General features: G+C 63.1%; 100 protein-coding genes (1 of these 100 cut by a window edge). 50 read left to right on the top strand and 50 right to left on the bottom strand.

From position 1 onward, the window contains the following. Positions 1-116: 116 nt before the first annotated feature. Complete coding sequence (locus tag AC1DX4_RS03420; protein ID WP_477218959.1) at positions 117-311, bottom strand: DNA-binding protein; 195 nt, start codon at positions 309-311, stop codon at positions 117-119. Between the two features lie 5 nt (positions 312-316). Here AC1DX4_RS03420 and AC1DX4_RS03415 point away from each other — a divergent pair, with 5 nt between their 5' ends. Beyond that, positions 317-1,183, top strand: a complete 867-nt coding sequence (locus AC1DX4_RS03415) for a DUF3800 domain-containing protein (protein WP_477218958.1) — start codon at positions 317-319, stop codon at positions 1,181-1,183. A 279-nt stretch (positions 1,184-1,462) separates the two neighbouring features. On the opposite strand, the gene AC1DX4_RS03410 is transcribed toward AC1DX4_RS03415, so the two are convergent. The 4 genes from AC1DX4_RS03410 to AC1DX4_RS03395 form a co-directional block, all read right to left on the bottom strand. After that, entirely contained in the window at positions 1,463-2,410 is a 948-nt protein-coding gene (locus AC1DX4_RS03410) for an IS1595 family transposase (protein WP_477218957.1), read from the bottom strand. 456 nt (positions 2,411-2,866) lie between these two features. After that, positions 2,867-3,808, bottom strand: coding sequence for a glutathione synthase (gene gshB, locus AC1DX4_RS03405; protein ID WP_477218956.1), 942 nt, complete (start codon positions 3,806-3,808; stop codon positions 2,867-2,869). Positions 3,809-3,879: 71 nt separating this feature from the next. Continuing rightward, positions 3,880-4,254 (bottom strand): GtrA family protein, encoded by a 375-nt coding sequence (locus tag AC1DX4_RS03400; protein WP_477218955.1) that lies wholly within the window; start codon positions 4,252-4,254, stop codon positions 3,880-3,882. Between the two features lie 4 nt (positions 4,255-4,258). Beyond that, positions 4,259-5,269, bottom strand: coding sequence for a glycosyltransferase (locus AC1DX4_RS03395; protein WP_477218954.1), 1,011 nt, complete (start codon positions 5,267-5,269; stop codon positions 4,259-4,261). Between the two features lie 165 nt (positions 5,270-5,434). Here AC1DX4_RS03395 and AC1DX4_RS03390 point away from each other — a divergent pair, with 165 nt between their 5' ends. From AC1DX4_RS03390 to AC1DX4_RS03355, 8 genes are all read left to right on the top strand, one after another. Continuing rightward, a complete protein-coding gene (locus AC1DX4_RS03390) occupies positions 5,435-7,231 on the top strand; it encodes a GtrA family protein (protein WP_477218953.1) in 1,797 nt (598 codons plus the stop codon). 152 nt (positions 7,232-7,383) lie between these two features. Further along, positions 7,384-8,733 (top strand): putative bifunctional diguanylate cyclase/phosphodiesterase, encoded by a 1,350-nt coding sequence (locus AC1DX4_RS03385; RefSeq protein ID WP_477218952.1) that lies wholly within the window; start codon positions 7,384-7,386, stop codon positions 8,731-8,733. Between the two features lie 164 nt (positions 8,734-8,897). Continuing rightward, a complete protein-coding gene (locus AC1DX4_RS03380) occupies positions 8,898-9,665 on the top strand; it encodes an SDR family NAD(P)-dependent oxidoreductase (RefSeq protein WP_477218951.1) in 768 nt (255 codons plus the stop codon). Next, on the top strand, positions 9,662-10,621 hold the full coding sequence (locus tag AC1DX4_RS03375; protein ID WP_477218950.1) for a 2-dehydro-3-deoxygalactonokinase: 960 nt from the start codon (positions 9,662-9,664) through the stop codon (positions 10,619-10,621). Before AC1DX4_RS03380 ends, AC1DX4_RS03375 begins: the two co-directional genes overlap by 4 nt. After that, on the top strand, positions 10,618-11,256 hold the full coding sequence (locus AC1DX4_RS03370; RefSeq protein ID WP_477218949.1) for a 2-dehydro-3-deoxy-6-phosphogalactonate aldolase: 639 nt from the start codon (positions 10,618-10,620) through the stop codon (positions 11,254-11,256). Before AC1DX4_RS03375 ends, AC1DX4_RS03370 begins: the two co-directional genes overlap by 4 nt. Then, positions 11,256-12,128: an SMP-30/gluconolactonase/LRE family protein gene (locus AC1DX4_RS03365; protein WP_477218948.1), complete on the top strand. Its 873-nt coding sequence runs from the start codon at positions 11,256-11,258 to the stop codon at positions 12,126-12,128. Before AC1DX4_RS03370 ends, AC1DX4_RS03365 begins: the two co-directional genes overlap by 1 nt. A 147-nt stretch (positions 12,129-12,275) precedes the next feature. Next, complete coding sequence (locus AC1DX4_RS03360) at positions 12,276-13,349, top strand: D-alanine--D-alanine ligase family protein (protein WP_477218947.1); 1,074 nt, start codon at positions 12,276-12,278, stop codon at positions 13,347-13,349. Positions 13,350-13,520: 171 nt separating this feature from the next. Next, positions 13,521-14,789, top strand: coding sequence for a low temperature requirement protein A (locus AC1DX4_RS03355; RefSeq protein ID WP_477218946.1), 1,269 nt, complete (start codon positions 13,521-13,523; stop codon positions 14,787-14,789). Positions 14,790-14,813: 24 nt separating this feature from the next. Here AC1DX4_RS03355 and AC1DX4_RS03350 read toward each other — a convergent pair whose 3' ends face one another. From AC1DX4_RS03350 to AC1DX4_RS03335, 4 genes are all read right to left on the bottom strand, one after another. Beyond that, positions 14,814-15,230, bottom strand: a complete 417-nt coding sequence (locus AC1DX4_RS03350; RefSeq protein ID WP_477218945.1) for a GFA family protein — start codon at positions 15,228-15,230, stop codon at positions 14,814-14,816. Between the two features lie 16 nt (positions 15,231-15,246). Beyond that, entirely contained in the window at positions 15,247-15,714 is a 468-nt protein-coding gene (locus tag AC1DX4_RS03345) for an SRPBCC family protein (RefSeq protein WP_027032227.1), read from the bottom strand. Beyond that, the gene (locus AC1DX4_RS03340; RefSeq protein ID WP_027062292.1) at positions 15,711-16,031 is read right to left on the bottom strand and encodes an ArsR/SmtB family transcription factor; all 321 of its coding nucleotides are present in this window, start codon (positions 16,029-16,031) and stop codon (positions 15,711-15,713) included. The genes AC1DX4_RS03345 and AC1DX4_RS03340 overlap by 4 nt, the downstream gene beginning before the upstream one ends. A 102-nt stretch (positions 16,032-16,133) precedes the next feature. Then, positions 16,134-16,670: an autotransporter gene (locus AC1DX4_RS03335; RefSeq protein ID WP_477218944.1), complete on the bottom strand. Its 537-nt coding sequence runs from the start codon at positions 16,668-16,670 to the stop codon at positions 16,134-16,136. A gap of 78 nt (positions 16,671-16,748) precedes the next feature. Between AC1DX4_RS03335 and AC1DX4_RS03330 the strand changes: the two genes are divergently transcribed. After that, positions 16,749-17,495: a GntR family transcriptional regulator gene (locus AC1DX4_RS03330; protein ID WP_477218943.1), complete on the top strand. Its 747-nt coding sequence runs from the start codon at positions 16,749-16,751 to the stop codon at positions 17,493-17,495. Positions 17,496-17,511: 16 nt separating this feature from the next. Here AC1DX4_RS03330 and AC1DX4_RS03325 read toward each other — a convergent pair whose 3' ends face one another. Genes AC1DX4_RS03325 through AC1DX4_RS03310 form a run of 4 tightly spaced genes read right to left on the bottom strand, consistent with a single transcriptional unit; the run spans position 17,512 to position 19,474 of the window. Continuing rightward, on the bottom strand, positions 17,512-17,799 hold the full coding sequence (locus tag AC1DX4_RS03325) for a DUF1330 domain-containing protein (RefSeq protein ID WP_477218942.1): 288 nt from the start codon (positions 17,797-17,799) through the stop codon (positions 17,512-17,514). Between the two features lie 28 nt (positions 17,800-17,827). After that, positions 17,828-18,541 (bottom strand): orotidine-5'-phosphate decarboxylase, encoded by a 714-nt coding sequence (gene pyrF, locus AC1DX4_RS03320; protein ID WP_477219115.1) that lies wholly within the window; start codon positions 18,539-18,541, stop codon positions 17,828-17,830. A gap of 11 nt (positions 18,542-18,552) precedes the next feature. Continuing rightward, positions 18,553-19,149 carry an NADPH-dependent FMN reductase gene (locus tag AC1DX4_RS03315; protein ID WP_477218941.1) on the bottom strand — a complete coding sequence of 199 codons (597 nt, stop codon included), beginning with the start codon at positions 19,147-19,149 and terminating at the stop codon, positions 18,553-18,555. Between the two features lie 40 nt (positions 19,150-19,189). Beyond that, a complete protein-coding gene (locus tag AC1DX4_RS03310) occupies positions 19,190-19,474 on the bottom strand; it encodes a hypothetical protein (RefSeq protein ID WP_477218940.1) in 285 nt (94 codons plus the stop codon). A gap of 80 nt (positions 19,475-19,554) precedes the next feature. Here AC1DX4_RS03310 and AC1DX4_RS03305 point away from each other — a divergent pair, with 80 nt between their 5' ends. Next, entirely contained in the window at positions 19,555-19,869 is a 315-nt protein-coding gene (locus AC1DX4_RS03305) for a hypothetical protein (protein ID WP_477218939.1), read from the top strand. 120 nt (positions 19,870-19,989) lie between these two features. Here the strand turns inward: AC1DX4_RS03305 and AC1DX4_RS03300 are convergent, their stop codons facing one another. The 3 genes from AC1DX4_RS03300 to AC1DX4_RS03290 all read right to left on the bottom strand — a co-directional run bounded on the left by AC1DX4_RS03300 (position 19,990) and on the right by AC1DX4_RS03290 (position 20,853). Beyond that, positions 19,990-20,148, bottom strand: a complete 159-nt coding sequence (locus AC1DX4_RS03300) for a hypothetical protein (protein WP_477218938.1) — start codon at positions 20,146-20,148, stop codon at positions 19,990-19,992. A 5-nt stretch (positions 20,149-20,153) separates the two neighbouring features. Beyond that, positions 20,154-20,426: a terminase large subunit domain-containing protein gene (locus tag AC1DX4_RS03295; protein ID WP_477218937.1), complete on the bottom strand. Its 273-nt coding sequence runs from the start codon at positions 20,424-20,426 to the stop codon at positions 20,154-20,156. Positions 20,427-20,685: 259 nt separating this feature from the next. Continuing rightward, positions 20,686-20,853: a hypothetical protein gene (locus AC1DX4_RS03290; protein ID WP_477218936.1), complete on the bottom strand. Its 168-nt coding sequence runs from the start codon at positions 20,851-20,853 to the stop codon at positions 20,686-20,688. A gap of 157 nt (positions 20,854-21,010) precedes the next feature. On the opposite strand from AC1DX4_RS03290, the gene AC1DX4_RS03285 reads away from it, so the two are divergent. Together AC1DX4_RS03285 and AC1DX4_RS03280 are read left to right on the top strand one after the other, a co-directional pair. Further along, positions 21,011-21,475: a hypothetical protein gene (locus AC1DX4_RS03285; protein ID WP_477218935.1), complete on the top strand. Its 465-nt coding sequence runs from the start codon at positions 21,011-21,013 to the stop codon at positions 21,473-21,475. Between the two features lie 622 nt (positions 21,476-22,097). Continuing rightward, on the top strand, positions 22,098-22,631 hold the full coding sequence (locus tag AC1DX4_RS03280; protein WP_477218934.1) for a hypothetical protein: 534 nt from the start codon (positions 22,098-22,100) through the stop codon (positions 22,629-22,631). A 301-nt stretch (positions 22,632-22,932) separates the two neighbouring features. Here the strand turns inward: AC1DX4_RS03280 and pmtA are convergent, their stop codons facing one another. From pmtA to dnaK, 3 genes are all read right to left on the bottom strand, one after another. Continuing rightward, on the bottom strand, positions 22,933-23,538 hold the full coding sequence (pmtA, locus tag AC1DX4_RS03275) for a phospholipid N-methyltransferase PmtA (protein ID WP_477218933.1): 606 nt from the start codon (positions 23,536-23,538) through the stop codon (positions 22,933-22,935). A gap of 149 nt (positions 23,539-23,687) precedes the next feature. Further along, a complete protein-coding gene (gene dnaJ / locus AC1DX4_RS03270) occupies positions 23,688-24,818 on the bottom strand; it encodes a molecular chaperone DnaJ (protein WP_172221511.1) in 1,131 nt (376 codons plus the stop codon). 223 nt (positions 24,819-25,041) lie between these two features. Further along, complete coding sequence (gene dnaK, locus AC1DX4_RS03265; RefSeq protein ID WP_477218932.1) at positions 25,042-26,958, bottom strand: molecular chaperone DnaK; 1,917 nt, start codon at positions 26,956-26,958, stop codon at positions 25,042-25,044. Between the two features lie 489 nt (positions 26,959-27,447). On the opposite strand from dnaK, the gene AC1DX4_RS03260 reads away from it, so the two are divergent. The 5 genes from AC1DX4_RS03260 (at position 27,448) to AC1DX4_RS03240 (ending at position 37,246) form a co-directional block, all read left to right on the top strand. Beyond that, positions 27,448-29,409 carry an NHL repeat-containing protein gene (locus AC1DX4_RS03260; protein ID WP_477218931.1) on the top strand — a complete coding sequence of 654 codons (1,962 nt, stop codon included), beginning with the start codon at positions 27,448-27,450 and terminating at the stop codon, positions 29,407-29,409. Between the two features lie 10 nt (positions 29,410-29,419). After that, entirely contained in the window at positions 29,420-33,265 is a 3,846-nt protein-coding gene (locus AC1DX4_RS03255; protein ID WP_477218930.1) for a DUF7929 domain-containing protein, read from the top strand. A gap of 209 nt (positions 33,266-33,474) precedes the next feature. Beyond that, complete coding sequence (gene rpe, locus AC1DX4_RS03250) at positions 33,475-34,152, top strand: ribulose-phosphate 3-epimerase (RefSeq protein WP_477218929.1); 678 nt, start codon at positions 33,475-33,477, stop codon at positions 34,150-34,152. Between the two features lie 400 nt (positions 34,153-34,552). After that, positions 34,553-35,296, top strand: a complete 744-nt coding sequence (locus AC1DX4_RS03245) for a GntR family transcriptional regulator (RefSeq protein WP_477219114.1) — start codon at positions 34,553-34,555, stop codon at positions 35,294-35,296. A 435-nt stretch (positions 35,297-35,731) separates the two neighbouring features. Further along, entirely contained in the window at positions 35,732-37,246 is a 1,515-nt protein-coding gene (locus AC1DX4_RS03240; protein WP_477218928.1) for a malonate--CoA ligase, read from the top strand. 121 nt (positions 37,247-37,367) lie between these two features. Here AC1DX4_RS03240 and AC1DX4_RS03235 read toward each other — a convergent pair whose 3' ends face one another. From AC1DX4_RS03235 to AC1DX4_RS03210, 6 genes are all read right to left on the bottom strand, one after another. Then, a complete protein-coding gene (locus AC1DX4_RS03235) occupies positions 37,368-39,434 on the bottom strand; it encodes an ABC transporter ATP-binding protein/permease (protein ID WP_477218927.1) in 2,067 nt (688 codons plus the stop codon). A gap of 72 nt (positions 39,435-39,506) precedes the next feature. Then, a complete protein-coding gene (locus AC1DX4_RS03230) occupies positions 39,507-40,622 on the bottom strand; it encodes an NAD(P)/FAD-dependent oxidoreductase (protein ID WP_477218926.1) in 1,116 nt (371 codons plus the stop codon). A 10-nt stretch (positions 40,623-40,632) separates the two neighbouring features. After that, positions 40,633-41,805 (bottom strand): N-acetylglucosamine-6-phosphate deacetylase, encoded by a 1,173-nt coding sequence (gene nagA, locus AC1DX4_RS03225; protein ID WP_477218925.1) that lies wholly within the window; start codon positions 41,803-41,805, stop codon positions 40,633-40,635. Continuing rightward, entirely contained in the window at positions 41,802-42,836 is a 1,035-nt protein-coding gene (locus tag AC1DX4_RS03220) for an SIS domain-containing protein (RefSeq protein WP_027040956.1), read from the bottom strand. The genes nagA and AC1DX4_RS03220 overlap by 4 nt, the downstream gene beginning before the upstream one ends. Then, positions 42,833-43,615, bottom strand: coding sequence for a GntR family transcriptional regulator (locus tag AC1DX4_RS03215; RefSeq protein WP_095202943.1), 783 nt, complete (start codon positions 43,613-43,615; stop codon positions 42,833-42,835). Before AC1DX4_RS03215 ends, AC1DX4_RS03220 begins: the two co-directional genes overlap by 4 nt. Continuing rightward, on the bottom strand, positions 43,612-44,493 hold the full coding sequence (locus AC1DX4_RS03210) for a glucosamine kinase nucleotide-binding domain-containing protein (protein WP_477218924.1): 882 nt from the start codon (positions 44,491-44,493) through the stop codon (positions 43,612-43,614). The genes AC1DX4_RS03215 and AC1DX4_RS03210 overlap by 4 nt, the downstream gene beginning before the upstream one ends. Before the next feature lie 198 nt (positions 44,494-44,691). Between AC1DX4_RS03210 and AC1DX4_RS03205 the strand changes: the two genes are divergently transcribed. The 7 genes from AC1DX4_RS03205 (at position 44,692) to AC1DX4_RS03175 (ending at position 51,485) form a co-directional block, all read left to right on the top strand. Beyond that, positions 44,692-45,651, top strand: coding sequence for an N-acetylmuramic acid 6-phosphate etherase (locus AC1DX4_RS03205; RefSeq protein ID WP_477218923.1), 960 nt, complete (start codon positions 44,692-44,694; stop codon positions 45,649-45,651). A 2-nt stretch (positions 45,652-45,653) separates the two neighbouring features. Then, complete coding sequence (locus AC1DX4_RS03200) at positions 45,654-46,913, top strand: ABC transporter substrate-binding protein (protein WP_477218922.1); 1,260 nt, start codon at positions 45,654-45,656, stop codon at positions 46,911-46,913. Positions 46,914-47,168: 255 nt separating this feature from the next. Then, entirely contained in the window at positions 47,169-48,098 is a 930-nt protein-coding gene (locus AC1DX4_RS03195; protein ID WP_477218921.1) for a carbohydrate ABC transporter permease, read from the top strand. A 10-nt stretch (positions 48,099-48,108) separates the two neighbouring features. Then, the gene (locus AC1DX4_RS03190) at positions 48,109-48,948 is read left to right on the top strand and encodes a carbohydrate ABC transporter permease (RefSeq protein WP_172221463.1); all 840 of its coding nucleotides are present in this window, start codon (positions 48,109-48,111) and stop codon (positions 48,946-48,948) included. Then, on the top strand, positions 48,945-49,412 hold the full coding sequence (locus AC1DX4_RS03185) for a DUF4304 domain-containing protein (protein WP_477218920.1): 468 nt from the start codon (positions 48,945-48,947) through the stop codon (positions 49,410-49,412). Before AC1DX4_RS03190 ends, AC1DX4_RS03185 begins: the two co-directional genes overlap by 4 nt. Before the next feature lies 1 nt (position 49,413). Next, positions 49,414-50,469, top strand: coding sequence for a Gfo/Idh/MocA family protein (locus tag AC1DX4_RS03180; RefSeq protein ID WP_477218919.1), 1,056 nt, complete (start codon positions 49,414-49,416; stop codon positions 50,467-50,469). 17 nt (positions 50,470-50,486) lie between these two features. After that, positions 50,487-51,485 carry an ABC transporter ATP-binding protein gene (locus tag AC1DX4_RS03175; protein WP_477218918.1) on the top strand — a complete coding sequence of 333 codons (999 nt, stop codon included), beginning with the start codon at positions 50,487-50,489 and terminating at the stop codon, positions 51,483-51,485. A 173-nt stretch (positions 51,486-51,658) separates the two neighbouring features. Here AC1DX4_RS03175 and AC1DX4_RS03170 read toward each other — a convergent pair whose 3' ends face one another. The 7 genes from AC1DX4_RS03170 to AC1DX4_RS03140 form a co-directional block, all read right to left on the bottom strand. Next, entirely contained in the window at positions 51,659-52,504 is an 846-nt protein-coding gene (locus AC1DX4_RS03170) for a fumarylacetoacetate hydrolase family protein (protein WP_477218917.1), read from the bottom strand. A 26-nt stretch (positions 52,505-52,530) separates the two neighbouring features. Then, a complete protein-coding gene (locus AC1DX4_RS03165; protein ID WP_477218916.1) occupies positions 52,531-53,262 on the bottom strand; it encodes an SDR family oxidoreductase in 732 nt (243 codons plus the stop codon). A gap of 299 nt (positions 53,263-53,561) precedes the next feature. Beyond that, positions 53,562-55,934, bottom strand: coding sequence for an aldehyde dehydrogenase family protein (locus AC1DX4_RS03160; protein WP_477218915.1), 2,373 nt, complete (start codon positions 55,932-55,934; stop codon positions 53,562-53,564). 67 nt (positions 55,935-56,001) lie between these two features. Then, positions 56,002-57,057 (bottom strand): deoxyribose-phosphate aldolase, encoded by a 1,056-nt coding sequence (deoC, locus tag AC1DX4_RS03155; protein ID WP_095202953.1) that lies wholly within the window; start codon positions 57,055-57,057, stop codon positions 56,002-56,004. A 201-nt stretch (positions 57,058-57,258) separates the two neighbouring features. Next, on the bottom strand, positions 57,259-60,417 hold the full coding sequence (locus AC1DX4_RS03150; protein WP_477218914.1) for an efflux RND transporter permease subunit: 3,159 nt from the start codon (positions 60,415-60,417) through the stop codon (positions 57,259-57,261). Next, positions 60,417-61,595 carry an efflux RND transporter periplasmic adaptor subunit gene (locus AC1DX4_RS03145; protein ID WP_477218913.1) on the bottom strand — a complete coding sequence of 393 codons (1,179 nt, stop codon included), beginning with the start codon at positions 61,593-61,595 and terminating at the stop codon, positions 60,417-60,419. The genes AC1DX4_RS03150 and AC1DX4_RS03145 overlap by 1 nt, the downstream gene beginning before the upstream one ends. A 469-nt stretch (positions 61,596-62,064) precedes the next feature. After that, on the bottom strand, positions 62,065-62,892 hold the full coding sequence (locus AC1DX4_RS03140) for a ferredoxin--NADP reductase (protein WP_477218912.1): 828 nt from the start codon (positions 62,890-62,892) through the stop codon (positions 62,065-62,067). A 220-nt stretch (positions 62,893-63,112) separates the two neighbouring features. On the opposite strand from AC1DX4_RS03140, the gene AC1DX4_RS03135 reads away from it, so the two are divergent. The 5 genes from AC1DX4_RS03135 (at position 63,113) to AC1DX4_RS03115 (ending at position 69,958) form a co-directional block, all read left to right on the top strand. After that, positions 63,113-65,197, top strand: coding sequence for a hydantoinase/oxoprolinase family protein (locus AC1DX4_RS03135; protein ID WP_477218911.1), 2,085 nt, complete (start codon positions 63,113-63,115; stop codon positions 65,195-65,197). 16 nt (positions 65,198-65,213) lie between these two features. Continuing rightward, positions 65,214-66,956 carry a hydantoinase B/oxoprolinase family protein gene (locus tag AC1DX4_RS03130; RefSeq protein ID WP_477219113.1) on the top strand — a complete coding sequence of 581 codons (1,743 nt, stop codon included), beginning with the start codon at positions 65,214-65,216 and terminating at the stop codon, positions 66,954-66,956. 117 nt (positions 66,957-67,073) lie between these two features. Further along, complete coding sequence (locus AC1DX4_RS03125) at positions 67,074-67,850, top strand: ABC transporter substrate-binding protein (RefSeq protein WP_477218910.1); 777 nt, start codon at positions 67,074-67,076, stop codon at positions 67,848-67,850. Positions 67,851-68,020: 170 nt separating this feature from the next. Next, the gene (locus tag AC1DX4_RS03120) at positions 68,021-69,136 is read left to right on the top strand and encodes an aminomethyl transferase family protein (protein ID WP_477218909.1); all 1,116 of its coding nucleotides are present in this window, start codon (positions 68,021-68,023) and stop codon (positions 69,134-69,136) included. 267 nt (positions 69,137-69,403) lie between these two features. Then, the gene (locus AC1DX4_RS03115; RefSeq protein ID WP_477218908.1) at positions 69,404-69,958 is read left to right on the top strand and encodes a Fic/DOC family protein; all 555 of its coding nucleotides are present in this window, start codon (positions 69,404-69,406) and stop codon (positions 69,956-69,958) included. A 38-nt stretch (positions 69,959-69,996) separates the two neighbouring features. Here the strand turns inward: AC1DX4_RS03115 and AC1DX4_RS03110 are convergent, their stop codons facing one another. The 6 genes from AC1DX4_RS03110 to AC1DX4_RS03085 form a co-directional block, all read right to left on the bottom strand. Continuing rightward, on the bottom strand, positions 69,997-70,653 hold the full coding sequence (locus AC1DX4_RS03110; protein ID WP_477218907.1) for a methionine ABC transporter permease: 657 nt from the start codon (positions 70,651-70,653) through the stop codon (positions 69,997-69,999). After that, positions 70,634-71,731, bottom strand: coding sequence for a methionine ABC transporter ATP-binding protein (locus tag AC1DX4_RS03105; protein ID WP_477218906.1), 1,098 nt, complete (start codon positions 71,729-71,731; stop codon positions 70,634-70,636). Before AC1DX4_RS03105 ends, AC1DX4_RS03110 begins: the two co-directional genes overlap by 20 nt. Positions 71,732-71,821: 90 nt before the next feature. Continuing rightward, positions 71,822-72,676 carry a MetQ/NlpA family lipoprotein gene (locus tag AC1DX4_RS03100; RefSeq protein WP_477218905.1) on the bottom strand — a complete coding sequence of 285 codons (855 nt, stop codon included), beginning with the start codon at positions 72,674-72,676 and terminating at the stop codon, positions 71,822-71,824. A gap of 255 nt (positions 72,677-72,931) precedes the next feature. Beyond that, entirely contained in the window at positions 72,932-74,419 is a 1,488-nt protein-coding gene (locus AC1DX4_RS03095) for an aldehyde dehydrogenase (RefSeq protein WP_477218904.1), read from the bottom strand. Continuing rightward, complete coding sequence (locus AC1DX4_RS03090; protein ID WP_477218903.1) at positions 74,416-75,615, bottom strand: cytochrome P450; 1,200 nt, start codon at positions 75,613-75,615, stop codon at positions 74,416-74,418. The genes AC1DX4_RS03095 and AC1DX4_RS03090 overlap by 4 nt, the downstream gene beginning before the upstream one ends. A 75-nt stretch (positions 75,616-75,690) precedes the next feature. Next, positions 75,691-77,139, bottom strand: a complete 1,449-nt coding sequence (locus tag AC1DX4_RS03085) for an APC family permease (RefSeq protein ID WP_477218902.1) — start codon at positions 77,137-77,139, stop codon at positions 75,691-75,693. Between the two features lie 172 nt (positions 77,140-77,311). On the opposite strand from AC1DX4_RS03085, the gene AC1DX4_RS03080 reads away from it, so the two are divergent. The 6 genes from AC1DX4_RS03080 to AC1DX4_RS03055 are packed head-to-tail and all read left to right on the top strand — an operon-like array spanning position 77,312 to position 83,755. Next, a complete protein-coding gene (locus tag AC1DX4_RS03080) occupies positions 77,312-78,082 on the top strand; it encodes an IclR family transcriptional regulator (protein WP_477218901.1) in 771 nt (256 codons plus the stop codon). Then, entirely contained in the window at positions 78,082-79,362 is a 1,281-nt protein-coding gene (locus tag AC1DX4_RS03075) for a Tm-1-like ATP-binding domain-containing protein (protein WP_477218900.1), read from the top strand. The genes AC1DX4_RS03080 and AC1DX4_RS03075 overlap by 1 nt, the downstream gene beginning before the upstream one ends. A gap of 8 nt (positions 79,363-79,370) precedes the next feature. Continuing rightward, the gene (locus AC1DX4_RS03070; RefSeq protein WP_477219112.1) at positions 79,371-80,021 is read left to right on the top strand and encodes an HAD family hydrolase; all 651 of its coding nucleotides are present in this window, start codon (positions 79,371-79,373) and stop codon (positions 80,019-80,021) included. 20 nt (positions 80,022-80,041) lie between these two features. After that, a complete protein-coding gene (locus AC1DX4_RS03065) occupies positions 80,042-81,391 on the top strand; it encodes an aminotransferase class III-fold pyridoxal phosphate-dependent enzyme (protein ID WP_477218899.1) in 1,350 nt (449 codons plus the stop codon). A 37-nt stretch (positions 81,392-81,428) separates the two neighbouring features. Next, the gene (locus AC1DX4_RS03060; RefSeq protein WP_477218898.1) at positions 81,429-82,736 is read left to right on the top strand and encodes an aminotransferase class III-fold pyridoxal phosphate-dependent enzyme; all 1,308 of its coding nucleotides are present in this window, start codon (positions 81,429-81,431) and stop codon (positions 82,734-82,736) included. Further along, positions 82,733-83,755, top strand: a complete 1,023-nt coding sequence (locus AC1DX4_RS03055; RefSeq protein WP_477218897.1) for a phosphotransferase enzyme family protein — start codon at positions 82,733-82,735, stop codon at positions 83,753-83,755. The genes AC1DX4_RS03060 and AC1DX4_RS03055 overlap by 4 nt, the downstream gene beginning before the upstream one ends. Positions 83,756-83,774: 19 nt before the next feature. On the opposite strand, the gene hpaH is transcribed toward AC1DX4_RS03055, so the two are convergent. From hpaH to AC1DX4_RS03030, 5 genes are read right to left on the bottom strand one after another with little or no spacing between them, the layout of a single operon-like run. Then, complete coding sequence (gene hpaH, locus AC1DX4_RS03050; RefSeq protein WP_477218896.1) at positions 83,775-84,581, bottom strand: 2-oxo-hept-4-ene-1,7-dioate hydratase; 807 nt, start codon at positions 84,579-84,581, stop codon at positions 83,775-83,777. Beyond that, on the bottom strand, positions 84,578-85,444 hold the full coding sequence (locus AC1DX4_RS03045) for a fumarylacetoacetate hydrolase family protein (RefSeq protein ID WP_477218895.1): 867 nt from the start codon (positions 85,442-85,444) through the stop codon (positions 84,578-84,580). The genes hpaH and AC1DX4_RS03045 overlap by 4 nt, the downstream gene beginning before the upstream one ends. 8 nt (positions 85,445-85,452) lie before the next feature. Continuing rightward, positions 85,453-86,433, bottom strand: a complete 981-nt coding sequence (gene hpaD / locus AC1DX4_RS03040; protein WP_477218894.1) for a 3,4-dihydroxyphenylacetate 2,3-dioxygenase — start codon at positions 86,431-86,433, stop codon at positions 85,453-85,455. Positions 86,434-86,447: 14 nt separating this feature from the next. Then, on the bottom strand, positions 86,448-87,965 hold the full coding sequence (gene hpaE, locus AC1DX4_RS03035; protein ID WP_477218893.1) for a 5-carboxymethyl-2-hydroxymuconate semialdehyde dehydrogenase: 1,518 nt from the start codon (positions 87,963-87,965) through the stop codon (positions 86,448-86,450). Positions 87,966-87,977: 12 nt separating this feature from the next. Next, positions 87,978-88,364 (bottom strand): 5-carboxymethyl-2-hydroxymuconate isomerase, encoded by a 387-nt coding sequence (locus AC1DX4_RS03030; protein ID WP_477218892.1) that lies wholly within the window; start codon positions 88,362-88,364, stop codon positions 87,978-87,980. Positions 88,365-88,578: 214 nt separating this feature from the next. On the opposite strand from AC1DX4_RS03030, the gene hpaR reads away from it, so the two are divergent. Then, a complete protein-coding gene (gene hpaR / locus AC1DX4_RS03025; RefSeq protein WP_477218891.1) occupies positions 88,579-88,974 on the top strand; it encodes a homoprotocatechuate degradation operon regulator HpaR in 396 nt (131 codons plus the stop codon). Between the two features lie 3 nt (positions 88,975-88,977). Here hpaR and AC1DX4_RS03020 read toward each other — a convergent pair whose 3' ends face one another. Further along, entirely contained in the window at positions 88,978-89,487 is a 510-nt protein-coding gene (locus AC1DX4_RS03020; RefSeq protein ID WP_027040919.1) for a flavin reductase, read from the bottom strand. Positions 89,488-89,493: 6 nt separating this feature from the next. Then, positions 89,494-91,038 carry a 4-hydroxyphenylacetate 3-hydroxylase N-terminal domain-containing protein gene (locus AC1DX4_RS03015; RefSeq protein ID WP_477218890.1) on the bottom strand — a complete coding sequence of 515 codons (1,545 nt, stop codon included), beginning with the start codon at positions 91,036-91,038 and terminating at the stop codon, positions 89,494-89,496. Positions 91,039-91,131: 93 nt separating this feature from the next. Between AC1DX4_RS03015 and AC1DX4_RS03010 the strand changes: the two genes are divergently transcribed. Next, positions 91,132-92,001, top strand: coding sequence for a helix-turn-helix domain-containing protein (locus tag AC1DX4_RS03010; RefSeq protein ID WP_477218889.1), 870 nt, complete (start codon positions 91,132-91,134; stop codon positions 91,999-92,001). 47 nt (positions 92,002-92,048) lie between these two features. Here the strand turns inward: AC1DX4_RS03010 and AC1DX4_RS03005 are convergent, their stop codons facing one another. Next, complete coding sequence (locus tag AC1DX4_RS03005; protein WP_477218888.1) at positions 92,049-93,452, bottom strand: RtcB family protein; 1,404 nt, start codon at positions 93,450-93,452, stop codon at positions 92,049-92,051. A gap of 1,153 nt (positions 93,453-94,605) precedes the next feature. Continuing rightward, on the bottom strand, positions 94,606-96,165 hold the full coding sequence (locus AC1DX4_RS03000) for a vWA domain-containing protein (protein ID WP_477218887.1): 1,560 nt from the start codon (positions 96,163-96,165) through the stop codon (positions 94,606-94,608). Positions 96,166-96,373: 208 nt separating this feature from the next. Between AC1DX4_RS03000 and rtcR the strand changes: the two genes are divergently transcribed. The 8 genes from rtcR to AC1DX4_RS02960 all read left to right on the top strand — a co-directional run bounded on the left by rtcR (position 96,374) and on the right by AC1DX4_RS02960 (position 106,274). Next, the gene (gene rtcR / locus AC1DX4_RS02995; RefSeq protein WP_477218886.1) at positions 96,374-97,972 is read left to right on the top strand and encodes an RNA repair transcriptional activator RtcR; all 1,599 of its coding nucleotides are present in this window, start codon (positions 96,374-96,376) and stop codon (positions 97,970-97,972) included. Positions 97,973-98,146: 174 nt separating this feature from the next. After that, positions 98,147-99,241 (top strand): transporter substrate-binding protein, encoded by a 1,095-nt coding sequence (locus tag AC1DX4_RS02990; protein WP_477218885.1) that lies wholly within the window; start codon positions 98,147-98,149, stop codon positions 99,239-99,241. Continuing rightward, positions 99,238-99,870, top strand: a complete 633-nt coding sequence (locus tag AC1DX4_RS02985) for an ANTAR domain-containing response regulator (RefSeq protein WP_477218884.1) — start codon at positions 99,238-99,240, stop codon at positions 99,868-99,870. Before AC1DX4_RS02990 ends, AC1DX4_RS02985 begins: the two co-directional genes overlap by 4 nt. Positions 99,871-99,889: 19 nt before the next feature. Then, positions 99,890-100,756, top strand: coding sequence for an ABC transporter permease (locus tag AC1DX4_RS02980; protein ID WP_477219111.1), 867 nt, complete (start codon positions 99,890-99,892; stop codon positions 100,754-100,756). Continuing rightward, positions 100,753-101,673, top strand: coding sequence for an ABC transporter permease (locus AC1DX4_RS02975; protein WP_477218883.1), 921 nt, complete (start codon positions 100,753-100,755; stop codon positions 101,671-101,673). Before AC1DX4_RS02980 ends, AC1DX4_RS02975 begins: the two co-directional genes overlap by 4 nt. 51 nt (positions 101,674-101,724) lie before the next feature. Beyond that, on the top strand, positions 101,725-103,368 hold the full coding sequence (locus AC1DX4_RS02970) for an ABC transporter substrate-binding protein (RefSeq protein WP_477218882.1): 1,644 nt from the start codon (positions 101,725-101,727) through the stop codon (positions 103,366-103,368). Continuing rightward, complete coding sequence (locus AC1DX4_RS02965; protein ID WP_477218881.1) at positions 103,358-104,302, top strand: acetamidase/formamidase family protein; 945 nt, start codon at positions 103,358-103,360, stop codon at positions 104,300-104,302. The genes AC1DX4_RS02970 and AC1DX4_RS02965 overlap by 11 nt, the downstream gene beginning before the upstream one ends. 208 nt (positions 104,303-104,510) lie before the next feature. Continuing rightward, the gene (locus tag AC1DX4_RS02960) at positions 104,511-106,274 is read left to right on the top strand and encodes an ABC transporter ATP-binding protein (RefSeq protein WP_477218880.1); all 1,764 of its coding nucleotides are present in this window, start codon (positions 104,511-104,513) and stop codon (positions 106,272-106,274) included. Between the two features lie 12 nt (positions 106,275-106,286). Here AC1DX4_RS02960 and AC1DX4_RS02955 read toward each other — a convergent pair whose 3' ends face one another. The 3 genes from AC1DX4_RS02955 to AC1DX4_RS02945 form a co-directional block, all read right to left on the bottom strand. Continuing rightward, positions 106,287-109,823 carry a glycoside hydrolase family 99-like domain-containing protein gene (locus AC1DX4_RS02955; RefSeq protein WP_477218879.1) on the bottom strand — a complete coding sequence of 1,179 codons (3,537 nt, stop codon included), beginning with the start codon at positions 109,821-109,823 and terminating at the stop codon, positions 106,287-106,289. Positions 109,824-109,861: 38 nt separating this feature from the next. Next, positions 109,862-110,812, bottom strand: a complete 951-nt coding sequence (locus AC1DX4_RS02950) for a rhamnan synthesis F family protein (protein ID WP_477218878.1) — start codon at positions 110,810-110,812, stop codon at positions 109,862-109,864. A gap of 340 nt (positions 110,813-111,152) precedes the next feature. Next, the gene (locus AC1DX4_RS02945; RefSeq protein WP_477218877.1) at positions 111,153-112,028 is read right to left on the bottom strand and encodes a glycosyltransferase family 2 protein; all 876 of its coding nucleotides are present in this window, start codon (positions 112,026-112,028) and stop codon (positions 111,153-111,155) included. Positions 112,029-112,393: 365 nt separating this feature from the next. Between AC1DX4_RS02945 and AC1DX4_RS02940 the strand changes: the two genes are divergently transcribed. The 4 genes in view from AC1DX4_RS02940 to AC1DX4_RS02925 are tightly spaced (at most 12 nt apart) and all read left to right on the top strand, a layout consistent with a single transcriptional unit that may run on beyond the window. Then, positions 112,394-113,602 carry an ABC transporter substrate-binding protein gene (locus AC1DX4_RS02940; RefSeq protein ID WP_477218876.1) on the top strand — a complete coding sequence of 403 codons (1,209 nt, stop codon included), beginning with the start codon at positions 112,394-112,396 and terminating at the stop codon, positions 113,600-113,602. Between the two features lie 12 nt (positions 113,603-113,614). Continuing rightward, on the top strand, positions 113,615-114,394 hold the full coding sequence (locus tag AC1DX4_RS02935; RefSeq protein ID WP_477218875.1) for an ABC transporter ATP-binding protein: 780 nt from the start codon (positions 113,615-113,617) through the stop codon (positions 114,392-114,394). After that, positions 114,387-115,097: an ABC transporter ATP-binding protein gene (locus tag AC1DX4_RS02930; protein WP_477218874.1), complete on the top strand. Its 711-nt coding sequence runs from the start codon at positions 114,387-114,389 to the stop codon at positions 115,095-115,097. Before AC1DX4_RS02935 ends, AC1DX4_RS02930 begins: the two co-directional genes overlap by 8 nt. Before the next feature lie 7 nt (positions 115,098-115,104). Continuing rightward, positions 115,105-115,343, top strand: partial view of a branched-chain amino acid ABC transporter permease gene (locus tag AC1DX4_RS02925; protein WP_477218873.1) — the 5' end (the start) only. The gene runs 649 nt beyond the window's last position; only the first 239 of its 888 coding nucleotides appear in the window; its start codon is at positions 115,105-115,107; its stop codon lies off the right edge, out of view.

Below are 115,343 nucleotides of genomic sequence, written 5' to 3'. Positions count from 1 at the left end.
GCTTGCCAGACCCTCAGACCCCGCTTCATGCGGGGTCTTTTTTTGACCAGCGAATCTTGGCCGTATTCGGCGGTTTTTGCAATCGTTTCGTCACCGTTTCGGTGCTTATCGGCCAGTTATTTTCCGCTGGCTTTCTTCGCGTCCTTCGGCGGCGGCGCCTTCACCACCTTCTTCAATACACGGTCAAAGTTCTCCTCTGACTCGTCAGTTCCCAACTCGCGGGCCTTCTCTACAAACTTCTGGTATTGCCTGTCCTTCGCCAAAGCGGATTCCTTGTCCACTTGACTCTTTTCTTTGTCGGTCGTTTTCATATCGAATGGCCTCTGAGGGGAGTTTACCGGACCCGTACTTCATTGCTTATTTTGATGAAGCTGGCGACCCTGGTATCAAAACTGTTGCACCGATAGATCCGAATGGCGCGAGTGAGTGGTTCACGGTCGGTTGCGCAGTCGTACGCGCTACCTATGAACCTGAGTTGGTGCCACTCATACAGACAATCAAGAAATCGGTCTTTTCGACACAAAGTCCCGACTTGCATTTTCGCAATCTGGTCGAACACAAAAAGCTACCCGTCTGCCAAGCCCTAGCCGCCGAAAATATGCGGTTCTTCGTGGTTGCCTCAAACAAGAAGAATATGCGGGGTTACCGCAATCCCCAAGCCGAAGCAGTCACTTTCCACATGCATAACTACTTCTACAATTATTGCATCCGCATCCTGCTGGAGCGCGTGAGCCAATGGTGCGCGCGGCGCTCGATCAGTGAGACGGGGAAACCGAAACACGTAAAGCTGGTGTTTTCGAAGCGTGGTGGGCATTCGTACCGACACGTTGAAACGTACATACACCTACTGGCAAAACAATCCGAGAATGGACGAATTTACCAGACAGCCAATGTCCCTGACTTTCGGGTCGTCGACCATCGCTTGATTGAGGTCATTGAGCACAACAAAAACGCGGGTTGCCAGATTGCAGACGTGGTTGCCAGCGCCTTTTATCAAGCGGCAAACGCCGGAACCAAGAAGTGGAATACTGAGTACGCGGAAGCTCTCAAGGATCGCGTGGCATCCCGTGGGGATGGCCTGTATGCGGGATACGGTGTCACGCTGCTGCCGTGGAAGAACTGGACGCTGAAACTCACCGACGCGCAGAAGAAAGTCTTCCGGTTCTACGGCTATGAGATATGAAAGCGGCGGGTCCCGGCCTCGTTGCCATCGGGGGCTTTTAGGCCACCATCCAAAGTGGGCGACCGTCCGTCCGACTGCGGCATCTACGATGCCGCCCGAGGGGGTTCCGGCGTACCCCGCCAACAAAGATACTAATCTGATCGTCGGGAAAAATCAAACCGAATCAAAAGGTTACTGACAATTCGGCGTAACCCATTGATCGCGATTCACTTTTTCCTTCGCTTCTCATATCGCCAAAGCGGTAATTTTAACTGGACTGGCTTGCGGTAGTGATCCTGCTTAGACTTCAATAGGTCTCCGATAGGTCAGACGCTTACCGGCTGCGCCCTTCAAGGCGATGAGCGAACGAACGTTGTCTTCAATGCCCATGGCCGAGCGGTTCGAATAGCGGAAATCAAACTCTGCCAGATAGCGGTGCAGATGGTGTTCGGCGCAATGCTGATACACGCCCTTCATGCCGCGCTTGAAGACGCTGTAAAAGCCTTCCACGGTGTTGGTGTGGACCTTGCCGCGAACGTATTCGCCAGCGCCATGCTCGACCGTGCCATGGGCGGCGAACTCTGCACCGACGCGCTGATACTGGCGGGCTTCGTCCGTCATCAGGATCGTTTCGCGGTCAATGTTCGCGTTCACGATGGGGACGATCTGCGAAACAGATGCAGAGGTGATGTGGAACGAACGGGCGCGGCCACCACGCTCGACAAGCGTCAAGACGGTGTTCTTGTGGGCAGCAGAAGCCTTCTGCTTCGGAACGCCCTTCAAACGGCCAATGTAGGTTTCGTCCACTTCAACGAACTTGCCGGCGCCACCCATGGGAGTGAAGTCATTAGAGCGCATGGCCTCACGAATGCGGTGCGCCAGAAACCAAGCCGCCTTGTAGCCGATTTCCAAGGTGCGGTGCAGCTGGTGAGCGCTGATACCTTTCTTGGACGAACACATGAGGTGGATGGCCTGTAGCCAGATGGTCAGCGGCAAATGGCTTTCTTCCAAGACCGTGCCCATGCGGACGGTGAACTGGCCTTTGCAATCGCGGCACTTGTACAGGCCATGACGCTCGATACCGTTCGGATTTTTCTTCGAAGCCTTAGTACGGACGCCTACCAGCTTGTAAGGCTTTTCCATCGAACCACAGTGATGGCAGACCGGGCCATAAGGCCACAACATACCCTCGACATGCTCGAAAGCAGCGGCTTCGTCGCGGAAGTGAGGGCGGGAAAGGACGGACATGGCGAAAGTTCCTAAGTTGTTGGAATCTTTCTACCTCTCCGGCTTTGGTTTGTCAACGATATAATCGCCCGGTCAAATCAAGAACATTACGGGAACAGGCAATCGCAAGGGTTGCAGCCAGATTGAGCCCGGTTGCAAAAGCGGAACATGGTTAATACGAAATGAAAACGGATAATTTCGCCGTGAGCGGTCTCATTTTGATCCACCCAGGGAGTGGATATGAGCAGCCATAAAAATGACTGCCAGAATAACAAGTATCGAAGCGAGTCCGTATAGGCGTCGGTCTTCATCGTCGAGCGGGCGAAAAAATCTACCTTTCATGCTGCTCAATCCAAAAAAATTGACCAGGGACGCCGCAACTCCAAAACAAATGGAAAGTATTAAAAATAGATTATTATATAGGATGCTTGCCACGTGTCTCCTCCCGGGGATCGTGCATGCGGCAGGTGTCGGAGGCTACTTCCGCTTGCCCTCGACCGCGTCCCAGAACAGGCTGGCAATGTCGGCGCCGCCGAAACGCTGCACCTCGCGCACGCCGGTCGGCGAGGTCACGTTGATCTCGGTCATGTAGTCGCCGATGACGTCGATGCCGACCAGGATGAAGCCGCGTTCTTTCAGCGACGGGCCGATGCGGGCGCAGATCTCGCGCTCGCGTTCGGTCAGTTCGGTTTTCTCGGCGCGGCCGCCGACATGCATATTGGAACGGGAATCGTGCTCGGCCGGCACGCGGTTGATGGCGCCGACCGGCTCGCCGTCGATCAGGATGATGCGCTTGTCGCCCTTGCGCACGTCCTTGAGGTAGCGCTGCACGATATAGGGCTCGCGGGACAGCTGGCCGAACATTTCCAAGAGCGAGGCGAGGTTGCGGTCACCCTCGAGCAGGTGGAAGACGCCGGCGCCGCCATTGCCATAGAGTGGCTTGACGATGATGTCGCCGAACTCCTTGCGGAAGGCGRCGACCTCAAGCGGATCCTTGGTGATCAGCGTGTCCGGCATCAGGTCGGAAAATTCGGTGACGAAAATCTTTTCCGGGCTGTTGCGCACCCAGGCCGGGTCGTTGACGACCAGTGTCTTCGGGTGGATGCGCTCGAGGATGTGCGTGGTGGTGATATAATTCATGTCGAAGGGCGGATCCTGGCGCAGCAGGATGACGTCCATCTCTGACAGGTCGGTGCGCACCTTCTCGCCCAGCGAGTAATGGTTGCCCTTCTCGTCGCGCACCTGCATCTCCTCGATGCGGGCGAACACCTTGCCGTCGCGCAGCGACAGCCGGTCGGGCGTGTAGTGGAACAATTGATGGCCGCGCCGCTGCGCTTCCAGCGACAGCGCGAACGACGTGTCGCCGGCGATCGACACGGTGGAGATATGGTCCATCTGGACGGCGATTTTCAGCTTCATGGCGGGTCCCCAACGCAGTCGACGAGAGCGATATAAGGGTCGCCGCGCCTTCTGCCAATCGGGCCAGAGCTTTAACGGTCGAAGACCAGCCGCGAGTAACCAAGGAAGGACAGTGTCATCGCGACCAGCGAAGCGACGGCAAGGGCCGCCAACGGCGGGGTCGCCGGCACCGCGAACAGCATGGCCGAATAGACGAGATAATTGACGATGCTGGTGGCGATGCCGACGCCGCCATAGCGGGCGCCTTCCTGTGCCATCCCCCTGTTTGACGGCGAGAACGTCAGATGCCGGTTGAGCTGCCAGGTGACGCAAAGCGCGAAGCCGATCGACAGCATGCGGGCGACGAACGGTCCGAGCGGCGTGACGGCGAGCAGCAGCCAGAGTGCCGCCGCGTCAGCGACGAAGCCGATGCCGCCGGCGAAGACAAAGCGGACGAGGCGGCTCACTGCCTCAGGCTGCCCGGGGTGTCTTGCCCGGCGCGGCCTTTGCCGCGGCGGGTGCGATCGCGCTGGCGCGCCGCTCGACCCGACCCGAAGGCATGGACAGGTAGAAAATACGCTTCTGCTCGGCGCGACCGCGTGAGACGGAATCAAGGATCAGTCCGGTCACCGCCGCCAGCATGGACAAGAGCAGAAGGCCGACCGACAGCACCCAGGTCGGCATGCGCGGGACAAGGCCGGTTTCGGCGAACTCGACCAGAACCGGCGCCATCAGGAACAGGCTCGAGGCCAGGAAGAACAGCGAAAAGGCGCCGAAAAAGCGCAGCGGTTGCGTCTCCTTCATCAGCATTGCGAACATCCAGAGGATTTTTGCACCATCGCGGAAGGTCGACAGTTTCGACGACGAGCCCTCCGGCCGGCGGCCATAGTCGAGGGCGATTTCGCTGACCGGAAGTTTGAGCTGCGAGGCATGCACCGACATTTCGGTCTCGATCTCGAAGCCGCCGGAGACGGCCGGAAAGCTCTTGACGAAGCGCCTGGTGAAGACGCGGTAGCCGGAGAAGATGTCGGTGAAATCGTTGCCGAACAGCCATTTGTAGAGGCTGTTGAAGACGCGGTTGCCGAAAGCATGGCCGGCCCTTCCGGCATCGTCGGTGACGCCGCGCCTGATGCCCACCACCATGTCGGAGCGTTCGGTCAAAAGCGTGTTGATCAGCTGCGGCGCGTCCTCGGGCGCATAGGTGCCGTCGCCATCGGCCATCAGATAGATGTCGGCGTCGATGTCGGCGAACATGCGCCGCACCACATTGCCTTTGCCCTGGCGTGGCTCGCGCACCACGATGGCGCCGGCCGCACGGGCACGCAGGGCGGTCAGATCCTTCGAATTGTTGTCGTAGACATAGATGGTGGCAGCCGGCAGCGTCTCGCGGAACCGCCGCACCACCTCGGCGATGGTCAGCTCCTCATTGTAGCAAGGCAGCAGCACGGCGATGACAGGCTCTTGGCGGACGTCTTGCGGCATTTTCGTCTCCGAATGCCTTGTCGACCACACGGCCGCGCGCCGGAAACCGGCCTTCTCAAGGCGGTTTTACTATTTATTGAAGCCGTTAAGGCTAGGTTTAAGGCCGACTTCATGAGTGTCGATTGGCCTGGAAAGGCCCGGCATTCCCGCCAAGGGCGCCCGGGGATGAGCACAGCAAGGGACGGAACTTCCACGGGGAGGTCCGATATCGCGTTCGCGCTGCTTGCCGCCTTGCTGCTGCTGGCCCTCAATGCCCATGCCGGGTTCCCGCAACTGGCCAATCCGGCGGGCGACAATGATAGCCTGCTGCAGCTGGTCGAAGTCCGCGACCTCATGGGCGGCCAGGGCTGGTTCGACCTGCATCAGTACCGGATGGGGCTGGAAGGCGGCTTCGTCATGCACTGGTCGCGGCTGCTCGACGCGCCGCTGGCGCTGAGCATTCTTGCCGTATCCGCCGTGACGGGCAGCACCGCTCTCGCCGAACAGATCGTGCAGATACTCTGGCCCGCCCTGCAATTCTGGCTCGCTGTCTTCTTCATCATCCGTGCCGCGCGCGCTTTCGCCGGCCCGCACGCGGTGCTGCCCGCTGCCGTCGTCGGTGGCGCGGCCCTGTATTACATCGGCATTTTCTCGCCGGGTGCGCTCGATCACCACAATGTCCAGCTGATGCTGACGCTGGCGAGCCTCGCTCTGCTGCTCGAGGCGCCCACGCGCCGGCCGGCCGCCTTTGTCGCCGGCATCTGCGCCACGCTGACCCTGGCCATCGGCATGGAAAGCGCTCCCTATGCCGGAACCCTCGGCGCCGCCGTCGCGCTGCTGTTTCTCGTCAAGGGCGACGGCGAAAGGCTGATCGCCAGAGATTTCGGCCTCGGCGTCGCCGGCGTTTCGGCTGTCGTCTTCGTCACCACAGTCCCGGTGTCATCCTGGGGTCAGGCTCAGTGCGACACATTCTCGGTCGTGCAGTTCGCCGTCACCGGGCTTGCCGGCGTTGGACTGGCTGTCATCGCCTCCTTGAGGGTCGCCAACGCCACGGCTGCCCGGCGCCTGATGGCGCTTGGCTTGCTTGCCGTCGCTCTCGCTCTCGTCGTGGTGCTGCTGTTCCCGCAATGCCTGGCGGCGCCTTACGCTCATCTCGACCCCCGCCTGCAGCAGATGTGGCTCGGCTATATCGAAGAGGCGCAGTCGATCGCCCAGCTCGTCGCCGATGACCCGGCAAGGGCGGTGGCGCGCTTTGCCACGCCGCTGGTGGCGATCGTCCTGATGGCGCTTCGTTTCAGCCGTGGTGGCTGGCGGCGGCAGGACAGCCTGGTCGGCGCATTGCTGGTGGTGGCGGTCCTGGTCAGCGCCTGGGAAGTGCGCGGCTCGACCTTCTCCATCGCCTTTGCGGTGATCCCGCTTTCGGCCTGGATCGCCAAATGGCGGCAGCGGGCCGAGACCAGCCCGTCCAGCGGCTCGGTGCTCCGGATGGCCGCGGCCTGGCTGATCTCGGTGAACTCAATCTGGTCGGGCGCCGCCGAGGCCGCATCGAGCGCTTTCGAGGCCGGCGCACCTGTCCAGGACTCCAGCATCGATGCGCCTTGCAACAGCAAGGCATCGTTCGCCGCACTTGGCGCGATGGCCCCCACCACGGTCCTTGCCATCTCCAATCTCGGCTCGCCGATCCTCGCCTTCACCGGCCATCGCGTCTTCGCCGGGCCCTACCACCGTAACGTCGCCGGCAACCTGCTGGTGTTCGACGCCTTGCTGGGCTCTGCCAGCGACGCCAAAGCCATCGTCGAAAGCCACCATGTCGGCCTTGTCGCACTCTGCCGCGGCAACACGGAAAGCCGGCTGTTCGCGGCCAAGGCGCCGGACGGTTTCCTGGCCGGGCTGATGCGCGGCAGCGTGCCGGACTGGCTGGAGCCGGTGGCGCAGACCCGTGGCGCTCCGCTTGAGCTCTATCGCGTCCGGCCAAACGGCTGAAGATCGGTCTGAAAACAAGGGGTTGACCCCAGTTGCATCGACCTTCCCCAAGGCAATGCATTTTACCCGCGAATAATCGATTTGGGGATACGTTTCCTAAAGGGTTTGCTGACAGTCTGGAAAGAAATCCGACGTCGCAAACAGGGACACCGATGCAAACTTCGTTTGGCACCGGTCAGGCAAACAGGGAAAGCACGGATCTGGCATTCACCGATCCGTTGACCGGGCTTGGCAACCATCGCCGCTTCTTCGACAAGGTCGATCGCCTGATCAGCGATCGTGCCGACGATCCCGCACCCTTCACGGTAGGGATTCTCGACCTCGACGGCTTCAAGCCGATCAACGATCTGTTCGGCCACAAGGCCGGTGACGACATACTGATCCAGGTCGCGATGCGGCTGCGCGCCTCGATGGACGGCCATTCGACGGTCTGCCGCATCGGCGCCGACGAATTCGCCTTCCTCTATCCGCTGGTGTTTTCCGAGGAGGCGGCTGCGGAAAAATCCCGCATGCTGATCGAGATCCTGTCGGCGCCTTACGATGTCGGCGAACGCACCGCCAGGCTCTCGGCCTCGGTCGGCTGCTCGCTGTTTTATTCCGGCGACGAGACCACCGAAATCCTCGTCAACAAGGCCGAGACGGCGCTCTACCACGCCAAGCGTTCCGGCCGTGGCCGCGTCGTCGTCTACACGCGCGAGATGGAAGAAGCTGCCAAGCGCGTCACCCGCATCGAGCAGGCGCTGCGCCGCGCCGTTTCGGCCGGCGAGGTCGAGCCACACTTCCAGCCGATCGTCGACCTCAACACGCGCCGCACCATCGGCTTCGAGACGCTGGCGCGCTGGACCGATCGCGATCTCGGTGCGGTGCCGCCGACGGTCTTCATTCCCATCGCCGAGGAACGCGGCATTATCGGCCCGCTGTCGCAGCTGGTGCTGCGCAAGGCGACCGAGGCGGCCAGGAGCTGGCCGAAGGACTTGTTCCTGTCGTTCAACCTGTCGCCCTCGCAGCTCGTCGACCAGAACACCGGCCTGCACATATTGGCGATCCTCGACCGCACCGGCTTCGATCCGCGCCGGCTGGAGATCGAGATCACCGAGACCGGCCTGATGAACGACCCGGCCTCGGCCGCTCAGATCGTCGACGATCTGCGCCGCGTTGGCATCCGCGTCTCGCTCGACGATTTCGGCACCGGCCAGTCCTCGCTCGGCCGCTTGCGCGAATTCCATTTCGACAAGCTCAAGATCGACCGCGCCTTCGTCTCCTCCATTCTCGATGATCGCCCGTCCGAGCACATCATCCGCGCCATTCTCGCCATGTGCGAGGGGCTCGGCATGGATGTGGTCGCCGAAGGCATCGAAGAGGAAGCGCAGGCCGATCGCCTCGTCCAGTTCGGCTGCGCCGGCGGGCAGGGTTATCTCTTTGGCAAGCCGGTCGATGCCGACGCCACGCTCGGCTATCTCCGCGATTCCTTCCGTGGCGCCTTGCGCGCCAAGGCGATCTGACCGGCGATTTTCGACGTAATCAGCATTCCGCCGATTCCGCCGCGCGCTTCCAGTGCGGCGCATTGTCGTTTTGTCTGACATAAGCCGCAAATCCAGCTTTTCGCCCTTGCCCGCGCGACTTGCGTGGCTAGGATGCGCGCCGGTTAAGCGCGGAGAGAATAGACATGATGCCATCGGCGGATTTTGCCGACCTCAAGGGAGCCTCGGTACTGATCACCGGCGGCGGCTCCGGGATCGGCGCGGCGCTGACCGAGGGTTTTGTCCGCCAGGGCGCCAATGTCGCCTTTATTGACATCGCCGATGGCCCGAGCACGTTGCTTGCCGACCGCATCGAGAGAGACTTCAAGCGGCGGCCGCTCTACCTCAAGACCGACCTGCGCGATATCGATGCTTTGCGCGTCTCGGCGGCCAAAGCGGCAGAAGTGCATGGCGATGTCACCGTGCTGATCAACAATGCCGCCTGGGACGAGCGCCACGCCGTCGAGGACGTGACGGTGGAGTTCTGGGACAACAACCAGGCGATCAACCTGCGGCCACATTTCTTCACCGCGCAGGCGGTGGCGCCGGGCATGAAGCGGGCCGGCGGCGGCTCGATCATCAATTTCACCTCGACATCCTACCTGATCAATCACCCCGACATGCCGGCCTATACCGCCGCCAAGGCGGGCATCCTCGGCTTGACCAAGGGGCTGGCCGGCAAGCTTGGGCCCGACCGCATCCGCGTCAACGCCGTCGCGCCCGGCTGGGTGATCACCGAACGGCAGCAGGAACGTTGGGTGACGGAAGGGGCGCTTGAAGCCCATGTGGCCAAGCAGTGCATCAAGGATGTGATGCGCCCGGACGACATGGTCGGCACGGTACTGTTCCTGGCCTCGGATGCCTCGCGCATGCTGACGGCGCAAATGCTTGTTGTCGACGGAGGCTTCCTGTGAGCCAAGGGTTTGCCAGCAACACTCCGGCGGTAGCGGCACTCGATTGGGGCACGACCCGGCTCCGGGCATGGCTGATCGACGGCAGCGGCAAGGTGATTGCCGAGCGTCGCGGCGATGACGGCCTGATCACCGCGCGTGAAAAAGGATTTTCGAACGTGCTGGAAGGCCATCTGGCCGCCATGGGCGCGCCGGAAACGCTACCCGTCATCATCTGCGGCATGGCTGGCTCCCGCCAGGGCTGGATCGAGGCGCCCTATGTGACCGTGCCTGCGCCGATCGGCGCTATTCTCGGCGGTGCCGCCCGGGTGGCTGATCAGAAACGCGACATCCGCATCGTGCCGGGCCTCGCCCAGCGTCTGGCCGACGCGCCGGATGTCATGCGTGGTGAGGAAACACAGCTTGCCGGTGCTGGTTTGCCGGCAAAGGGGCGGCATCTTGCCTGCATGCCGGGCACGCATTCGAAATGGGTCGTGGTCGAGGACGGCGCGGTGGCCGGCTTCGGCACATGGCCGACCGGCGAACTGTTTTCGGTGCTATCAGCGCATTCGATCCTCAAGCATTCGCTGGGCGAGCATCCGGCTCCGGTGGCCGCGGACAGTCCGTTCTTCCGGCAATGGTGCGAACGGTCGCTTGGCGAGGGCGGCGACGTCACGTCAAAACTGTTTGCCATCCGTGCCGCCGGGCTCCTGCAGGACCTGAAGTCTGAGGATGCGGCGGCCTGCCTGTCCGGGCTTTTGATCGGCGGCGAGATCGCCTCGGCGAAGCGCCGCTATGGCGCCGGCGATGCGCCGGTCGTGCTGATCGCCTCGGGTGCGCTCGCAGTACTCTACCAGGCCGCACTCGACCTTGCGGGGCTTGCCTTCCGCACCGTCGACGCGGATGAAGCGGTGCGCGCGGGCCTTGTCGAGGCCGCGCGCGAGAACGGCATGATCCCCAGAACCGGAGCCTTGGCATGACCGAGACCGCTGCCTTTCCGAAACTCAAGCGCGGGCTGGTCGCCATCCTGCGCGGCCTGAAAGCCACTGAAGCGATTGCCATGGGGCAGGCGCTGTTCGATGCCGGCATCGAGGCGATCGAAGTGCCGCTCAACTCGCCCCAGCCCTTCTCGTCCATCGCCAGGATTGTCCAAGTGCTGCCGAAGTCGGCCCTGGTCGGCGCCGGCACGGTGCTGACGGCAGCCGATGTCGACGGTCTGCACCAGGCCGGCGGGCGGCTCCTGGTCAGCCCCAACATCGATGCCGAGGTGATGGCGCGCGCCATGCATTACGGCATGGTGACCATGCCCGGCGTGTTCACACCGACCGAGGCGTTCCAGGCGATCCGGTTAGGCGCTTCGGCGCTAAAATTCTTCCCGGCGAGCGCGCTGGGTGCATCAGGCATTTCGGCGATCCGGGCGGTGCTGCCGGCGCAGACTTTGGTCGGTGCCGTGGGCGGTGTTTCCGAGAAGGACTTTGCCGGCTACAAGGCGGTCGGGGTCACGGTCTTCGGCCTCGGCTCCAGCCTGTTCAAGCCCGGCATGAGTGTCGATGAGGTGGCCGCGCGGGCGCACGCTGCCGTGGCAGCCTGGGATGCGGTGTTCGGAGACGCATGATGAGCGAGGTTTCGGTTTTTTCCGATCACATCTGCCAACTCGGCGAGGGGCCGAGCTACGATCCCGCCACCGATGCGCTGTTCTGGTTCGACATCGTCAACGGCAAGCTTCTGGAAAAGCCACTCACGGGCGCCCTGAAGATCCATGAGCTTGGCCAGATGGCGAGCGCCATCGCCATCATCGACGACCAGCGCCAGCTGATCGCCACCGAGACCGGGCTTTTTGTTCGCGACGTCGCGACCGGCAAGATGACGCTGCACACGCCGATCGAGGCCGATAATCCGCTCACCCGCTCCAACGATTCGCGTGTCCACCCCTGCGGTGCCTTTTGGGTCGGCACCATGGCCAAGGACGAGAGCAAGGGCGCCGGCTCGATCTACTGGTTTTTCAAGGGCGAGCTGCGCACGCTCTACACCGGTATCACCGTGTCGAACTCGATCTGTTTTTCGCAGGACGGGACGATCGCCTATTACACCGACACCGCGACCGGCCTTTTGATGCGTACCGCCTGCGATCCGGCCACCGGCCTGCCGGTTGGCGAGCCAAAGGTGTTCGTCGACCATCGTTCTTCGAAGGGCTACGTCGACGGCTCCGTCGTCGACCGCGACGGCGTGCTGTGGAATGCCGTCTGGGGCGGCAAGGCGGTGAAGGCCTATTCGCCCGAAGGCAGATTGCTGCGCGAAATTCCCATGCCGGTGACGCAGGCGTCCTGCCCTGCCTTTGTCGGCGCCAAGGCCGATCGGCTGGCGGTGACCTCGGCCTGGAAGGGCAAGGACGAGAAACAGCGTCAGCTCGATCCGCAAGCGGGCATGACCTTCCTTATCGAAATTCCGGTCAATGGCCGGTTCGAACCGCGCGTGCTGATCGCCTAACAGAGATCGCCTGAACAGACTGGGGCGATAGTCGCGGCCCATATCCAGAGCGCTGCTGTCACCCAAGCGTCCGGCTCGGGTCGATTTCGCGAAAGCCGTCTGCTGCGGCCGTGCGATGGTAGGCGATCGCACTGCCGGGAATCGTTCATGTCGAACCACAAGCCAAAGCTGATCCTTGTCTACGAGCCGGAAAAGGCTTGCTTCGACCGCTTGATATCAGACGGCTACGCGCCACAGCGCGCCACCGAAATCTCGTCCTATCTGGCGCAGTCGACGGATATCGCCCTCGAATTCGGTGCCCTTGCCGCCGCCTGCGAGGCGCGCGGTCTCGCCTTTGCGCCGGTGGCGCTCGACGATGCCACCGAGGCGCTCGAGGGTGCGGATGCGCAGAACACGCTGGTCTGGACGCTGTCCGACGGCATCGCCTATTTCCGTGGCGGCGCGGCACCCGCGCTGGCCCGGCTCAACGGATTGAGGACGATCGGCGCCGATGATTCGCTGTTCGCACTCTGCCAGGACAAATTCCGCTCCGGCGCCGTGCTTGGCGCGCTCGGCCTGCCGGTGCCGCAGGCCGGCCTTGCCCGGGATGGCAAATGGCTGGTCGAGCCGCCGGCCTCCGCCGCTGGCTGGTTCGTCAAGCCCAACCGGCTTGGCGCCAAGATCGGCATCTGGCCGGATTCGCGCAGCAGCGACCTCGGCCACGCACTGGAGCTTAGCCGGCGGGTGTTCGCCGCCTATCGCGACGACGTCGTCGTGCAGCCCTATGTCGCCGGCCGCAATGTGCGCGCCAGCTTCCTCGGACTGACGCCGCAAGTTGGTGTCGAAGCGCTCGGCGTCGCCTTTGTCGATTCCGGCGCCGATTTCCAGACCATGGCGGACAGTATGGCGCTCTACGGCGAAACCGGCGAGGCCGCCAAGGCGGCAGGACACTATGTCGAACCGGAGCTCGTCGCGGTTGCCGATGTCCAGCCGATCGCGGACGCCAGGATCAGGGCGATCGCCAGCCAGCTGATCAGCGGGCTCGGCCTGCGCGACGTGTTCTCGGTCGACCTGCGCGTTGAGGCCGATGACACGGTCCACCTGATCGAGTTCGAGGTCTGCCCCGGCCTGCCCTGCTTCGATTTCCGCGCCTATTGCCGGTCACAATGGGACCTGGAGCTTGCCGACGCCATGGCTGAGACCGCCGCCAGTCGGCTTACCGGCCAGCGCCGCAGCGTCTAGGCGCGGCCTATACCGCACCCATTTCACTTGGCAGCTTGCGGTCCTGGTTGCGCGCCTTGACGCTGTCTTTCCTGCCTCTAGTGTCGGCTGACGACCATGGGGCAGTTTCCGGTAAAAGTGTGAAGCCGTTCGGATTGCGTCAGATAAACAGGCTCCAACGAAGACCGCGCGATGAACACCACGCCTGTCGGTTCCGAAACCCTGCACCATCACATCAGGCGCATGGTCGGGCGCGATCCGCATGAGGGGCATCGTGTCGCCACCCCGCTCGAACTTCTGTTCGACCTGACCTTCGTGACGGCATTCAGCTTTGCCTCCTCGCAGCTTGCCCACGCACTGGCCGAAGGCCACACCACGGCCGCCTTGCTCGGCTTCGCTTTCGCCAGCTTCGCCATCTGCTGGGCCTGGATCAATTTCTCCTGGTTCTCCTCGGCCTATGACACGGACGACTGGGTTTTCCGCCTCGTCACCATGGTGCAGATGATCGGCGTGCTGGTGCTGGCGATCGGCCTGCCGCGCATGTTCGCCTCCATCGAGCATGGCGAGCATCTCGACAATTCGGTGATGGTGTTCGGCTATGTGATCATGCGGGTGGCGATGATCTTCCAGTGGCTGCGCGCCGCGAGACAAGACCCCGCCCGGCGCCGCGCCTGCCTGACCTATGCCACGGCCATCGCCATCGCCCAGATCGGCTGGGTGGTGCAGATCGTCGTCGATTTCCCGGTCTCCACCAGCATCATACTGGCCGTCATCCTTGGCCTCATCGAACTGGCGGGGCCAGTGGTTGCCGAACGCAGCGATGGCGGCACGCCCTGGCATGCGCACCACATGGCCGAGCGCTACAGCCTGTTCGCCATCATCGCTTTGGGCGAGGGCGTCGTCGGTACGCTCGCGAGCCTGTCGGCGGTGGTCGAGGAGCAAGGCTGGACCGTGGATGCGGCTCTGGTCTGCATCGCCGGCACCGGGCTCACATTCGGCATGTGGTGGGTCTATTATATCTTGCCATCGGCACCGATATTGCATGCCCACCGCAACCGCGCCTTCGTCTGGGGCTATGGCCAGATGCTGATCGTCGCGGCAATTGTTGCGACCGGCGCCGGCCTGCATGTCGCGGCCTATTTCATCGAGCACAAGGCGCATATCGGCCCGCTTGCGACGCTGCTTGCCACGGCAATTCCCGTCAGTGTCTTCCTGGCGGCGATCTATGCGCTCTACACCTATCTCGTCCGGCGGTTCGACCCGTTCCACATCTGGCTGCTGGTCGCGACCGCGGCGGTCGTGGCGGTTGCCATCCTTGCCGCGTCCGCCGGCGTCGACATGGCGGTTTGCCTCGTCATCCTCATGCTGGCGCCGGCCGTCACCGTCGTCGGCTACGAAGCGCGCGGACACCGGCATCAGACCGAAGCGCTCGCCAGCGACGAGCACTCGGCACGGCATTAGCCAACCGCGGGTTTGCTAGTGAATTTATCCCCGAGGCATTCGCTCGAATGTCTGCAGCGAGGGATCGGTCCTATCCCAGCCATGGCCGCGGATCGTGTAGGTGACCACCCGCGGCTCGAAAACGCTGGGGTCGTCGAGGCTGGTGGCGTGGACCGTTATCAGCTCTGGCATGGCGACGAATGTCAGAAAGACCGGCGTTCCGCATGTCGGGCAGAAGGCGTGGATTTTTTCGTTGCCGCTGTCGCCGGCCACCCGCCAGGTGCTTGCCTCGCCGGTGATTGCCATATCGGCGCGCCGGCCAAAGGTCAGGTAGGATCCGTGGCCGGTGCCGGCGCGCTTCTGGCAATCCAGGCATTGGCAATGGTTCTGGAAGATCGGCTCGCTGCTCGTCTCATAGCGAATGGCTCCACATGCGCAGCCGCCTGTATAGCGTTTGGTCATTGTTGGTCCTCCTGGATCAGGCCGATTTCGGCTTGGCGAAAACGTCGATGCCACTGCCGGTTTCCAGCAGGGATTTCAGGCTGGACAGCACAACCGGCCAGCCCTGGCTGATGCCTTTCGCCATGCCGGAGCCGGCTTCGAGTTCGTCATGGGTGACGGTCAGCCGGACCATGGCGTCGTATTCCTCGATGCCGAAGGTCACCCGGCTGTAGCTTGCAGGATCGGCGGCCTGCGAGGGGCTCGCCCAGGTCATCACGAGACGGGTCGGCGGCGAGACCTCAACGACCTTGCCGACGATCTGGACGGTGCGCTCATCATTGGCGCGGATATGTTCCCACTTCGATCCCGGCTTCCAGTCGGAGACGTTCTCGTGGCCCCAATAGCGCCGTGCGATATCGGGCCTGGTTATGGCCTCGAACACTTTCTCTGGAGTCGAGCGGATGTAGGTCACGTAGACAAAACTGGTCGTCTCTCTGGTGGTCATTGGTCGTCTCCTTCTAGTTCTTGTTTCAGGTCGTGCAGCAGGCTGAGCCGCTGCCGTTCGAATTTTCGCACCCAGCGCTCGTAGACTTCGTGCAGCGGCACCGGGTTGATGAAGTGCAGCTTTTCGCGGCCACGCTTGACCGTGCTCACCAGATTGGCCGCCTCCAGCAGGTCGATGTGCTGGGTGGCGGATTGCCTTGCCATGTCGAGATGTTCGCAAAGCTCGCCAAGCGTCTGCCCGTTCTTCTCGCAGAGAAGGTCGAGCAGCCTTCTGCGTGTCGGGTCGCCCAGCGCTTTGAAAACCTTGTCGGCGTCCATCAGCCTCACTCTGTTGTGAGGTCACAATATGCAGGTAAATACCTGCATGTCAATCACCGATCGTCCAGCCCCGCAAGGGTATTCGGACTCGGATATCGATTGCTAAATGGGCCGCGCGCCAGCCATGTACCGGATGTTGTCGAACGGCTCCGGCCGATTGTCGGCCAGGCTCCACAGTTGGCGATCGGTGCCTGGCAGATCCCCGAGATAGACATGCAGGGCTCCGGAGCGGGCACTGCCGGTATTGGCGACCGAGTGGATGGTGTTGGAAGACATGCGCACCAGCGCCGGCGCCGCAAAATCCTGCCGCTCCGGCTCGTCGACCTGATCGCCGGCCAGCTTGTAGGTGAAATTGGTCTCGCCGCCCCAGTAGATGCCGATCAAGGCGTCCATCCGATGATTGTGCGGCGGATACTGCACCCCGGGCGAAAGTGTGATGTGGTAGATCGTCAGCCCAGGGCTGGCATGCAGCAGCAGCTCGTCCTCATCCTCCTCATGGACAAGTCCGCCGAGCGCATGGAAGCGATTGATGTAGTCGCTCAAGACGGCCTTGACCTCATCGAAGGGATGAGAGCCTGCAGCCGCGTTGACGATATCCTTGATCGCGGGATAGAGAGGGGAGTCGGCGGATAGAGGCATGCCACAGCTCCTTACTGAGATGCTCAGTTAGCATAGCTAAGATGGCCACTGTCAAGGCCGGTGCAAAGCGAGAGAAGCATGACGCCGCCAAAGGCCACGCCATCGAAATCGGCCGCGTCCCCCGGCGGGACCACGGCGCTGTCGTCAGCGGATGTGCTGCGCAGCGAACAGGCCTACGAACAGCTGAAGAGCGATATCGTCGCTTGCGTCCTGTTGCCCGGTGAAGCGTTGACCGAAAAGCAGATCGAGGCGCGCTACGGCATCAAGAAGGCGACGATCCGTTCGGCTCTGGCCCGTCTCATGCAGGAAGGCCTAGTCCGGAGCGAGCCGCGCCGCGGCTATGTCATTACGACGCTGACCTTGCGCGACGTCAACGAGATCTTCGATGTCCGCAGCCTGATCGAGCCGGAAGTGTTCCGGGTTGCCACCACCGATATCACCGAGCGCGGACTGGACGAGATCAGGTTCGTAGCCAGAAAGGTGCTGAAGCCCGAGACGCTGCGCAGTCCGGTTGCCTTCTTCGCCGCCGATCGTGCCTTTCGCCTGGCGATTGTCGAGCTTTCCGGTAATTTGCGGCTGGCACGGCTTCTCAGCCAGATCCTCGACCAGTCGGAACGGGCGCTCCATCTCGGCTTCAAGTCGCGCGATTTCATGCCGCTGATCATCGAGCAGCAGAAGCAATTGCTGCAGGCCTGCGAAAAGAGCGACGTCCCCGGCATCGTCAAACTTGCCCGATCGCAGTGCCTGACGCTGAAGCACCAGCTGATCGGCGCGTTGCTTGGCGGCGCCAAGCTGCGCGACGTCAACCTTCAGGATTTCGTCTGAAGCCGGCCAGTAAGCCTCAGGCGCCTTCGACCAGCACGATCTCACCGTCGGCGACCTTCTGGCGGATGGCGACCGCGCGCTGATACTCCGGCGAGTGGTAGCAGTCATGCGCCGCGGCGAGCGACTCGAATTCGATGATGACGTTGCGCGCACGTCCTGGCCCTTCGGCCTTTTCATGCTCGCCGCCGCGCGCCAGGAACTTCGCGCCGAACCGCTCGAAGACGGGTTTGGCGGCGGCGACATAGTCCTTGTAGCCTTCGGCATCGCGCACATCGACACGAGCGACCCAGTATCCCTTTGGCATTGTTCTTCTCCGAGTTTCTATCTGGGCGTCAGGCCGAGCGCATTTCATCAAGGATGGCTTGCGCAGCCTCGCGTCGATTGGCCGCCGCAACGATCGGGCGGGCGACGACGAGGTGGCTGGCGCCGTTGCGGATCGCTTGCGCCGGCGTCACCACGCGTTTCTGGTCGCCATGGTCGCTGCCTGCCGGCCGGATGCCGGGCGTCACCACCGCCATGTCGGGGCCGACGATGCGGCGCACCGCTTCGGCCTCCGCCGCCGAGCAGACAATGCCGCCCATGCCGGCATGCAGAGCCTGTTCCGAGCGCCTGAGCACGAGCGTGTGCGGGTCATACTCATAGCCGACATCGATCATGTCCTGCTCGTCCATCGAGGTCAGCACGCTGACGGCAAGCAGGCAAAGCTCGCTGCCCCTGGCCGCTTCCACCGCCGCCTTCATCGCCTTCGGATAGGCGTGGATGGTCAGCATGGTCATGCCCATCTTGACGATGTTCTCGACGCCCTTGGCCACCGTGTGGTCGATGTCGAGCAGCTTCATATCGAGGAAGATCTTTGTCCCGCCGCTGGCCAGTTCCCTGGCGAAGTCCAATCCGCCGGCAAAGGCCAGCTGATAGCCGATCTTGTAGAAGGAGACGACGCCGTCGAGTTCGCGCACCGCCTGCTCGGCCTCTTTCACGGTCGGCACGTCGAGGCCGACGATCAGTCTTTCCTTCATGGAGTGGGCCTGCATGGATTGGGTGTGCATGGTTGCGGCGATCACGCCTCGATCCGCGTCGACAGCATGCGCGAGGTTTCGATCAGTGTGCGGCATAGGTGCTCCATCGATTTGTACAGTCTTTCGTCACGAAAATTGCCGCCTTCGTCAAAGGCGTCGCCGCCGTCCGGCACCGAGCATTCCGGCGTCACCACCTCCATCTGGCAGCGCACCAGCACGGCGCGCAGATGGTTGATGCAGCGTATGCCGGCGAAGTGGCCGTTGGAGGACGAGCACAGGCCGGCAACCTTGCCGGCAAGCGGCCTGACCGTCCGGCCGCCATCCCGGCGCACCCGGCTCACCCAGTCGATCGTGTTCTTGAGCAGCGGCGGGATCGAGCCGTTATATTCGGGCGTGGCGATCAGCAGCCCGTCATGGGCGATGATCAGCCGCGCGAGCTTCTGGGCGTTTTCGGGGACACCCTTCTCCTTCTCCAGATCCTCGTCGAGGATCGGCAAGGGATAGTCGGCGAGCGAAATGCGGGTCACCTCGGCGCCTTGCACCGCAAGTTCCTTCTGCGCCACGTCGGCGGTCCTGCCGCTATAGGCGCCGCTGCGCACCGAGCCGGCGAAGACGAGGATTTTCGGGATCACTGCCATTGGCCACCCTTGTTCCCGGACAGGTACAGCCAAGGGGCGCTCAAATCAACGCGCCGCAGCCGAAAAATCGAAAGGCTCTCCAGGCCAGCAGCGAGGCGGTTGGCTGCGCTGTTGATTGTGTTGGCATAGACACGCGAGGCCCGACGCTCCTGCCGCTCTGCCTGGCTGTCACGCCCGGGAACAGACGTGCGGCGACCGCGCCAGACGTCAGGAGCATCAGGGTGCAGAACTCCGCGACCTTTCCCCACACCGTCTCATAGGCCGAGCGTTCGGTCTCCAGATCCGACGGGCGCGAGAGTATGTCGTGCGCGCGGGAATCGGTCATTGAGTGCTCCGCTTCTGTGATGTGACAATACTGGAGTCGTCAAATACTGTTGGCTGTCACCAACCAAGGGGAGGAATAGAATGGTTGATCAAGACGTAAGAGATCAGATGGCTCAAGCTAGGGCAGAGATGCAGGCTGCATCAGCAAAAAGGGCTGCCGACGCCGCCCACGATGCCAAAGTCCTCCAAGATGAAAAGGAACTGCAAGATGAGCATAAAGTTGGCGCCGCGACCGATTTAGAGAAACAGATAGAGGATCAGCTAGGCGCAGATCAGAAGGAGCGTGACGTGCAACGGGCAGCAGACGCCGCCGCCACCAAACAGCAGGCAGACGCCGATGCTGCCGCTGCTAAGGAGCAAGAAAAACAAGATGAAGAAGATTTAGATGACGATTGAGAGTTGCTGCGTACCCTGAGGGAATTTACGGATTCCTCTTCAGTCGGGGCGCCAAGCGCCGCCAGATGGCCCAGGCACGGCCGGCACGACCACGGAATGTCCTCTTCATCGCGCCCATGGTCAGACGCCCAACAGCACGCGTTTCTGGCCGACGATGTCAGTGGGCGCCAGATCGGTCTTCACCGTGCCAGCTGTACCTTGCTGCTGATTGAGCGCAGCACGTGCCGCATCCTCACGCGCCTTGACGTCTTCGTCCTTGATGGTCGGTGTCGGTGGCAACGGCTTCAGCTCAGGCGGTTTCTGAAATAGGCACATGATTCCATGTCTCGATCAGCTGAAGGGTGATCCCATCCGAAGTCGAGAGCATCGAGACGTGGCCAGAAGCGAGGCAGCTTGAAGGGATCACAACCGACATGCTCCTCCGCAATCGGGAAGATGCGGCAAGAGCCCAGTACCGGGATGCCTTTGGCGCGCGCCTCACGCTCATGCTCGGGATAGGCGGCGATGATCTCGGCACGTTGCTCGGGCGTGTAGTGCTCCGCATCGTCGATGGTCATGAAAGTGACGTGCCGGCTCATCTGTTTTTAAACCCGTAACGCTTGCTATCATTTTCCCAGTCTGATTACGTTCCGTGGCTCAAACACGGGGAGGTATGAAGATGTCGACATCTAGTGCGAAGGTTTATGCCCATCGAGTACAAAGCACGAACGACACAAATGAAAAGCTCGATTTGGTCGCCAAAGCAATTTATCAGCTTGCTCAATCGATAGCCGACATCGAACAAAAGGTTCGACAGATCAAATAGACTATTTCAACTCACCCCCTCACCATGCTGTTGACCTGGTTGGATGTGAGGAACATCAGCACCACTTCTGACATGCCGAGCAGCGGCGTGAAGGTGATCATGGTGATGCCGCCGGTTGCATTCGTACGGGTCAGGCCCTCGCTGTAGATATCAGGCGGTGGCTCTTCGTCGAACCACACGCCGTCCAGCGTTGACCCCTGCCATTTCTCACGACCCTTTCATAGGACTTGAAACCGAGGATGGATCGACCGGCCTCCTTTGACGAGCTATTTCAGAAGCCGTCAAATTGGATTAAGCTTTCTGATGCTGTTCAATTAAAAGAGGGGGATTTATCCGATGGCGGCGATTCTAAAATACTTCAGCCCTGAGCAAGTCGAAGCTTTTCTAAAGTTTGGACCCACCGGTTTTGCCGCGCTGATGTTGATCTTGGCGGCAATTGGGATGGTGAGAGAACCATCAAAGATCAAGGCGCTTTTACTGGCCTTCTTCATGGTCGTAGGGGCATTTTGTTTCGTCGTAGCAGTATGGGCTTCGCGGCCACCGGCACCGCCCCCGGGACCGGGACCAGGCATTACAGCAGAACAGGTTGCTACGTTAGAGGGTGTACTTAAAGTAGACGGAACCGCACTTGAAGAAGTGAAACAGGCAAGCGCGTTGGGGCTTGCTGGATGCAGGGGAGGCAGCAGCGGAGTACCGCTTTTCCATGCTAGTGAATTCTCTACTTCTATCGCAGCACTCACTGGAGACCTTTCGCAGATACGCGGTCAGGTTCAACAGGCACTGAACGGACCAAGAACGTAGCGCGCCGACGAAGAGCGCCTAACAGTCTTTTCGATCACGTGGCGCAGGCAGCACGGCACAAGCGTCGCGGTCTGAGAGGGCGCAAGGTCAATGGGGAGTATCGTGAAAGAAGCTACGTCGTTTCTCGCTGATTTGGCGGCCGTCGCGACCGCTGTCGTCGCCATATGGGCTTGGGCCCGATATCTATGGAACACAAAACGAAGGCAGCGGAGACTGGAAGAGTACCTCGAGGGAGAGCAATCCCAAGGAGGAAATCAGGGGATGCGAACTATCCTCCATCTCATGTCCAACTTGGCGATGACAGAGGAGCAAATCTACACAGCTGCGTTTGCCAGCAAGAAAGTGACGGCTGTGCCCCTCCCCGATGGCAGAGGGTTCGCGAAGGATATCCTGTTCTTATACCAAGAGCCCAAGCCAGGCCGGTACTCGCCGAGATAGAAGTTCCACGCCTAATCTCTGTTCATTGCTCGGCTACCGCCAAGAATGATGGTTGCGTGCCGGGTCGACATATGACGTCTCCTTGATCGGGGCTAATTGAGATGCGAGTACGTTCGGCTGAACGTCGAGCAGCGGGGAACTAAAGCGAATGTCGACAAGAATATTCCGCAGGTCGGCGGGGAAGATGATGATTGGCTTTTTGCTTCAGGCGGAACGGCTATATGGGTCGCGGGACGCGAACTGGAGATTGGAGGGCATCCAGGTCCATGATCTCGGTCCGCGTCTCTGGTTTCCTGTTGTTGGGGAAAACAGGATTGAAATCGAGGTCTCACCCTCGGCAACCGATGACCCCGATATTGCGGCGTTTCAGATTGCGCACGAAGTCATCCACCTCCTGGCGCCGATTCAGGCCGAAGTGGGAGCCGAATTTATGCCGGCCTCTGCTTTGGAAGAAGGGTTGGCTGTGCACTTCAGCCTGTGCGCGCCTCGCTACTCTAGCGCGGCTAAAGCTATTCAGCTGGAAACGACTCTGCCGGACACCTATCGCGCAGCTCTCGCTCTCTACAGGTCACTAGAGGGCATTTGCCCTGACGCTGTGCGGCATCTGCGATCCATCCGCCCAAACTTTTTCGATATGGATGAAGTATTTCTCCAAACGGAACTGACCATCCCTGCCAGCTTGGCGAGGGCCCTGGTGCAATCTAACCGAATGCGTTGAGTTCCGCTCAGCAAAAGCGAAAGCCGCCCGCTCAGATCCGAAGCGGCTTTAAAATTGTAGCGGTTGATTCGGCCGCCGACCCAACTCGATGATTCACGGCTACGATGACTCGCGTTATGAGGCGGCACGGCCCAGAACCGATTTGAGGGCAAACGGCTGAAGGGTGTGCCGAGATTCAGGTCAGGTCGAGTCGAAAATGGCTCCCCCGAGTACCGGAGCGGAGCGTACTTTTCGTACGTGAGCACCGGAAGCGCAGGGAGCCGCCATTTGCAGACCGGCCTCACCTGAATATCGGCACACCCTAATGCGCTTCGCGGCGATAGATCCACAGCTGCGTCGGCGGGATGTTGCGGAAGATGAAATCGAAATGCTTGACCGTGTAGTCGCCACGGCCGGCCGGGATCGGCGACAGCGGGCCATAGGTCAGCTGCACGATCGGCCGGCCCGCAGGGATGCGGTCGAGCAGGCTTTCGATGTAGGCAATGCGCTGGGCGACGGGGAAATTGAGCAGCGGCACGCCGGAGACGACGGAATCGAAGATCATCCCGCTTCTCTCGCCAAGCGTGGCGTTGAGGTTGAAGGCATCGCCCTCAATGACGTTGACGCCGGGATAGAGCTGGCGCAAATGGCGCACGAAATCCGTGTTGTATTCGACGGCATAGAGGTTTTCGGGCCGCACACCCTGAGCCAGGATGGCACGCGTGATGACGCCTGTGCCCGGACCGACCTCGAGCACCGGCAGGCCGGACCTGGGATTGACGATCGAGGCCATCTTGCGCGCGGTGATCGAACTGGTCGGAACAATCGAGCCGACCGTCTTCGGCTTGTCGATCCAGCCCTTGAAGAACTTGAGCTCGTCGTCGAACTTTTCGGCAAGCGCCTTCCGCAGTCCGGGACCACGTGTCATGCAAGCTCTCCTCAGCACTCCCCTCAGGTTACTTAACACCTGAGCAGCGCAAGGCAAGGCACGACCCTGCCGATGTCGTGGATAAGATAGATTTGGTCGCGTCCCGGGATGCGGCGCGTTTCATCTGATCACGCGCCATTCCTGCTCTGTCAGCGTTCGCCGAAGGATTCGAAGAAATCCTTCATGCGGGCGAAAAACCCGCTCGATTGGGGCGAATTGTCCTGCGAGGAGAGCTGTTCGAACTCTTCCAGCAATTCGCGCTGGCGCCGGGTAAGGTTCTGCGGCGTCTCGACCGCGGTCTGGATGTAGAGGTCGCCGACATTGGGCTGGCGCAGCACCGGCATGCCCTTGCCCTTGAGGCGGAACTGGCGCCCGTTCTGCGTGCCTTCGGTCACCTTCACCTTGGTCTGCGTGCCGTCCAGCGTCGTCACCTCGAAGGAGCCGCCAAGCGCTGCCGTCGTCATCGAGATCGGCACCTTGCAGTAGAGATCGGCACCATCGCGCTGGAAGAATTCGTGCGGCTTCACCGCCAGGAAAATATAGAGGTCGCCCGAAGGCCCGCCGCGCAGGCCGGCCTCGCCCTCATTGGCAAGGCGGATGCGGGTGCCGTCCTCGATGCCGGCCGGAATGTTGACCGACAGCGAACGCTCTTCGGTGACGCGGCCCTGGCCGGCACATTTCGGGCACGGATCCTTGATCGTCTGGCCGCGGCCCTGGCACTGCGGGCAGGTCCGCTCGATCGAAAAGAAACCCTGCGTGGCGCGCACCTTGCCGTGGCCGTTGCACATCGAGCAGGTCACCGGCTGGGTGCCCGGCTTGGCGCCGCTACCCGAACATTCCGAGCACGAGATCGAAGCCGGGACGCGGATCTGCGCGGTTTTGCCGGCAAAAGCCTCTTCCAGCGAGATTTCCATATTGTAGCGCAGGTCGGCGCCGCGCTCGCGGCCGCCGGAAGAGCGGCGCTGGCGCCCACCCATCATGTCGCCGAAAATATCCTCGAAGATGTCGGCGAAGCCGCCGGCGCCAAAGCCTTGCGCGCCGCCATTCATGCCGCCCTGTTCGAAGGCGGCGTGGCCGAAACGGTCATAGGCCGCGCGCTTCTGCGGATCCTTCAGCGTCTCGTAGGCTTCGTTGATTTCCTTGAACTTGTGCTCGCAGGAATGATCGCCGGGATTGCGGTCGGGATGGAACTGCATGGCGAGCTTGCGGAAAGCGCTCTTGAGCTCCTTCTCGTCGGCGCCCTTCTGCACGCCCAGCGTTTCGTAGAAATCAGCTTTCATTTTTTCCCGCTGTCCGGATGCTCAACGTCTTGATGCATTGTTGCGTCGTTTGCCGGCACGTCGTCTCGATTTAGGATCGGTGCCGCCCGGATGCCAGTGCTGGCGTGCGTCTGTCCGGGTTTTTCTGTCGTTTTTTCAGGAAGGTCCCGCATTTTTTCAGCAAGGGTTGCAAAAAAGCCCGGCTTTATGCCGGGCTTTCCGCTTTATCTTGCCGTCAGGCGGCTCAGGCCGACTTCTTCTTGTCGTCGTCCTCGTCGATTTCCTCGAAATCGGCGTCCACCACGTCGGAGTCCTTGGCGGCGTCCGCCTTGGCGTCGGCTTCCGCCGCTTCCTTCTGCGAGGCCTCGTACATGGCCTGGCCAAGCTTCATCGAAGCTTCGGCAAGCACCTGGCTCTTGGCCTCGATGTCGGCCGCGTCGTCGCCCTCGGCAGCGGTCTTCAGGGCCGCGATCGCATCGGAAATCGCCGTGCGCTCGGCTTCCGAGACCTTGTCGCCATATTCCTTCAGCGACTTCTCGGAAGAATGCACCAGCGCCTCGGCCTGGTTGCGGGCCTCGACCACGGCACGCCGCTTCTTGTCGCTCTCGGCATTGGCTTCGGCGTCCTTGACCATCTTCTCGATGTCGGCGTCCGAAAGGCCGCCCGAGGCCTGGATGCGGATCTGGTGCTCCTTGCCGGTGCCCTTGTCCTTGGCCGAAACGTTGACGATGCCGTTGGCGTCGATGTCGAACGTGACCTCGATCTGCGGCACGCCGCGCGGGGCCGGCGGAATGCCGACCAGGTCGAACTGGCCGAGCGCCTTGTTGTCGGCGGCCATTTCACGCTCGCCCTGGAAGACGCGGATGGTCACGGCCGACTGACTGTCCTCAGCGGTCGAGAACACCTGGCTCTTCTTGGTCGGGATCGTCGTGTTGCGTTCGATCAGGCGGGTGAACACGCCACCCAGCGTCTCGATGCCAAGCGACAGCGGCGTCACGTCGAGCAGCAGCACGTCCTTGACGTCGCCCTGCAGCACGCCCGCCTGGATGGCGGCGCCGAGAGCGACGACCTCATCCGGGTTGACGCCCTTGTGTGGCTCCTTGCCGAAGAACTGCTTCACGATCTCCTGGATCTTGGGCATGCGGGTCATGCCGCCGACCAGGACCACTTCGTCTATCTCGCCGGCCTTCAGGCCGGCATCCTTGAGCGCCGCCTTGCAGGGCTCGATGGTGCGCTGGACGAGGTCGTCGACCAGCTGCTCGAACTTGGCGCGCGTCAGCTTCAGCGTCAGGTGCTTCGGGCCGGTCGCGTCGGCGGTGATGAAGGGCAGGTTGATTTCGGTCTGCGTCGTCGACGACAGCTCGATCTTGGCCTTTTCAGCCGCCTCCTTGAGGCGCTGCAGGGCAAGCTTGTCGTTCTTCAGGTCGATGCCCTGTTCCTTCTTGAACTCGGTCGCCAGATATTCGACCAGGCGCATGTCGAAATCCTCGCCGCCGAGGAAGGTGTCGCCATTGGTCGACTTCACCTCGAACACGCCGTCGCCGATTTCGAGCACCGAAATGTCGAACGTGCCGCCGCCAAGGTCATAGACGGCAATGGTCTTGCCTTCCTTCTTGTCGAGGCCGTAAGCGAGCGCGGCAGCGGTCGGCTCGTTGATGATGCGCAGCACTTCCAGGCCGGCGATCTTGCCGGCATCCTTGGTTGCCTGACGCTGGGCGTCGTTGAAATAGGCCGGAACGGTGATAACCGCCTTCTCGACCTTCTCGCCGAGATAGGCTTCCGCCGTTTCCTTCATCTTCTGCAGGATCATGGCCGAGATCTGGCTGGGCGACTGCTTCTTGCCGCCGGCTTCGACCCAGGCATCGCCATTGTCGCCCTTGACGATCTTGTAGGGGACAAGCTTCTTGTCCTTCTCCGTCACCGGATCGTCATAGCGGCGGCCGATCAGGCGCTTGACCGCGAAGATGGTGTTTTCAGGATTGGTGACCGCCTGGCGCTTGGCCGGCTGGCCGACGAGACGTTCGCCGTCGCCCGAGATGGCGACGATGGAAGGCGTCGTGCGCGCGCCTTCCGCATTCTCGATCACCTTCGGTTCCTTGCCATCCATGATGGCGATGCAGGAGTTTGTGGTGCCGAGATCGATACCGATTACTTTTGCCATTTTTCTAGTCTCTCCGCTAAGCAGGCTTTCAGGACCCGTAAAGGCGTTCCAACGAAAGCCCCTGTTCATAAGAAATCCCGTTCGGCAACTGGTGTTCCGCCGCCGCACGGCTTGGCGCGTATATAAGAACAGGCGGCATCGGGCGCAAGCATTCTGCGCAAGGCTTCCATGAACCTTTCCACCTCCGTGCGCGACTGACGTCCAGGTGCCGCATGGTGCGGCCCGGAAAGGAAGCCCCCCATGACCAGCAACCCAGAGACTCCCAGGTCTCCGGGAACAACAGGAGCTCGGCGCGACCACCGCCTTCGGGACGGGGTCGATGCGCTGGGCTTTCTCTTGATTCCGTTGACCCTGCGGAAGACCAAGCGTATCGTGACTGTGAGGAAAGCAGACAATTCGATCAGGGAAGAACGAGCCGGACCGCCGCGCCCTGCCCTGATTTGCGCGGCAGCCCCGGACGTTTCTCCCCTGGACTACGGGGGTAGTGTCATGTCTCGCATCCGCGGCTCGTTCGCATCGTCTCTCTATGGCTATTTGCGCCGCACCGCTTATGCCGGTGGCGGATTGCTGGCCCTGGCACTTGCCGCCGGCCTTTGGCCTAGCGGCACCGCCCAGGCGCAGGAAACCCAGATCATCTATCCTGGCTCGATGGCGGTCACCGGCTTTCCCGGGACCGTCATTCCCAATCTGGATGAGGGCCTGCCGCCCGGAGTCGACCCGGTCGACGAGACCTTCATCGACACCACGCGCGCCACCTTGCGCGTTTTCGACGTTTCGCATCTCGGCGGCCCGGCCTCGGGCCAGCTCGTCTTCACGCCGCCGCCTTTCGAGGTCACGGCCGGCCAGATCGGCGAAGTGTTCGGCCTCACCTATGATGACGGCGTGCGCGACGGCGTGCCGTCGGGCATTCCCAACCTTTATGCCGCCGCCACCTCGCTGCACGGCATAGAAATCGTCACGCCAGACGCCGACAGTGATGGCAGGCCGGAGCGGCAGCGCCGCGGCACATCAGGCGCCACCTTCATGGAAGGCCAGTTCGGCACCGAAAACGGCGGCGGGCCGGGCACCATCTGGAAGATCGACGGCATCACTGGCCAGGTCGCCAAATTCGCCGACATCGACACCAACAGCGGTCCCGGCATCGGCAATATCACCTTCGATCCCAACCACCGCCAGTTCTTCGCCTCCGACCTCGACACCGGCTTGATTCATCGCATCGACGCCAACGGCGGATTGATCGACACGTTCGATCATGGTGTCGCCGGGCGCCCGGCGCACGGGCTGGCTCCGGTCGCCGACGACGGCGCGGTGATGGACATACAAGGTGCCGCTTTCGACACGGAAGATCCCGAGACCTGGGGCTACACCCAGGACGACCGACGCGTCTGGGCGGTTTCCTATCATGGCGGCCGGCTCTATTATTCGGTCGGCGAAAAGTCTGAGATCTGGTCGGTGGGTATTGCCCGCGACGGCACCTTTGCCGGCGACCCGCGCTGGGAACTGACGGTCAAGGCCGACAAGGATTACGCCGTCACCGACATCGCCTTCGACAACAGCGGCTTCATGTATCTGGCCCAGCGCGGCCCGGTCGAAAACCGCTATGATTACAGCCGCTTCGCCGATTCCGGCAAGGGCGAGGTCATCCGCTATTTCAGAGAAAACCCGGACGATCCGGCAACGGAATCGGTCTGGGTGGAGACGCCGCAGGAATATGCGGTCGGTTTCCCGCAAGGCAACAGGCAGTCGGCCGGCGGTCTCGACCTGCAATATGGCTATGACGCCGACGGCAATCTCGACACTTCGGTCTGTACCCAGACGCTGGTCAACACCGGCGACAAATTGCGCGACAATCCAAAGCTTGCCGAGCAGCTCGCCGCCGGCGGGCCGCTCGCCGTGCATGGCGTGCAGATCACGCCCAAGGACCTGGTCAAGCCGGCCAATTTGCCACCCTTCGGCTCGTGGTTCGTTGATTTCGACGGCTATTTCGAAGATCCGGAAGTGGAAGGCCATGTCGGCGACGTCGCCGTCTGGCATCCCTGCGAGGGTCGTGCCGGTTATTATGAAGAAATCCCGGGCGGCTATCTGCCACCCTTCTATCCGCCGGACTTCCCACCGCCCGGCAATCTGCCTCCCTGTCTCGATGTCGACGACGTCCAGTATTACTGCACGCCTTCGGGCCTCGAGGCTGATCTCTATCTCCATGACCATGCCGGCTTCGGCGGCGATTCGATCAAGGCCCAGTCCAGGACGCCAGGCGTCGGGGTGACCTCACCCATGTCGCATGCGCCGGGCAAGCCGTACACGATCAACATCACCGGCCATTATCCGGGCGACAGAGTGGATGTTGGACTTTGCTTCTACAGGAAGTCCGACAAGGACAAGGGTGGCTACTACCCTTGCTGCAAGATGACCTTGCCGCTCCGCACCCCAGCCGTCAGCTGCGAACGTTGAGGAGGGGAAGATGAAAAATCTCGCACTCTCCCCGCTCGCGGAAAACAACCCAACCGTCATGGAGACGATCATGAAACCCCTGTCATACGCCAGGCGCGGCGCGCGCTGGCTGATGGCGGCCGGTATCGCGGTCGCCATGCTCACCCCTGTGGCAAGCCACGCGGAAGACGCCGTTCCGGTCACCCCGGAACTGAAGCTCGATCTCGACAATTCGCGCGTCGTCAATCCGAGGCCGGACCGGCTCGTGCCTTTCTTCACCAAGAAAGGCACTCAGCGAGGCTGCGACTACGTCGTCTACTCGCTGAGCTTCGGCTTGCGCGGCGATCCGCAAGGCTTTGCCGACCCAAGCCTCGCGGCCAGGCTGAACAAGCTCAAGCTCGACTTCAAGGACCAGCTTCCGCACGGCCTTGAGATCGTCAACGTCAATGTGGCCGGCGACGGCACGGATTCGTCCGGTGGGCCACTGCCGGGCGCTTCGATCAGCACCTCGGCAAATCCCAACGATACGGCCACGGTGTCCGATTTCCGGCTCTCCGCCGCCGATCTCGATGGCGCCGGTGCCGCCAATGAACGCGTCATCACCTTCCAGATCACCGCCAAGATCGACCATGCGGCGTTTCCAGCGCCGACGGTTGTCGACAACCAGGGTGTGATCAAGGCGACGCCGGCCGTCGGCACGGGGGCCATCATCCCGTCGCAGGATCCGAGCAAGCCCGACGACGGCGACTTCAAGACCGGCGTCAAGACCTCGATCAAGATCGACGTCACCAAGTGCAATCCGCCACCGCCACCTCCCGGCAAGGAATGCTTCAAGGTGGAACGCGGCACGGTTGATTGCGTGCCCGGCGGCGGCGCCTTCATCTACCATATGCCGGTTGGCCCGGAGATGGGCGGCAAGTGGGTGCAGGTGTCGACGACGACACCCGGCATCACCATCATCCCCGACACCCAATTGGTGCCTCCGGGCGGCGGTGTGCTCAACTGGAAGATCGTCGGTGCGTCACCCGGCGACGTCATCCACCTCATCGTCACCGGCATCGAGACCTATGCCGGCCCGAAGGAGGGTTGGGGCCTGTGCTGCACGCAGACCATCGACATCGTCATCCCGCGCGACCAGAGATGTCCGCCCAAGGACAAGGAACCGGATCTCAAGGTCGAGAAACGCGCCGATGTCCCACGCTGCACCATGGCCGGCGGCTGCGACTTCACCATCAGGGTCACCAATGTCGGCACCGCGCCCTACAACGGCAAAATCGTGCTCGACGAGGTGACGCTGCCGGCCGGCTCGACGCTGAGTTCAGGGCCCAATCCGCCCTGGGTCTGCGTACCCGGCACCACCCCGATGATTTGCACCTATCCGGCGACCACCCTCAATCCGGGCGCCTTTGTCGACCTCAAGCTCGGCTTCAAGCCGGCCGGCGGCTGGCAAGGCAAGGTGCTGCGCAACTGCGCCACCTACAATTATCCGGCCAGCGGCAAGCCGCTGTTCGGCAGCCAGCAAAACGACAGGGGCTGCGCCTCGATCCCGATCTGCCGCCGTGGCGATCGTGACCGCGACTGCCAGCCGCCTGTCGAGAAGAAGGTTGACCTGATCCTGAAGAAGCGCGCACGCATTCCGGTCTGCACGCCGGACGGCGTCTGCTACTTCGTCATCGACATCATCAACAACGGCACAGCAACCTATAACGGGCCGCTGACGGTGATCGACAACTACCCCGGCGGCGCACCGGCCTCCTCGACCTTCGGCCCAAGCCCGCCCTGGACTTGCGGTCCGAACGGTCCCGGCCAGTTCCGCTGCGACAATGCCGGCATCTCGCTGCCTGCGGGCGCCTCGACGCCGATCTTCGTCAAGGCGGTCATGCCGGCCGGCTACCAGTCAGATGCGGTCGAGAACTGCGCCGCGGTGAAGGCCATTCCCGGTGAGGTCGACCTCACCAACAACAAGGCCTGCGCCAAGGAACGCATCCGTCATCCCAATGGCGGCAAGCCGACCTTGCGCATCACCAAGGTGTGCAACGGCTCGCTGCCCGGTGCCGCGGTCATCTCTTGCCGCATTACCGTCATCAGCCTGGGCACCGCTGCCCCCATCGGTCCGGTGCGGGTCAACGATGCCGCCACGCTGGTATCGGGCGGCGCGCCCGTCCTGATCCAGACCGTCACCCCTGACGGCGCGGAATGGGCATGCGGACCGGTCCCGGCCAATGCGCTGTCGTGCCAGATTCCGGGCGCCGTCATGACACCTGGAACCAGCCGCCACTTCGACGTGACGGTCTCGGCCAATGGCCAGTTCGAAAACTGCGCACGCGGCTCCTATGGGCCGGCGCCCGGCGACGATGTCGTCTATCCGATCGGCCAGGCCTGCGCCAAGGGCGGCGGCTCTTCGACCATCCGTGTCGAGAAGACCGGCGACCGCGAATGCCGGCTCGGCCAGCCCTGCTCGTTCGATATCACCATATCAAATGATGGGACGAGCCCCTTCTCCGGTCCGGTCCGCATCGGTGATGCGATCGGCGTGGAAGGTCTCGGCCGGCTGGACGGTGTTGCGATCACCTCGATCGACCCGCCCTTCGGCTGCTCGCCGGAGCCGACGACACTGCCGGCCTCCTGCATCGCCAACCTGACGCTCGGCGCCGGTGAAAGCCAGTCGCATCACGTCACCGTGGTCATTCCCGACGATGGCCGTCTGGCCAACCTGGAGGGCAACGTCAACGGCCAGAACTGCGTCGGCGTCCTGTCTCCCGACACGCGGGTGCAGGGCGGCGGCGACGTGCTGGGCGGTGACCAGGGCAATGTGCAGGGCGATCGCGGCAAGGCCTATGCGTGCCACCCCTTCATCATCACGCATGAGATGAAGAAGGAGTGCTCGCCGGGCTTCGTCATGAACGATGCCGGCCGCTGCGTCTGCCCGGAAGGCACCACCTTCCGCAACGGCCAGTGCACCGGCGGCGGCACCAACATCCTGCCGACACCACCACCGCCGAAGCGTTGCGTGCTGCTCGAAGGCCAGATCCGCACCGAGGACGGGCGCTGCATCTGCCCGCGCGGCACGGGTTTGGAGAACGGGAAGTGCGTCAGGACCGACAGACCTGAGCAGTGCACCATCCGCGGCCAGATCCATGATGCCGATGGCGATTGTGTCTGCCCGCAAGGGACAGAGGTGCGCAACGGCGCCTGCCGTCCGATCCGGCCGAAGCCTGAGCAGTGCACCATCCGTGGCCAGATCCACGACGCCGATGGCGACTGCGTCTGCCCGCAAGGGACCGAGGTGCGCAACGGCGCCTGCCGACCGATCCGGCCGAAGCCTGACCAGTGCACCATTCGCGGCCAGGTCCACAACTCGGACGGCGATTGTGTCTGTCCGCAAGGGACCGAGGTGCGCAACGGGTCCTGCCGTCCGGTTAGGCCGAAGCCCGACCAGTGCACCATCCGCGGCCAGGTCCACGACGGCGACGGCAATTGCGTCTGCCCGAGGGGTACCGAGGTGCAAGGCAATGCCTGCCGTCGCAAGCAGCCGCAACTGGAGCAGTGCGACATACGCGGCCAGGTCCACAACAAGCGCGGCGAGTGTGTCTGCCCGCGTGGGACCGAGGTGATCGACGGCGCGTGCCGCAAGCCCAGGCAACAGACGGAATGCGCACCGGGCTCGCAGATGGTCAATGGCCAGTGCCAGCCCATCTTCAGGCGGCGCTGCCCGGAAGGCACGATCGGGCGCTATCCCAACTGCCGGCCGATACGCGGGCAGCCGTCCCTGGAGCTGCTTCCGGGCCAACTGCTGCAGCAGGTCCTGCCACGGCGTCAGCCACAGGTTGAACAGCAGCAGGATCCAGCCAGGATCCTGAAGCTCCAGCAGCAATAACGATCTGCTCGACGCCAGACCAGAAACCCGCCGGAGCAATCCGGCGGGTTTTTCTTTCATGCCCCGGGGCAAGTGGGAATTGGCGGCAACGCAGCAACGCCACCCAAGCCTGTGGAGCCATGCCTGCGCCCTCGACAAGTCACCCGCCGCGCATTAGGCAGTCGGTCCAGGGTGAGCGGTATGAAAAGCGCACCCGGAAAGGCCGCGAGATGAGCAAAAAGACCTTGATCGCACCTTCGGTGCTGGCTTCGGACTTTTCGAAGCTCGGCGACGAGGTCGAGGCGGTGGCGGCGGCCGGCGCGGACTGGATCCATCTCGATGTCATGGATGGCCATTTCGTCCCCAACATCACCTTCGGTCCGCCCGTCATCAAGGCGATCCGCAACCGCACCAAGGCTTTCTTCGACTGCCATCTGATGATTGCGCCGGCCGATCCCTATCTCGCCGCCTTCGCCGAGGCCGGCTGTGACGGCATGACGGTGCATGCGGAGGCCGGGCCACATCTCGACCGCTCGCTGCAGACCATCAGGAACCTCGGCAAGAAGGCCGGTGTGTCGCTCAATCCGGCGACGCCGGAAACGATGATCGAATATGTGCTCGACCGGCTCGACCTGATCCTGATCATGACCGTCAACCCGGGTTTCGGCGGCCAGGCTTTCATCCCGGCGATGGTCGACAAGGTGAGACGCGTCAAGGCGCTGATCGGCGACCGGCCGATCCGCATCGAAATCGACGGCGGCGTTTCGCCGGAGACAGCTCCCCTGGTCACATCGGCCGGCGCCGATGTGCTGGTGGCAGGTGCCGCCATCTTCAAGGGCGGCAGCGTCGAAGCCTACCGCTCCAACATCGAGGCGATCAGGACAGCGGCCGACAAGGCCGCCGGCTAAACTCACCGCTATCATCCCGTTTAATCCGACAGGCCGGCCAAGAGCCGTTGTGCGGACGCGGCTCCTTCGGGACCCGCCCTGCCCGAATCAGATTCGCTGAGAAGGCCTGATTCGGGCGAACCATCCGCTGTCTTTGCGCGCGACAGAAAAGATGCTCGCATGGGCACACAAGAAACAGATGATCCTGCGTGCATAAAAAACACGTTAAGTTTCTACTGGTTGTAGAGACGCGCAAATTTCCACGATCAGATGCAGATCGGGGTATATTCCTTTGTCCTTAAGTACAATAGAGCTATCTTGTGCTTGAGCCCCCAGGCGCAAGCACTGTATGGAACATGTACGGAAGGATTCTTTGCGGACTCGAATTGCCCGGAGAAAAATGGGGACAAGGAGTCAACTTTTGACATATGGAGCTGCCAACCTGAACGACGACGGCACAGGATCCAAGAGCACACTTGCCAGTACGGTCTATCACCAATTGCGTGATGATCTTCTCGGCGGCGCTCTTGAAACCGAAAGCAAGCTGCGGGTCGAGTGGGTTGTTTCCAAGTATGGCGCCGGCGCTTCCCCGGTCCGTGAAGCTCTTAACCGTCTTGCCTCCGAAGGACTTCTTGGTCGCCACGACCAGCGTGGCTTTTTCATCATGCCGGTCACTGCGACGGAGCTTGAGGAGCTGACGCGCACCCGCTGCTGGCTCGAGGAGCGGGCGCTTCGCGAATCCATTGCCCATCGCACCGCCGAATGGGAAGAACAGCTGGTGCTGGCGCTGCATCGCCTGGGCCGCGCCTCACGTCTTTCGCCGCAAAATGCCACGTCGCTCGATCCGGATTGGGAGAAATTGCACCGCACCTTCCATCGGGTGCTGATCTCGGCCTGCCGGTCGCACTGGCTGGTGGGTTTCTGCGATCAGCTTTCCGATCACGCCTATCGCTACCGGCAAATGGCCAATGACGGCGAAAGCATCCAGCGCGACGATTTCGCCGAACACCGGCTGATCGCCGAAAGCGCGCTGGACGGCAATGCCGACGGCGCCGTCCAGGCCTTGATCGATCACTACCAGCTGACCGCTGCCATGTGTATGGAGCGCTTCAAGCAAGGCGAAATCGCAAAAGCCGCCGTCGCGGCCGAACGCGCCCGGCGGTAGCGCTCGTTCGGCCGACAGGCCTTCGCGACCCGTCGCGGGCAACCTTTGACGCGACCGGGTGGACCGCCACAAGTGCCCCCATTTTCCAGGCCGGCGCTGCCCCTCACCTGCCTGCCGGCATCCTCTCCCCGTAAACGGGGCGAGGGACGCTGTCCCCGCCGCTTTCGCCAATTGCCAGCGTCCAGAAAGGGCGCCGGCGTTGCTGCCGGCCTCTTTCGCCCCGTTTACGGGGAGAAATGCCCGGCAGGGCAATGAGGGGCGGCGCCAACTTCGGCGATTGGCAGGTTCCGCCACACGTTGGAAAGCGATTGCCTTGTGAACCGCCATCTCCAGTCTTGACGAGATCGCTGAGAAACGCGAACGCTTCGCCGCCAAAACATGCCGCTCAAGGTGCATGCGCAAGGCTTGCCGTTCCGCCACCCCAGGGAAAACTTCATGAGCAATCATCTGTTCGATGCGTTCCGGTCGCGGATGCCGGCGCCCGGGCGTCTGTTGATGGAGGCAGATGATGGGCGCTCGCTCAGCTATGGCGACATGCTGGCGCGGTCGGCACAGCTCGCGCATGCGCTGCTGCAACTGGACGTCGAGCCGGGTGATCGTGTCGCCGTGCAGGTCGAGAAGAGCCCGGAGGCGCTGCTGCTCTACCTCGCCTGTGTGCGTGCAGGAGCCGTCTTCCTGCCGCTCAACACCGCCTACACGCTGACCGAGCTCAGCTATTTCTTCGAGGATGCCGCACCGCGCGTCATCGTCTGCGATCCGGCACGGTCGCCCGACATCGGCCGCATGGTCGAACCGTCAGGTGCCGTCGTGGTCACACTCGATCGCAATGGCCGGGGGTCCCTTACGGACCAGGCCTCGCGACAGGCGTCCGATTTTCACGATGTCGAGCGGGGGGCGGACGATCTCGCGGCGATCCTCTACACGTCGGGAACCACCGGCCGTTCGAAAGGCGCCATGCTCAGCCACGAGAACCTGGCCTCGAACGCGCGGGTGCTGGTCGAGCAATGGCGCTTCACATCGGGCGACGTGCTGATCCACGCGCTGCCGATCTTCCATACGCACGGCCTGTTCGTCGCCACCAATGTCATCCTGATGGCCGGCGCCTCGATGCTGTTCGAACAGAAATTCGATCCGGCTCGCATCATCGCGCTGCTGCCGCGCGCAACCGCGCTGATGGGCGTGCCGACCTTCTATACCAGGCTTTTGCAGCAGGATGGTCTGGATCGTGAGACGGCTAAGAATATCCGCCTGTTCGTGTCCGGCTCGGCGCCGCTGCTGGCCGAGACGCACAAGGCCTGGCGCGAGCGCACCGGCCACGCCATCCTCGAACGCTACGGCATGACCGAGACCAACATGAACACGTCGAACCCCTATGAAGGCGAACGGCGCGCCGGCACGGTCGGATTCCCCTTGCCTGGCGTGTCGCTGCGCATCGCCGATCCCGACAGCGGCAAACCGCCTGCCCAGGGCGAGGTCGGCATGATCGAGGTCAAGGGTCCGAACGTGTTTGGCGGCTACTGGCGCATGCCGGAAAAGACCAAAGCGGAATTTCGCGCCGACGGCTTCTTCATCACTGGCGACCTCGGCATTATCGATGCCGATGGCTATGTGCATATCGTCGGCCGCGGCAAGGACCTGATCATATCAGGCGGCTACAACATCTATCCGAAGGAGCTCGAAAGCGAGATCGACGCGCTCGACGGAGTGAGCGAGAGCGCCGTCATCGGCGTCGCTCATCCCGATTTCGGCGAAGGCGTCACCGCGGTCGTCGTGCGGGCGCCGAGCTCACAAATCACCGGCGCGGAAATTCTCGGCGCCATCGCCGGGCGCGTTGCAAAATACAAGCATCCGAAGCAGGTGATCTTCGTCGACGAATTGCCGCGCAACACGATGGGCAAGGTGCAGAAGAATCTTCTGCGCGATACCTATAAGGATCTCTACGCGTCCTAGAGCAATTCCAGGAAAAGTGTGAGCGGTTTTCCCGGGAAAAGCGCATAGGGCTTTCCCTTAGGAATTGCGTCAAAACAAAGAGTTAGAGCGGTTCGCCGTTTCCATGAAACGGTGAAACTCTCTAGTTCGCCGTCTTGCGCGGCTTTTCAAGCCTCGTACCGGAGCCCCACAGGGCGCGCTGGATCAGGCCGCGTTTGCGATTGCGCGGCACGAGGTCAATATCCCTGACCAGTTTTGCGCCACCCTTGTGCCGTTCGAGCGTGATCTTGCGGGTGTGGAAGGCTTCCAGTTCGGCGCGGTGCGCCACGCTGACGATGGTGACCTCGGGCAGTTCGCGGATCACCGTTTCCATCATCTGGTCCTGGCTTTTTTCGTCCAGCGCCGAGGTCGCCTCATCCAGCACGACGATGTCCGGGCGATGCAGCAAAAGCCGCGCGAAGGCGACCCGCTGCTTTTCGCCGCCCGACAGGGTCTGGTCCCAGGGCGCTTCCTCCTTGATCCGGCCGGCGAGGTGGCCGAGGCCGACCTTGTCGAGAGCCGCCTTGATCTGCTCGAGCTTCCAGTGGTTGGCGGCCGCGGGGTAGGCGACCACCCGGCGCAGCGTGCCGGACGGGATGTAGGGCCGCTGCGGCAGCATGAACAATCGTTTGTCGGGATGGAAATTGACGCTGCCGCTTCCCCATGGCCAAAGGCCCGCGATCGCCCGCACCAGCGTCGACTTGCCCGAGCCGGATTCACCTGAAACCAGCACCCGCTCGCCCGCTTCAACCCCGACTTCCGTTTCCTTGACCACGGACGTGCCGTCGTCGAGCGTCACCGAGAGATTGTCGAGGGAGAGCATCGTATCGCCCTTGGTCTCGCCGTGAAGGATGCGCCCTAGCTCGTTGCTCTGCTCGGCGCGCTCCAGCCCGTCGAGCGACATCATCAGCGAGGCGATACGGCGTGCCGAGGCGTTCCAATCGGCAAGGCGCGGATAATTATCGACCAGCCAGCCGAACGCCCCCTGCACGATGGCGAAGGCGGAGGCGGCCTGCATGACTTGGCCGAGCGACATCGAGCCTTCGAGAAACTTTGGCGCGCACAGCAGCACCGGCACGACAGGCGCGAACAGGCTCGATCCCTGCGACACCACCGCCGTGCGCATATGCTGGCCGGTCAGTTGCGCCCATCGCTTCAGCACGCCGGCAAAGGTCCTGTCGATGCCGCTGCGTTCCTCCTCCTCGCCGCCGAGCAGGGCGATGCTCTCGCCGTTTTCGCGCACGCGCGTCAGCACGTAGCGGAATTCTGCTTCCGTCTGGTTCTTCTCTTCGGACAGCCGCACGAAATCGCGGCCGATAAAGAACATCGAGGTGGAGGTGATCGCGGCATAGATCACCGCTGTGATGACGAGGAAGCCGGGCACGGTGAAGGTCGACCCTCCCAATGTGAAGCTCAAGGCCCCACCGATCGTCCACAGCACCACGATAAAGGTCGAGGCCGAAAGGGTGGCGACAATCACGCCGGCGACGAAGTCGACCGGCGCCTCGGTGGCGACCCGAAGATCTTCCGAGAGGCGCGCCTCGGGGTTCTGGTGGTCGCCCTGCACCAGGTTCAACTGGTAGTAGCGGCCGTTGGTGAGCCAGCGCGCTATCACCGAGGTGGTCAGCCAGGAGCGCCAGCGGCGCTGCATGGTCATGCGCAGATAGACCTGAGCGACGACAAGGCTGATGCTGCCAAGCACGAGCGGCACGAACACCGCGCTCAGGAAATAGACGCTATGGGCGTCGCGCTTCTCGATGGCGTCGAAAATCGAGCGGTTCCAGACATTGATCCCGTACTGGAAGCCGACATTGACGACGATGAGGATCAGCAGCCCGATCGTCAAGGGCCAGCCGAGTCTGTCGCCGTGCCGTCCCCAGTAGCCGCGTCCGCTGATCCAGAACCGCTTCAGCAGGTATTTCTTGCGCGCCTGTTCGGCTTGCTCTGGCGTCAGCTGTGGATCGGGTTCGACGGCCTCCGGCGGCGGTGTCTCGTCGACGATCCCGGGAGCCGCCGCTTCGACGGTCGAGGCTTTCTTGTCGCGTGGCTTCTTTTCGAGCGGAACTTGGTCGCGCGGCCTCTCGTCACGCGGCTTTTGCCGTCGCGGCTTGGGGGCGCTGCGCGGCTTGATTCCATCGGCCGGTGTCGATCTGGGTTTCGCGTCGGACATGCGCTCCGACAACGACCTCGAAATCAAAAGGTTTCATGACGTTCGCCCGAGAGGAGAAATTCCCAGCGGTGCTTATAATTGCGTATGCAGCAGCTCGACGACATGGTCGGCGATCGCCAGGCTTGCCGTCAGGCCGGGGCTCTCGATGCCGAACAGATTGACGATCCGCCTGACGCCATGATCGGCCGGACCCTGGATCATGAAATCGGCCGCAGGCTGGCCGGGACCGGACAGCTTCGGCCTGATGCCGGCATAGGCCGGCTGCAGGACGCCGTCGGCAAGATCGGGCCAATAGCGCCGGATCGCTTCATAGAAGACGGCACTTCGGCCGGGATCGACGGTGTAATCGACATGGTCGACCCATTCGACATCAGGCCCAAAGCGGGCACTGCCGCCGAGGTCAAGCGTCAGATGGACGCCAAGGCCGCCTTCGACCGGAACCGGATAGATCAGCCGCGAAAACGGTGAACGGCCCGGAAGCGCGAAATAGTTCCCGCGCGCCAGCCACTGCCGGGGGATGAGATCCCTTGGGAAACCGTCGATGCGGCCGGCCACCGCCTGCGCATCGAGGCCCGCGGCATTGATGAAGGCGCCGGCCTCCAGGGCGAAGGTCTCGCCATTGGCATCGCGCGTGTCGATCCGGATCCCGTCGGCTTCGATCGTCGCCCCGGCGACCGAGGTGAGGAAAGCGAAAGATGCGCCGGCGGCTTCGGCGTCGCCGCGCAGCGACAGCATCAGTGCATGGCTGTCGACAATCCCGGTCGATGGCGACAGCAACGCGGCGGCACATGTCAGCGCTGGCTCCAGGCTTTCGGCCTCGCCGCGCGCCAAAAGCTGGAGATCGTCGACGCCGCAGCGGCGCGCATTGGCCTCGATCTTCCGCAACCCGTCCGTCTGGCCGGGCTCGCTGGCGACGATCAGCTTGCCGGCGCGCGTATGGGCGACGCCGTGCTCGGCGCAGTAGGCGTAGAGACGCCGCCGCCCTTCGACGCAGAGCCGGGCCTTCAGGCTTCCCGGTGCATAATAGAGCCCGGCATGGATGACTTCGGAATTGCGCGAACTGGTGATGGTGCCGATCGCGTCGGCCTGCTCGACCACCACCACCTCGCGGCCCGACAGGGCAAGCGCCCTGGCGATGGCAAGCCCGACGACGCCTGCTCCGGCGACGACACAATCGATGGTCTGCATGGCCTCGCTTTCAGCGTGAAGCGCCGGCCTCGAACACCTTGTCGCCGCCGATCCAGACGCTTCCTATGCCAAGATCGTCCGACAGCGCAACGATATCCGCCACCGTGCCGTTGGCCAGGCGGCCAAGCCGATGCGACTGGCCGACCGCCTGCGCCGGGTAGAGCGACGCCATGCGCAAGGCCTCGGACAGATCGACACCGACGACATTGTGCATGAAACGCACGGCCGAGATCATGTCGAGGTCGGCGCCCGCCAGTGTCCCGTCGGCAAGCCTGAGGCTGCCATCCCGGCGGTAGATGGTGCGGCCGTTGAGCGTGAACGAGGTCATGTCTGTGCCGATCGTCGCCATCGCGTCGCTGACCAGCACGATCTTGCCTGGCCCCTGCTTGGCATCGAGCGCGATCCTGATGGTGGCGGGATGAACATGGATGCCGTCGGCGATCAGCCCGGCGGACAAGGTGCCGATGTCGATGGCCGTGCCGGCCAGGCCCGGTTCGCGATTGCCGATCTGGCTCATGGCGTTGAACAGATGGGTGACCACGCTGGCACCCGCGTCGGCAAAGGCTTTTGCCGTGGCGTAACCGGTGTCGGAATGCCCGAGGCTGACGACGACGCCGGCCTTGACCAAGGCCGCAACACGCGCCGGTTCGACGGATTCCGGCGCGATCGTGGTGAGCAGCACCGGTAGCTTTTGCCGCGCCGCGATCAGCATTGCCTGGTCGGCATCCGTCATCGGCCGGATCAGCGCCGGATCGTGCGCGCCCTTACGGGCGATCGACAGATGCGGGCCTTCGAGATGCAGGCCGAGGAAACCAGGCACCTTTTGCAGCGCGGCTGCTTCGCCGGCGATGATCGCAGCTGCGGTGATTGCGGGCGTATCGGTGATCAGCGTCGCCAGCAGCGCTGTCGTGCCGAACGGCGCGTGTGCCTTGCAGATGGTTTCGATCGAGGCGACATCGGGGTGGTCGTTGAGCATGACGCCGCCGCCGCCATTGACCTGGATGTCGACGAAACCCGGCGCCAGAATGCCACCGCCGGTCTCGACGACACGGATATCCGATGAGACGGCGCCGGTGGGCAAAATAGCCTCGACGAGACCGTCCCGCACCACAAGGGCGTGGCCCTCGTGCCAGTCATCGCCGTCGAAAATGCGGGCGCCGGTCAGGGCAAAACGATCGCTCATACCGTCTCCGTCACCTTGCGAAGATTGCGCGGCGTGTCCGGATCGAGGCCGCGGTGGCGCGCGAAGGCCTCGACGAAGACGTAGAACGAAACGATCAGCGTCAGCGGATCGGTCAGCGGATGGCCAGTGGCGACATGCGGCAGGCGCGTGGCGCGATTGGCCAGCGCTGAGGTGACGAACACCGGCGCCCCCTTGGCCGCCAGGCCGTCGGCCGCTTCGGCGACGGACGGTTCGGATGCATCGCGCGCGGCCAGCGCCAGCACCGGAAAGTCGGGGCCGATCAGCGCCAGCGGACCGTGCATGACTTCGGCAGCACTATAGGCCTCCGCATGCATGCCGCAGGTCTCCTTGAACTTCAGCGCCGCCTCGTTGGCCATCGCCGCCGACGGGCCGCGGCCAAGGATGAACAGTGACTTCTGCTTCTCGATGGTTTCGGAGAGCACGCTCATCCAGTCGCAGGCGATCGCCTTGCCGAAATGCTCGGGCAAGCGGGCTAGTGCTGCCAGAAGCGCCTCGTCGCCGGTGGAATGCGCCATCAAGGCGAGACCGGCGACGGCGGAATTGACGAAGGTCTTGGTCGCCGCGACGCTGCGCTCGGGCCCGGCCAATATGTCGATAGCATAGTCCGAGGCACGCGCCAGCGGCGAATCGGCGGTGTTGGTGACGGCGATGGTCAGCGCGCCGCCGGCGCGTGCGGTTTCGGCCATGGCGACGATGTCGGGGCTCTTGCCCGACTGCGAGATCGCCAGGCAGGCCGAGCCGCCGAGCCTCAGCTTGCGGCCATAGATCGAAGCGATGGAGGGACCGACCGAAGCGACGGCAAGGCCCGCGGTCAGTTCGACGGCATACTTCATGAAGGTCGCCGCATGGTCGGACGAACCGCGCGCCACGGTGACGACGAACTGCGGGTCGCGTTCCCTGATGCCACGCCCGGCCTCGGCAAGCACGGCGCCGGAGCCGTCGAGCAGGCGGGCGACGGCCTGCGGGATCTCCTCGATCTCGCGCTGCATATGGGTGGTGTTGGGGATCATGGTCGGCCCTCTTCGCTCGGCCCTGTCAGCCGCAGTTCGGCGACGAAATCATAGGCGTCGCCGCGGTAGATGGAACGGGTGAATTCGATCACCTTGCCGCTCGCCAGATAGGAAATGCGTTCGATGTGCAGGCCGGCAATGCCCGGTGGCACTTCCAGCAGGCGCGCATCGCTGTCGCCGAGGTTGGCGGCCGAGATGCGCTGCACGGCCCGCACCGGCCGGTTACCGGTCAATTCGAGTGCCGCATAGAGCGAGGAACCGATGCCCGCCGGGTCGGGCAGCACGCTGGCCGACAGCGAGGCGCGTTCGATCGCCAGCGGCGTGTCGTTGGCGATGCGCAGGCGCGCCACGCGCGCCACCAGTTCGCTCGACGACAGGCCAAGCACCATCATCTCGTCGGGCGAGGGGGCGTAGAGGCCGCGGTCGAGCCAGGCCGAGCGCACCGCCATGCCGCGCCGCGCCATGTCTTCGGTAAACGAGGTCAGCCGCGACAGCGACTGCTCGACGCGCTCCATGCGTGGCGCCACGAACGTGCCGGAGCCGTGGCGCTGGACGAGGATGCCGCCCTTGACCAGGTCCTGTACCGCCTTGCGCACGGTGACGCGTGAAATGTCGGCCTTGGTGGCGATGTCGCGCTCGGAAGGCAGCGCGTCGCCCGGCCCGATCAGGCCGCGGTTGACGGCGTCCTCGATGCTCTTGCGCAATTGCAGATAGAGCGGGGCGCCGCTTTGCGCGGATTGCTTCAGCGTGGCGAAGATCTGGTCGGCGGCGTCGCTCATCGAGCCGCCTCCGCTGGTTTGGCGAACAGACGCGCCGCCATCTGCACGGCGCCGCCCAGCGCGTCGTCGAGCGGCGGCTTCAGCAGTGCCTGGTAGCGTGCCGACAGGCGCGGCGCATAAAGCGGTGCCAGTCCGCCGAGCAGGCAAAGCGGCGCATCATCCGGAAGGCCGAGCGCGCCGAGCGAAGCCTCGACATCGCTGACCGCCTTGTCGACGATCCAGTTGGCGACGGCATCGCCCTTTTCGGCATGCTCGAACACTTTGGGCGCGAAGCCGCCGAAATCGCCGGGCTTGGCATTGGTGGTGAATTCGACCACGTCCTCGGGATTGTTGCGGAAGGTGGCCATCATGGCGTCGGTCAGCGGCGAGCGCGCGCGCACGCCGTCATGGGCAAGCAGCGTCTGTTCCAGGAGATCGCGGCCGATGCGGGCGCCGCTGCCCTGGTCGCCGACCTGAAAACCCCAACCGCCGATGGCGCGCGACGTGCCGTTCCTGCGCGCCATATAGGCAGTGCCGGTGCCGAGGATCGCCATGGCGCCGTCGCCGGAGCCGACCGCGCCTTCGAGTGCGATCTCGGCGTCGGTCTCGACGCGGCTGATGCTGAACGGCAGGATCGCTTCGAGCTGCTGCCGGTAAGTACCGACATTGGCGCCGGCAAGGCCGAGAATGGCTGGTGTCTGCGGGATCAGCTCCGGATCCTGCCCAGCGGCCATGAACGCCTGCCGCGCGGCGTCGACAATGTTTGAGCGCGCCCCGGTGAGGTCGGTGCGGATGTTGGCGGCGCCGCTTTTGGCGCGGCCGATGACAGCGCCGTCCACTGTTGCCAGGGCGGCCCTGCAGCTGGTGCCGCCGCCATCGATACCGAGCACGAATTTCACGCGATTTCTCCTCCGGGCGGATAATACCAATAAAATACCAATAGCCAAGGATTAATTTCCGTTTCAAAAAGATTAAGCCGTATTTTATTGAAAATCCTCAGCATTTCGTCGGCTCAGCGATTTCCTGCCCGCGAATTCGTTAATGCGTGTGGACAAGTGGTATTTTTTTGGTATTGTTCTGGTATTGGAGGAACACGGATGGCTGAAACGCGCACCGAAGCGCTTCACAGGAATGCCGAGGGGCTGGATATCCAGGCTCCGGAAGCCATCCTTGTTTCGCTGGTCGATGCGCAGATCGAGGCCGCCAAGGCCGTCCGCAACGCCATCCCCGCCATCGCCAGAGCAGCTGAAATCATTGCGGACAGGCTGAACCGCGGCGGCAAGCTTGCCTATGCCGCGGCCGGCAGTTCCGGCCTGATGGCACTGGCCGACGCCTTGGAACTGCCCGGCACCTTCGGCATTCAGCGCGACCGCATCGCCATCCTGATTGCCGGGGGCGACGAGGCTTTCCACACGCTGGCTGGCGGGCCGGAGGATGACGCGGAGGAAGCCTCGGCGGCGGTCGCCAATGCCGGCATCGGCGCAGGCGATTGCCTGATCGCCCTTTCCGCCAGCGGCACCACACCCTATGCGGTGCGCGCCATCGAGGAAGCCTCTCGTCGCGGTGCGGCCACCATCGGCATCGCCAACAACCGGGACTCGGCTCTGCTGCGTCAGGCCGATACCTCCATCCTGCTCGAAACGCCGCCGGAAGTGATCGCCGGCTCGACGCGCATGGGCGCCGGCACCGCCCAGAAGATCGCGCTCAACATGCTGTCGACCTTGACCGCCGTCCATCTCGGCCATGTCCATGACGGCTACATGGTCAACCTCATGGCCGACAACATCAAGCTGCGCGACCGCGCCGCGCGCATCGTCGCCGCCATCAGCGGGCGCAGTACGGATGATGCGGCGCGTCTGCTCGAAAAGAGCGGCGGCGCGGTCAAGACCGCCATTCTGCTCGCCGCCGGCGCCGACAGCGCCGATGCGGCGCAGAAGATACTGGAAGAGGCCGGCCAGAAGCTGCGGCCGGCCCTTTCCGCGATGGAGGGGAGCAAGCGGCGCACTGCCTCTGTTCTCATCAAAACCGAACCTGAAAAAGGTCAACAGGGAGACTGAGCATGACAACGAAACTACTGACGGCACTGCTTTTGGGCACCAGCATTCTCGGCTCGGCCGGGATGGCTTCTGCCGCGGACGTAACGCTCAACATCGAAAGCTGGCGCGGTGACGACCTTGCCATCTGGAAGGACAAGCTGATCCCGGCTTTCGAAGCCAAGAACCCCGGCATCAAGGTGGTGTTCGCACCATCGGCGCCGACCGAGTATGACGCCGCACTCGGCGCCAAGCTCGCCGCCGGCTCGGCGGGCGACCTGATCACCTGCCGCCCGTTCGACAAGTCGCTCGAGCTGTTCAAGAAGGGCAACCTTGCCGACCTCTCGGCGCTGCCCGGCATGGAGAACTTCTCGCCGGTGGCCAAGTCCGCCTGGCAGACCGACGACGGCAAGGCGAGCTTCTGCGTGCCGATGGCTTCCGTCATCCACGGCTTCATCTACAACAAGGACGCCTTCGACAAGCTCGGCATCAAGATCCCGACGACCCGCGACGAGTTCTTCGCCGCGCTCGACAAGATCAAGGCCGACGGCACCTACATCCCGATGGCGATGGGCACCAAGGACCTCTGGGAAGCCGCGACCATGGGCTACCAGAACATCGGCCCCAACTACTGGAAGGGCGAAGACGGCCGTGCGGCGCTGATCAAGGGCGACCAGAAGCTGACCGACAAGGACTGGGTCGCTCCCTATGAGGAACTGGCCAAGTGGAAGCCTTATCTGGGTGACGGCTTCGAAGCCCAGACCTATCCGGACAGCCAGAACCTGTTCACGCTCGGCCGCGCCGCCATCTACCCGGCCGGCTCGTGGGAAATCGGCCTGTTCAACACCCAGGCCCAGTTCAAGATGGGCGCCTTCCCGCCCCCGGTCGAGAAGGCCGGCGACACCTGCTACATCTCCGACCATACCGACATCGGTATGGGTCTGAATGCAGCGTCGAAGAACGCCGACGCCGCCAAGACCTTCCTGTCCTGGGTCGCTTCGCCGGATTTCGCCACCATCTACGCCAACGCGCTGCCGGGCTTCTTCAGCCTGAACTCCTCGCCGGTGAAGATGGCAGACCCGCTGGCGCAGGAATTCGTCTCCTGGCGCGGCAAGTGCAAGTCGACGATTCGCTCGACCTACCAGATCCTGTCGCGCGGCACGCCGAACCTCGAAAACGAGACCTGGGTTGAATCGGCCAACGTCATCAACGGCACCGACACCCCGGAAGCCGCGGCCAAGAAGCTGCAGACCGGTCTCGACAGCTGGTACAAGCCGGCGAAGTAAGAGCTCAGGCAACGGAGCCGGCTGGGCGCATGCCTGGCCGGTTCCGAATACCCTGGTTTTTCAGAAGTGCATCCGTTCAGATAGCGATTGTCGGCACCGCCTCGCGGCCTTACCCTTGATCCACTGGGGAAAGGCTAGCTGATCAGTCGCAGGCCTTTGTTCTTGCCGAAACGGGCAAGGATGTCACGGCCGTGCATCGAGGCATCATCTAGCATCGACACCATTTGGAACCGAGAGACGGCGGGGACCGAACTCATGGCCGCAGAAACACGACCGAAGAGACCGACCCGCTGGCACATCGGCGTCTTCCTGGCGCCGGCGCTGCTCGTCTACACGGCGATCATGATCCTGCCGCTGGCCGGCACGCTGCAGCTGTCGCTGTTCCGCAACATTGAGCAGCACCAGATCTTCGTCGGGCTGGCGAACTTCCGCACCTTGTTCGGCGACCCCAACTGGTCGGTCGGGTTCTGGAATGCGCTCAGGAACAACACCTGGTTCTTCATGATCCACATGCTGGTGCAGAACCCGATCGGCGTCATGCTGGCGGCGCTTCTATCCAGCCCAAGGCTGAGATTTGCCGCCTTCTACCGCACGGCGATCTTCGTGCCGACCATCCTGTCCTTCGTCATCGTCGGCTTCGCCTGGAAGCTGATCCTGTCGCCGCTATGGGGCGTGGCGCCGCATCTGATGGACCTGGTCGGCCTGAAAAGCCTGTTCACGCCATGGCTTGGCAAGGAACAATACGCGCTGACCGCGCTCAGCCTGATCTCGGTGTGGCAGTTCGTCGGCATCCCGATGATGCTGATCTACGCCGCCCTGCTGTCGATCCCCGAAGAGGTGATCGAGGCGGCCGAATGCGACGGCATCACCGGCCTGTCGCAGTTCTGGAAGATCAAGCTGCCGCTGATCCTGCCGTCGATCGGCATCATCTCGATCCTCACCTTCGTCGGCAATTTCAACGCCTTCGACCTGATCTACACCGCGCAAGGGGCGCTCGCCGGGCCGAATTATTCGACCGACATTCTCGGCACCTTCCTCTACCGCGCCTTCTTCGGCTTCCAACTGCAGGTCGGCGATCCCAACATGGGTGCGGCGATCGCCACGATGATGTTCCTGATCATCCTCGGCGGCGTCTGCGTCTACCTCTTCCTCGTCCAGACGCGCCTGCGTCGCTACCAGTTCTGAGGGGCAAGAGATGAGCACCGCCACCCGTTCGCTGCCCCGCACCATCGGCGCCCACGCGATCCTGTTGACCTACACGGCGATCGCGCTGTTCCCGGTGATCCTGGTGATCATGAACTCGTTCAAATCCCGCGCCGGCATCTTCGGCGCGCCGCTGACGCCGCCGACACCAAAAACTTTCGACCTGATCGGTTACACCACAGTCATCGGCCAGGGCGACTTCATCCACTATTTCCAGAACAGCCTCGTCGTCACCGTCGCCTCGCTGTTCTTCGTGCTTCTGTTCGGCGCGATGGCTGCCTTCGCGCTGTCGGAATACCGCTTCCGCGGCAATTCGCTGATGGGCCTCTACCTGGCGCTCGGCATCATGATCCCGATCCGGCTCGGCACCGTCGCCATCCTGCAATTGATGGTGGCGAGCGGGCTGGTCAACACGCTGACCTCGCTGATCCTGGTCTACACCGCGCAAGGCCTGCCGCTCGCCGTCTTCATCCTGTCGGAATTCATGAAGCAGGTGTCCGACGATCTGAAGAATGCCGGCCGCATCGACGGCCTGTCCGAATACACCATCTTCTTCCGCCTGGTGCTGCCGCTGGTGCGGCCGTCCATGGCCACCGTCGCCGTCTTCACCATGATCCCGATCTGGAACGATCTGTGGTTCCCGCTGATCCTGGCGCCGTCGGAAGAGACCAAGACGGTGACGCTCGGCGCCCAGCTGTTCCTCGGCCAGTTCGTCACCAACTGGAACGCCATCCTGGCGGCGCTGTCGCTGGCGATCATGCCGGTGCTGATCCTCTACGTCATCTTCTCGCGGCAGCTGATCCGCGGCATTACTTCCGGAGCCGTCAAGTGAGCGAGGGGCAAGAGGCCATCGTGCAGGCTCTCGTTGAGACAGGGAGCCGCTATGGATTCCGGGGCGTTCGCGCCAAAAATTTCTATCGCGAGCGGCCGGAAACAATCTGTGTGCTGAACCTTCAGAAGTCTTCCTGGGGGCCACAGTTCTATCTGAACGCCGCAGTGTGGTTCACGCGACTTGGGCCGGAGCGCCGGCCGAAGGAATACAATTGCCACATCATCTGGCGAGTCGACTCTTTGATGACTAGCGAGCAATCCAAGGCATTTGAAGGGGCGCTCAATCTGGATCATTCGATCCCGAATGACCGGAGATCTTCTCTGATCAAAGAAGGGGTCGATACATACGGCTTTGGCCTTCTGGCCCGTTGCGAGAGCGAAGAGGCTGCCCTGCAGATCGCCGGTGAGAACGGCCCGAATGTGAGAGTAGCTCTCAAAGCCCGCAGGCAAGAAAAGGCAGATTGAAATGGCTCAACCCCTTCGCGTCGTCGTCGCCGGGCTCGGCAATATGGGCCGCAGCCATGCGCTGGCCTACCATACCAATCCGGGCTTCGAGATCGCCGCACTCATCAACCGCTCCGACGTGCCTTTGCCGGAAGGGCTGTCGGGCTATAGCATCAGGCGCTCGTTCGACGACGCACTGCGCGACGAAAACCCCGATGTCGCCTGCATCGCCACCTATTCCGACAGCCATGCCGATTATGCGGTCAGGGCGTTCGAGGCCGGCTGCCACGTCTTTGTCGAAAAGCCGCTCGCAACGACCGTCGCCGACGCAAAACGTGTCGTCGCGGCCGCCAAGGCCAACGGCAAGAAACTGGTGATCGGCTACATCCTGCGCCACCACCCCTCCTGGATCAGGCTGATCGCCGAGGCACGCAAGCTCGGCGGCCCCTACGTGTTCCGCATGAACCTCAACCAGCAATCCTCGGGCCATACCTGGGAGACACACAAGCAATTGATGCAGACGACGTCGCCGATCGTCGACTGCGGCGTGCACTATCTCGACGTCATGCTGCAGATCACCGACGCCAGGCCGGTCGAGGTGCGCGGCATGGGTGTACGGCTGACCGAGGAGGTGGCGCCCTCGATGTACAATTACGGCCACCTGCAGGTGCTGTTCGATGATGGTTCGGTCGGCTGGTACGAGGCCGGCTGGGGCCCGATGATTTCCGAAACCGCCTTCTTTGTGAAGGATGTCATCTCACCCAAGGGCTGCGTGTCGATCGTCATGAAGGAAGGTGTGAAGTCGGATGACATCGACACCCACACCAAGACCTCTACTATCCGCCTGCACAGTGCGGCGACCGGCCCGGACGGCAAATTCGTCAGGCAGGACGAGATGCTGTCGATGGCAGGCGAACCCGGCCACCAGGATCTCTGCGACCTCGAACAGGCCTTTGTGCTGAAGGCGATCCGCGAAGATCTGGATCTCACCAAACACATGGACGACGCGGTGAAATCACTCGCCGTCTGCCTTGCCGCCGACGAGAGCGTGCGCAGCGGCGGTGCCGTCAAACTCTAGAGCTAGGAACAAATATTGTGGGCTCGCTGAAGATCGAGAATGTGAAGAAGGCCTTCGGGCCGGTCGAGGTGCTGAAGGGCATCAACCTCGAAGTGACGGACGGCGAATTCGTCGTCTTCGTTGGCCCTTCGGGCTGCGGCAAGTCGACCTTGCTCAGGGTCATTGCCGGGCTCGAGGATTCGACCTCGGGCCGGGTCGTCATCGACGGTGCCGATGTCTCGGCCACGCCGCCGGCCAAGCGCGGCATCGCCATGGTGTTCCAGACCTATGCGCTCTATCCGCATCTGACGGTGAAGAACAATATGGGCCTCGGCCTCAAGCAGGCCGGCACGCCGGCGGCCGAGATCGAACGCCGCATCGGCATCGCCTCCTCGATGCTGTCGCTGGAGCCTTATCTGGAGCGGCGCCCGGCCGAACTCTCCGGCGGGCAGCGCCAGCGCGTCGCCATCGGCCGCGCCGTGGTGCGCGAGCCAAAACTGTTCCTGTTCGACGAGCCGCTGTCGAACCTTGATGCCGCACTGCGCGTCAACACGCGGCTGGAGATCGCGCAGCTGCACCGGCGGCTGAAGGCAACGATGATCTACGTCACCCACGACCAGGTCGAGGCGATGACGCTGGCCGACAAGATCGTCGTGCTCAACGCCGGTCAAATCGAGCAGATCGGCGGTCCGATGGAACTTTACAATTCGCCGGCAAACGAGTTCGTCGCCGGCTTCATCGGCTCGCCCAAGATGAATTTCATCGATGGCGCCCGGCTTGGCGAGACCGCCAAGACCATCGGCGTGCGGCCGGAACATCTGACCGTCGATCCGAAGTCGGGCGCTTGGAAAGGGACCGTGGTCCATGCAGAGCATCTCGGCGCCGACACCAATCTGTATCTCGACTGCGAGAAGGCCGGGCTGATTACGGTTCGGATTTTCGGGGTGTATGATGCGGAGCCTGGTGCGACGCTCTACGCAACGCCCGATCCGGCGAAGACCTATCGGTTTGGCGCGGATGGGAAGGTGCTGAAGTAGTTCTGGAGCAACTCCCCCTCACCCAGCCTCCGCTTCGCTCGGCTGACCTCTCCCCGAGGGGAGAGGAGATTACGAGCGCTGGCGCCAGCCTCTTCTCCCCTTGGGGAGAAGGTGGCCGCGAAGCGGCCGGATGAGGGGGACTTCGTAGGGCTGCAGCGACGGAATTCCGCAGTTTACACGTCAGCCCTAAACGTCTGCTTCTGCTGGCCGAGTCCCTCGATGCCCAGTTCCACCACATCGCCGGCCTTCAAGAACACCGGCGGCTTCATGCCGAGGCCAACGCCGGGCGGGGTGCCGGTGGAGATGATGTCGCCGGGGTGCAGCGACATGAACTGGCTGAGATAGGAGACCAGGAAGGCGACGCCGTAGACCATGGTCTTGGTCGAGCCGTTCTGCATGGTCTTGCCGTTGACGGTCAGCCACATTTTGAGGTTCTGCGGATCGGCCACTTCGTCCTTGGTCACCAGCCAGGGGCCGGTCGGGCCGAACGTGTCGCAGCTCTTGCCCTTGGTCCACTGGCCCTGGCGCTCGGCCTGGAAGGCGCGCTCGGAGACGTCGTGGGCAACGGCATAGCCGGCGACATAATCGAGCGCGTCGGCCTCGCTGACATACTTTGCCGTCTTGCCGATGACCACGGCGAGCTCGACTTCCCAGTCGGTCTTCTCGGAGCCGCGTGGGATCAGCACGTCATCGTCCGGGCCGACAATGGCCGAGCTTGCCTTCATGAAGATGATCGGCTCCGGCGGCACGGTGGCGCCGGTTTCGGCGGCGTGGTCGGAATAGTTGAGGCCGATACAGATGAACTTGCCGGTGCCGGCGACGCAGGCGCCGAGGCGCGGCTTGCCGGAAACCGCCGGCAGAGATTTCGGATCGAGCTTGCCCAGCATCTCCAGCGAGGCCGGATGAAGCACCGTGCCGGCAATGTCGGCGACATGGGCGGAGAGATCGCGGATCGTTCCATCCGCATCGAGCAGGCCGGGACGTTCGCTCCCGACTTCGCCATAGCGCAGCAGTTTCATAGAATGCTCTCCTCAGTCAGATTGGTTCAGATCGACCAGCCGCCGTCGATATTATAGGCCTGTCCGGACGTATAGGTGGCGCCGGCCAGATAGACGGCGAGATCGGCGATTTCTTCAGGCGTGCCGAGCCTGCCCATCGGCTGGCGGGCGATGAAGGCGGCCCGTGCCGCTTCGTAGTCGCCTTGCGCATGCATGCGGTCCTGCAGCGACGGGCTCTCGACCGTTCCGGGGCAGATGGCGTTGCAGCGGATGCCCTTGCCGACATAGTCGGCGGCAATCGCCTTGGTCAGGCCGATCACCGCGGCCTTGGTGACGCCATAGGCGAAGCGGTTCGGCACGCCTTTGCCGGCGCCGGCGACCGACGACATGTTGATGATCGAGCCGTCACCGCGCTCCAGCATGCCGGGCAGCACCGCACGTACCGTACGGATCATGGCGCGGACATTGAGGTTGAAAGCGAAATCGAGATCGGCGTCCTTCATCTCGAGGATCGAGCCGGAATGAACGAAACCGGCGCAGTTGAACAGCACATCGACGCGGCCAATCTCGGCAAAGGCGGCATTGACCGCCTCGTCGTTCAGCACATCCAGCTTGCGAGTCTTGATCCCGGACGTCTTGGCGAGTTCGGCAAGCAGCGTCTCGTTGATGTCGGTGGCGTAGACGGTGGCTCCAGCCTTGGCGAAGGCCAGCGCGCTCGCCTTGCCGATGCCTTGCGCCGCTGCCGTGATGACAACGACCTTGCCTGCCAGATCCGCCATGTCTTTTCCTCGCCTGCTTGGGTCAACTGCCTTTATCGGTGGCCGGCGAAGGCGTCATGTGCCAGCCAGGCTCGATTGTGCGGCCTGTGTCGCAGCCAGTTCACAGATAAAGATGTTTTTTCTCGTTAAAGAACATGCGTCCGGGCGTCAAGCCCGAACACGATCACCTTCGCGACGTCAGATGTAATGCATATCGCTTGCCCTGTGCAACGACATGTATGACAACCGGACAATGAGTCGCGTCGCCACACGGGTTCATGCGTATTGCAGCAAAATGGGCTCATTGCTGGCAGTATCAATCAATCTCCGTAAGGCACCCAGACGTTCTTGACCTCGACGGCGCGGCGCAGGAAGGCATCGCCAGCCGCTTCGTCGGATGCCCAGTCGAGGCTGCGGCCATTGCCGCTCCAGACGCGCTTGAGGTTGCCGATGGAGTCGGCTTCCGCCTTGGCGCAGGTGTCGGCATCGGCGAATATCCAGAGACCATCGACATCGTCATGCTTGGCCAGCACGCCGGCAAGCTCCGCCGTGTGGCCGGTGACGATGTTGATGGCGCCGGCCGGAACGTCGGAATATTCGATCACCTGGTAGAGATCTGTGGCGAGCAGCGGATAGCGTTCGGATGGCACCGCGACCACGGTGTTGCCCATGGTAAGCGCCGGCGCGATGAGCGAGATCAGGCCAAGCAGCGGCGACGCGTCCGGTGCGACGACGCCTACGACCCCGACCGGCTCATGCAGCGCCAGCGTCACGGCACGGGCCGGTGGCTGGTGCACGCGGCCCTCGAACTTGTCGGCAAGGCCGGCATAGAGGAACAGCCGTTCGATCGATTGGTCAACTTCTTCCCGCGCGGCCTTGGGCGTAGCACCGGTCAGTTCGGTCAGACGGGCGGCAAACTCGTCGGCACGGCCCGAAAGGTTCTCCGCCAGATAATAAAGCACCTGAGAGCGGTTGTAGGCGGTCGCCTCCGGCCAGCCCTTGCAGGCGCGGGCGGCCGCGACAGCGTCACGGATATCCTTGCGGCTGCCGAGCCCGACTTCGCCGGCCAGCTTGCCCTTGGCGGTGGCGACGGCGAGTGAATAATTGCCGTCCGGACGCACCTGCTTGCCGCCGATGAACAGTTTTGCCGTGCGGTCGATGGCCCCGCCATCGGCCTGCTCGACCGGTTGCGCCGAGAGCGTCGCCGGCTTGATGACCGGGCCGAGCGGCAGTTTTGCCGTGAGATATTCGAACATGCCTTCGCGCCCGCCCTCGCGGCCGAACCCGCTTTCGCGATAACCGCCAAAACCGCAGGCGGCGTCGAACATGTTAGTGCCGTTGACCCAGACGACGCCGGCCTTCAGCTGCGGCGCGACATGCAAAGCGAGGTTGATATTCTCGCTCCATACGCTCGCCGCGAGGCCGTAGCGGGTGTTGTTGGCGAGCTCGATCGCTTCCTCGGTGTTGCGGAAGGTCATGGTCGCCAGAACCGGTCCGAAAACTTCTTCTTGGGCCAGTATGTTAGCCGGCGAAACACCAGTGGCGAGCGTCGGCAGATGGTAATAGCCGGTGGACGGCAGCACCGCATCAGGCTGCCAGCAAACGGCGCCCTGCTTGGCGCCTTCGGCAACCAGACCCTTGACGCGGTCGAGCTGGCTGATGTCGACCAGCGGGCCGATATCGGTGTTCTTGTCGAGCGGGCTGCCGACGCGCAATCGGCTCATCCGCGTCTTGACCTTGGCGATCAAGGCTTCGGCGATGCCTTCCTGCACCAGAAGCCGCGAACCGGCGCAGCAGACCTGGCCCTGGTTGAACCAGATGCCGTCGACCAGACCCTCGACGGCGCTGTCGAGATCGGCGTCTTCGAAAACGATGAAGGCCGATTTGCCGCCAAGCTCCAGCGACAGTTTCTTGCCCGACCCGGCGGTTGCCTTGCGGATGATCTTGCCCACCTCGGACGAGCCGGTGAAGGCGATCTTCTGGATGCCGGCATGGTTGACGATGGCGGCACCTGCTTCCGGTCCGCCGTGAACAATGTTGACGACGCCCTTCGGCACGCCGGCGCGTTCGCAGATTTCGGCGAACAGGATGGCGGTCAGCGGCGTGAATTCGGCTGGCTTCAGCACCACGGTGCAGCCGGCGGCAAGCGCCGGCGCGATCTTCCAGGCCAGCATCAGCAGCGGGAAATTCCACGGAATGATCTGACCGACGACGCCAACGCCCTTGTGGCCGGGGAAATCCTTGTCCAGAGCCTGCGCCCAGCCGGCGTGATGGATGAAATGGCGGATCGCCAAGGGCACGTCGATGTCGCGGCTTTCGCGGATCGGTTTGCCGTTGTCGATCGATTCCAGCACCGCGAACAGGCGCTGGTGCCGCTGCATGGCACGGCCGATCGCATAGAGCACTTTGGCGCGCTGATAGCCCGAGGACGCCGCCCATTTAGGCAGCGCCTTGGCGGCGGCCGCAACCGCCGCGTCGATATCAGCCGCACTGGCGTCGGACACCTTGGCCAGCAACTTGCCGGAAGACGGCTCGCTGGTGTCGAAAGTCTTGCCGCCGGTGGCGGCTTTCCAGCCGCCGTCGATGAACAGCGCCTTGCCGAAATCGCGCGCGGCAAGCCACGCATCGGCCTCGTTGCGGGCTTCCGGCGCCGGGCCGTATTCCATGGCGTGATAGCGGTCGAGAATGTTCATGGGGTGCCTCCTTCACCCTTCCCCTTCGCGGGAAGGGTCGATCGGCCTAGCCGATCGGGGTGGGTGCTCAAGCCATTGCGTGGCGGTGATTGGCCGAATAGTGCCCGGTCAAATGGTGCTCGAGCTGGCGCTCGATGTCGGTCAACAGGCTGGACGCGCCGAAGCGGAACAGCTCGGGCTCCAACCAGGGACGGCCGAGCTCCTCCTTCATCAGCACCAGCCAGTCGAGCGAGGCTTTTGCGGTGGAGATGCCGCCGGCCGGCTTGAAGCCGATGAGATAGCCGGTTTCCTCGAAATAAGCCCTGATGGCGCGCACCATGGCCAGGCCAACGGGCAGCGTGGCGTTGACGCTTTCCTTGCCGGTCGAGGTCTTGATGAAGTCGGCGCCGGCCATCATCGCCACCATCGAGGCCAGCATGACATTGCGCAAAGTGGCGAGGTCGCCGGTGCCGAGGATGACCTTCAGATGCGCGTCACCGCAGGCGGCGCGCATCGAGACGATCTCATTGTAGAGCTCCCGCCATTTGGCGCCGAAGACCAGGCCGCGCGGAATGACGACGTCGATCTCGTCGGCGCCATCGCGCACCGAGGCCTCGATCTCCTGCAGACGGGTCGACAAGGGTGCCAGGCCATGCGGAAAGGCGGTGGAGACGGCAGCGACATGAATGCCGGTGCCGCGCACGGCGTCCACGGCCGTGGCGACGAAGGGATGGTAGACACAGACCGCCGCTGGGCGGATGGTTTCGCCCGCAATGCCGAGGCCCTCGACGATGTCGCGGCGGAACGGGTTGATCGCCTTGGCGCAGAGCCGGCGCACGCGCTCTTCGGTGTCGTTGGAATTCAGCGTCGTCAGATCCATGCAGGCGACAGCGCGCAGCAGCCAGGCCGCCTGGTTGTCGGCCTTGATCGAGCGCCGCTTGGTCAGGCTGGCGACACGGCGCTCCAGCGCCGAGCGGTTGACGCTGCGCACCGATTCCATGAAGCCGAGATCAAGCTTCATGCCGGGATTGCGCGCGATGCGGTGGTCCAGCGCCACGGGGGTGTTGGCGGCGGCGCGGGCCGGCAGCGGCGTCACCTTGGACGCGCTGGTGCCAGGCTCGGCTTCGCGGATCGTGTTGCTCATTTCCTGCCCTTTCTCGTTCAATGCATGTCGCCCAAAAGTGACCTCGGTTTTGGGGGAACGACATGCATAAAAACAAAAACCTAAAGCGCGTTGCACGAATCCGTTTCGACGCGACGCGCTTTAGGGCGATACTTACACGATCGTTTCGGTCGAGGCCACAAGCCTGTCCTGTCTGATGCGGACCTTAAGCGTTGAGGCAGCCTACTCGGCCGCCAGCTTACGCCCAGGCGGGCCGATTTCAGCCTCGATGTGTTCGGGTTCACTGTCATCCTGCTCATGCTTGCGAAATGAGGTGAGCCAATGAGAAAGGTCGTCGAGGTAGAGATAGATCACCGGCGTGGTGAAAAGCGTCAGCGCCTGGCTGATAAGCAGCCCGCCGAACATCGTGTAACCAAGCGGCTGGCGGATTTCCGCCCCGGTGCCGTTCTCCAGCATCAGCGGCAGCGCACCCAGCATGGAAACCATGGTGGTCATCATGATCGGCCGGAACCGCAGCAGGCAGGCCTGGCGGATCGATTCCAGCGAGCTGAGATGCTGGTCCCGCTCCGCCGCGATGGCGAAGTCGACCATCATGATGCCGTTCTTCTTGACGATGCCGATCAGCAGGATGATGCCGATCAGGCCGATCAGGTTGAACTCCATATGGAAGACGAGCAGCGTGCCCAGCGCGCCAAGCCCGGCGGAGGGCAGCGTGGAGAGAATGGTCAGCGGGTGGACGTAGCTTTCGTAGAGGATGCCGAGGATCAGATAGACCACGACCAGGGCGCCGAGGATGAGCACCGGCACCGAAGACAGCGACTGCTGGAAGGCCTGCGCCGTTCCCGTGTAATTGGTCTGGATGGTCGCCGGCAGCCGCATCTCGGCGGCGGCCCTGTCGATCGCGGCGGTGGCCTGGCCGAGTGCTACGTTGGGCGCCAGGTTGAAGCTGATCGTCACTGAGGGAAACTGGCCTTCATGGTTGATCACCAGCGGCTGTACGGGCTTCGTCGTCCATTTGGCGATGGCCGAGAGCGGCACCTGCGAACCGCTCGACGTCGTCAGATAGATCTGGTCGAGCGCCTTGAGGTTGCCGCGCAGCGACGGCAGCACCTCCAGGATCACGTCATAGGTCGAAAGCTGCGTGAAGTACTGGGCGACCTGGCGCTGGCCGAAGGCGTCGTTGAGCGTGTTGTCGACATCGTTCGCCGTCAGGCCGTAGCGGGCGGCCTGGTCGCGATCGACCTGCAGCGTCAGCGTCGTGCCGGAGCTCATCTGGTCGGTCGAGACGTCGCGCAATTCGGGCAGGCGCTGCAAAGCCGTCAACAGCTTGGGCGCCCAGTCGTCTAGCGTGTCGAGGTCGCTGCTTTCCAGCACGTACTGATATTGCGACGCCGACAGCCTGGCGCCGACGCGCACGTCCTGCGAGGCCTGCATGAACAGGCGCGCGCCCTGGACGACCGAGAGCTTCGGCTGCAATCGCCGGATGATCTGGTCGGCCGAAACATCGCGCTCGTCGCGTGGCTTCAACTGGATGAACATGCGGCCGGTGTTCTGCGTGTTGCCGCTGCCGCCCGTCGATGCCGCGAAATGCGCCACCGCGGGATCCTTGGAAACGATCCCGGCAAATTGCGCCATGTAGGACTGCATCTGGCCGGTGGAGACATCCTGGCCTGCGATCACCTGGCCGAAAATCAGGCCGGTGTCCTGCTGCGGGAAGAAGCCGCTTGGAACCAGGGTGAAGAAATAGCCGGTAAGCCCGACGCAGGTCAGGAACACCAGCAGCGTGATGAAACGATGCCCAAGCGCCCGGTCGAGGCCGCGCTCATAGGCGCGCAGCATGCCGTCGAAGACGCTTTCGCTCCACCGGTAGAGCCTGCCGTGATGCTCCTCGTTGGCCGGCTTGATGAAACGCGAAGCCAGCATCGGCGTCAGCGTCAGCGAAACACAGGCCGAAACCAGGATGGTCATGGCTAGCGTCACCGCGAACTCCTTGAACAGGCGGCCGATAATGCCGCTCATCAAGAGCAGCGGGATCAGCACGGCCACCAGCGAAATCGAGATCGACATGATGGTGAAGCCAATCTCGCTGGCGCCGCGGATCGCGGCATCCATCGGTTTCTCGCCGTGCTCGATATAACGGACGATGTTCTCCAGCATGACGATGGCGTCGTCGACGACGAAGCCGATCGAGATCGTCAATGCCATCAGCGACAGATTGTCGATGCTGTAACCGGCGGACCACATCAGGGCGCATGCGCCAAGCAGCGCCAGCGGCACGGTGAAGGCCGGGATCGCCGTTGCCCAGACGTTGCGCAGGAACAGGAAGATCACCATCACCACCATTCCGATGGTGAGCATCAGCGTGAACTGCACGTCGGCCACCGAGGCGCGGATGGTCTGCGTCCGGTCGGAAAGCACCTGCAGCTTCAGCGAAGCCGGCATCGAGGCGGTCAGCATCGGCAGCTCCGCCTTGATCTTGTCGACCGTGTCGATGATGTTGGCGCCGGGCTCCTTGAAAATGACGAGGACGACGCCGCGCGTCGTGTCGGTCCAACCGGCCTGGGTGTAGTCCTGCGCGTCGAGCACGGCCCGGCCGACATCCCTGACCCGCACCGGGGCTCCGTCGCGATAGGCGATGATGGCGTTGTTCCAGTCATCGGCGGCGGTCATCTGGTCATTGGAGAAGATGGTGAAGGAGCGCACTTCGCCCTGGATGTTGCCCTTGGGCAGGTCCACCGTGCCGATCGACAGCGGGGTGCGCACCGCCTCCAGCGACAGGCCCCTTGCCGCCAGCTTGGCCGGATCGAGCTGGACACGGATCGACGGTGTCTGCTGGCCGCCGACCAGCACCTGGCCGACGCCGTCGACATGGCTGATCACCTGCGCGAGCTTGGTGTAGACGTCGTCGCTCAACGTCGTCAGCGGCAAGTCGGTCGAACTCGCGCCAATCAGCATGATCGGCGAATCGGTCGGGTTGACCTCCCTGTAGGTGGGCGGATTGGGAAGGTTCTTCGGCAGCTGTCCACCGGCGGCATTGATGGCCGACTGCACCAGCCCGGCGGCCGATGCGATGTCGACGTCGAGAGCGAATTGCAGGGTGATCTGGCTGGAACCCGACAGGCTGCTCGACGTCATTTCGGCAACGCCGGGAACCTGCGCGAACTGCGTCTCGAGCGGCTGGGTCACCGACGACGCTATGGTGATCGGGTCGGCGCCCGGCAGGCTGGTCGACACCTGGATCGTCGGGAAGTCGACATTCGGCATCGCCGCGACCGGCAGGTTGAGATAAGCGACCACGCCGACGAACAGCACGCCGATCATCAACAGCGACGTGGCTACGGGATACCTGATGAAAGGCGTGGAAACACCGATCGATGCCATCAGCTTGCACCTCCGGCAGCGCCGTTCTGCACCTGCCCGGCGCCTGGAGCTGGCGTCGGATCGACGCTTGCACCGTCAACCACGCGGTACTGGCCGCCAACCACGACACGTTGCCCCTGGCCGAGGCCGTCTGTGACGACCGTTTCGCCGCCGTCCGAAGGACCCGTCTTGACGGTCTGACGACGGACCTTGCCATCGTCGCCGACGACATAGGCGAAGAGCCCGTCAGGGCCATGCTGGACGGCTTCGTCCGGCACCACGATCGCGCCTGCCATCGTGCCGATATGTATGCGTGTGTTGACGGACAGGCCCGGCCACAACGCATCGTCCTGGTTTGCGAATGTCGCCCTGAGCGAAATCGTGCCGGAAGCCTGGTCGACTGCGTTCTGGACTGCCTCCAGTTTGCCGCTTGCCAGCACGGTCTTCATATCCGCGCCCAGCGTGTCGATCGAAACCGGGCCAGAAGCGAAAACCTTGTTGATGGTCGGAACGTTGTCCTGCGGTTCCGTGAACGACACATAGATAGGCTGAAGCTGCACGACCGTGAAAAGCCCGGGGCTTTGACCAATCTGCACGATGTTGCCGGGGTCGATGGTGCGGAAGCTCGTCTTGCCGGTCAGCGGCGCCGTGATGCTGGTAAAATCCAGGTTGAGTTGCGCCGCCTCGATAGCGGCCTTGTCGCCCTCGATCGTGGCGGCGGTGGAGTTGACCACAGCCTGCTGGTTATCGACGTCCTGCTGCGTTTCGAAGGTCTTTTTCAGGAGCGTGGAAAGACGGTCGAGAACGACCTGCGCATTCCTGAGCGTCGCTTGGTCCTGCGCCTCCTTGGCTTTCGCCTGGTCGAGCACCGCCTGATAGGGGCGGGGGTCGATCACGGCGAGCAGGTCGCCCTGCTTGACCATCTGCCCCTCCTCGACCGGAACCTGGGTGACGACACCGGCGACACGGCTCGAGATGCTGACATTGTTCAGCGGCGTCACCGTTCCGAGTCCGTAGAGGTAAAGCGGGAAGTCGGTTTTTTGCACGGTGGCCACGGTGACCGGGATCTTGGGTGCGGGCTGCGCCGATTGAGTGGCAGTGGCAGCCCTTGCCACGCCGCCGGCGTGGTTGCGCCATAGTCCGTAGCCGCCGCTCAGGACGAGGATTGTGGTCAATAGGACGATACGCCGAGAACGCATGGGTCGGTTTCGCCTGACTTGCTGTGTTGTGGAAATGGTCATGATGCCGTCCACCTGCGGGCAAGAATATCAAGCCTTTTCAGGATGGTTGGGGGTTAGGACCGACCGTGTCGATCACCGGGAGAGTAGTCCCGATGACCCAGCCCTGTCAGGTTACAAGTCGGTCATGTTGCGCTGCGGCATTCAACGATGCGTGAGGCCACCTTGAATGCTGCATCGCAATAAAGTGACTTCTATGGTCCGCCCGGGTGAGGGCTCGAGGAGCGTCTCAACCACCCACGGCTATGCCGGCCCGGTCGACGCGGCAGACGTCGTCGGTGCCGTTCCGGGGCAAAACTTGCCTGACCAGAAATCGGATATGGCGGGTGGGCGCCGACAGGCGCGCGCTTGCCGTGTTTTCGGTTGGGAATGGAGTGGCCCGAGCTATTGCGGCATTCACCTGGAAGGCAGCATGTCCGGGCAGCTGACCTCAGCCGACGAAGGCGCGCTCGACCACGAATGTGGCTGGATGGCTGAGCGAGCCTTCCTGGAAGCCGAGGCTCTCGGCGAGTTCCTTGACGTCCTTGAGCATATGCATCGAGCCGCAGATCATGATGCGGTCGGTCTCGGGATTGAGCTTCTCGAGGCCGAGGTCGGAATAGAACTTGCCGGAACCGATCAGCGCGGTGATGCGGCCCATGCAGGCCGACTCTTCGCGGGTCGTCGAATTGTAAAGCGTGACGCGGCCAGCTGTCAGCTCGCCGATCAGCGGGTCGCTTTCAAGTGCTGCCACCAATTCCTGGCCATAGGTCAGCTCGGCATTGTCACGGCAGGTATGGGTCAGGATCAGCTGATCGAATTTCTCATAGGTGTCAGGGTCGCGCAGCAGGCTGGCGAAGGGCGCGATGCCGGTGCCGGTCGAGATCATGAACAGCCGCTTGGCCGGGGTCAGCGCGTCGACCACCAGCGTGCCGGTCGACTTCTGCCGCATGATGACGGTGTCGCCGACCTGAATCTTCTGCAGTTCAGAGGTCAGCGGGCCGTCCGGCACCTTGATCGAGAAGAATTCCAGCTCTTCGTCCCAGGCCGGGCTCGCCACCGAATAGGCACGGTAGACCGGCTTCTCTGCATTGGGCAGGCCGATCATGACGAACTCGCCGGAGCGGAAACGCAGCGACTGCGGACGGGTGATGCGGAACGAGAACAGCCGGTCGGTGTAGTGCTTCACCGAGACGACGGTTTCGGCATAGACATTGGCCGGAATCGGAAACTGCAGCGGGCGGGAGCCGGCGGTGTTGAGAGCGGATGTGGTGTTCATCAAATCCAACCTTCTGGCCCAAACGAGGACGCGGGCGCAAAACTTTCACCTGCGCGCCCGGACCGTTCAGGTCCCGGCGTGCTGTTCGCACACTCCAAAGCGGTAAGCTCTTGTGTCCGGAATTTATTAGTATACAAACGATATTTGCGTCAAGATGCTACCTTAAAACAGCTTTCCAAACTGACGCATATCCGTAGTCTCAGCATTTCGGGTTTCGACGATGAAAGAGAATTTTCCAGCGCAAGCGCGCGATTCCCTGGGAAATGTCGTTGCCGGCATCGATGTCGGCGGAACCTTCACCGACCTGCTTCTGATCGACGGCAAGGACGGCGGCAAGGTGCATATCGCCAAGACGCCGACCACGGTCGACAACCAGGCCTTCGGCGTGGTTTCGGCTCTTGGCGCCACCGGATTTGCGATCGACGGCATCGACCTCATCGTCCATGGCACGACCACCACCACCAATGCCGTGCTGGAGCGCCGGCTGGCTAGGACCGGCATGATCACCACACGCGGCTTTCGCGACGTGATCGAGCTCGGTCGGCGCACGCGGCCTCAACCCTATGGCATGACCGGCACCTTCGTCCCGATCATCCCGCGCAATCTCCGGCTCGAAGTGTCGGAGCGCGTCGAGGCCTCGGGTGCGGTGCGCACGCCGCTCGACGAAGCCGAAATGCGCGAAGCGGTAAAGACGCTGATCGCGGCCGGCTGCGAATCCCTGGTCATCCATTTCCTGCATTCCTACGCCAACCCATCGCATGAGCGGCGCGCCGCCGAAATCGCCGCCGAGCTCTGGCCGAATAGCTACATCACGTCAGGCCATGCGCTGCTGTCTGAGGCGCGTGAATTCGAGCGCGGCGTCACCGCCTCGGTCAACGCTTCGGTGCAGCCGATCCTCGAGCGCTATGTCGAGCGCCTGCGCAAGGAGCTCGCCGCCAAAGGCTATGCCCGCGACTTCCTGATCATGAACGGCAATGGCGGCATGATCTCGGCCCGCTTCGTCACACGTGAGTCGGCCAAGACGGTGATGTCCGGCCCGGCCTCCGGCGTCATCGCCGCCGCTTATACCGGCAAGCGCGCCGGCTTCGAAAACCTCGTCACCTACGACATGGGCGGCACCTCGACCGACGTGGCGCTGATCCGCAACGCCGAGCCGGCGGTATCGAACGAGATCGAGATCGAATATGCGATGCCCATCCACGTGCCGATGGTGGCGGTGCACACGGTTGGCGCCGGCGGCGGCTCTATCGCGCGCGTCGATGCGGCCGGCCTGATCCAGATCGGCCCGGAAAGCGCTGGCGCCAATCCCGGCCCGATCTGCTACGGCCGCGGTGGGCTGGAGCCGACCATCACCGACGCCAATCTGGTGCTCGGCCGGCTGGCCCCGAAAAAGCTGTTGGCCGTCGAAAACCCTGTCACATCAGAGCGTGTCACCGGCATCTTCGAGGAGAAGATCGGCAAGGTCACCGGCCTGTCCGGCGTCGAGGCGGCGGGTGCCGTGCTCAGGCTCGGCAACATGAAGATGGCCGGCGCCATCCGCATGGTCTCGGTGTCGCGCGGTCATGACCCCCGCGATTTCGCGCTGTTCGCCTTCGGCGGCGCCGGGCCGCTGCATGCCACAGCGCTCGCCCGCGAACTTGGCCTGCCCAGGGTGCTGGTGCCGGCGCGTCCAGGCATCACCAACGCGCTCGGCTGCGTCGTTGCCGATCTGCGCCACGACTTCGTCAACACCATCAACCAGCCGGTGGCCGTGCTCGATGAAACCAAGCTTCACGCGGTATTGGAACGGCACCGAAACGAAGGCGAGGAGCTGATTGGAAAGGAAGCGGTGAAGCCGGAGACGATCCGCGTCAACCATTCCGCCGATATGCAGTTCGTTGGCCAGACCCACATCATCAACGTGCCGTTGCCGTCGTCGACGGTGAGTCGCAACGAGCTGCAGGCGCTGTTCGAAAAGGCCTATTTTGCCCGCTTCAAGGTCGAGCTGCCGGAAATCCGCGCCAACCTTGTCAACCTCAACACTTCGGTCACCGGCGTCAGGCCAGCGATCGACCTGTCGCGGCTGATCGATCCGGCAGGGCGTGAAAAAACGCTCGAAGAAGCGCGGCGCGAAATCAGGCCTGTCTGGTATGCCGGCCAGTGGCACGACACGCCGGTGTATGCGCGCGAAAAACTGCCGCTCGATGCCGTCATCGAAGGCCCGGCGATCCTCGAACAGATGGATGCCACCACCGTGCTCGAACCCGGCGACCGCGCACGCTCGGATGCCGACGGCAACATCATCATCGACATTGGCGAGGCCTGAGATGCCGGACATTGATATGGCAAAGCTCGACGCCATCACCCTTTCGGTCCTCCAGGCCGCCTTGCAGCAGGTCTGCGACGAGATGGACCTGACCTTTTCGCGCGCCGCCTTCTCGCCTGTCATCGCCGAGGCCAATGACCGCTCCGACGGCATCTATTCGGCCGTCGACGGCTCGCTGATCGCGCAAGGTAGCCAAGGGCTGCCGGTGTTCGTCGGTGTCATGCAGTATTCGACCAGAACGGTGATCGAGATGATCGCCGATGGCCGCTGCCTGGCGCCGGAACCCGGCGACATCTACATCGTCAACGACCCCTATCTCGGCGGCACGCATCTGATGGATGTGCGGTTCGCCATGCCGGTCTACCGGGGCGGCAAAATCTTCTGCTGGCTGTCGAACACCGGTCACTGGCCCGACATTGGCGGCTCGGTGCCGGGCGGCTTTTCGGCCTCCGCGACCGCCGTCGAACAGGAAGGCCTGCGGCTGCCGCCGGTAAAACTGTTCAAGAAGGGCGTGCTTGATCCCGAAATCTACGCCATCATCTGCTCCAACATCCGCGTCGCCGATCAGCGCATTGGCGATATCAGGGCCCAGGCCGCCGCACTGCTGATCGGCCAAGACCGGCTCAATGGAATCCTGGATCGTTACGGGGACGAAACCGTTGTCGAGGCAATCGCCGAACTGCGCCGCCGCGCCGCCGAACAGATGCGGGCCAACATCGCGGCCATTCCCGATGGCACCTATCGCTCAAAAGCCTTTGTCGATTCCGACGGCGTGGTCAACGAGCCGCTGACCATCGCGCTCGCGGTCGAGAAGCAGGGCGATACACTGACCTTCGATTTTACCGGCTCGTCAAAACCCTGCGCTGGACCGATGAACAGCGTGCTGGCGACGACCTTGTCGTCGGTCTACCTCGCCATGCGCCACATCTTTCCGGATGTGCCGATCAGTGCCGGCGCCTTCGAGCCGCTGATTGTCAAGCGGCCGGAAGGCACCTTCCTTGACGCGAAGTATCCGCGGCCTGTTTCAGGCTGCGCCGCGGAGGTTTCGCAGCGCATCGCCGAGGCGGTGTTCGCCGCGATGGTGCAGGCATTGCCGGACAAGGTGACGGCAGCACCCGCCGGTTCCAGCGGCAATTTCGCGCTTGGCGGCAACGACCCGGCGCGCGGCCGCGATTACGTCATGTACCAGATCTCCGGCGGCGGCTATGGCGGCAATTCGGGCCATGACGGCCTGACCAATGGCTGCTCGACCATCGGCATTTCAAAATCACCGCCGGTCGAGATCATGGAGCAGGCCTTTCCGGTGCTCTATCGCCACTATGCCTTGCGCGAAGGCTCCGGCGGCGCCGGCAAGCATCGCGGCGGTTTCGGCCTCGCCTACGAGGTCGAAATCCTGCGCGGCGATGCCCGCGCCTCTTTCGTCATGGATCACGGCCGTTTCGGCCCGCAAGGCGCGCTCGGCGGTGGGGATGGCGCGGTCAACACGGTGACGGTCTTCCGCAACGGCGAGGAACATGTGCCGCCCCACCTCTCCAAGGAGCAGGACATCCCGCTGAAGGCCGGCGACCGCGTGCGCGTCGGCACGCCGGGCGGCGGCGGCTATGGCGATCCGCGCGAGCGTGATGCCGATCTCGTTCTGCGCGACGTGGCGCTGGGGTACTACACCTCAGAGGAAGCCAGCCAAAAATTCGGCGTTGTCCTGTCGGCGGGCGATCTCACCATTGACCGGGAAGCAACGGACAAGCACCGCGCCGGCTAACGCCCTCTATGGCGCGGACCACCCGCCGCGCCGTGATCGCCGCATGACATGTCGCTTCCGTCTCCGCCGGAGGCACGAAAGCCCGTAGACTTCTCGTCCTCAACGGGGATCTGGAACATGCGTCTTTTCAGTCGTTTCGTGCTTGCCGCTTCCGTCGCTCTCACCCTTGCCACAGGTGCCGCTTCCGCCCAGGACAAGAAGCTCAGGATCGGTACCGAGGGCGCCTATCCGCCCTTCAACTACGCCAGTTCCGACGGCACGCTGGGCGGCTTCGACATCGATCTCGGCAAGGCGCTGTGCGCTGAGATGAAGGCCGAATGCGAATTCATCGTGCAGGATTTCGACGGTTCTATTCCCGCACTGCAGGCCGGCAAGTTCGATGCCATTATCAACATCACCATCACGCCTGAACGGGCCGAGAAGGTCGAGTTCACCCACAAATACTACCAGACGCCGCCGGCCATCGCCGTGCCGAAGGATTCGACCATCGCGGGCACCTCGCCGGACGATTTGAAGGGCAAAGCGCTCGGCGTGCAGACCGCCACCATCCACCAGAAATTCGCCGAGCAGAAATACGCCGGCTCGACCGTCAAGGCCTATCCGACCGGCGATGATGCCCGCACCGACATGGCCAATGGCCGCCTCGATGCGATGATGGACGGCTCGATCATCCTGACCGAATGGCTGAAGAAGCCCGACGGCGCCTGCTGCAAGCTGCTTGGCACGCTGACCGCAGATCCGGCCATTCACGGGCCTGGCGTCGGCATCGCGCTGCAGAAGGGCAACAAGGAACTGACCGACAAGTTCAACGCGGCCATAGACGCGCTGCGTGCCAACGGAAAATACAAAGAAATCAACGACAAATATTTTTCGTTCGACGTCTACGGGAATTGAGACCGTTTTGGAAACTCTACTCTCGCGGCCATCTGAAGGCGTTTTCTGCGCTTCCGGTGCTCACGGACTCGAATGTCCGCTGCGCGCCGGTTCTCGAAACCACCATCATATGACTCGCCAGAGCGAATTTCGAAACGGTCTCGGGACGGCAATAAAACATGGAGACCTTCTTGGTTGAGCGGCGTTCCCCTTTTTACAGCAGCATCGTCGGGCTCGGCGCGACCATGGGTCGGGTCGGCGGCGATTTCATCTCGGCCAAATACTATTCCGGCATCGCCGACGAGCACCTGAACACCCGAAAGAATGTCGGCGTCCAGGACTTGAGCACCATGGGCAAGATGGACATCAAGGGGCCGGACGCCGAGGCGCTGGTCAACCATGTCATCGTCAACGATGCCGCGGCGATGAAACCGGGCCAGGTGCGCTATTCCACGATCTGCCGCGAGGACGGCGGCATCATGGACGACCTCACCGTGTTCCGGCTGGCGCCGGCGCATTTCATGCTGGTCACCGGCTCGGTCAACCGCTTGAAGATGCTGCCCTGGCTGCAGCACCATTCGGAAGGGCGAAAAGCCTATGTCACCGATATCACCGCCGCCGTTGCCTTCCCGACCATCCAGGGCCCGCGCTCACGGGAACTGCTGAAGGTGCTGGTCAGGGATGCCGATCTGGACGGCTTGAAACGCTGGGCGTTCACCTCAGGCCAGATCAACGGCACCCGAGTCCTGATCTCCCGCACCGGTGTCACCGGCGAACTCGGCTTCGAACTATTCGTGCCGGCCGACGAGGCAGCCTCCGTCTGGGATGCGCTGATGCGGGCTGGCAAGGACTTCGGCCTGAAACCCTATGGCGTGCTGGCAATGTTCACGCTCGGCCTGGAAAAGGCCTATCCGGCGCATGGCATCGACATGGACGAGAGCCGTACGCCGTTCCATGTCGGCCTCGATCGCTGGATCAAGTTCGACAAGGGCGATTTCATCGGCCGCGAAGCGCTGCTCAAGATCCGCGACAAGGGCCTCGACGAGCGCTGGACCGGCCTGATCCTCGACGGCGACAAACCAGCGGCAACGGATGCGCGTGTGCTGGCCGATGGCGAGGATGCCGGTATCGTCACTTATAGCGACCACGGCTATTCCCTCGGCAAGGTGCTGGCCACCGCGCATCTGCGGTTGCCCTTCACCGCTGTAGGCACCGAACTCAGCGTCGACATCGACGGCAAGCCGACGCGTGCGGTCGTGGCGCCGATGCCGTTCTTTGATCCGGAAGGGGTAAGGTTGCGAGGTTAGCCCGGCTTGCCTGGAATCGTTTTGGTTTCCCCTCCGGGTCCATGATATGATTTGCGAATGAAGGCTCCTAATTCAAGAATCGGCCGTTCGGCCAAGACTGGTCATTTCGTGTTGACGAGAGCGCATGGCGAGAAAATCAGCGCAGTCGAAGGTCTGAAGCTATCGCCCCGCATGGCTAAGGTACTCAGCCATAGTGTGAAGCAGGGGCTGTCCGGGGATGAGCGACGCTCGCTCATCAAGGAAGAAATTCGCAAAAAGAAATAGACGTTGGTCTACGCCGCCGAGTTCGATCCGCTCTGCTATCCCGGCACGACGGTGCTCATCAATCTGCTGGACGTCCGCGACCAGGCCGAACTTGATGAGGTCGAGCTCGCCCTGTTCCTGACTCGCGCCGATCAGCCTCTTCCGGCAGGCGAACTCGACTACGTTCACTACCTCAGCCTGCACCGGCACTTGTTCCAGGATGTATATGGCTGGGCTGGTCAGGCGCGCACGATCCGCATCGGCAAGGCCGGCAGTTGGTTCTGTTATCCCGAACACATAGCCAGTGAGATGGCGCGGGTGTTCGGCGAACTTGGCAATCCCGACCGTTTGGCCGACCTCGACAGCGTCGGCTTTGCCGGGCACGCGGCTCACATCGTCGCGGAGATCAATGCCGTGCATCCGTTTCGCGAAGGCAACGGCCGAACCCAGCTCACCTTCCTCGCGATGCTCGCCGAGCATGCAGGCCTGACATTCAATGCCGATATCCTTGAACGAGATCGCGTCATTCAGGCCATGATCGACAGTTTCAGCGGTTCCGAGCGCCACTGCAAGCCCTGATAGAAGACATCATCGCCTAGTCTAGCTCGCCGGCCGGCTCACCCCCGCCGGTCCAGCCGTGCCACCAGCCGATCACCCACCCACTGGATGCCACAAACTAGGATGATCAGCACGATCACCACCGCCACCATCACAGACGTCTCGAAACGCTGATAGCCATAGCGGATGGCAAGATCGCCCAAACCACCGGCGCCGATGGCTCCGGCCATGGCTGAGGCGCCGATCAGCGTCACCAGCGTCACCGTGAAGCCGGCGACGATGCCGGGCAGGGCTTCGGGCACCAGCACCTCGCGGATGATCGTCCAGCGGTTGCCGCCCATGGCGCGCGCAGCTTCGATCAGGCCGTGGTCGACCTCGCGCAGCGACACTTCGGCGATGCGCGCATAATAGGGCGTGGCCGCGATCGACAGCGGCACGATGGCCGCCCAGGTGCCGATCGAGGTGCCGACGATCAGCCGCGTCAGCGGGATCAGCGCCACCAGAAGGATGATGAACGGCACCGAGCGGAAGCCGTTGATGACGGCGCCCAGCGCGCGGTTGACCCACAGGTTTTCGGCAATGCCGCCGCGTTCGGTTGATATCAAGGCCAGACCGAGTGGCAGGCCGAAGACCAGCGAGATCAGGCCGGAGGCGGCCGTCATCAGCACCGTCTCCCAGATCGAACGCAGCAGAAGCTCAAACAGGATTGGCGACATGGCCAAGCACCTCCACCCGCGCCTGGCGGGACTTCAGGAATGTGATCACTTCGGCGAGATGATTTGCATCGCTACCGGGAACGGAGAGAAACAGCGTGCCGACGGGCTGCTGCTGGATATGGTCGATGCCGCCATGCACGAGGCGGAAGGCGCCGGGAACAGCCGTGGCAAGATCGGACAGCAGCGGGCCGCTTGCGGCTTCGCCGGCAACGTCGATGCGCAGGATCGTCTCAGCGCCGGCCGCCGGCAGCAGCCGCGCCGCCAGTTCGGCCGGCAATTGCGGCCGGATGGCGCCGAGTAGGCTTTTGGTGATGTCCGACTGTGGGTCGGCGAACACCGACCAGACCGGCCCTTGCTCGACGATGCGTCCGGCGTCGATCACCGCCACGCGGTCGGCGATCGAGCGGATCACTTCCATCTCATGGGTGATCAAAAGGATGGTCAGGCCAAGCCGCCGGTTGATGTCTTTCAGCAGCGCCAGAATGGAGCGCGTCGTCTCCGGGTCGAGCGCCGATGTCGCTTCATCCGACAGAAGCAGCGCCGGCCGTGCGGCAAGCGCGCGGGCGATGCCGACGCGCTGCTTCTGGCCACCCGACAGCGATGCCGGATAGGCCCGGGCTTTCTCCGACAGCCCGACAAGCTCGAGCAACTCGGCTGCCCGCGCCAACCGCTCTGCCTTAGGCCGCCCCTCGATCTTCAGCGGCAGCGCCACATTGTCCTCGACCGTCTTGGCCGACAGCAGGTTGAAGTGCTGGAAGATCATGCCGATGCGCCGCCGCAGCGGCTGCAGGTCGCGCTCGCCGAGCCGGCTAATCTCGCGGCCCTCGATGAACACTTCTCCGGAATCCGGCCGCTCCAGCCCGTTCAGACAGCGGATCAGCGTCGACTTGCCGGCACCGCTGCGGCCGATAATGCCGAGAATCTCGCCCTTGCGGACCGTCAGCGAAATGCCGTCGATCGCCGGCGTGGCGCCAAAGCGGCGCTTCAGCTCGACAAGCCGCACTACGTCCTGCGACGTATCGGGCTGGTCGTGGGTCGGATCGGCGATCTCCTGGGATGCCGTTATATGCTGGTTCATGCGGTTCCCTGTTCTCGCCATCCGAAAACGCGATTGCGGCCCGCGCTCAGGCGCGGACCGCATTTGCTCTCGAACTGGCGTCCGGTCGGATCAATAGGCGCTGAGGCCGGTGCCCTTGTAGACCTTGTCGAACTCGGCTTTCACCGCCTCGTTCTGGTAGGAAGCCACCAGCGTCTTCACCCAGGCTTCGTTCTCATTGCCGACTTTCACGGCGATGAAGTTGCGGTAGGGATTGTCTGATATCGGCTCCTGGGCGATGCGGTTGTCCGGGGTCAGGCCGCTTTTCAGCGCCCAGTCGGTGTTGACAACGGCGGCGTCGAGATCCTCGACCGAGCGGCCGACGATGCCGGCGTCAAGCTCCTTGATCTCGACCTTCTTGGGATTCTCCGCGATGTCGGCGGTGGTGGCCAGAATGCCGGTGCCGTCCTTCAGCTTAATCACGCCCTCATTCTGCAGCACGCGCAGCGCGCGGCCTTCATTGGACGGATCGTTCGGCACGCCGATGACCGCGCCCTCAGGCAGGTCGGCAACCGCCTTGAACTTCTTGGAATAGAGGCCGATCGGCCAGACGCCGGTATAGCCGACACGCACGATGTGATAGCCCTGCGTCTTGATTTGGTTGTCGAGATAAGGCTGGTGCTGGAAGGCATTGGCGTCGATTTCGCCGCGCTCCAGCGCCTCGTTGGGCTGGGTGTAGTCGTTGAACACCACGGTCTCAATGGCCAGGCCCTTTTCGGCGGCTTGAGCGACGACGACGCGCCAGACATCCTCGTCCTCGCCGCTGATGATGCCGACCTTGATCGACTTCTTGTCTTCGGCCAGGGACGCATGCGGCGCCATCAGGCTGCCGACCGCGACAGCCGAGGCGAACAGCAGAGCAAGGCCGCCGCGCCGGTTGATGGTTGACCCGGGGGAAGATGGCAAAGTGTTCTTGAAGTCCGACATGGTTTGATCTCTGCGGTTGTGAAGTCATGGCAGCAAGGCGGATTGCCTAGGCTTGGTCACATCGTTAGAAATTCTATTGATTTTATCAAAGAACGTGTTTCGCCTTTGCCCCCGATGCCGGGAATATTCTCTCAAAAATTTCCGGACATGGAGCACAAGACGGCGCCGGACCGACCGCGGCCGGCCGCGGACCCAATCCTGCACGCCCTGGATGGGAAGATCAGATTCGGCGGCAGCCCGATATCGCCACGGGCCTCAAAGCGCGATCCAGGCTGTCTTCAGCTCCAGATATTTCTCCAGCGCGTGCAGCGACTTGTCGCGACCGAAGCCGGACTGCTTGACGCCGCCGAGCGGCACCGTGATGTCGGCGCCGCCATAAGTGTTGACGTGGACGACGCCGGCACTGATGGCGCGCACCATGCGGTGGGCGGTGGAGAGGTTTGATGTCCACACCGCAGAGGCCAGCCCGTAGACCGTCGAATTGGCAAGCCGCACCGCCTCCTCCTCGGTGTCGAAGCGCATGACGCCGAGCACCGGGCCGAACACCTCCTCGCGGGCCAGTTGCATGTCCTGAGTGACGTTCTCGAAGATCGTCGGCGCCATGTAGCTGCCGCCGGTCTCCGCCAGGATCCGCTCGCCGCCGGTGACCAGCGTTGCGCCTTCTTCCCTGGCCTTGGCGACGAAGCCGAGATTCTTGTTCAGTTGCTCCGCGCTCGACACCGCGCCGACATCGCTGGTGAGATCCAGCGGATCGCCGACCTTCAGCCGCGTGGTCGCCGAGACAAGCTCCTCCATGAAGCGGTCATAGACCGACGACTGGACGAGCAGGCGCGCGCCGGCGACGCAGACCTGGCCGGAATTGCGAAAAATGCCATTGGCCGAGACGACCGCTGCCTGCTTCAAGTCAGGCGCATCGGCAAAGACGATGTTGGGTGACTTGCCGCCAAGTTCGAGGAAGACGCGCTTCAAATTGGAGCGGGCCGAATAATCGAGCAGCCGCCGGCCGACCGGCCCCGAGCCGGTAAAGGCGATGGCGTCGACATCCATATGCAGGCCGAGCGCTTCGCCGGTGACCGCGCCACGGCCGGTGACGACGTTGAGCACGCCGGCGGGCAGGCCGGCCTCGGCCGCCAGTTCCGCCAGCCGCAGCAGCGTAAGCGACGCGATCTCCGGCGGCTTGACCACCACGCAATTGCCGGCGGCGAGTGCGGGAGCGATCTTCCAGGCGCCGATCATCAACGGGAAATTCCATGGCACGATGACGCCGACGACGCCGAGCGGCTCCTTGTGGATCAGCCCCAGCACATTCTCGGCCGTCGGTGCAATCTCGCCATAGACCTTGTCGATCGCCTCGGCGTAGTAGCGGATGGTGCCGGCCGCCGACAGCGGCTCGGCCTTGTAGGCCATGCCGATCTCGGTGCCATTGTCGCGCACACCGAGTACGGCCAGTTGATCGACATGCTTTTCGATGAGTTCGGCGAGCCTGCTCAGCACCTTCTTGCGGAAGGCGGGCGCCGCGCGCGACCAGGAGCCCTTCTCGAACGCCTTGCGCGCCGATTTCACCGCGCGGTCGATATCGGCGGCATTGCCGTCGGCGATGCTGGCGAAGGCACGGCCATCGATCGGCGAAATGACAGGCAATGTCGCGCCGCTTGTTCCCTGCGACTGCACGCCATCGATGAACAGGCCGCGCGCGCCGATCTCCGTTTTGCGCAGCGTGTCGATGGCATTTTGAGTGATCATGGGGAACCGGCTCCGAAACTGACATGCAATGTGGTTGGCGCCCGGAATTCCCAGCCGCGGAATACGGGCTCCTTGCCGGGCACAAGGCTGAGATTGGGAAAGCGTTCAAGCAGCAGCCTTACCGCAAGGCACATCTGCTCGCGTGCGAAAAACCGGCCGGAACAGAAATGATGGCCGAAACCGAAGGCGGCATGGTTGCCTTCGTCGCGGTTGATGTCGAAGCGGTCGGGGTCGGCAAAGCGGCTCTCATCGCGGCTGGCCGAGGAGACAAGTGCGGCCACCGGGGCGCCGGCGGGGATCGTCGTTCCACCGATCTCGACCGCGCGGGTCGTTTCGCGCGTCTGCGTGCCGATCGGCGCCACCCAGCGCAGGCCCTCGTCGACAGCCTTGGGCACGAAGGTCGCGGGATCGTCGAGCACCTGCCGCAACTGGTCGGGGTTCCGCAGCAGGCCGACAAGGATGGAGCCGGCGCCGTGGCCCGGCTCCTGCATGCCGCCAAGCAGGATGACCTTGATGGTCGGCATCAGGAAGTCGATCGGGCGCGTTTTGCCCTCAGGCATGCCGTCATGCAGCATGTGCGACAGCGCGGAATCGTCAGGCTCGCGAACGAGCCTTTCCAGCGTCGGCGTCACGGCATCGCCGACCTCGGCACCGATCGCGTCGGCGATTTCCTGCCGCTTCGGGTCTTTCTCGAAATTGATGGCGCCCTGGGCGAGTCCATAGAACCAGCGGCGCAGGGTCGGCATGTCGATGTCGGCCAGGCCGAGCGACCGCGCCAGGCTGAGCGTCGACACCGGCTCGAAATAATCGGCCATCAGTTCAGCGGAGCCCCGGCTGGCGATCGCGTCGAGATAGGGTTCGGCGATTGAGCGCACGAGATTGCCGGCGTAGGAGGCGACGGTGCGCGGCCGGTATTTCGGGTCGACGCCCTGGCGAAGGTTCTTGTGGACCTCGCCGTCGCTGGTCAGGATCGTCGGTTTGCCGAAGGAGCGCTCGACGGGTGATACTCCAGCGGTGACGATCGCCGAGAAGATGTCGGGTGACTTCGCCACCAGTTCGACATCATTCCAGCGGGTGACGAACCACAGGTTGACCGAGGGCACGAAGGCGACCGGCGCACTGCGCCTGAGTTCAGCATAGATCGGGTAGGGATCCGCTTCCAATGCTTCGACGGTGATGTTTTCGGCAAAGCTCAAGGCCGCCACTCCCTTCACGGTGAGAGGGGCGGCATGGCACGCCGCCCCGGCAGGTCTCTCAATCCAGTGTTTCGCTCAGTCCTTCAGGGGCACACCGAGGTTCTCGTAGGCGACCGGGTCACGGCTCTTCAAGGCGCCGGCCAGCAGCAGGCCGATCACCGCAGCGATGAGCACCAGCCCCGGCAGGAACACGCCGAGGAAGCCGCCGGCTCCCGACAGGCTGCCGAAATTGATGACGATCAGGTAGATGATAACGACGAAGGCAATGAAGGTCAGCCCGGGCAGGATGGTGGTCTTCAGCGCGTTCTCTTGGCTGGACGGGTTGGCGCGGAAGTACATCACCACGGCGAGCGAGGCGACGGCCATCATGACGATGACGCCGAGCGTCGCGACATTTGTCAGCCACGAAAACAGTGCCAGCACCGGGTCGAGACCAAGCACGGCGAACAGGCCGACGACGACAGCCGCCAGCACGCTCTGGATCACCGAGGCGACATGCGGGCTCTGATGCGCCGAATGCGTCACGCCGATCGACTGCGGCAAAAGCTTTTCGCGGCCCGAGACGTAGATGTAGCGGGCAACCGCATTGTGGAAGGCCAGCACACCGGCAAACAGGCTCGACACGAACAGGATGCTCATCGCATGCGTCAGCAGCGTTCCGGCATAACGGTCGGACAGGCCGAACAGAAAGGTCGTCGGATCCTGCAGGCCCTGCAATGCCGGCAGCAATTTGTCGACGCCGGCACCGACCGCCATCAGCCATGCGGTGACCATATAGAACACGCCGATCAGGATGACGGAGAAATAGGTGGCGCGCGGAATGGTGACTTTGGGGTCACGGGCTTCCTCGGCGTAGATCGTCGTCGCCTCGAAGCCGATGAAGGCGGCGAAGCAGAACAGGATGGCGATCGCCGGCGCGCCCGATGTGATCTGGCTCCAGCTGAACGGAGCCGCCGACAGGCCGCTGTCGCCTCCGGTCTTGAGGATTGTAAGATCGAGGATCAGCACCACGGCATACTCGCAGAGAACCAGCACCGTCAGGATTTTGGCCGACAGGTCGACCTGGCGGTAACCGAGCACGGCGACGATGGCGATGGCGATGAAGCTCCACACCCACCAGGGCAGGTTGATGCCCCAACCGGCGAACAGCCCTGATGTGGCCGCACCGAGCAGGGCCATGACGCCGATCTGCATGGCATTGTAGGACAGGATGGCGATCAGCGCCGTGGCGCCGCCGGCCAAGCCGCCGAGACCGCGCGCGGCATAGGCATAGAAGGCGCCGGCATTGCCGACATGGCGCGACATGGCGACATAGCCGACCGCAAACAGGAGCAGCAGCACTGTCACGATCAGATAGGTGCCGGCAAAGCCCGCGCCATTGCCCATCAGCATGCCGAGCGGCGTGCCGCCGGCGACCGCCGTGAGCGGAGCCGCCGCCGAAATCACCATGAAGGTGATGGCGCCGACGCCGAGACTGTTCTTGCGCAGCCTGTTGGCCGGCGCCTGTTCCGAAACTGCTGTCATTGGTCCCTCCTGTTCGCGAACATCGTCGTCCGCCGGCCGCTTGGCCTGTCCCACACGCTCTGGATGTCGGTTCATTATTTGAACCCTTATTTTGAATATAGACTTGCAAACAAAGCGGCTTCCTGTCAAGTTAATTCACACGTTAATTGATTACTCGATCCAGGAGGATGCGTTGGGTACGGTTGGCAAGGCGATTTCACTTCTGGAGCTGTTCACCGTGGCCGAGCCCGAGCTCGGGTTGACCGACCTGGCGCGCCGCTCGGGCTTCGACAAGGCGACGACGCGGCGGCTGCTGGTGGCCCTGACCGGCCATGGCTTTGTCGAGCAGGATTCCGGCACGCGGCACTACAGGCTCGGCGCCGGCCTGTCGCGGCTGGCGCGCATCCGCGAGGCCCGTTTTCCCTTCCTGCAGACCGCGGTGCCGCTGGTACGGGACCTGGCAAATGCCACGGCCGAGACCGTGCATCTGTCGGAATTCGGCACCGACAGGCTGGTCACCGTCCATGTCGAACATCCCAGCTGGGCAAACCGGGTCAACATCGATATCGGCCAGCTTCTGCCCCTGCATTCGACCGCGTCGGGCATCGCCTATCTGGCTTTCGCCAGGGATGAGGCCATCAAGGCATGTCTGGCGGGTCCGCTCGAAGCGTTCACGGCGCATACGCTGATCGAGCCCTCTGCCATCTCGCGCTCCATGGCTGAGGCGCGCGAGCGCGGCTATTCGATCTGCGATCAGGGTCTCGAAGAAGGCGTCATCAGTGTTGCGGCGGCAATCCTGGCGGCGGATGGCTTCGCGCTCGGCACCATCGCGGTGGCGGCACCAAAGGCCAGGACGACGGCGGTCGCAATTGAAGAACGAGGACTTGCGGTGATGGAAGCGGCAAGGGAAATTTCGATGCGCCTCAATGGCGACAATTTGCAAACCCTGAGGAGGCAGGCCTGATGTCTGCACAGACAACGCCCCGCATCCTGGTCATCGGCACCGGCGACACCAAGGCCGAAGAGCTGCTGTTCATGAAGCAGTGCATCGAGGCATCGGGCGGCAGCGCTGTGATGATGGATGTCAGCGTTCTCGGCAATCCGCCCTACAGCCCCGATCACGACAAGCATGCCGTGGCTCGCGCCGTCGACGTGACCATCGAGGAGATTGTTTCGAGCGGTGACGAGAACACCGCCATGACGCTGATGGCCGGCGGCGCCGTGCAACTCGTGCGCAAGCTGCATCGGAATGGCGAGATCGACGCCTTCATCGCCATAGGCGGCTCGATGGGTACCGATCTGGCGCTCGACGTGGCGCTTTCCCTGCCGCTCGGCGTGCCGAAATTCGTCGTCTCGACCATCGCCTATTCGCACCTCATCCCGCCCGAGCGCGTCGCGCCGGACCTGATGATGATCCTCTGGGCCGGCGGCCTCTACGGCCTCAACTCGATCTGCAAGCTGGTCCTGTCGCAGGCCTGCGGTGCGGTAGTCGGGGCGGCGAAAATCGTGCTTGCCGAACGCGCGTCGGCGCCGGCGATCGGCCCGACCATCGGCATGACCTCTCTCGGCAGCTCCTGCCTGCGCTACATGAAGACGCTGAAGCCGGCATTGGAACGGCGCGGCTATGACGTCGCCGTCTTCCACACCACCGGAATGGGCGGCCGCGCCTTCGAATCGATCGGCGGCCAGGACCATTTCTGCGCCGTCTTCGACTTCAGCCTGCAGGAAATCACCAACCATCTGGCCGGCTCCGTCGTCAGTTCCGGCGCCGACCGGCTGGAAAATGCCGGCGCCCGCGGCATCCCGCAGATCGCGGCGCCGGGCGCGGTGGACATGGTCGATCTGCCGACCTGGCAGGATTTGCCGGCTAAATTTTCTGAGCGCCCTTTTCATGCCCACAACAGATTGATCGCCTCGGTCACCGTTGATGCCGATGACCGCCGCCAGGTCGCCAGGGCCATCGCGGCCAAGCTCGGCGCCTCGAAAGGCCGCTCCGCCTTCATCCTGCCGTCTCGGGGCATCCAGGAATGGGACACGCAGGGCGAGCCGCTTTATGAACCGGAAGCGCTTGCCGCCTTTGTCGACGAAATGCGCAAGGCGATCCCCGCCAGCGTCGAGTTCCACGAGATCGACGCTCACATCAACAGCGACGACTTTGTCGGCAAGGCGCTGGAAATCTTCGACCGCTGGGTCGAGGAAGGCGTCATCCCGCGGGGCATGCCGGCCAAGGGAGTGGCCGCGTGAGTGCTCCCGTGGCCCAAGCGCTGGTTCTCGATTTCGGCGGCGTCGTCACAAGGACGCTGTTCGAAACCCATGCCTTGACCGAACAGGCGCTTGGGCTGAAGCCCGGCACGCTGCAATGGCGCGGGCCGTTCGATCCGAACAGCGACCCGCTGTGGCGTTCGATGCAGGCCGACGAGATCAGCGAGCGCGACTATTGGCGCACGCGCACGAGCGAGGTCGGCCGACTGGTCGGCGAGGACTGGCAGGCGATGGAAACCTTTGTCCAGCGAGCGCGTGGCGCCGAGCCGGAAAAGGTGGTGCGGCCCGAAGCCGACCGTACCATCCGCGCTGTCCATGCCGCCGGCTTTCGCCTGGCGATCCTGTCCAACGAACTCGACCTGTTCTACGGCGCCGACTTCCGTCGGCGGCTGCCGTTGCTCGGCCTCTTTGACGTCATTGTAGACGCCACCCATACCGGCATCCTCAAGCCCGACCCGCGCGCCTATGGCTTCGTCACCGAAGCGCTTGATCTGCCTGCCGGTGCCTGCGTGTTCGTCGACGACCAGCAGCGCAATGTAGATGGCGGCCGTGCCGCCGGCATGCGCACCGTTCATTTCGACGTTGCCCGGCCGGCGCAGTCCTATGCCGAAGCCCTTGCCCATTTCGATCTCGTCCCCTGAGACCACTGCGGAGCCTTGTCATGCGCGACATCAATTTCCTCACCGAGACCAACGCCAAGCCGATCTGGCATCCGATGGCGCATCCGGCCGAGATGCGGGCCAATCCGCCCAAGGTGATCATGAAGGGCGAGGGCGTCATGGTCACCGACATCGCCGGCAACACCGTGCTCGACGCCGTTGGCGGCCTGTGGAACGTCAATCTCGGCTACAGCTGCGACCCGATCAAGAAGGCGATCGCCGATCAGCTCGGCGCGCTGCCCTACTATTCCGGCTTTCGTGGCACCTCGACCGGACCGTCGATCGAGCTCGCCTACGAACTCGCGGAATGGTTCGCGCCGGAAGGCATGGTGCGGACCTTCTTCACCTCGGGTGGCTCGGATTCGGTCGAGACCGCGCTGCGGCTGGCGAGGCAATATTGGAAGATCCGCGGCCAGGGTGACCGGACAAAATTCCTGGCGCTCAAGAAGGGCTATCACGGCACGCATTTCGGCGGCGCCTCGGTCAATGGCAACGCCAATTTTCGCCGCAACTACGAGCCGCTGCTGCCCGGCGTCTTCCACATTCCGGCACCCTGGACCTTCCGCAACCCATTCGACGAGACCGACCCGGCGCGCCTGGCCAAACTCTGCGCCAAGGCGCTGGAGGACGAGATCGCCTTCCAGGGCGGCGACACCATCGCCGCTTTCATCATGGAACCGGTTCTCGGCGCCGGCGGCGTCATCGTTCCGCATGAGAGCTTCATGCCGCTGGTGCGCGAGATCTGCGACCGCCACGAAATCCTTTTGATCGCCGACGAGGTCGTCACCGGCTTCGGCCGCACCGGCGCCTGGTCGGGCTCGCGGCTGTCGGGCGTGAAGCCGGATTTCATGACCATCGCCAAGGCGATCACCTCGGGCTATTTCCCCCTCGGCGCGACGCTGATTGGCGCCAAGGTTGCCGATCTCTTCGAGGCCGACAAGACCAGCTTTGGCGCCATCGGCCATGGCTACACCTATTCCGGCCATCCCGTCGGCTGCGCGGCGGGACTGGCGGCGCTAGCCGAAACCAAACGGCTTCGCCTGAACGAAAACGCGGCCGCACGCGGTGTCGAACTGGCGGCCGTGCTGGAGGGGCTGAAGGCCAGAAACGCCATCGTTGGCGATGTCCGTTACAAGGGCCTGATGGCTGCGGTCGAGCTGGTCTCGGATCGCGCGACGAAAAAACCAGCCGACAAGAAGACCATGGCCGTGGTTTCGGAGGCTGCCTACGAAGCCGGCGTCATGCTGCGTGTCTCCGGCAACACCATCATCCTGTCGCCGCCACTGATCATCAGCGCCGCCGATGTCGCCAAGATCAGTGAGGCGATCGGCGCAGGCCTGGCGAAGGTCTGATGAGCCGGCGGATACAACGAGGTCTAGGTACCTACAGATGACACAATCGCAGAAGAAACTGACCGAGGCGACGCTGATTAGCCGGCGTTCTCGCCTGCTCGGCGCGAAATCCCAGTTGTTCTATGACGAGCCCGTGCACCTGGTGCGCGGCGAAGGCGTCTGGCTTCACGATGCCGACGGCCGCAAATATCTCGATGCCTATAACAATGTCGCCCATGTCGGCCATTGTCACCCGCATGTGGTCGAGGCGCTGTGCCGGCAGGCAACCCTGCTCAACACCCACACGCGCTATCTGCACACCGCGATCCTCGACTATGTCGAGCGGCTGACCGCGACCTTCGATGCCAGCCTGTCCACCGCCATCCTCACCTGCACCGGCAGCGAGGCCAACGACATCGCGCTGCGCATGGCGCAGGCGACTTCAGGCCAGATGGGCATCATCGCCACCGACGCCACCTATCACGGCAACACCACGGCGGTTTCGCAGCTCTCAACCCGCATGCCGCCGGTCGGCGGCCGCGCTCCCTATGTCAGGCTGGTGCCGGCGCCCGACAGTTTTCGCCATCCCGATGCGATGGCCAACGGCAGGGCGTTTGGCGATGCCGTGAGCGAAGCCATCGCCTCGCTGGCGAAGGACGGCATCGGCCTGTCGGGCATGATCCTGTGCCCACTGCTCGCCAATGAAGGTTTTCCGACGCTGCCCGCCGGCTTCTTCGACGACGCCATCGCGGCGGTGCGCGAAGCGGGTGGGCTGGTCATCGCCGACGAGGTGCAGCCCGGCTTCGGCCGCACCGGCAGCCATTTCTGGGGCCATCAGCGCGCCGACTTCACCCCCGACATCGTCACCATGGGCAAGCCGATGGGCAATGGTCATCCGATCGCCGCAGTCGTCACCACTGGGCAAATCCTCGCGACCTTCCGCAATGCCTTCCGCTACTTCAACACCTTCGGCGGCAATCCGGTTTCCTGCGCGGTCGCCAATGCCGTGCTCGATGTCCTGGAACAGGAGAACCTTGTCGCCAACGCGCATAATGTCGGCGCATATGCGCTCGACCTGCTGCGGCCGCTGGCCGACCGGTATGACTGCATCGGCGAAGTCCGGGGCGCCGGGCTGTTCTTCGGCGCCGAGCTGGTCCGCGACCGCGAGACGCGCGAGCCCGCGCCCGACACTGCCGGGCGCGTCATCAACGCCATGCGCGATCGTGGCGTGCTGATGGGCAGGACCGGCATTCATGGCAATGTGCTGAAGATCCGCCCGCCCATGCCGTTTTCCCGCGACAATGCCGCCTTCCTGATCGGCACGCTCGACGAGGTGCTTGGTGAAGTCGCCGGAGTGGCGGCGTGAACGCAGTGCCCGCGCGATCCGAGCCTGAGACGGCGGCTGATGTCACCGAGCTTGCCCGGCACGCGCTCGAGCATTGGGGCGTCCGCGACAGTGAGCCGGAGCTGCTGAAATACCGCGAGAATGCAGTCTTCCGCGTCCGCTTACCCGACGGCCGGCCCGCCGCCATGCGGATCCATCGGCTCGGCTATCACACCGATGCCGCCCTGCGCTCGGAGCTGCAATGGATGGGCTTTCTGCAATCCGCCGGTATCGCCACACCGTCTCCGGTTGCGACGCAGGCCGGCGATCTGTTCGTGCTGGTCAGTACGGTCGTTTCGACACAGCCCAGGCAAGCCGATTGTCTGACCTGGCTGGACGGCCGCGCCGTCGGGGCGCGAGGCGTGCCGCTGGACTACACCCCTGAACAGGCAAGACAGGTCTTCACAGCGATCGGGCGAACCATCGCCCACATGCACAATGTCACTGCCGCCTGGACGCCACCCGCTGGCTTTGCGCGCCATGCCTGGGATTTCGACGGCTTCTTCGGCCCGGCCCCGACATGGGGTCGTTTCGAGACCTCGCCCTTCCTCGATGGCTCCCGTCGCGAACTGGTTTTCCAGGCACGGGACAAGGCCGTGAAGGCGCTGTCGGCGCATGAACGCACCGCCCGCAATTTCGGCATCATCCACGCTGATCTCGTGCGCGAGAACGTGCTCATCCATGACGGCGCGGTGCGCATCATCGACTTTGACGATTGTGGCCATGGCTGGCACATGTACGATCTCGCCGTTGCGCTCTACCAGAACCGTGAGGAGCCGATCTATCTGCTGATCGAGGCAGCCCTACTCGACGGCTATCGGCAAGAGCGCGAACTGACGACGCAGGATGTCGCGGCCTTGCCGCTGTTTTCAGCGTTGCGGGCCTTCGCTTTCCTTGGCTGGGTTCAGAGCCGCGTCGAAGGCGACATCACCAGGGAGGTCGGGCACCGCATGTCAAACATTGCGGCCGATGTGGTGATTGCCTACCTGCGCGGCGAATAGGGACGACTGACAGGAGCCGTCAGCTCTTGGCGAAATGGATGCTGACCGTGCCTGAACTGCCGAAATCGGCGACGATCGTGTCGCCCGGCCGCGCCTCGACCGGGCGCACGAATGACCCGGACAGCACCACCTCGCCGGCGGCAATCGACAGGCCGTAGCGGGCGAGCCTGTCCGCCAGCCAGGCGATGCCCATCGCCGGATGGTTGAGTACCCCGGCGCCAAGCCCGGTCTCCTCGACCTCGGCGTTGCGCGAGACGATGGCGCCGATCCAGCGCATGTCGGCTTCATCAGGCCGCTGCGGTCGGCCGCCGATGACGATGCCGGCATTGGCGGCGTTGTCGGAGATCGTGTCGAAGAAGGTGCGCACCTTCTTCGTCTCGGCATTGACGCGCTCGATGCGGGTGTCGAGGATTTCCAGCGCCGGCGTGATGTAGTCGGTGGCGTTGAACACGTCGAAGATGGTCACGCCAGGCCCTTTGAGCGGCGCCTTCATAACGAAGGCGATCTCGGCCTCGACGCGCGGCTGGATGAAGCGGCCGGCCGGGATTGTCGCGCCATCGTTGAAGAACATGTCGTCGAACAGCACGCCGGAATCCGGGGTGTCGATGGCCAGCGCATATTGCATCGCCTTGGAGGTCAGGCCGATCTTCCAGCCCTTCGGCTTCAGCCCAGCATCGATCTTGCGCGTCACCAGCGCCGCCTGGACGCGATAGGCGTCCTCCATGGTCGCTTGCGGGTAATCGAGGCTGAGCAGCCGGATCTGGCGGCGTGAACGCTCGGCCTCGAACAACCGTGCCGCCGCGTCTTCCACTTGTTCCGGGGTCATGCGATTGCCTCGTCGACGACGCTGTTGCGGAGCACGCCGATGCCGTCGGCCTCGACCTCGATGACGTCACCGGGTTTCAGCCAGATCGGCGGGTCGAAGCGGGCGCCGGCGCCGGTCGGCGTGCCGGTAACGATGATATCGCCAGGCACCAGCGTGGTGAAGGTCGAGATGTAGTTGATGATCTTGCGGAAGGAAAAGATCATCCGGCTGGTGCGATCCTGCTGGCGGATCTCGCCATTGACGCGGGTGGAGAGCGTAATGTCGGCGATCTGCGCCTCATCCGTGAACGGCACCAGCCATGGGCCGATCGAACCGGTGCGGTCGAAATTCTTGCCTTGTGTGACGTTGAACTTGGCGTGCCGCACCCAGTCGCGGATGGTGCCTTCATTGCACAGCGACAGTGCCGCGATATGGCCGAGCGCATCCGCCTCGGCGATGCGTCGCCCGCTCTTGCCGATGACGATGACGACCTCACCCTCATAATCGAGCTGCGGCGATTCCGGCGGCCGCACCAGCGCAGCGCCATGGCCGACAAAGGAGCGGGGAAAGCGGATGAACAGCGACGGGTTGGCAGGTGCTGCCTGGCCGTCCTTGTACTCCTCGTTGCGGTCCGGATAGTTGACGCCGACACAGATGATCTTCTCCGGCGACGGGATCGGGATGCCGTAGGCGATGGCGTCGAGCGGGAAATCGACGGCAAACGCTTCGGCCTCTTCCACCAGCCGCCGCAAGGCGCCGGCCTCGATCACCTCGCGCAATGTCGGCCACTGGCTGTGGCGGGCCGACAGGTCGACCATGCCCTTGCCGGTGACCGCGCCGTAACGCGTCTTGCCGTTGATGGAGAAGGTTGCGAGCCGGTTCATGGCGCTGCTCACGGCGCAATGATCGGCGAAGCTGTCAGGTCCGGCTGACGTGACACTGCGCCGGCAAAAATGCTGCCTTCCTCGAACCAGCTTTTCGGCGCCGGTGCGCCCCACAACGTCTGGCGCTGCGGGTCCTTGAGGTCCCATTTGATCGGCTCGAGGTCCGGATCGACCGTCTGGTAGTCCGAACAGTAGATCTCGATGCGGTGATTGTCGGGGTCTCTGACATAAAGGAAGAAGGCGTTGGAAATGCCGTGCCGGCCCGGGCCGCGTTCGATGTTCGGCAAATAGCCGGTCGTCGCCATCAAATCGAGCAGGTCGATGATGTTGAGCGGCGTCGGCACCCAGAAGGCGACATGATGCAGGCGCGGACCGACGCCATTGGTGAAGGCGATGTCATGCACACCGCCCTTGCGGTGCGTCCAGGCTGCCCACAGCTTCCCGCTCGAGGCATCCTCGGTGTATTCGGTCACGCGAAAACCGAGCTCGTTGTAGAAGGCGACGGACTCGTCGACATTGGGCGAGAAGCAGTTGAAGTGGTCGATGCGCAGCGGCTTCACGCCGTGATAGAGCGCGTATTTCTGATGGATCGGCGGCAGCCTTGCCATCTCAGCGTAGAATTCGAGCGGAATGCCGTGCGGGTCACGCGTGCGGAAGGTGCGCGACTGGTAGGGCCGCTCGACCCATTCCACCGGCAGGCCCTTGGCCCTGAAGAAATGCTCGGCCTTGTCGAGATCCTCGTCCGAAAACACCTTGAAGCCGAGGTCGCGCGCTTCCGGCGTCGTCGCCTTGCGCAGCACGATGCAGTGATGGCCACGCTCCTCCATGGCGCGCAGGTAGATGGCGCCTGAGGTCTCATCGGTGACCTGCAGGCCGAGCGTGTCGACATAGAAGGCGCGCGACTTGGCAAGGTCGGTGACCGCCAGTTCGACATGGCTGAGGCGTACGATGTTGAAGGCGGGATAGAGGTTGGGCTTGGGCAAGGGCATTCTGATCTCCTCCGTCAGCCGCCGAGTTTCTGGATGGCGTGCGCCGTCGTTGCAAAGGCGACGTTCTTCGTCTCCATGTAGAAGTCGAAGGAATGGTCGCCGCCGTCGCGGCCGATGCCGGAATTCTTGACGCCGCCGAACGGCGTCGGCAGATGCCGCACATTCTCCGAATTGACCCAGATCATGCCGGCCTCCAGCGCATCGGTGAAGCGGAAGGCACGGGTCACATCAGAGGTCCAGAGATAGCCGGTCAGGCCATATTGCGTGTCGTTGGCCAGCGCCAGCGCTTCCGCCTCGTCCTTGAAGGCGATTGCCGTTAGCACCGGCCCGAAAATCTCCTCCTGGGCAATGCGCATCTTGTTGGTGGCGCCGGTGAACAGCGTCGGGCTGACATAGCAGCCGCCACCCGGACCGGCGAACTTGCCGCCGCCGGCGGCAACCACCGCGCCTTCCGATTTGCCGATCTCGATATAGGAAAGCACTTTTTCCTCGTGCACCGGATGGATCAGCGGCCCGACCACCGTTTTCGGGTCCAGCGGATGGCCGATCTTGATGCGCTTTGCCTTCTCCGCCACCAGGTCGGTGAACTGGTCGTAGACCGAGGCCTCGACCAGCAGCCGCGACGACGAGGTGCAGCGTTCGCCGTTGAGCGAGTAGATCATGAACACCGCCGCATCGGCCGCGCGTTCGAGATCGGCGTCGGCGAAGACGATCACCGGGTTCTTGCCGCCGAGCTCGAAATGCACGCGCTTCAGCGTGTCGGCGCCCTGTTTCATGATCATCGAGCCGGTGCGGCTCTCGCCGACGAAGCCGATCGCCTTGATGTCGGGATGTTTGGTCAGCGCCTTGCCGGCATGCTCGCCAAGGCCGTTGACCAGGTTCCACACGCCTTTCGGCAGGCCGGCCTCCTCGGCGATCTCGACCAGCAGGCGTGCGCTCAGCGGCGAGAATTCAGCCGGCTTATGAACGACGGTGCAGCCGGCCGCCAGTGCCGGCGCGATCTTCCAGGTCGACAGCATGAACGGCGTGTTCCATGGCGTGATGATGCCGACCGGGCCGATTGGCACGCGGGTGGTGATGTTGACCTGGCCTGTGGTCCGCAGCGTTTCGCCATCACGCGCTTCCGGCGCGCGGTCGGCGAAGAAGCGGAAATTTTCCGCACCGCGCAGCGCCGCCTTGGCCATGAACTTCAGCGCCTGGCCGGTGTCCATGCATTCGACGAAGGCGATCTCCTCGGCGCGTGCCTCGATCGCGTCGGCTATTTTGTGCAGCAGCTTTTTGCGTGTCTCGCCCGGCATGGCGGCCCAGGCCGGGAATGCCGCCTTCGCCGCCTTGGCAGCGCGGTCGATATCGGCGGCGCCACCGCGCGCGACCTTGGCCAGCGGCTTCAGGTCGACCGGCGACAGCGTCTCGAAGGTCGAACCATCGGCGGCCGGCACCGCCTCGCCGCCGATCTGGTTCAACACGCCGTTGGTCTTGAAGCGGGCCAGATAGGCCTCGGCCTTTTTCAGATTGCCTTCGAGGTCGGACATGTCAGTCTTCCGTCACTTGCCGCGCAGCCGCGGGTGGATTGCATTCTTCTTCCAGCTCAGCACGGGGTCGATTTCCCGGATCTCCAGCGACAGAGCGAAATGCGGGGTCTCGAACAGCGCGGCGAGGTATTGGCTCACCGCCGCGAAGATGGCCTCGCCGGTCCGCTTCTTGTCCTCGGCGCTGCGGCCGGTGCCGATGCGAAACGACATGTCGAGAAAGGTGTTTTCGGGCAGCCTGTCGGCAATGGCGTAGGCCTCGGCGCGGAAGGCCCGCACCCGCACCGCGCCGGTCTCGAACAGCCCGGTGTCGAGCACCGTGCGCAACACCAGCGCGCACAATTCGCCCATGTCGACCGTGGCATCGAGATTGGCCGAATACTCGATGGAGAAGTGAGGCACCGCGTTTCGTTCCCTGGATCATTGCTTTGTTGTAGTTAACGCGTTAATTACATGTGGTATCGCCGAAGTCAAGCCTTGCATCCGGCCTGAGGCGACTATACGGGATGGAAAGGTCGGGTTTTGGCGTTGTCCATATCGGGTCAAATCCGACTGACAACCGCATGATTGGGGACGCTGCTTCTTGCTGCCTGAAAACACTCGTCGTTCCCTGCCAATGGCGCTGCTTCACGCCCGCGAAGTGGTGATGGCGCGGTTTCGCCCGATGCTTGCGGCGCATGACGTGACCGAACAGCAATGGCGTGTGCTGCGCGTGCTGAGCGAAGCCGGCTCGGTCGAGGCGACGGAACTTGCCGATCGCGCCTCGGTGTTGCCGCCCAGCCTGACCCGCATCATCAAGGCGCTCGAGGGCCGAAAATTCATCACCCGCAACAAGGCGGAAGGCGACGGCCGCCGCGTCATCCTGACCATCGCCCCGGCCGGTTCAGCCTTGATCGACGCCTTGTCGCCCGAACGCCGTGTCATCTACGACGACATCGAGCGCCGCTTCGGCCATGAGAAGTTGGAGCGGTTGCTCGATCTCCTGGAGACCTTGATCGACGGCGAGAGCTGAGACTCACCCGCCAAAACTCCCCAGCCGCGTCGGCTGCGTGTAATTGCGGTCGACATAGAGCAGCGCCGAGCCGCCGCTGCCGTGCCTGACATCGATGACGCGGCCGATCATGACATTGTGCGTGCCGACGATGTGCACGTCCTCGATCTCGCAATCGAAATTGACGATCGCGTCCGACAGCGCCGGCGTGCCCGATGTCAGTGTCTGCCAGCGCGCCGCCGAATAACGCGCCTCCATGTCGCGTGTCGCGCCGGCAAACTTTCCCGCCAGGTGCATATGGTCATGCGTCAGCACGTTGACGCAGAAGCGACGGTTGGCGAGGAACATGGCGGCCTGCGTCGAACGCCCGTTCATGCATACCAAGAGCGTCGGCGGCTCGTCGGAAACGCTGCACATGGCGGTGGCTGTGAAGCCGCCGCGCCCGGCCGGCCCATCGGTCGTGACGATGTTGACCGGCGCGCAGACTCTTGCCATGGCGTCGCGGAAATCGGTCTTCGAAATCTGCGTGGCCATCGGCGTTCACCCAGCCGGTGAGGCTAGCGGATTGAGCCAGGTGTCGCCCGTCCAGCCATTCTCGTCATAGTCGGCCATGCAGGTGTCGACGAGTTCCTCCATTGCCTTCAGCCGCCCGCCGCGTTCGGCGCCCTTCAGCACCTGCAGCCGCACCTCTTCCGGCGCACCGGCATAGTTGAGCTCGTAGAGTGCGTGGCGGCCGCCGAACTCAGTGCCGGTCGCGTCCCACAACAGCTTCATGATCTTGATGCGCTCGATATGGCCCATGTCGTTGGAGCCGCGCACATACTGCGCCAGATATTTGTCGATCTCGGGGTTGTTGAAGTCGCGCACCGACGACGGCAGGTAGATCAGCCCCGACGCAATCACCCGGCGCACCGTGTCGATGACGCGCGGATAGGCTTCCGACATGAAGGTCCGGTAGGCAAGCGCCGCGTCGAGATTGGGCAGCACCGCGCCATTCGCCCACGGGATCGGATTGTAGGCCATGGCATTGGAAAAACTCCAGAACATGTGCCTGAGCGCGATGACCTCGCCCAATGCCGCCTGGTTGCCGCGGAAGGCATCACCTCCGGTAGCGCGCAGTGCCTTGGCCAGCAGGCCGGCAAGGAAGTCGAGCTTGACAGCGAAGCGCGTGCAACCCTGGAAACAATAGCCATGCATGAATCCCGATGCCGGATGGAACGACAGGATCTTCTGCGCGTCGCGCAGCACCAGCACGTCCTCCCAGGGGATGAAGACATTGTCGAGCACCAGGATCGCGTCGTTCTCGTCGAAACGCGACGACAAGGGATAGTCGAAGGGTGCCGCCACCGTGTTGGCTGTCTGCTCGTAGGAGACGCGGCAGAACATCTTTATCCCCGGCGCATTCATCGGCACGATGAACATCACCGATAGCGACGGATCCTCGGTGACCGTCGCCGACCCCTGCGCCAGGAAATTATAGTGCGTCAGCGCCGAGGATGTCGCCACCACCTTGGCGCCGGAAACGTAGATGCCGGCATCGGTTTCCCTGGTGATGTGGACGAAGACGTCCTTCACCTGTTCGGCCGGCTTGTGGCGGTCGATCGGCGGGTTGACGATGGCGTGGTTCATGAACAGCACGGCTTCCTGGGCACGTTTGTGCCAGGCAAGCGCATTGTCCTTGAACGGCCCGTACCAGTCGGCATTGGCGCCGAGCGTGTTCATCAGCGCCGCCTTGTAATCGGGCGTGCGCCCCATCCAGCCATAGGACATACGCGACCACTCGGCGATCGCCGTTTGCTGCGCGGCAAGTTCGCCGGCGGATTTGGCGACGCGGAAATATTTGTGGGTGTAACCGCCCGATCCGGTGTCGGTGGCCGAGGTCAGCGTCTCGCGTCGTTTCGGGTCATGCAGGGCGTCGTAGAGGCGCGCCAGCGACCGCGCCGAATTGCGCATCGCCGGGTGCGTGGTGACGTCGGCGATGCGTTCGCCATTGATATAGACCTCGCGGCCGTCGCGCAGGCTCTCCAGATACTCGGCCCCGGTGAACGGGCGCGCATTGTCGGCACGAAATTCTTCTGACCGCATGATGTTCCTCCACTGATAACGTCGATCCTAGCGCCTGGGCCGTGGATCGGTTATGGACGGAACGGCAAAACCGATTGGACTTTTTCCGGCGCCATGAGCCAGAATTCCATTCCCGACTTCTTCGTCTATGGCGAGCCGGTGCGGCCGCTCGATGTCGGCTTCCTGCATGTCGAGACGGTGCTTGCCCGCAGCAATATCCATCTCGGCCAGGTCGCCGCCCACAAGCATCCGCAGATGGGCCAGATCACCTACTGGACCAGCGGCTCCGGCACCTATCGTATCGAGGACAGATCCTGGGACTTTTCGGCGCCAGCCGTCAGCTTCGTGCCAAGCACGATCGTGCATGGCTTCTCGATCGGCCCCGGCACCGACGCTATCGTCGTCTCGGTTGCCGACGATGCGCTCGCCGCCCTTGCCGGCCACAGCCTGCTGCCGCTGGACAGGCCGGTCTTCGCCGACGGCCTGCCGCAGCACGCCGCATGGCAAAGATTGGCGGCGGTGCTGGAGATGATCGCTGCCGAATACGCCGAGGCGCAGGCCGGCAATGACAAGGTCCTGCCGGCGCTGATCGCCGTCGCGCTCTCCCATATTGCGCGCCTCGCACCGGCGACAATTGCCGCGTCACCGTCTTCCGATGCATCGCTGGCGATAGGCTTGCGCCGCCTCGTCGATGCGCATTTTCGCGACAACTGGCCGGTCGACCGTTATGTCGAGAGCCTTGCCACCACACCGCATCTTCTCGACAAGGCCAGCCGCGCGGTGCTGGGTAGCGGCGTCAAGCGGGTGGTCAGCGAGCGCCGGCTGCTGGAGGCCAAGCGGCTGCTGCTGTTCACCGTACGCACGGTCGAGGACATCGCCTACGAGATCGGCTTTGATGATCCCGCCTATTTCTCCCGCTTCTTTCGCGAACGGATAGGCGAGGCACCTGCCGCCTGGCGCCGCAAGCAGTTGCAAGGGCACTGATCACACGGCGATGGATGCGGACCTTGCGGCCCGCATCCTGTTTCCGGCTAACGCCCCTGCTGCTGGCGCGCTTCCCGCTTCTTGCGCCAGGGCGCGTTGGCTTCCCAGTCGCCGGCCATGATGCAGCCATAGGGCAGCACCTCGTCGGCGACCTCGGCCAGGCCGAAATGCTCGATCTGGCGGCGCATCGAGGCCGCGTTCTTGTAGGCGCTCGGCAATTCCGAAATATCCGTCACACCGGAGAAGAAGCGGGCGTCGATGCCTTTCGTCTCCTCCGCGAAGATATCCGCGTCGCTGCGCCCCGCCTGCATGCGCCGGTGCTGGGTGCGCGAGAAATTGCGCCCGGCACCATGCGGCGAGAAGCCAAGCCCGTGCGCCGCGTTCTTGCCGCGCACGATCAGCACCGGTTCCGCCATGTTGAGCGGGATCAGCGTCAGATCGGTCGCGTCGTCGGCCCAGTTGTCGAAGGCCGGCGTGGCGCCCTTGCCGTGGTAGAACAGCCCGTCCGAGCGGCGAAAGACGAAGTTATGCTCGTTCCAGAACCGATCCGACACTTTCGCCGCCAGCTTTTCAGCCGCCAGATCGTGGATGAGCATATGGTTGCCCTTGGTCCATTCGCGGATCGTCTGCAGGGCCTCCCAATAGTCGTCGCCTTCCCGCGTATCGGCCGGAATCCAGGCGTTCTGCGGCAAGGTCTCCGGCGACAGCGTCTTGCGGACGCCCTCGGCGATCTTCATGCCCTTGCTGTAGAGCCGCGCGCCCGGCGAGCGCGAGCCATGGTGGGTGACCAGCGCCGTCTCGCCGCTCGACTTCAGCGTGCCGACATAGGCGAAATGGTTGCCGTCGCCCTGCGTGCCGAAATGCTCGATCGCGGCACTGGTCAGGTCGCGCAGCAAGGGGTTGGCCTCGAAACGCTCGAAGACCTCCTTGGCGGGACGGATCTGCTGGCCGCGCGGACGCCCGCCCGGTCCGAAATGGGTGACCCCATGCACGGCATCGAGCAACGCAGCCGGCGCCACGCCAGGGAACACCGAGATCGCCATCGAGCAGCAGATGTCAGCCGAATGCATGCCGGGGTGGATCGCCTCCGAAACCGCGACGCCGCCGACCGGAATCGTGCCCGACGGACCGGCCGGGCAGGCGTCCGGCATGATGGCACCGGCGCGGATCACCGGCGTGCGCATCAGCTCGGCCATGCTGCGCGTGACCGCTTCGACATTGGCGGCCTCGTCTGGCGTTTCGGCCTCGATGTTGAGATGCAGCGGCATCGAAGAGGCGGCATGCAGCTTCATGGCCGGCGGCGGCGCGAAAGCACGTGCGGCCTCCAGCGCATCGCCTGGCGATCCACCGCTTTCCAGCACCGCATTGGCGGCGACGAGCGCCTTGCCGAACCACTTGCCCTGCGGCAGGCCGGCGTCGATCAAATCCTGTCCACTCAAAATCTCGGTCATGTCTTTCACTTTCGGTACATATCAAGCACTGCGTATTGCGGACGGACGACAAGAGAATGCGACACATCTTTTCCGCCACTTCGCGAAGTTGCGAAGGAGGGACACGAACCCTCACGCCTTTCGGCACCCGCTTGCCTGAAGCGAGCCGCGTCTGCCTGTAGTCTCGCAGGCATTCGTCCTTCTATTCGGTCTGGCGACAAGGGTCGGCAAGACAATTACTGAGCTACTTTCCATCCGGAGACGGAAGGGATGGCTTGAACATCCGACCTTCCGCGACTTTCGTCGCGGACGCTCTATCCCTGTAGTCCTGCCTGCATTCGCCATTCATTCTCTTTCTCTCCGGCGGGCGACAAGTCGATGCGAGAAACCGATCGATCAACCGACCGACGGGCGGATTCGAACCGCCAGATGCCAATGTATTCCCGCAGGCATTCGCCTTGTTCGATCGGCTGGCGACAAGGATCGGCAAGACACGTTGACTGCGCCACCCCGCTCCGCAGAGCGGGAGAGTGATTTGAACACCCGACCTCCCGCCTTTCGACGGGCGCGCTACCTGTAGTCCTGCCTGCATTCGCCATTCTATTACCTCGCCGCGGCGACAAGGGATGATGAAACACCGGGCGTCCCGCTCGTGCCAGAGAGCGCCTGCAAGGTGAGGAGTCGAACCTCACGGAGCATCCCGTTCATGTTGCTGTAGTTCCATCCGGCATTCGCCGCGGTTTTGTTGAAGGGTGTGATGACAAATCTGTTGTGAAACCGCCTTTCTGCTCTACCGACTGAGCTACGGAGCCGATTGGCAGCTCCGGCAGGAATCGAACCCGCGACCCGAAAGTTGGGATGTAGTTCCACAGGCATTCGTCACGCCTTGTGTTCAGTTCCTTTCTGTCCAGTTGCGACCGAAGCCGCGCAAAAGCCGTCGGGCATGACGACAAGGTTTGACGAAACGTCCCGCTCTATCCGCTGAGCTACGGGTCCATAGTGGCGGACCCGACGGGATTCGAACCCGCGACCTGGAGGTGAACAGCCTGTAGTTCCATCGGCATTCGTCATGCCCTGATACGTGTTCCAGTCAGTCCCGGCAGACGCGCTGCCGGGACCTCTTTGTTTGACGCAATTCCGGACGGAAAAGCGCTCACACTTTTCCTGGAATTGCTTAGAGTTCCACCGCCTCGATCGTGCGCACCCAATGGTCCGGGTCGCCGCTCGAGGACAGCATCGTGCCCACCACGTCGAAGACGCGGTCGGAGAAGCCACCGACATTCAATATGTCGGCCTGCGGCTCGGCCTGCGTCGTCGCATAGGGCTGGATGTCGATGCAGACCAGCTTGGCTTTCGGGTTCAACACCTTCAGCTTCTGCCATTCCTGCATCGTCGCCGTGCCCTGATGCGCATGCGCCGTCGCATCCACCCAAGACTGGTTGTCCGACACGAACACCACAAGGTCGACATCAGCCTTCTCACGCACCAGCCGGGCCAGCGGAGCCGAACAGTTGGTTCCGCCACCACCGATGGCGGCAAGCTTCGCGGCGTTGGTCATCACCGTATCGCGAGCGTTGAGGCGGATATCCACCACATCGTTCTCGAACGGCAAGACCCTGGCCGTCGGGTTGCGTCGCAGCATCGCGGCGGCCACCAGGGCAGCCACGTCGATGCAACGCACGGCAGACGTCGCGCCCTTGCGGTAACCGGTAGCCGGCGAGCTCATCGAGCCCGAAACGTCCGGACACACGACCACATTGCCCTTGATCCGGGGCACGTTGCCAAGCGCGACTTCCATCGCGTCCTGCAGCGCGTCCCTGACCACGCCGGGTACCTCCGCACCGGCCATAGTGAACGCCACCATGAGCTGATACGGGAACACCCGGGCGCGCCGGATCTCCTGCGGATCACGCAGTCGCGCCGCCAGCGTCTCGCCGAACCCATCCACTTCGAACACGCCGTTGCGGGCGAAAGTGTTCAGGTTCTGGCGCAGCATCTGCCAGCCGGCCGTCGCCGCGATCTGCACCCAATGCTCACGCGAAAGCGGCATCGAGGTAAGCATCTGGAACGGCACTTCCGGCACGGGCAGCGACGGATCGCGCTTGAACGCCTCGAATGCCTTCACCACGTCCGGTAGCACCGCCACATCATGCGGCTTGCCGATCAGGTAGCCATAAAGCGCCTCACGCGAGGCCGACTTCGGCTTCGGGTGAACCATCTTGATGACGTCGGCCAGCGACGGATCGTTGCCGACCGCGGCCCGCATGATCTCGAAGTCGGCCGCCTGCTCGAGCCACGCCTGGACAAGCCGCTTCGGCCGCGAGCCGAGCGACTTGCGCCCGGTCGCGCCGGAACGCATGACCTGCACGAAGTTACGCAGCATCTTGCCGTTCCTGACGATGCGCCCGAACGCACGGTTGAACTCGTCGCCCTGCATCGAGGACAGAACCGCCAGCAGCAGTGCCGGCATATCCTTCATGTAGCCCTGCTCGAAAGCATGGACGGCGGTGCGCGCCAGGAACCCCGGCTCGACCTGCCACGCCAGCTTCAGCACCTCGTCCAGCTGCTCGCGCGGCTCGGCATAGAAGGTCGCGTTGAACGTGCCCGTCGCCGCCAGCTGCGCCAGAGCCTGATGCGGCGACAGGCGGTAAGCCCGGGCGCCCTCATGGTTTCTGGCGTCAGCCGGCGGGAGCAGCTTTCCTGCAATCGTCGCAAACACGGATTTGTTCGCCATTGTTCTCATCCTTCATTCTCACACCAGTATCACTGCAGGCGGCGTGCCAGTTTGAAGAATGAGCGCGTATCGATCCGCTCGGATTCAGTTAGGGATTTGATTTCATTATGAAATAAAAAGAGGCCTACGGTTATGCACCCTCTGGTCTTGTCCAAGGCAGGGCCTGTATAGTGATCTAACAATCTCGGAACTTATACCCTAGGATAAAATGAAAAGACGAGTCGCGATTGGCATTCTTGGCACAACGCTTGATGCGGGCCGTACGGATGACCGTTGGCGGAAGTGGCGGCCAACGGTTGCGCTGTGTCAGCAGCCGGGGTTGTTCATAGATCGGCTGGAACTCATCCACGGGACTCAGTCACGGCAGCTGGCCACGCAGATCATTGCCGACATCGAGCAGGTCTCGCCCGCCACTGAGGTCAGGCCCCATCTGATCAGCATGCGCGATCCCTGGGATTTCTCAGAGGTCTACACCGGCCTGCGCGATTTCGCCCGCGCCTATCAATTCGACCCCGAGAAGGAAGACTATCTCGTCAACATCACCACCGGCACCCACGTCGCGCAGATATGCTGGTTCCTGCTTACCGAAGCCCACTTCATCCCGGCGCGGCTGCTGCAGCTTTCGCCACGTAAGCAGGGCAGCGACGACGATGTCTCTGGCAGCCATTCGATCATCGATCTCGATCTGTCCCGCTACGATGCGATCGCCACGCGCTTTGCCGCCGAGCGCGACGAGGCGACGTCGTTCCTGAAATCGGGCATCGCCACCCGCAATCCGGCCTTCAACCAGATGATCGACCAGATCGAGAAGGTGACGATCCGCTCGCGCGCGCCGGTGCTGCTCACGGGGCCGACGGGCGCCGGCAAGTCGCAACTGGCCCGCCGCATTTATGAGTTGAAGAAGGCGCAGCGGCAGGTTTCCGGCGCCTTCATCGAGGTCAATTGCGCGACGCTGCGTGGCGACCAGGCGATGTCGACGCTGTTCGGCCACGTCAAGGGCGCCTTCACCGGCGCCCAGAACGAGCGTGCCGGGCTGATGAAGTCTGCCAACAAGGGCGTGCTGTTCCTCGACGAGATCGGCGAACTTGGCTCCGACGAACAGGCCATGTGCCTGCGCGCCATCGAGGAAAAGCGCTTCCTGCCGGTCGGCGCCGACCAGGATGTCATGTCGGACTTCCAGCTTCTCGCCGGCACCAACCGCGATCTGTCGATCGGCGTCAAAGAGGGCAAGTTCCGAGAGGATCTTTTCGCGCGGCTGAACCTGTGGACCTTCCAACTGCCGGCGCTGCGCGACCGCAAGGAAGACATCGAGCCGAACCTCGATTTCGAACTGCGCCGCTTCAGTGAGCGCGAAGGACAGAACGCCACCTTCAACAAGGAAGCGCGCGACCTGTATCTGAAATTCGCCGTGGCGCCGGAGGCGATGTGGCGGGCCAATTTCCGCGATCTCTCGGCCTCCGTTACCCGCATGGCGACGCTGGCGCCGCTTGGCCGCATCAACGAGGAAACCGTGCGTGACGAAATCGATCGCCTGACGGTCTTGTGGCGCGCCGGGAATGCCGACGACCGCGACGCCATCCTGCAAGAGATTCTTGGCCCTGAGCGGCAAAGCCAGATCGACATCTTCGACCGGGCGCAGCTGGCCACCGTGCTTGCGATTTGCCGCGACAGCAATTCGGTCAGCGCTGCCGGGCGGAAGCTGTTTGCGGTCTCACGGCTGCAAAAGACCAGCGGCAACGACGCCGACAGGCTGCGCAAATACCTCATGCGCTTCGACCTCAGCTTCGAGGACATCATTCGAAAATGATCGAGGTCACCTCGATCCCGCGGTCAGGCACCACGCACTTTCCCGCTTGACTGACCAGCAGTACCGAATACGCTAGGACGAAATACCGGCTCTGATCGCCGGGCGGCAAATATGCCTCGTATGCCTCGCCCTTGCGGCGCTGGCTGCGGGGCATTGTCATTTCTGGGGTTCTGTTTGAAACGACGCATCGAGATCGGCATCCTCTATTCCCGCTCGGGGAGCTATCAGCTCGTTTCCGATGCGTGCCGCATGGGCGCCATGCGCGCCATCGCCGACATCAATGCCGACCGCAGCTACGGCATCGAACTGGTGCCGGTCGAGCGCGACCCGCAAAGCAATGCCGACAGCTACGCGACGCTGTGCGAAGACATTTTCAAGACCAGCAGCGCCCGCCATGTCGTCGGCTGCGTCACCTCCTGGAGCCGCAAGGAGACCATCCCGGTGCTGGAGAAGGCCGGCGGCATGCTTTGGTACGCTTGCCCCTATGAGGGCTTCGAGGCCAACGAGCATGTCGTCTACATGCACGCTTGCCCCAACCAGCATCTGGTGCCGCTGATGGCGCATGTCGTGCCGCGCTTCGGCGCCAACGGTTTTCTGCTCGGCTCGAACTATATCTGGGGCTGGGAGATGAACCGCGTGGCGCGCGACCTGATCGCGGATGCCGGCGGCAAGGTGCTGGGCGAACGCTATCTGCGCATCGGCGAGACCGATGTGTCGCGCCTGATCGCGGAAATCCGGGCGACGCGGCCGAACTTCATCCTCAACAATCTGATCGGTACATCGTCCTACGCTTTCCTCGCTGCCTATCGCGATCTGGGCCGCGAAGATTCCGCCTTCAGCCCGGAAACCTGCCCGGTTATCTCCTGCAACCTCACCGAGGGCGAACTGCCGGCGATCGGCGAAACGGGCAAGGGGCATTTGTCGGTCGGGCCGTATTTCGCACCGCGGCCGGCCGCCTTCGCCTCTTCCTTCGAGGCCTCCGCCTATGCCTCCGTGCAGGTCATGGCCGATGTGCTCTCGCGCGATGCCGATGCCGGCCCTGCGGAATTTTCTAAGGCGTTCGCCGAACGCCGCTTCTCGACCCGGCTTGGGCCGATCGCCATCGACGCCCACTCCCAGCACGCGACGCTGCCGGTGATCATCGGCCGGATCGCCGACGGCTTCTTCGAGGTCGTCAGCCGCGAGGATGAGGTCGCGCCAGATCCGTATCTGTCGCGCTACGACCCGGCCAAGACATTTGGCCGGCCGCGCCTGCGGGTGGTGTCGTGACCAGAACGCCGCGCATTCCCAATCTCGGTGGCGCCAGGGCCTTCATCCTGCATCGCCCGCATCCGACGGTGCAGGCGATCACCAGGCAATTGTCGGCCATCGGCCTGATCGCTCTGGACTGCTGGCCGGAACTGCCACCCGAGGCGCTGGCGGCTGATTTCGTCTTCTTCGATGCCGATCTCGGTTTCGACGAGCAATTTCCGTGGAAGCCGGGCGAAGCGCCGATGCCGCTCGTGGCGTTGATCGGCTCCGAGGCGCCTGGCCGCATCGAATGGGCGCTGTCGCACAAGGCCGACGCTCAGCTCTTGAAGCCGGTCGGCAATGCCGGCGTCTACAGCGCGCTGCTCATCGCACGGCAGAGTTTCGAAGCGCGAAAACACTTAGCCGGCGAAATTGCCTCGCTCCGCCATCGTGTCGCCGAACGCCAGACCATCGTGCGCGCGGTGGCGGCGCTGTCGAAAGGCACGGATGACGAGCGCGCCTATGCGCAGCTGCGCTCGCTGGCCATGAGCTGGCAGATCAGCGTCGAGGATGCCGCGCGCCGGATCGTGGCGATGACGAGTGAGGAAGTAACGGGCGAGGAAGCAACGGGCGAGGGAGGCGGCGATGACCAGTCCCATCGCGCCTGATCTCACCGCGCCAGAGCGCATGCCGGCCAAACCGCGCGCCGGCGTCTGGCGCCGGCTGGTCAGGCGTCGTCTGGCAATGCTCGGCCTGGTCATCGTCGCCATCGTCGTCGCCGGTGCCGTGCTGGCGCCATGGCTGACCGGCTATGATCCCAATGAGCAGATGTTCGACGGCCTTACCATCGAAGGCTCGCCGCTGCCGCCGGATGCCAAATTCTGGCTCGGCACCGACTTGCTCGGCCGCGACCTGTTGACCCGTATCCTCTATGGCGCCCGCACTTCGCTGATCATCGGTATCGTCGCCAATGGCGTGGCGCTGTTCATCGGCACGCTGGTCGGCGTCACCGCAGGCTATTTCCGCGGCTGGATCGGCAGCGCACTGATGCGCTTCACCGATTTGATGATGGCGTTTCCGGCGCTGCTGCTCGCCATCTGCCTGGCGGCGGTGTTCCAGCCGAGCCTGTGGATCGTCGCCATGGTCATCGCGCTGGTCAACTGGGTGCAGACCGCGCGCGTCATCTACACCGAAACCTCTTCGCTCGCCGAGCGCGAATTCATCGACGCCGAACGCACCATCGGGGCCAGTGCACCGCGCATCCTGTTTCGCCACATCTTGCCGCACCTCCTGCCGACCATCATCGTCTGGGGCACGCTCGGTATCTCGACCACGGTGCTGCTCGAGGCGACGCTCTCCTTCCTCGGCATCGGCGTGCAGCCGCCGACGGCGTCGTGGGGCAACATCATCTTCGAGAACCAGACCTATTTTCAGGCCGCACCCTGGCTGGTGTTCTTCCCCGGTGCCGCGATCCTGGCGCTGGCGCTGGCCTTCAACCTGATCGGCGACGCGCTGCGCGACATCCTCGATCCGACGCAAAGGGGCCGGGCATGATCGCCTATCTCGGCCGCCGCCTGATCCAGTCGCTGCTCATCTTGCTCGGCGTCTCGCTGATCACCTTTGCACTGCTTTATCTCCTGCCAGCCGACCCGGTGCGCCAGATCGCCGGCCGCAGCGCCACGCCGCAGACGGTGGAGAACATCCGCCAGCAACTCGGCCTCGACCAGCCCTTTATCATCCAGTACTGGCGCTACCTGACAAAGCTCGTCAGCGGCGATCTCGGCCGCTCCTACATCCAGCGTTCTGAGGTCACCGAGCTGATCGTCTCGCGGCTGCCGGCCAGCCTGCTTTTGATGGTCGGCGCCATCCTGTGCGAATTGCTGATCGGGCTCTCGATGGGTTTGATCGCCGCCGTCAAGCGCGGCACCGCCACGGATCAGACCTTGATGGTCGCCTCCTTCGTAGGCGTCTCGGCGCCGCAATTCGTCGTCGGCCTTTTGCTGCTCTATGTCTTTGCCGTGCGGCTGAGCTGGTTTCCGATCGGCGGCTACGGCACCTGGCGTCATCTCGTGCTGCCCTCGCTGACCATGGGCATTCTCGGCGCCGGCTGGTACGCTCGCATGATGCGCTCGTCGATGATCGACGTGCTGCGCCAGGACTATGTGCGCACCGCCCGCGCCAAGGGCCTGGCGCGCAGCGCCATCATTTTCCGCCATGCTTTGCCCAACGCCATCCTGCCGGTCATCGCCATGATCGGCATCGACATCGGCATCTTCATGGGCGGCATCGTCGTCGTCGAGAGCGTCTTCGGCTGGCCCGGCATCGGTCAGCTCGCCTGGCAAGCCATCCAGCGCGTCGACATTCCGATCATCATGGGCGTCACGCTGGTCTCGGCCTTCGCCATCGTGCTCGGCAATCTGCTCGCCGACATCATCGCGCCCTTCATCGACCCCCGTATCAAACTGAGATGAGCATCAAGCTCAGATGAAACCAAGAAAACAAACAGAGAAAGGGAACACGACATGAAAAAATTTCTCGCCTCCACAGTCGCGGCATCGGCCTTGGCGCTGATGCTCGGCATGACGAGTGCTCGCGCCGAAGACACCATCGATCCCAACGCCAAGCAGGGCGGAGAGATCATCGCCACCTACAAGGACGACGTCACGACGCTCGACCCTGCCATCGGCTATGACTGGCAGAACTGGTCGATGATCAAGAGCCTGTTCGACGGGTTGATGGATTACGAACCGGGCACGACCAAGCTGAAGCCCGACCTTGCCGAAAGCTACGAGATTTCGCCGGACGGCAAGACCTTCACCTTCAAGCTCCGCCATGGCGTGAAATTCCACAATGGCCGTGAGATGACGGCCGACGACGTGAAATATTCACTCGACCGCGTCACCAACCCGAAGACACAGAGCCCGGGCGCCGGGTTCTTCGGCTCGATCAAGGGCTATGACGATGTCGCGGCCGGCAAGGCGGACAGCCTCGCGGGTGTCAGCGTCGTCGACCCCTACACCGTCAAGTTCGAACTGAGCCGGCCCGACGCCACCTTCCTGCATGTCATGGCGATCAACTTCTCGCATGTCGTGCCCAAGGAAGAGGTGGAGAAATACGGCGCTGATTTCGGCAAGCACCCCGTCGGCACCGGCGCCTTCAAGCTCGCCGAATGGACGCTCGGCCAGCGCATCGTCTTCGTGCGCAATCCGGACTATTGGCACAAGGGCCTGCCGCATCTCGACAAGATCACCTTCGAGGTCGGCCAGGAGCCGATCGTGGCGCTGCTGCGCCTGCAGAAGGGCGAGATCGACCTGCCTCTCGACGGCATTCCGCCGGCAAAATTCCAGGAGGTGATGTCCGACCCCGAACAAAAGGCGCGCGTCGTCGAGGGCGGCCAACTGCACACCGGCTATATCACCATGAACACCACCATGGCGCCTTTCGACAATGTGAAGGTGCGCCAGGCCGTCAACATGGCGATCAACAAGGCGCGCATCATCCAGATCATCAACGGCCGTGCCGTGCCTGCCAACCAGCCGCTGCCGCCGTCGATGCCGGCCTACGACAAGGAATACAAGGGCTATACCTATGACGTCGCCAAGGCCAAGGCGCTGCTTGCCGAGGCCGGCCATCCCGATGGCTTCGACACGCAATTGTTCGCCATGAACACCGATCCCAACCCGCGCATTGCCCAGGCGATCCAGCAGGATCTGGCGGCGATCGGCATCAAGGCCAGCATCCAGGCGCTGGCACAGGCCAACGTCATCGCCGCCGGCGGCGACAAGGCCGGCGCACCGATGATCTGGTCCGGCGGCATGGGCTGGATCGCGGATTTCCCCGATCCCTCGAACTTCTACGGTCCGATCCTTGGCTGCGCCGGCGCGGTGCCGGGCGGCTGGAACTGGTCGTGGTATTGCAACAAGGATCTCGATGCCAAGGCCGCCGAAGCCGACTCGATCGTTGATCCGGCGAAGTCCGATGAGCGCTATAAAATGTGGAGCGACATCTACGCCAAGATCATGGCGGACGCGCCCTGGGCGCCGGTCTTCAACGAGCAGCGCTTTACCATGAAATCCGCACGTATGGGCGGTGCCGACAATCTCTATGTCGACCCGGTCCACGTCCCGATCAACTATGACAATGTGTACGTAAAAGATGTGCAATAACTGCGATTACACCATCCACGGGCACCATCATCATTTCGGCTGGGACAATTCGTTTGTCCCGGCCGAGCGGGTGGCGCCCGGCTCAACCATCGAGTTCCAGTGCCTTGATGCCGCCGGCGGCCAGTTGAATGCCGACAGCACGGTTGCCGACGTCGCCAGGCTTGATTTCGCCAGGGTCAATCCGGTGACCGGGCCGATCTTCGTCGAGGGCGCCGAGCCCGGTGACGCGCTGAAGGTGACGATCGAGATGTTCAAACCGTCCGGCTTCGGCTGGACGGCAAACATTCCGGGTTTTGGGCTGCTCGCCGACGACTTCAAGGAGCCGGCGCTCAACATCTGGAAATATGACGCCGCCTCGCTGGAGCCGGCGCTGTTCGGCAAAAACGCGCGCGTACCGCTAAAACCCTTTGCCGGCACCATCGGCAACGCACTGGCTGAAAAGGGTCATCACTCGGTGGTGCCGCCGAGGCGCGTTGGCGGCAATCTCGACATCCGCGATCTCGCCGCCGGCACGACGCTCTATTTGCCGGTGGAAGTGGCCGGAGCGCTGTTTTCGGTTGGCGACACACACGCCGCGCAAGGCGACGGCGAGGTCTGCGGCACGGCGATCGAAAGCCCGATGGATGTCGTGCTCAAGCTTGACCTGGTCAAGGACGCCAGGCTGAAGACGCCGCGCTTTACCACCTCGGGTCCAGTGACACGCCACCTTGACGCCAAGGGCTATGAGGTGACGACCGGCATCGGCCCGGACCTGATGACCGGTGCCAAGGAGGCCGTCGCTCAGATGGTCGACCTGCTCGCCGGTCGCTACAAGATCGATCCGGTCGAGGCTTATATGTTGGCCTCGGTGTGCGGCGATCTTCGCATATCGGAAATCGTCGACATGCCGAACTGGGTGGTGTCGTTCTACTTCCCGCGCTGCGTGTTTGAATGACGCTAAGTCGGCGCCGCACCTCCCTCTGCCCTGCCGGGCATCTCCCCCTCAAGGGGGGAGATTGCCAGTTTCGTCGTCCCATCTTTCTTCAATCGGTGGCGATTTGCGAAACCCTGTGTGCAGTCCGATCTCCCCCCTTGAGGGGGAGATGGCCGGCAGGCCAGAGGGGGGTGTACCGCAACAAACTTCTCAGAACCCTGCTCTTGCGATGACCTCGATCCTCAAACCCGTCCTCGACATCGCCAACCTCTCCGTCAGCGTGCGCGGCGAGGACGGCGAGCGCGAGGTCGTCTCCAACCTGTCGCTGACGCTCGCGCGGGGCGAAACGCTCTGCATTGCCGGCGAATCCGGTTCCGGCAAATCGATGACCGCGCTGGCGATCATGCAGCTTCTGCCGCAGCCTGCCGCCCGCATATCATCGGGAAAAATCCGCCTTGGCGACACCGATCTGGCAACCCTTGACGAGCGCCAGATGCGCCGCATTCGTGGCGACCGTATCGCCATGATCTTCCAGGAGCCGATGACCTCGCTCAACCCTGTGCTGTCGATCGGCCGACAGCTCACCGAATCGATCGAGGCGCATACCAGCCTGTCTCCGGGTGAAGCCCGCGAGCGCGCCATAGAGGCGCTGAAGGCGGTACGCATTTCGGAAGCCGAAAGCCGGCTAAGGCAGTTTCCGCACGAATTGTCCGGCGGCATGCGCCAGCGGGTGATGATCGCCATGGCGCTGGCGCTTGAACCCGACGTGCTGATCGCCGACGAGCCGACGACGGCGCTCGACGTCACCGTGCAGGGCGAGGTGCTGGAGCTCTTGCGTGATCTGCAGCGCCAGCATGGCACCAGCGTCATCCTCATCACGCACGACATGGGCGTGGTCGCCGAAATGGCCGATCGCGTCATCATCATGCGGCACGGCCGCATGGTCGAGGAGGGCAAGACGTCAGACATCTTCGCCCGGCCGCAGGCTGACTATACGCGCGAGCTGCTTGCTGCCGTGCCGCGCATCGGCAGTGGTGTCGGCCGCCAGCCATCCAGGGAGGTCGAGGCGGCAAGGCCGACCAATGTCGCTGACGTCAAAGATCTGCATGTCCGCTTCGATTTGCATGGTGGGTTCTTCGGCCGGGTCACCCGCCGCGTTCACGCGGTCGAAGGCGTCAGCTTCTCCATCGCACCCAACGAGACGCTGGCGCTGGTTGGCGAATCCGGCTGCGGCAAGTCGACAACCGCCAAGGCGCTGGCCGGGCTGGTGCCATACAGCGGCGACCTCGTCATTGGCGGGCGCAATCTCTTTGGCCTCGGCCGCGACGAACGCAAGGCCGTGCGCCGCGAGGTGCAGATGATTTTCCAGGACCCCTTCGCCTCGCTCGACCCGCGTATGCGCGTCGGCGACCTCGTCGCAGAGCCGCTGGTCATCCACGGCATCGCCTCGAAGGACGAGCGCCGCGATCGCGTGGCCGCACTGTTCGAGCGGGTCGGCCTTTCGGCCGATCAGATGGAGCTTTATCCGCACGAATTCTCCGGCGGTCAGCGCCAACGTGTTTGCATCGCGCGCGCACTCGCCTTGCGGCCCAAGCTGATCATCGCTGACGAAAGCGTGTCGGCGCTCGACGTCTCGGTGCAGGCGCGCGTGCTTGACCTGTTGAAGGAACTGCAGCGCGAATTCGGCGTCGCCTATCTCTTCATCTCGCATGACATGGCGGTGGTCGAGAACATCTCCGACCGCGTCGCCGTCATGTATCTCGGCCAGATCGTCGAGATGGGCACGCGCGACCAGGTGTTTTCCAACCCGCGCCATCCCTACACCAGGCGGCTGATCGAGGCCGTGCCGGTGCCCGACCCGGCACGGCGCAGAAGCCGCTTTGCCCGCCTCGACCAGGAAATCCCGAGCGCCACCCGCAGGATCGGCGAGGCGCCGCTGAAACTGGCCTTGCAGGATGTCGGCAACGGCCACCTCGTCGCCGCCGGCAATTAAAACGCAGCCAACTCACGCCACCGGGGAACTGCTCTCCGATGATCTCGCTGGAAACTCGCCCAATGCCTTTAGCGAATACAAGCTTTCCATCTCTTCCGCCGGGCGCCCGGGGAACTGCCGGTTCCAGAGCTGTACGACATATTCGGCCATTTTCAGCTTGATGGCCAAATCCGTCCCATATGTGCGCAACACATGGTGATGTATCACCTGCCGTGTGCGCAGAAGGGCCTCTGAATGGGAAGCCATGATGACGCTGGTTACGCTGTCCCCGTGCCGACGGTGATGGTTGAGCAATGCGGACTCGTAGGCGACGGAGCCGTTACGGATTGCCTCGAGGATAAAGTACCAATCGCCGCTCGTAGGAAGTGACAGGAGGTTCTCGGCGAAATCTGTCGTGATCTCAAACTTCCGAAAAACCGCCGCACTGATGTTGAAGACCGTATTCTTGACACCCAGCCCATCATTGACTTCGTGTTCCGCCGAAACCTGGTAGCTGCGTTTCCATTTGAAATTGGACAGATCGGTGAGGTACGGGCTGGACGGATAGTCGCCGACGATCTCGCTTCGATCGTTGATGATCTTCGATGCGCAATAAGCAAACTTCACGCTTGGATCGCGGAACAAGGGCACGAGGGTTTCGAGGAAACTCGGGTCGGATACGTCGTCGGCTTCGGCGATCCAGATCAAATCGGCCCTTGCGAGCTCTATGCCCTTGAACCACTGAGGATAGGGCGACCCGGAATTGCTTTCATTGACGATGACACGTGTGCCATGGACTCCGGCATAGTAATCCAGAATCGATTGGCTATCGTCAGTCGATGCATCATCCAGGATGATGAGCTCGAAATCCTGGAAAGACTGCCCCAGAATACTTTCCATGCGCTCGTGCAAATAGCGGGCGTAATTGTAGTTAGGCACGATGATCGAGACCGCGGGCGGCTTGCCTGCGACCTTCCGCATGGTCGACAGCAGGCGCGGGAAGACCCGATCGGTGGAAAAATGCCGCCTTGCCTTGGCGCCCGCCTGTTTGCCGAGCTTCGTCCGCAACGGCTGGTCCCGGATCAGTTTCAGCGTCGCATCGGCCATCGCGGCGGGATCAGCCCAGTCGACGATGATGCCGGCATCGTCCTCGACGAAATCCGGTGCCCCACCGCTGCCTGCGAAGCAGATCACCGGCAACTCGGCGAATGCCGCCTCCAGCATGACACGGCCGAACGGCTCTTCGCGGGATGTCAGAAGAAACAGATCGGCAGCCAGCAGATGGCCGCGCACATCCTCGACATCGCCCAGAAACGTGACCTTTTCGTCCAATCCCTCCGCCTGCAATCTGTCGAGTTGCTGCGACCACGTACCGAGAGCCTCATCCCGTTCCCGCTCAGGTAACGAACCGAGCCAGTAGAAATGATAGTCTTCAACCCCGCGAGCACGAAGAATGCGGGCCACGTCGATAAAGAGGTCGGCGCCTTTGCGGAATGGCATTCCGAGGCCGGATCCCAGCACGATCGTCTCGTCCATCGGCCAGCCGGCGCGTTGGCGACTTTCAAGGCGCTGGATTTCCGTACGACTGTGACCGGCGTCGGTTTGCGGGACCGCACTTGGAATGACGTCTATGGCGTTCGTTTCGACGTTGTACTCGGCTGCCAGATAATCCCGGACGCTTGGGGAACACGCGATGAATCTCCGCGTGTGGGAAACGACATCCCTCATGTCGTCCTTGGCGTATCGGGCGATGCTCGTTGCCAATTCCCTGGCATGCGTCAGGATGGGAATGCCCAGTTCGCCAAGCAGCGCGTGCACACGGCCGGTGGCCAGACTGTTGCAATAGATGAGGTCCGGTCTGCCACCGTACCAGGCGGTGATGCGGGCCAGCCTCGTGGCGGTCGGCGAAACCAGATCGTCCAGAGCGACGGTATCGACGATGCGTCGAAACTGTTCCAGCCGTTCACCGCCTGCCAGGCACAGCACCTTGATCTCCAGGTCCGTGTGCGATTGGAGCCATCGGACGATATCGAGCAACGACGCCTGTGCTCCACCGAGAGCCGCATCGTGCGAAACAAACAAAACACGCCAGGATAAACCTGTGGGCAATTTGCCGGCCGCTGGAGCCGACACCACGTCCCGCGTCTCCTGCAGATAGGCATAGCCGTAGCGGGCATCAGGCTCGAGATAGGCGCCCTCCGCCCACTCGTTCCAGGCATTGACGAAGATCAGGCGGCTGTCGAAATCGGCAAAACGATCGCATGTATCGTCGACCGCGTTGGCGAGCCATTCTCCGTAGCGGGAGGGCGACGCGTTAACCAGAATGCTGGCGGCCTCCATTCTCCTTGCCGTGTTATCCCAGGAAGGGCAAAGTCCGCGAAACAGCGTGTAGGGGGCCTCTGGGTAGGCGCGACTGCGATCGGCAAGCTCCGCCCAGTCATAGATCCTTCCCGTGAAGCCGCTCTTGAGATTTGGGATGGAGGCGCTGACCTCGGGAAATGTTCCGAGATTTGGCGGAAACTCGACAGCCGCGTCGAACCCAAATTCGGCGGGATCGACCGTGGCGAATGACTGCGGATAGGCAAGAAAAATCTCGCCGATGCCGGCGTCCCGGCAATAGGTTCTCCAGCGCTGTGCCGTTTCCGCTGCTGACGGAAACAATCCGGGCCGGTAGACCATAAGCAGCGGCTTGCCGCCGACACGGATGTAGCGCCGGTCACGGAAATAGCCGGATGCGTATTCGATGAAAGCCAGGTCGTCCTCGGGTGAATGCGATTGTGGGATCAAGACTTCCTGGTCGCGCCCATCCCAACGGCGGCTCCAGGGCTCGTTTGCCCAGTTGATGCAGAAGCCCATCTCATGGGCTTCGTTTTCGACGAATTGGGCGATCGGCATCTCGAGGACGCGCTTGCCGTTGAACCAGTAGAAGTGAAAGCAGAATCCCGAAATGCCATATTGCATGGCGATCTCGATCTGTTCCTTCTGGATGTCCTTCACCCGCAAATCATAGAAGCCGAGGTCCGCCGGCAGTCGAGGCTGATAGTGACCGTCGAACTGCGGCACCGCGCGTGTCACATTCGTCCATTCCGTGAAGCCCTTTTCCCAAAAAGCATCATTTTCAGGAATTGGGTGGAACTGCGGTAGGTAGAAGGCAAGGACGCGCGCGCGCAAGGCGGCGGGTCGCCTCTCGCTGGATCGCGGCATATAGGTGGCGGGCCTTTGGATGCCGCGGCTGGCGGCCATGGCCCAATGTGCTGCCGGACCACGCCGGGTTTCGCGCTGTTCACTCCTGCCGAAACGGATGTAGTGATCCAGCGGGTTCATCGCCGCCAGTGCGACGTCGGGATACCTGGCCAGATAGTACTCGGTGTCGAAACCCGGATTCGGGTTTCGGAACTCGACGGCACCATGATCGATATAGTGCAGGATCGGGTCGATCCCTTTGACGGCCACATCGGGATTTTGAGCCAGATACCATGGCCCATCGAACTGTCCGCTGGCGCGAATTCGTTGCCGGATCCGAAACCTCTTCCACCCCCTCCTGCTGGTGATCGATTTTATGAAGATCATGAGGTCTGATCTAGTCAACCGAGTCCGCCTCGCAACGATCAGGCTTCATCTTCATCATCCCAGCCAATTCCGGCGATGTTTGTGCAGATCATTGCGAGAACCCGCTCAAGGGCATGCTGCAACGTGCCATCCAACTGGCCTGTCTCACCGGGAAATGACGCAAGGGTCAGATCGAGGCGCTTGAGCGGCTCCAGCGCGCTGCGCCGAACCCAGAACATCGTTCCGGCAAAGAAATCGAGAGAAGAGTCGGGGTCCATGCCAAGCTTCTCCAGCAGGGCCAGGATCATTTCCCTGTTCCTGCCCCACGCCGCTTCACGGACCTTCCATTCATTGGGCAACCGAAAGCGGCGGGACCCTATCATCCCAGTATCCTGCGAATGCTCGAACGCCGCGACGACGCGGTCAACCACGTCGCGGGACCCGATCAGGTCGAAGGCGCTTGCCTGGCGCCAGATCTCGCCGAGCATCATGCGCGGTCCGCTCAGCCCGGATTTCTTGCCATGCAGCTTGCATATGAGATCGAAACCGTCGAGCTTTCCTTCGTGCAGCAATTGAAGGAAGGGACCGACGTCGCGGCCCCGGTTGTCGTAGACGACGATCTCGGCATCCCGAAATTTCGCCTGAACGCGTTGCGCCAGCACCGCGTCGGGCCTGGTCAGCGTGAGGATGAGATGGAGCGGACGATCGATCGCTTCCAGCAGGGTCTCGAATTCGGGCCAGAGATCGGGGTAGTGCAAGTGGAGCGCAACAGCGATCTTCGGTTCGGCAACGGACAGGCGTTCCGAGCGCCGGACTGGTGGGCCATCGAAGTGTCGCGACAGGGTTTTCTGCAGATTGTCGCTCGCCACGCCGAAGCCCCAACTGTAGAGGCTGCCAAGGGCAGCGGTCAAATCGCGGCCTTCGGCCCCTGCGATATGAAGCAGAGGCCGCAAGGCAATGCCTTGGCCCAGCCGCAGCTCAAATCGTTTCTGGCGGCGGCGGCGCAGCACTTCGCCAAGATCCCTGATCCTCAGAGGGCGGATGTTTGCGGCAACGATGTCGCTTCTATCGAATTGCAACACCAGGCCGCCTTCGCTGCTTCTGAGCAAATAGGACGTCCGCTTGGTAACCGGCACATAGACGATTCTGTCGGCATGTCCTGGGCGGCGAACATTGAGCCGGAGAAACGGCATCCGCCTGTCTGTCGGCGAAAGCTCGACGATGTAGCGTCCCGACGCGTGGATGTGGATTTCGCTCACGTCACTGCTTCTTCGGTCGACGCCCCATGCCTCTTCCTTTCGCGGCTCGCGGGGCAGGACATCAGGCAAGGCAACTCTGGTGCCGGCAGCGTCAGGCGACATAGCCGCTGTTCCGATTCGCGTGCGATCGGTCAAGGATGCTGTCAAATATACCTATCAGTCGGCCCAAGGAATTGATCAGTCTGTTTCGATTAAGCGTCAGGCAATAGAAGCCTATTTTCGTTGAATAGCGCAGTATGTCCACGAATGGGCTATAGGCGATGCCGTATTTTTTGCGCAAGTGGATTTCCGAGCGCATCTTCGACCGATACCGGAAGATCCGTGCCCGGGTTGATTGCGCAACCGAGGTGCCAACGTCGTGGACGGCATGCGCGCTGCTGACCAGGATCATGGGCTCGTCACGCTGCAGCAGGCGATGCGAGAGGTCGTCATCCTCGAAATACAGAAAGATATCCTCATCAAACCCGCCCGTATCGAGGAAGAGCCTTCGTTTGATCATGAACACGCCGCCATTGACGAAGCGGACGCAACAATCCCCCCAGACCTGCCGGATACGTGTGGGCAGCGACACGCCGGAAAGGCGATCGATCTCGCTCTGCTCGCGAAACCACAGCCGCCCATCCACCGTGTTTGTGCGCGGCACGAAGACGCCGCAATTCGGGTAGCGTTCAGCCGCCTGCACAAGCGCATCGACGGCGTCCGTCCCAAGACGCACGTCGGGGTTGATGAACAGCAAATACTCCCCCGATGCCGCCGCCGCGCCGATGTTGCAGGCATGCCCGAAGCCGAGGTTTGCAGCATTATCAATACGATGAACGGCGAGGCCGGATAGCGCGGCGGAAAGATCGTCGGTACTTGCATTGTCGACGCATATGATCTCCAGCCCTGAAGGCAGGCGAGCGAGCGCGCCACGCACGGTATGCGCGCTGTTATGCGTCACGGTGATAGCAGTTATCGACCTATTCATTACCAAAGCCATCCTGATATCTCAGTTGGCTTCCCCGTGGAAGGCTAGCGATCCATGCGCAATCTAAGCGCTGCCACTCCGGTGGTCGAGTCAATACTCCTGACTAAGATAGGGGGTAATGGGCGCGCCGATCCGCCACGCCGTCGGTCACGGTCGTGCTGCTTCCCGGGCTTCCGGCCGGCGCGACCTAGCCAATCGGCTCGGCTGGCCACCTGTCGGCGGTAAACTCCCGGCGAGGAAGGGCTGCTTCGAACATGAAATCCGCAACGGCCCCTTGCCGTTCAAGCTCATCTTGCTCATGTTCAATACCGTTTGCTGATGATCGTTGGGGGACGGTCGCATTCACAATGGGAGGAAGTTGAACCATGAAAGCATGCTATTTCGTTTCCGCCGCGCTTCTCGCCGCAGCTGCAGTCCCCGCCTCGGCCGCCGAAATTTCCGATGGGAAAGTCAAGATCGGCATCCTCAATGACCAATCCGGCGTCTATGCCGATTTCGGCGGCAAATGGTCGGTCGAGGCGGCCAAGATGGCGGTCGAGGATTTCGGTGGCAAGGTGCAGGGCGCGCCGATCGAAATCATCAGCGCCGACCACCAGAACAAGCCTGATATCGCCTCCAACATCGCCCGGCAGTGGTACGACACCGAACAGGTCGATGCCATCATGGAGCTGACGACCTCATCGGTCGCGCTCGCCGTTCAGGGGATTTCCAAGGAAAAGAAGAAAATCGATATCGTTACCGGCGCGGCGACCACCGAGCTGACCGGCAAGCAATGTTCGCCCTACGGCTTCCACTGGGCCTACGACACCCATTCGCAGGCGGTGGGAACAGGCGGCTCCCTGGTGCAGCAGGGCGGCGACAGCTGGTTCTTCGTCACCGTCGACTATGCCTTCGGCTATTCGCTCAAGGAGCAGACCTCCAAGTTCGTCGAGAGCCACGGCGGCAAGGTGCTGGGCGAGGTGCGCTATCCCCTGGGGTCGACCGATTATTCATCCTTCCTGCTGCAAGCGCAGTCGTCGGGCGCCAAGGTCGTCGGCTTGGCGAATGCCGGCTTGGACACCTCCAACGCGATCAAGCAGGCGGCGGAATTCGGCATCGTCCAGGGCGGCCAGCGCCTTGCCGCACTTCTGTTCACGCTGGCCGAGGTGCATGGGCTGGGCCTTCAGGCAGCGCAGGGCGTCGTGTTGACCGAGGGCTATTACTGGGATCGCGACGACAAGAGCCGCGAATTCGGACAGCGCTTCTTCAAGCGCACCAACCGCATGCCGAACATGATCCAGGCGGCGACCTATTCGGCGGTGACGCAGTATCTGAAGGCAATCGACAAGGCCGGCACCGACGAAACCGAGGCCGTCGCCAAGCAATTGCATTCAATGCCGGTGGACGACGCCGTTATGACCAACGGCAAGGTGCAGGCGGACGGCAACATGGTCCACGACATGTACCTCTACCAGGTCAAGGCGCCCAGCGAGAGCACCAAGGACTGGGACTACTACAAATATCTCGCCACCATCCCCGGCAACGAGGCCTTCCTGAGCGAGAAGGACAGCGGCTGTCCAACGGCGGCCCAGTGATCGGCGCGGCCCATGGCGCCGCCTGACCAGAACGAGAATGAACCGCGGGTGGTGCTGTCCGCCCGCGGGCTGCGGCGCGATTTTGCCGGCTTCATCGCCGTCAAGAATGTCGATCTCGATGTCCGCCACCGCAACATCCATGCCCTGATCGGGCCCAACGGCGCCGGCAAGACGACTGTTTTCAACCTGCTCACCAAGTTCCTGGCGCCGACCAGCGGCAGGATCGAACTGCTCGGCCACGACATCACCCGCACCTCACCGGCGAAGGTGGCGCGGATGGGGCTGGTGCGCTCGTTCCAGATATCGGCGATCTTTCCGCATCTCAGCGTGCTCGACAATGTGCGCGTCGCGCTGCAGCGGCCAGCTGGGCTCGGCGTCCAGTTCTGGCGCTCGCTGGCCGTACTTGATCGGCTGACGCCGCGTGCCGTGGAGCTCTTACGCTCCGTCGGCCTCGACGATGCCAGGAACAGGCTGGCCGGCGATCTTTCCTATGGCAGGAAGCGTGTGCTCGAGATCGCCACCACCCTGGCGCTTGATCCGAAAGTGCTGCTCTTGGACGAGCCGATGGCCGGCATGGGGCATAAGGACGTGGCCACGGTTTCCGCCATCATTCGTTCGGTCGCCAGCGACCGCGCTGTTTTAATGGTCGAGCACAATCTGACGGTCGTCGCCGATCTCTGCGACTGGATAACGGTCATGCAGCGCGGCGAGGTGCTTGCGGCCGGCGACTACGCCACGGTCAGCCGCGATGAACGCGTGAAGGTCGCCTATATGGGCACCGCCGATGACTAACCCCGCGCCCCTGCTTGCGGTCCGCGGTCTCAACGCCTGGTATGGCGAGGGCCATGCGCTGCATGGCGTCGATCTCGAAGTGTTTCGCGGCGAGACGGTGACACTGCTCGGCCGCAACGGTGTCGGCAAGACGACGACGCTGCGCGCCATCATGGGGCTGATCCGCAAGCGCACCGGCGAGGTCGTCTTCGATGGCGCGGACCTGATGCGGCTGCCGCTGCACCGCACCGCGCATCAAGGCATCGGCTTCGTGCCGGAGGAGCGCGGCATCTTCGCGACACTGACCGTCGACGAGAATCTGGTCCTGCCGCCGGTCGTTGCCGAGGGCGGCATGAGCGTCGCCGAAATATTCGATCTGTTCCCCAATCTGAAGGAGCGGCGCAACAGCCCCGGCACCAGGCTGTCGGGCGGCGAACAGCAGATGCTGGCGATCGCCCGCATGCTGCGGACCGGCGTGAAGATGCTGCTTCTCGATGAGCCGACCGAGGGCCTGGCTCCCGTCATAGTCCAGCGCATCGGCGAGCTGCTGGTGACGTTGAAGAAGCGTGGCATGACGATCCTGCTGGTCGAGCAGAATTTCCGCTTCGCCAGCCGTGTCGCCGATCGTTTCTACCTGATGGAGCACGGCAAGGTCGTCGCCGGGTTCCCGGTCGGCGAACTGGCTGACCGCATGACGCAGCTCCACGACGTTCTGGGGGTATGAGGACGCCATGACGATGATCTTCGGTATCCCCGTCCAGGCATTGCTCGGCCAGTTGCTGGTCGGCCTGATCAACGGCTCCTTCTATGCCATGCTGAGCCTGGGTCTGGCCGTCATATTCGGCCTGCTGCGCGTCATCAATTTTGCCCATGGCGCCCAGTATATGCTGGGTGCCTTCGTCGGCTATCTCCTGCTCACCTATCTCGGCATCGGCTATTGGCCCGCTCTGATCCTTGTGCCGCTGATCGT

The organism is Mesorhizobium sp. P3_A8, assembly GCF_056402995.1.
This window is presented reverse-complemented; position numbering and strand designations above follow the sequence as displayed.

Bases quoted from the DNA above. Each gene is read 5' to 3' on its own strand.
- AC1DX4_RS03420 (WP_477218959.1), bottom strand. From the start codon at position 311: ATGAAAACGACCGACAAAGAAAAGAGTCAAGTGGACAAGGAATCCGCT.
- AC1DX4_RS03415 (WP_477218958.1), top strand. From the start codon at position 317: ATGGCCTCTGAGGGGAGTTTACCGGACCCGTACTTCATTGCTTATTTT.
- AC1DX4_RS03410 (WP_477218957.1), bottom strand. From the start codon at position 2,410: ATGTCCGTCCTTTCCCGCCCTCACTTCCGCGACGAAGCCGCTGCTTTC.
- AC1DX4_RS03395 (WP_477218954.1), bottom strand. From the start codon at position 5,269: ATGCCGCAAGACGTCCGCCAAGAGCCTGTCATCGCCGTGCTGCTGCCT.
- AC1DX4_RS03390 (WP_477218953.1), top strand. From the start codon at position 5,435: ATGAGCACAGCAAGGGACGGAACTTCCACGGGGAGGTCCGATATCGCG.
- AC1DX4_RS03385 (WP_477218952.1), top strand. From the start codon at position 7,384: ATGCAAACTTCGTTTGGCACCGGTCAGGCAAACAGGGAAAGCACGGAT.
- AC1DX4_RS03380 (WP_477218951.1), top strand. From the start codon at position 8,898: ATGATGCCATCGGCGGATTTTGCCGACCTCAAGGGAGCCTCGGTACTG.
- AC1DX4_RS03370 (WP_477218949.1), top strand. From the start codon at position 10,618: ATGACCGAGACCGCTGCCTTTCCGAAACTCAAGCGCGGGCTGGTCGCC.
- AC1DX4_RS03365 (WP_477218948.1), top strand. From the start codon at position 11,256: ATGAGCGAGGTTTCGGTTTTTTCCGATCACATCTGCCAACTCGGCGAG.
- AC1DX4_RS03360 (WP_477218947.1), top strand. From the start codon at position 12,276: ATGTCGAACCACAAGCCAAAGCTGATCCTTGTCTACGAGCCGGAAAAG.
- AC1DX4_RS03355 (WP_477218946.1), top strand. From the start codon at position 13,521: ATGAACACCACGCCTGTCGGTTCCGAAACCCTGCACCATCACATCAGG.
- AC1DX4_RS03350 (WP_477218945.1), bottom strand. From the start codon at position 15,230: ATGACCAAACGCTATACAGGCGGCTGCGCATGTGGAGCCATTCGCTAT.
- AC1DX4_RS03345 (WP_027032227.1), bottom strand. From the start codon at position 15,714: ATGACCACCAGAGAGACGACCAGTTTTGTCTACGTGACCTACATCCGC.
- AC1DX4_RS03340 (WP_027062292.1), bottom strand. From the start codon at position 16,031: ATGGACGCCGACAAGGTTTTCAAAGCGCTGGGCGACCCGACACGCAGA.
- AC1DX4_RS03335 (WP_477218944.1), bottom strand. From the start codon at position 16,670: ATGCCTCTATCCGCCGACTCCCCTCTCTATCCCGCGATCAAGGATATC.
- AC1DX4_RS03330 (WP_477218943.1), top strand. From the start codon at position 16,749: ATGACGCCGCCAAAGGCCACGCCATCGAAATCGGCCGCGTCCCCCGGC.
- AC1DX4_RS03325 (WP_477218942.1), bottom strand. From the start codon at position 17,799: ATGCCAAAGGGATACTGGGTCGCTCGTGTCGATGTGCGCGATGCCGAA.
- pyrF (WP_477219115.1), bottom strand. From the start codon at position 18,541: ATGCACACCCAATCCATGCAGGCCCACTCCATGAAGGAAAGACTGATC.
- AC1DX4_RS03315 (WP_477218941.1), bottom strand. From the start codon at position 19,149: ATGGCAGTGATCCCGAAAATCCTCGTCTTCGCCGGCTCGGTGCGCAGC.
- AC1DX4_RS03310 (WP_477218940.1), bottom strand. From the start codon at position 19,474: ATGACCGATTCCCGCGCGCACGACATACTCTCGCGCCCGTCGGATCTG.
- AC1DX4_RS03305 (WP_477218939.1), top strand. From the start codon at position 19,555: ATGGTTGATCAAGACGTAAGAGATCAGATGGCTCAAGCTAGGGCAGAG.
- AC1DX4_RS03295 (WP_477218937.1), bottom strand. From the start codon at position 20,426: ATGACCATCGACGATGCGGAGCACTACACGCCCGAGCAACGTGCCGAG.
- AC1DX4_RS03285 (WP_477218935.1), top strand. From the start codon at position 21,011: ATGGCGGCGATTCTAAAATACTTCAGCCCTGAGCAAGTCGAAGCTTTT.
- AC1DX4_RS03280 (WP_477218934.1), top strand. From the start codon at position 22,098: ATGATGATTGGCTTTTTGCTTCAGGCGGAACGGCTATATGGGTCGCGG.
- pmtA (WP_477218933.1), bottom strand. From the start codon at position 23,538: ATGACACGTGGTCCCGGACTGCGGAAGGCGCTTGCCGAAAAGTTCGAC.
- dnaJ (WP_172221511.1), bottom strand. From the start codon at position 24,818: ATGAAAGCTGATTTCTACGAAACGCTGGGCGTGCAGAAGGGCGCCGAC.
- dnaK (WP_477218932.1), bottom strand. From the start codon at position 26,958: ATGGCAAAAGTAATCGGTATCGATCTCGGCACCACAAACTCCTGCATC.
- AC1DX4_RS03260 (WP_477218931.1), top strand. From the start codon at position 27,448: ATGTCTCGCATCCGCGGCTCGTTCGCATCGTCTCTCTATGGCTATTTG.
- AC1DX4_RS03255 (WP_477218930.1), top strand. From the start codon at position 29,420: ATGAAAAATCTCGCACTCTCCCCGCTCGCGGAAAACAACCCAACCGTC.
- rpe (WP_477218929.1), top strand. From the start codon at position 33,475: ATGAGCAAAAAGACCTTGATCGCACCTTCGGTGCTGGCTTCGGACTTT.
- AC1DX4_RS03240 (WP_477218928.1), top strand. From the start codon at position 35,732: ATGAGCAATCATCTGTTCGATGCGTTCCGGTCGCGGATGCCGGCGCCC.
- AC1DX4_RS03235 (WP_477218927.1), bottom strand. From the start codon at position 39,434: ATGTCCGACGCGAAACCCAGATCGACACCGGCCGATGGAATCAAGCCG.
- AC1DX4_RS03230 (WP_477218926.1), bottom strand. From the start codon at position 40,622: ATGCAGACCATCGATTGTGTCGTCGCCGGAGCAGGCGTCGTCGGGCTT.
- nagA (WP_477218925.1), bottom strand. From the start codon at position 41,805: ATGAGCGATCGTTTTGCCCTGACCGGCGCCCGCATTTTCGACGGCGAT.
- AC1DX4_RS03220 (WP_027040956.1), bottom strand. From the start codon at position 42,836: ATGATCCCCAACACCACCCATATGCAGCGCGAGATCGAGGAGATCCCG.
- AC1DX4_RS03215 (WP_095202943.1), bottom strand. From the start codon at position 43,615: ATGAGCGACGCCGCCGACCAGATCTTCGCCACGCTGAAGCAATCCGCG.
- AC1DX4_RS03205 (WP_477218923.1), top strand. From the start codon at position 44,692: ATGGCTGAAACGCGCACCGAAGCGCTTCACAGGAATGCCGAGGGGCTG.
- AC1DX4_RS03200 (WP_477218922.1), top strand. From the start codon at position 45,654: ATGACAACGAAACTACTGACGGCACTGCTTTTGGGCACCAGCATTCTC.
- AC1DX4_RS03195 (WP_477218921.1), top strand. From the start codon at position 47,169: ATGGCCGCAGAAACACGACCGAAGAGACCGACCCGCTGGCACATCGGC.
- AC1DX4_RS03190 (WP_172221463.1), top strand. From the start codon at position 48,109: ATGAGCACCGCCACCCGTTCGCTGCCCCGCACCATCGGCGCCCACGCG.
- AC1DX4_RS03180 (WP_477218919.1), top strand. From the start codon at position 49,414: ATGGCTCAACCCCTTCGCGTCGTCGTCGCCGGGCTCGGCAATATGGGC.
- AC1DX4_RS03170 (WP_477218917.1), bottom strand. From the start codon at position 52,504: ATGAAACTGCTGCGCTATGGCGAAGTCGGGAGCGAACGTCCCGGCCTG.
- AC1DX4_RS03165 (WP_477218916.1), bottom strand. From the start codon at position 53,262: ATGGCGGATCTGGCAGGCAAGGTCGTTGTCATCACGGCAGCGGCGCAA.
- AC1DX4_RS03160 (WP_477218915.1), bottom strand. From the start codon at position 55,934: ATGAACATTCTCGACCGCTATCACGCCATGGAATACGGCCCGGCGCCG.
- deoC (WP_095202953.1), bottom strand. From the start codon at position 57,057: ATGAGCAACACGATCCGCGAAGCCGAGCCTGGCACCAGCGCGTCCAAG.
- AC1DX4_RS03150 (WP_477218914.1), bottom strand. From the start codon at position 60,417: ATGGCATCGATCGGTGTTTCCACGCCTTTCATCAGGTATCCCGTAGCC.
- AC1DX4_RS03145 (WP_477218913.1), bottom strand. From the start codon at position 61,595: ATGCGTTCTCGGCGTATCGTCCTATTGACCACAATCCTCGTCCTGAGC.
- AC1DX4_RS03140 (WP_477218912.1), bottom strand. From the start codon at position 62,892: ATGAACACCACATCCGCTCTCAACACCGCCGGCTCCCGCCCGCTGCAG.
- AC1DX4_RS03135 (WP_477218911.1), top strand. From the start codon at position 63,113: ATGAAAGAGAATTTTCCAGCGCAAGCGCGCGATTCCCTGGGAAATGTC.
- AC1DX4_RS03130 (WP_477219113.1), top strand. From the start codon at position 65,214: ATGGCAAAGCTCGACGCCATCACCCTTTCGGTCCTCCAGGCCGCCTTG.
- AC1DX4_RS03125 (WP_477218910.1), top strand. From the start codon at position 67,074: ATGCGTCTTTTCAGTCGTTTCGTGCTTGCCGCTTCCGTCGCTCTCACC.
- AC1DX4_RS03110 (WP_477218907.1), bottom strand. From the start codon at position 70,653: ATGTCGCCAATCCTGTTTGAGCTTCTGCTGCGTTCGATCTGGGAGACG.
- AC1DX4_RS03105 (WP_477218906.1), bottom strand. From the start codon at position 71,731: ATGAACCAGCATATAACGGCATCCCAGGAGATCGCCGATCCGACCCAC.
- AC1DX4_RS03100 (WP_477218905.1), bottom strand. From the start codon at position 72,676: ATGTCGGACTTCAAGAACACTTTGCCATCTTCCCCCGGGTCAACCATC.
- AC1DX4_RS03095 (WP_477218904.1), bottom strand. From the start codon at position 74,419: ATGATCACTCAAAATGCCATCGACACGCTGCGCAAAACGGAGATCGGC.
- AC1DX4_RS03085 (WP_477218902.1), bottom strand. From the start codon at position 77,139: ATGACAGCAGTTTCGGAACAGGCGCCGGCCAACAGGCTGCGCAAGAAC.
- AC1DX4_RS03075 (WP_477218900.1), top strand. From the start codon at position 78,082: ATGTCTGCACAGACAACGCCCCGCATCCTGGTCATCGGCACCGGCGAC.
- AC1DX4_RS03065 (WP_477218899.1), top strand. From the start codon at position 80,042: ATGCGCGACATCAATTTCCTCACCGAGACCAACGCCAAGCCGATCTGG.
- AC1DX4_RS03060 (WP_477218898.1), top strand. From the start codon at position 81,429: ATGACACAATCGCAGAAGAAACTGACCGAGGCGACGCTGATTAGCCGG.
- hpaH (WP_477218896.1), bottom strand. From the start codon at position 84,581: ATGACCCCGGAACAAGTGGAAGACGCGGCGGCACGGTTGTTCGAGGCC.
- AC1DX4_RS03045 (WP_477218895.1), bottom strand. From the start codon at position 85,444: ATGAACCGGCTCGCAACCTTCTCCATCAACGGCAAGACGCGTTACGGC.
- hpaD (WP_477218894.1), bottom strand. From the start codon at position 86,433: ATGCCCTTGCCCAAGCCCAACCTCTATCCCGCCTTCAACATCGTACGC.
- hpaE (WP_477218893.1), bottom strand. From the start codon at position 87,965: ATGTCCGACCTCGAAGGCAATCTGAAAAAGGCCGAGGCCTATCTGGCC.
- hpaR (WP_477218891.1), top strand. From the start codon at position 88,579: ATGGCGCTGCTTCACGCCCGCGAAGTGGTGATGGCGCGGTTTCGCCCG.
- AC1DX4_RS03020 (WP_027040919.1), bottom strand. From the start codon at position 89,487: ATGGCCACGCAGATTTCGAAGACCGATTTCCGCGACGCCATGGCAAGA.
- AC1DX4_RS03015 (WP_477218890.1), bottom strand. From the start codon at position 91,038: ATGCGGTCAGAAGAATTTCGTGCCGACAATGCGCGCCCGTTCACCGGG.
- AC1DX4_RS03010 (WP_477218889.1), top strand. From the start codon at position 91,132: ATGAGCCAGAATTCCATTCCCGACTTCTTCGTCTATGGCGAGCCGGTG.
- AC1DX4_RS03005 (WP_477218888.1), bottom strand. From the start codon at position 93,452: ATGACCGAGATTTTGAGTGGACAGGATTTGATCGACGCCGGCCTGCCG.
- AC1DX4_RS03000 (WP_477218887.1), bottom strand. From the start codon at position 96,165: ATGGCGAACAAATCCGTGTTTGCGACGATTGCAGGAAAGCTGCTCCCG.
- rtcR (WP_477218886.1), top strand. From the start codon at position 96,374: ATGAAAAGACGAGTCGCGATTGGCATTCTTGGCACAACGCTTGATGCG.
- AC1DX4_RS02980 (WP_477219111.1), top strand. From the start codon at position 99,890: ATGCCGGCCAAACCGCGCGCCGGCGTCTGGCGCCGGCTGGTCAGGCGT.
- AC1DX4_RS02975 (WP_477218883.1), top strand. From the start codon at position 100,753: ATGATCGCCTATCTCGGCCGCCGCCTGATCCAGTCGCTGCTCATCTTG.
- AC1DX4_RS02970 (WP_477218882.1), top strand. From the start codon at position 101,725: ATGAAAAAATTTCTCGCCTCCACAGTCGCGGCATCGGCCTTGGCGCTG.
- AC1DX4_RS02965 (WP_477218881.1), top strand. From the start codon at position 103,358: ATGTGCAATAACTGCGATTACACCATCCACGGGCACCATCATCATTTC.
- AC1DX4_RS02960 (WP_477218880.1), top strand. From the start codon at position 104,511: ATGACCTCGATCCTCAAACCCGTCCTCGACATCGCCAACCTCTCCGTC.
- AC1DX4_RS02955 (WP_477218879.1), bottom strand. From the start codon at position 109,823: ATGATCTTCATAAAATCGATCACCAGCAGGAGGGGGTGGAAGAGGTTT.
- AC1DX4_RS02945 (WP_477218877.1), bottom strand. From the start codon at position 112,028: ATGAATAGGTCGATAACTGCTATCACCGTGACGCATAACAGCGCGCAT.
- AC1DX4_RS02940 (WP_477218876.1), top strand. From the start codon at position 112,394: ATGAAAGCATGCTATTTCGTTTCCGCCGCGCTTCTCGCCGCAGCTGCA.
- AC1DX4_RS02935 (WP_477218875.1), top strand. From the start codon at position 113,615: ATGGCGCCGCCTGACCAGAACGAGAATGAACCGCGGGTGGTGCTGTCC.
- AC1DX4_RS02930 (WP_477218874.1), top strand. From the start codon at position 114,387: ATGACTAACCCCGCGCCCCTGCTTGCGGTCCGCGGTCTCAACGCCTGG.